Origin of the sequence: uncultured Microbacterium sp. (assembly GCF_947488465.1) — a bacterium.
Classification (GTDB): Bacteria; Actinomycetota; Actinomycetes; order Actinomycetales; family Microbacteriaceae; genus Microbacterium.
The window spans coordinates 172,687-270,978 of record NZ_CANKZA010000005.1 but is presented as its reverse complement, the minus strand read 5'-3'; the positions used below and the strand labels follow the sequence as shown (position 1 = coordinate 270,978).

The following is a 98,292-nucleotide window of genomic DNA, read 5'->3' as shown; positions in this document are numbered from 1 at the left end:
CTCGCTGGTACGGGGCAGATTGAGCCCCCTCGTCCTGCGCCCACCATCAGGGGGCGCATTCTGCCCACCCCACCCTCGTGCAGGGCAGATTGAGCCCCCTCCTCCAGGCACCCCCATCAAGGGGGCACATTCTGTCCACCCCCTCGCGGGTACGGGGCAGAATGAGCCCCCTCCTCGCACGGCGAGGGAGCGCAGCGCGCCGAATCGCCTACTGCTGAGGCAGCGGCTGCGACTGAGGCACGGGCTGCGCCCACGTCACCGGCGCAGGAACGGTCAGCACGAGAGTGCGCGGCAGGTGTGAGCGGCGGTAGAGCCATTCGACGACGGCGACGTATCCACCGATCAGCACCGCCGAGGACAGCAGACTGAAGACCCCCTGGTCGGTCGCCGTGGGGTCTCCTCCACCTGCGAGGCCCAGCAGGAATCCCAGCAGGTTGTTGACGACGTGGAGGGCAATGGCGGCTTCCAGCCCGCCCGTCCGCCACGTGAGCCAGCCGGCAGCGACGGCGAAGATCCCGACACCGATCTGGCCGTAGATGTCATAGAGGTGCCCGAGGACGAACAGCGGCACGGGCAGCAGGATCGCGAACGCCGGATGCTTCAGCCACCGCCCGATCGCCTGCATGAGGTAGCCGCGGAAGAGGTACTCTTCGGCCGCCGCCTGGACGGGCACGAGCAGAAGCAGGACGATGAGCGTTGCCCACCAGAGCGGGTTCTCCGCCGGCGGGGTGGAGGGCGCCGCATCCGTCGGAATGAGCAGGGACAACGCCGTGAGCACCACGGCGATCACGGCGGCGGCGCCGGTGCACAGCAGCATCCAGCGCCAGCGCAACCGGCCCGCGGCGGACGAGATCAGCCCGATGCGTCGTCCGTTCACGATGAGGGATGCCAGCACGTAGGCCGGGAGCATGAGCGCGATCGTCCCGAGCAGAATCGACACGAGGAACGGGTCGGTCAGATCGAACGTGGGGTTCACCGTCATGGCCTCGAGCTCGCCGAGGAGCGACGCATCAGCGAAGGCCGCGATCACCGTGACGACGAGCACGACCACGAGGAAAGCGATGTAGAAGGCCAGGGAGAGCAGCCCCGTCGCGAGGGGGGTCCACCACCCGCTCCGGCGGCGCGCGAAGATGAGTCGGTGGAAGGCCAAGCCTTCCGTGGTGGCGTCGAGGGGAAGCGTCATGAATCCATCATGGCTCACGCGCTCGGCCCGATATCCAGCAAACTGAACGATTCCGGTGCCAGACTGACCCTATGACTGCACCGCGCATCCTCGTTGTGGACGATGAACCGAACATCCGCGACTTGCTCGTCACGAGCCTCCGCTTCGCGGGATACCAGGTGCGCGCCGTGTCCAACGGCGCGCAGACCATCTCGGCTGTCCTCGAGGAAGAACCCGATCTCATCGTCCTCGACGTCATGCTGCCCGACATGAACGGCTTCAGTGTCACCAAGCGCCTGCGTGGCGCCGGGTACACCGCACCGATCCTGTTCCTCACGGCGAAGGACGACACCGAAGACAAGATCGAGGGCCTGAATGCCGGCGGTGACGACTACGTCACGAAGCCGTTCAGCCTCGACGAGATCGTCGCCCGCATCCAGGCGATTCTGCGCCGCACGATGCAGGCCGACGAAGAGTCGACGATCAAGGCCGGCGAACTGTCGATGGATCAAGACACGCACGACGTGCTGGTCGGCGATGTGTCGATCGATCTCAGCCCGACCGAGTTCAAGCTGCTGCGCTACCTCATGCTCAACCCCAATCGGGTGCTCAGCAAGGCGCAGATCCTCGATCATGTGTGGGAGTACGACTTCAACGGCGACGCGGGAATCGTCGAGAGCTACATCTCCTACCTTCGCCGCAAGATCGACCCGTACTCCAGCGAGCCGCTCATCCAGACCAAGCGCGGCTTCGGCTACATGCTGAAGGCCGGCAAGACGGCGTAGCCCGCCGTCATGGACACGACGGGCGCCCCGGCGCGGCACGCGAAGAAGAACGACCGGGTCACCCTGTGGTGGCGCGAGCTGAGCCTGCGGGCCAAAGTCACCGGTGTCACGGTCGCGGTGCTCGCGATCGGCCTGTTCGCCGCGGGGCTCGGAACGGCTGTGTTCCTCCGTAACGCCCAGATCGCCGAGCGTGACCAATCGATCAGCCAGACGGTGACCCTCGATCAGGCCAGCAGCCTGCTCGACGTCGTGGTCGTCGACGGGGTCGCCACTTTCGCCGCGCCCTCCCCCCTCCCCCTCACGACGTTCTACATCGCCGTCTACGGACCCGACGGCACGCGGCTGGCCACCGGCGGTCCGGCGTCGCAGCATCCCCCCGACTTCCCCGATACGTTCGGACTCGACAAAGCACTCATGCAGGGCACATCGACGTTCGACCTCACGTCCGCCGACGGCGAGACCGTCTTCCACGCCGCCGTCGACATCCTGCAGATTCCGGGGGCGCGCGAATCGAATGTGCAACTGCTGGCATTGCCGCTGACACCGGTCACCCAGACCGTGCGGAACTTCCTCGGGATCTATTCGATCCTCGCAGTGCTCACCATGATCGGCGGGGCCCTGGCCACACGGTGGCTGGTGACGCTCGCTTTCCGCAGCCTCGGGCAGGTCGAATCGACGGCGATGTCGATTGCGGCCGGCGACTTCAGCCAGCGCATGGGCGACATCTCGCCGCGCACCGAGGTCGGCCGATTGAAGACGGCGATCAACGCCATGCTCGACCGGATCGACCAGGCACTCGGCCAGCGCGACGCGACCGTACAGCAGATGCGCCGCTTCATCGGCGACGCGAGCCATGAGCTGCGCACCCCCCTCGTCACCGTGCGCGGCTACGCGGAGCTGTACCGGATGGGCGCGATCTCGGGCGACGACCAGATCGCCCAGTCGATGGAACGCATCGAGAAGGAAGCGATCCGGATGGGCGTGCTGGTCGAGGATCTCCTCGCGCTCGCCCGGCTCGACGAGCGCCGTGACATTGTGGTGCGGGACGTCGATCTTCGCCCCATCGCCCGCGACGCCGCATTGGATGCCCGCGCCACGGCGCCGGACCGAGACGTCACGTTCGTCACGCGCGAGGCCGAACGCACGCCCATTGCCCCGACTACCCCGATCGTCACGCCGACGGGCGCGATCCCGCGCCGCTCCGCAACGGGATTCGCCGGGCTCTTGCGTCGTCGCGGACGAGTGGTGCCGGACGGCGAGGTGCCGGCATCCGACGAACCGGCATTCTCCTTCGCGACCGCGGGGCCGCCGCCCATCGTCCTCGGCGACGAGAACCGCATCCGCCAGGTCGTCGCGAACCTGCTCGGCAACGCCCGGCGCTACACACCCGCCGGGTCTCCCATCCAGATCAGCGTCGGGGTCGACGACCAGGCCGGGATGGGGTGGATCGCGGTCGCCGACCACGGCGAGGGCATCCCCGAGCAGATCCGCGACAAGATCTTCCAGCGGTTTTGGCGGGCCGACACCTCGCGCACCCGCGAGACCGGCGGGTCGGGGCTCGGCCTGTCGATCGTCGCCTCCGTCGTCGAGGCCCTCCACGGGTCGATCGCTGTGACCGAAACGCCCGGTGGTGGCGCGACCTTCCGCGTCGCGTTCCCGCTCGCGCAGGCGCGGGATGCCGCCGACCACCTCCTGATCGAGACTCAGCCGCTCCCGCGGATCCGCGCTGTCGACGAGTAGGGCACGGGGCGCGGGCTCGTCGCTGGGCCCCGCTGGGCGCATCCGATCCAGGTGGCGCGATGTGCCCACCCCCGCAAGAACTCCCGGCAGATCGGGCCCCCTCCCCGCGCAGCGGCCTGGACGAGGTGGCACAATCTGCCCAGAGGTGAGCGCGCAGCGGGCAGATCGCGCCCCCTCGCGCGGCGGGCGAGGGGGAACCGACACGGCGCAGAGCCTCCTCCCCAGGAGCGGGACAGCTCGAGTTGTCCTCAGATGAGGGACGACGAGCGGGGGGATGCCGCGCTCCGGCCTAGCGTGGAGCCACATCCACCGGAAGGGACATCATGGCAATCTTCAGCGTCGACAGCGATGCGGTGATCACCGCGACCGCGGCGATCCGGGCGACCGGCGACCGCCTGCAGAGTGAGACGGCATCCATGCTCGCTCAGCTCACGCACCTCCAAGGGTCGTGGACCGGCTCGGCGGCGGCCGCCTTTCAAGGGGTGATCGAGCGCTGGCGCCACGCGCAGAGCGAGCTCGACGCGGCGCTCGGCGACATCGGCGGTGCGCTCGCGCACGCGGGCGACCAGTACGCGCAGACCGAGCTGTCCGCGGCCGGCCTCTTCCGCTGACCGCACCGCGCGGGCGCCCGCCCCACTCCCCCCGCCCCCGTGTCCCACTTGGGGCAGCCCATGTCCCAGAAAGGGTCGTTTTACAGCCGCAGGAACAACCAGAAGTGGGACACACTCGGGTGCGCCGGGCACGCAGAAGGGCCCCTCCGCGAGGAAGGGCCCTTCTGTCATAGCCGAAGCAGTGGACTTAGAAGTCCATGCCACCCGACGGGTCACCCATGGGGGCCGGAGCCTTCTCGGGCTTGTCCGCCACGACGACCTCGGTCGTCAGGAACAGACCGGCGATCGAGGCCGCGTTCTGCAGCGCCGAGCGCGTCACCTTGGCCGGGTCGATGATGCCCTGTGCGAACAGGTCACCGTACTCGCCCGTCGCGGCGTTCAGACCGTGACCGGTCGGCAGCTCCGCGACCTTGTTCGCCACGACGCCGGGCTCGAGACCCGCGTTGAGGGCGATCTGCTTGAGCGGGGCTTCGATCGCCACGCGCACGATGTTCGCGCCCGTCGCCTCGTCACCGCTGAGCTCGAGGCCGTCGAGGACCTTCTTGCCAGCCTGGATGAGCGCCACGCCACCACCGGCGACAATTCCCTCTTCGACGGCAGCCTTCGCGTTGCGCACAGCATCCTCGATGCGGTGCTTGCGCTCCTTGAGCTCGACCTCGGTCGCCGCTCCCGCCTTGATGACGGCGACGCCACCGGCGAGCTTGGCGAGACGCTCCTGGAGCTTCTCACGGTCGTAGTCGCTGTCGGTGTTGTCGATCTCGCGCTTGATCTGCGTGACGCGACCCTCGATCTGGTCGGCTTCGCCGGCGCCCTCGATGATCGTGGTCTCATCCTTGGTGATGATGATCTTGCGGGCACGACCGAGCAGGTCCGTGGTGGCGTTCTCGAGCTTGAGACCGACCTCCTCGGTGATGACCTGGCCGCCGGTGAGGATCGCGATGTCCTGCAGCTGGGCCTTGCGACGGTCGCCGAAGCCGGGAGCCTTGACGGCAGCCGACTTGAAGATGCCACGGATCTTGTTCAACACCAGCGTCGCGAGGGCTTCACCCTCGACGTCCTCGGCGATGATGACAAGCTCCTTGCCCTCCTGGATCACCTTGTCGACGATCGGCAGCAGGTCCTTGATGTTGGAGATCTTCTGGTTCGCGATCAGGACGTACGCGTCTTCGAAGACCGCTTCCTGGCGCTCCGGGTCGGTCACGAAGTACGGGTTGATGTACCCCTTGTCGAAGCGCATACCCTCGGTGAGCTCGAGCTCGGTGCCGAAGGTGTTGGACTCCTCGACGGTGACCACACCTTCCTTGCCGACCTTGTCGATCGCCTCAGCGATGAGCTCGCCGATCGCCGTGTCCGCAGCCGAGATCGATGCCGTGGCAGCGATCTCATCCTTGGTCTCGATCTCCTTCGCCGAAGCGAGCAGCTCGTCGGTGATGGCCTTGACGGCCTTCTCGATGCCCTTCTTCAGGGAGATGGGGTCGGCACCGGCTGCGACGTTGCGCAGGCCCTCGCGGACGAGCGCCTGAGCCAGAACGGTCGCGGTGGTGGTTCCGTCACCGGCGACGTCGTCGGTCTTCTTGGCGACCTCCTTGACGAGCTCCGCGCCGATCTTCTCGAACGGGTCGTCGAGTTCGATCTCCTTGGCGATGGAAACGCCGTCGTTCGTGATCGTGGGGGCGCCCCACTTCTTCTCGAGTACGACGTTGCGACCGCGCGGGCCGAGCGTCACCTTGACGGCGTCGGCGAGGATGTTCAGGCCGCGCTCGAGGCCACGGCGGGCCTCTTCGTCGAAAGCGATGATCTTTGCCATAAGTGTGTCGTCCCTCCCGGACGTGAGGATGAGTCTTTAGCACTCACGTGGAGTGAGTGCTAACCCATTCTGGCACTCGATAGGGGGGAGTGCAAGCCGCGAGCACCGATGCGTCACACGCAGAACGACCTCGGCGCCGCAGCACCGAGGTCGTTCGAAAGAGTGGGTGTCAGACGGGGCGCACTGCCTCGGCCTGCGGCCCCTTCTGGCCGGCGCCGACGGTGAATTCGACCGCCTGGCCCTCTTCAAGGACGCGGAAGCCGTTCATGTCGATGTTCGAGTAGTGGACGAAGATGTCTTCGCCGCCGTCTGCGGTGATGAATCCGAAGCCCTTTTCGGCATTGAACCATTTGACGGTGCCGCGGGTCTGTGCGCTCATTGTGGATCTCCTGATGCTGTGGGACCTCGCCATGCTAACGAGCCACTGCACGGCGAAATCGCGGAATCCGCAACTATTGACACGTGCGCATCGAAGTGTTCACACGCGTGAAACACGAGCCTTATCCGGCCGCGGCGCTCGTCCTATCGAGGCCGATCACGAGCACCAATTGCTTCGTGTTCTCGTCGCCCAGAAGGTCCGCGTACGCATCCGTCAGCGCGACCTCCGCTCCCCCGACCACCTGCGCGAGACCACGTGCGGCGCCCTCATCGGCGGGGTCGACGTAGAAGACCGTCGTTGTGGCGAAATCGTCCGATCCGGCTTCGCCCGCCGTGACGACGGCCGCATCCCAGCCGGCCGCGACGATCACGTCACCGAACTCCCGTCCGAGTCCCGACTGCGGGGTCGCGTTGAGCACGGTGATCTCGTAGGTCGTATCGACGACAGCCTCCGCCGGCGGCACGACCACGGCAGTTGCGGTCGGCGCTGGGAACACCGTGATCCGGCCGGTCGCGATCAGCGTGCCGAAGATTCCGATCGCCACCAGGGCGACCGTCGCCACCGCCGACCAGAGGAGGATGACCCCGCCGCGCATGCGCGGGTTCTCGGCACGGTGGGCGCCGATCCGGCTGTTGTCGACGGGAAGGTCGTCGAAGCGGTCCTGGGGTGGGGCAGTCTTCGGCACCTGAGAATGCTACCGGCCCGAACCTGTGGACACCGTGGCGCGGGCGCCGTGCTCCCGCGCACGCGCGTCACGCAGGCGCCGCAGCCGGTGCACGAGCAACGGGTCGTGAGCCACGGCATCCGCCGTCTCGATCAGACGCCCGAGCAACTGGTAATACCGTGCCGGGGTAAGGGACAGGTCGCTACGGATGGCTTCTTCCTTCGCCGCACCGTGCTGGTGCCACCGGGCTTCGAAGTCGAGGATCATCTCGTCGCGGTCGGAAAGGGGCACGTCTTCACGCTAACCCCGCGCGGCCGCCGCACCCGGGCGCGACGCGGGACTGTCGTGCAATCGCCACCATCCCCCGAGCGGATCGGCCGCCGCCTGCACCCGGCCATCGAGGGCGACGGCGAAGCCACCCGGCCACGCGTCGAGGTCGATCGGCTCCGTCCACCCGTCGTGAAGCGCCGGCGCGTCGATCGTGATCCACCGTCCGGCCACCCGCGCCGTCTCGATCACCATCCGCCGCCGGGCCCACGGGATATGCGCGAGCACGCCCGGGGTCTGGATCACGAGCGTCGCGCCGGCGGGGGCGGATGCCGCCACCTCGGCGAGCCGGTCGATCCCATCTCCGGCGACCATCAGCGGCGGGTCGGCCGCGGCGATCGCGAGGGCATTCCGCACGCGCGCCGCGCGGCCGGTCTCCCCCGGCCAGACGAGTCCCTCGAGCCACGCCGCCGTGTCGGGAGAGGCCGCATCGAGCGGGTCGAGGTCGATCCCCGCGCGCCAGACGATGTCCGGCAGGGCGATCGCCGGCATCCGCTCGCCGCGCACCTCGCAGTCGAGCACGACGCGCGACGGCCCGGATGCCGGATCGAGCGCGATCGTGCCGGTGGCGCCGGTGTAGCGATACGAGTAGCGATCGGGATACAGACACAATCCCGCGCTCGCACCGACCTCGAGCAGCGCGATCGGTCCCTCAATGCGGCTGAGCGCCGGCAAGAGTGCCGCGCAGCGCAGCGGTTCGTTGGTCTGCAGCGAGCGGCGCCCGCACTCCGCCACGACCTCGTCGGCGTGCGCCAGCATCCACTCGCGCCACCCGGGGAAGTCCGGTTCGCCGGAGCCGAGCAGCCGGGTCACGGCGAACACGAGCGGTGGCTGCCGGTGCCGCGCGGGGATGCGGGCCAGCACTGCCTGAACCTCGGCATCCGCCGCGATGCCCGCCGCCCACTGCGCGTAAAGCTCTGACCGTCCCGGGGCCTCGTCGCGGGCGAAACGGCCGAAACGCTCGGCGATGACATCGATCGGCTGGTCCACTCCCCCATTCTCGGGGAACACCCGCGCGCAGGTTCGGGTTGAATAGGGGTGGACGTAAGGAGTCTGTGATGACCTACCGCGTAGACAAGACCGATGACCAGTGGCGCGCCGAGCTGTCGCCCGACCAGTACGCCGTGCTGCGCCAGGCCGGCACCGAGCGCGCGTGGACCGGTGAACTGCTCGACGAAAGCCGCGCCGGGCTGTACGCGTGTGCCGCGTGCGGGTCGGAGCTGTTTCAGAGCGGCACGAAGTTCGACTCGCACTGCGGGTGGCCGAGCTTCTACGAGTCGGTGCGCCCCGACGCGGTCGAGCTCATCGACGACTCCTCCCACGGTATGCAGCGCACCGAAGTTCGCTGCGCGACCTGCGGTTCGCACCTCGGGCACGTGTTCCCGGACGGGTTCGGCACGCCCACCGGCGACCGGTACTGCATGAACTCGTTGTCGTTGTCGTTCACTCCCGAGCAGACCCCGTGATCGATGCGCTGACCGATCACCCGGCCTATGCGGCCGCGCGTGCGCGCCGGTCGTGGTCGAAGGTGACCGACGAGGCGCCTGATCGCGAGGAACTGCTCGCGCTGATCGCGGCGGCCGGCCGCGTGGCCGATCACTCGGCGATGCGCCCGTGGCGGCTGATCGAACTGCGCGGTGCGGACCGGGCCCGACTCGGCGCGGCGATCGCCAAGGCGGAGGGCGACAGCAAGCCGTCGACCAAGCCGATGCGCGCGCCCCTGCTGATCGCGGTCGTGGCGAGCTACGGCAAGAGCGACAAAGTCCCGCGCTGGGAGCAAGAGGCCGTCGCGTCGGGCGTCGCGCACATGCTGAGCCTGCTGCTGGACGAGGCCGGCTGGGGCGTGTTCTGGCGTACTGGCTCCTATACGCGGTCGAAAGCCGTCGCGAAGGCGCATGGTCTGGGTAAGAACGAAGAGCTACTCGGCTGGCTGTACGTCGGCGGCAAGCCCGCCGGTGCCCGCGCCGGCCGTCGCAAGCCCGTCGATGCGAAGAAGTTCCTCAGCCGGATGCCGAAGAAGGCCTGACCCGCCCTCGCGCGACTGCGCGTGCCCGCGCCCGCTCACGAGACTGCGCGCGCCCTCGCGCGACACCGCGCGTATGTACGGTTTCGGGCCGCGAAACGCGACACGCGCGCAGTTTCGCGGACTGGGACGTACGCCACGACGGATGCCTAGCCAGCGCCAGCATCCACGTCGCTGCGCGTCCCCGCTACCGCTCCAACCCGCGAGACCGCGCGTATGTACGGTTTCGGGCCGCGAAACGTGACACACGCGCGGTCTCGCGGGACGAGTTGCGCTCACGACAGGATGCCGGGCCCGCGCCAGCATCCACCTCGTCGCGCGTCCCTGCGTCACCCTCACCCCGCGAGACCGCGCGTATGTACGGTTTCGGGCTGCGAAACGTGACACACGCGCGGTCTCGCGGGACGGCGGGGCGAAGCCGCGCAGTGGGGCACGCGCAGCGGGGCCCGCGCAGTGGGGCACGCGCAGCGGGGCCCGCGCAGCGGGGCACGTGCAGCGGGACACGCGCAGCAGGGGCACGCGCAGCGGGGCACGCGCAGCAGGGGCACGGAGGCCGAGGATGACGCGTCAGCGGCTGCGGCGCCAGGGCGCGGCGGCCACGACGACCGAGAGCAGCGCGACGAGGACCATCACGAGCTCGGTCTCCCAGCCCTGCCCGGCATCCGCCGGCCAGAGCGCATCGAGCGCGAACGCCGTGAGCAACTGCCCCGCGACGGCGCCGAGACCGAGCAACAGCACCCCGGTGTGCACGACGAGCGCCGCCGACAGGAAGATGTAGGTCACGCCCAGCACCCCGCCGAGATAGAGCCACGGCTCGCCCGGCAGTGCCCGCGGCGCACCGACGATCGCGATGTGGATGCCGGCGACCACCGCGAGAAGCGCGGTCCCGCCGATGAAGTTCACGAGGGTCGCGGTCAACGGCGTCCCCACCCGCTGGCGCAGGCGACCGTTCGTTGCTTGCTGCCACGCGATGCCGACGCCCGTCAGGAGCGGGAGCACCAGCATCCACAGCGGGACACGGTCGAGCACACCACCCTGCACGGAGATGCCGACCGCGAGGAGAGCCAGCACGCCGCCGGCGACGCGCGGCATGGTCACGGCGACGACGCCGGCCGGACCGTACCCCGCGCGGTCGAGCACGAGCCCGTTGATGGTCTGCCCCGCCACCACGCCAACGGTGAAGAGTGAGACACCGATGACGGCGACGGCGAGCCCCTGGGTCGCCACCGTCAGCGCCCCGGCGGCTCCGCCGGCCAGCATCCACCACGGAATCGTCCGAGAACGGATGCCGGTGACCAGCGCCCGACACCCGCGCCGACCGGTAGGCATCGCCGCCGAGAGGATCGCGAGGAGCACCAGCCCCGATCCGAAGGAGAGGAAGGCCGCGGTGAGTCCGTCGTCGAGCCGCAGCCCGAGTTGCCCGTTGATGCGCGCCTGCACGGCGGTCAGAATGCCGACGAGCACCGCTCCGGCGAGCGCGACACCGGCGGGGAGGCGCGCGGGAACCGGGTACGTGGACATCCTCGTCAGCCTAACCGGGCCGGAGCGTACGATCGGAGGCGGCACTCGACGAGGAGACCCGATGAGCAACGCAGCCCTGTACGACCAGACCGGCGCCGCAGATGCGCTCTACATCGGGGAGGTCCCCGATGTGGCGCCCGGGCCCGGAAAGGTCACCGTGCGCGTGCGCGCCGCCGGCCTCAACCCCTACGACGCGAAGGTCCGCGCGGGCGTGATTCCCTCGAAAGCCCCCTTCCCCCGCCGTATCGGCGGCGACGTCGCGGGCACCGTGGACGCCGTCGGCGAGGGCTCCGTCTACGCCGACGGCACCGCGATCGCCGTCGGCGACGAGGTCCTGGGCCGGGCCTCCGGCGCCATCGCCGAGCGCGTGACCGCGTCGGCACGCGACCTCGCCCGCCGCCCTTCGGCACTACCGGTGGAGGTCGCCGGCAGCCTGTACGTCGCCGGACTCACCGCGGTCGCGATCGTCGACTCCGTACCGGTCGGCCCCGGCGACACCGTGCTCGTCGGCGGCGCGTCGGGCGGCGTCGGCCTGATCGCCGGGCAACTCGCGATGTCGGCCGGCGCGCGCGTGATCGGCACCGCGTCGCCTCGCAACCACGCCCTCCTGCGCTCGCTCGGCATGGAGGCGGTGGCCTACGGCGATGGCCTCGCCGAACTCGTCGCCGCGATCGGCACGCCCACGGCCGTCTACGACTGTCACGGACGTGACGCGCTGGATGCCGGATTCGCCCTCGGGCTATCGCCCGAACGGATGGTGGCCATCGCCGCGGGCGATGTCCCCGGCATCCAGAGCCCCGGGGCAGACGCCCGCACGGCGGCCAACCTCGCGCATCTCGCCGAACGCGTCGCGGTAGGCGAGATCATCGCGCCCGTCACCGCGACGTTCCCGCTCGATCAGGTCGCCGCCGCCTTCACCGCACTCGACAGCGCGCACACCCCGGGCAAGATCGTCATCCTGACCTGAGTGCCCTGAGCCCGCGGGGTCAGTCGCGCGCCGTCACGACGACCGTGAAGGTCAGCGCCTCGATGCCGGCGTCGGTGTTCGTCATCGTGACGTCGGTCGAGCCGACCGACAGCGCCACGCCGATAGACCCGCAAGGGCGAACACGAGGGCAACAGCGACGGTGGCGCGACGAAATCTCACGGCTTCATCCTGGCCCACGGATGCGCGCGCATCAGACAAACGGTGCCGGCTACAGGACTTGAACCTGCAACCCCCTGTTTACGCTGATGATTCTCTGGCCCTCTGAATGTGCCGCGATACCTAGCCTCGTGCTACCCAGAGTAGCCGTACCGGACCACCTGCTACCAGTCTCATTCGTCACCTATTCTTCACCTCTACGACGACCATTCGGCGAATCTTGTCGCCTTGCCACGAGCACCGATCAAGCGCGAATGCGCTCCTGGCGTCGCGATCTCGATGAAGCGTGTGCGTTGACCAAAGAGCATGAACTCCGAAACGCGCTACGAGGACTGTGCAGCATCTTCAACACTCAACTGCTGACGGACCGCCCATAGCGCCAACTGCGTTCGATCGGACAAACCTGTCTTCTTGAGTGCGGACTGAAGATGTGACCGTACGGTGTGGACTGAAACGCACAGGTGCTGCGCGATGTCCTCGTTGCTCGTGATCCCTCTCGCTAGAGTTACCGTCACACGAAGTTCAGCGTCCGAGAGCGTGGTAGCCGATACATCAAGCTGGGCACCGCGCCCACGTCGGACGAATTCTCGAAGAACGGGCGTCATCATGGTGGTCGAAACCACAGCGTCGCCTCGATGCGCAGTGCGTATTGCTTCCACCAGCCGCTCTGAATCGTGGCTCTTCAATAGGTATCCCACGGCGCCTGCGTCTAGAGCATCCCTGACGTACCCTTCTAGCGCGAAGCTCGTCATTACGATCACGGCGGGGCGGTGTGGCGACTCATCGAGAAGTCGCTTCGTTGCTTCCACGCCGCTCATTCCGGGCATCTGAAGGTCCATCAAGATCACGTCGGGCTGTTCGCTGCGACCAGCCATGACCGCGTCGATCCCGTTCCCTACCTCACCGACAACCTCGATATCCGGGGCATTGTCCAATTGCAGACGCATTCCGATCCGCACTGCGCGGTTGTCGTCTGCAATCAGCACTCGTATGCGTTGTGACTTCGTCATGAGATTGTCCTACTGAGTGGGTCGTCGATAAGCGGGATCCAGAGGCGCACGCGCCACCAACCCGGGCCGACTGGGCCAGCTTCGAGCGTCCCGTGCAGGAGCTCGACGCGCTCACGCATTCCTGTCAGACCCCAGCCCAGGTTGAAGCCGGCGGTAGGCGGCGTCCCATCGCCGACGAGTGAGTTCTCAACGACTACCTCCAACGCGGCATCGTGCGCGTTTATCTGCACTCGTGCTGCAGCGCCGGGCGCATGTTTCGCGACGTTTGTCATCATTTCCTGTAGTGCGCGATACGCAGTGCTCGACACCACGGCGGGAAGTTTGTCCAATGACCCCGAGGTATGGAGACTCGCTGCCATCCCGACTCGTCGCCAGTAGTCGGCCAGCTCAGGAGCGCGCAGAAGGTCCGCGGTACCCCCGGGTGCCTCGACGCCTGCCGCTCGAAGGTCCGCGAGCGCGCCGGCCAGGCTGGCCGCAGCAAAGCGACCTTCGCTACGAACGGCAGCCACCAGTTCAAGTGCCCGTGTCGGCTGCCTCGGAGCAATAGCGAGCGCTGCCTCCGAGAGGGTGATGAGACCCGCGAGATGCTGACCGGCGACGTCGTGCAGCTCCTGAGCGATTCGCGCACGCTCGTGTTGCTGTGCATCCGCGACTCGGCGAGCGTGTTCGTTAGTCGCACGCGTGGCCTCGTCTCGAGCTGCAGCGACCCGCCGTACACGCGCTCCCCACCAAATGCCTAATGCTGTCGCGCCTGCGGCGGGCGCCGCGAACCGCGCCGCTTCGCCAAGAACGTACCCCGTGGTCGACACCTGGCTCGTGCCCACGCCCGAGAGCAAGAGCCACAGCCAGAGACCCCCCATCGCCGCGACGACTGCGCCGGCGGACCACAGACAGCTCGCGATCACGGAAGCGCGTGCTGCGTGGACGAACAAGGAAGCCGCGATTCCGAGGGACATTCCAGTCAGCCACGAAGGAATGCCGAGACCGATCGCCAGCAGCAAGTACGTGACGACCGTAAGCACGATGGTGAGTCGGGGGAATCGGTCGGCCAATGTCAGAACGCCCGCCTGAACGGCGCAACCTACAACTAACAGGCTCACCACGACATCTTCTGGCAGAGCCAGCCCCCAGTGGATGGTTCCGCCAAGAAGCGCTGTCACGGGAATGGACAGCACCTGTATCGCAGTTGTCACGAAGATCGTCAGTGCAAAAATGAGAGCGGTCCGCCGCGAGCCGAGCAGCGGATCGTATCCCCCATCGGCGCCCAGCAGTTCGTGTTTGACGTCTTCAGTGCTCATCACAACTCCTCGTGCTCACAGTAGCCGCCACGCCGAATAACGTGTGCGCCAGCGGCTAACGGAGTCCCATGACCACCACCGCGCGGTCCCGCAGTGATAATGCCGCAGGGTGGCACCGGGGCTCTCCCGGTGCCACCGTGAATCAGCAGACCGCGGAGACGTTGCTCAAGCACACGGAGGCGCTGATATAGCTCGCGAACTGTCCGTTCCGCTGCTCATCGTGATCCCGCTCCATCGCCTGCAACGAAAGTAGATATCCCATTTGTCCTCACCTCCCTTGCCATGTTCTAGTCGGCCCGCTGACCGCGGACGCCGTCGGCTCCAAAAACGAGAGAGGCCCAAGGGCTCGGGCCTGGCCGGAGCGCCGAGCCAATACCGCAAGGACTCCCGCCGCACCCGACGCCAGATCGCACGACGCACGCAACAAACCGTTGCCAGCAAACCGTGTTCCCTGGGACTGGTGCAGCGAGTACTGACATGTCGCGAAGGTGCTTGAACGGGACACCACGGTCGTGACAGAACGCGGAGACATCGCGGAGCATCTCCTCGCCGCCCGACGGCGTCGTGCTGATGTGAATCTTCCAACCCTGTTCAGGAAGAGTCGCTCCAGGAGCAAGCCAGTGCACCCAATGGCGGTCCGAGCCAGACCTCCAACTTGTCCAGTCACGACCTTCGTCTGGCCTAAATAGGGCTGCATTCACCGCCTGAGTGCGGCCGGGTACGTCGTAGAACAACGGATGGCTCGTCGAGAATGCCGCATGAACCGGTACCACCCGACCCCCAAAATGTTCTCCGTGACGCATCCGTCGGAGCACATTGTCCGGTCTTCAGTACTCGTGACCCGACCAGCCGCGGTCCCCAGCACCCGCCTTCGCTCCGAGGTCTCTCGCCCCGCGCGCGGAAACACTGGTGTCTCTGTCGCGCCGATTCCGATAGTCCAACCGCGCCACAAAGAACATTCATTCAAATGAATGACGCCACTACGTGTTCGCTGGAGCGAAGATCTGTGACGGCGCGTAGCTCAACTCGGCGAACAGCACCTCCCCGGACGGTGGGTGTTGAACGTCGACCAACCAACGTCGGGAGTAATCGAGCTGCAGACAATGCGACAAGCGTGAGTTGAAGCTGCTACCGAGACAAGACCGGGCTCAACGAGGTCGATGCGCATCTGCTGGCCGACACCCGCGCGCGGTCCGCCCCGCCAGATACTCCGTTTGAATCGCTGACCATACCCGCCAGGGCGCCCCGAAGTAAGCGGCCCGCTGGCAGTCCCGGCCTCGAACTCGTCCTGGCGGTCGTCACGCCTCTCGTCTCAGTGACGTCCGAGCGGTGTGCAGCCGACAGGTGAATCGCAGAGGCAACCGAGCTGTCCGACGCGTCAGGATTCGTGCGCGGTCGCGTTTGGAACATGACACAAAACAACGTCACCCGCGGACATGGGGCCCGTCTTGCGGCGCTCACGGCTGGTGGGATCAGGTACGGCTTCAAGTTTTCCGGCGGACTCCACATGCTCGCGCGGGCAGAGGCGCGCGGAAAATAGTGGCTCCGGGCAATCAATCACTTCGCGCGATGCTGTCCGCGACGCGCACAACCGTGTCAACGACGACCCTGTCAGATGTGATGCTCGACTTCGCGACAGGTAGCTGGGCCTATCCGTCAATCACTCTTCGGAGTCCGGCGATCGTGGCGGTTGGATCACGGAGCGCGCTGATCGCGGTCGCTGTTATCGTCCAAATGAGTGAAGTCACCGACGACGTAGTCACTCGAAGGTGCGAGCCCTGACGGCTGGCGCACTCTCCCGACCGAGATCCGAGCTGGTTCTGCAAGGGTTTGGCGTCGTCGGGCACAGCAAAGGGAATATGCCATGCGATAGCTGCATCAGTCCCCGCATGTGCGCCGGTGTTAGCGTCGCACCATGATGTGCATTGTGACCCGCGGACGAACATGGCAGTAGAAGTCCGCGCGAGGGCATGCTCCCCGTGGGTTCGCCGCAGCCAGTCGTGCGCGGCCGGCGGAGCGCCGAGTGAACGGTAGCCACGCGAAGCGGATCGGCCCCGCAGTCGGCTGGTTTCTTGCCGGTACCGCGCTGACCGGCGCTCTGGCATGGTCGATGCTCGCTGTCGTACGTCCGCCTGATGATCCGACCAGCGCCGCCAAGTTCACGCTCGTGGAGGTGGTTGCCGGAGAGGTCGGATCAACGGTCCGCTTGAACACCGTCGCGGCTTGGACGACATCACCCGTCGGGACTAACCGCGCGGTCGGAGTCGTGACATCGATAGGTGCGGAAGCTGGCGCTGAAGTATCGCAGGGGTCCGCGCTCTACTCGGTGGACCTGCACCCTGTCGTGATTGCGCGGGGTGTCGTCCCTTCGTTCCGGGACATCAGTGAGGGTTCCAAAGGCGAAGATGTACGTCAGATCCAACAGCTACTTGCCGACCTCGGGTTCTATCGGGGCGAGGTGGGCGGCGAGGCGGGAACCGTTACGGCAGCTGCGATCCGCGCATGGCAGAAGAGCCTGAACGTCGAAGTCACGGGAACAGTCCGCAGCGGCGACGTGATCTTTGTCCCTACTCTGCCAGCGCGCGTTGCGCTGAACATAGAGGAAATCTATAGAGGGGCATCACTCGTTGGGGGTGAATCCGCTGTTTCCGGGCTCTCGCCCTCGCCGGCATTCAACGTGCCCGTTACCGACTCTCAAGCGTCACTCATGCCAGCGGGCACTCGCGTACTGATCACGTCGCCAAACGGGAGCGTGTGGGACGCTGTCGCGGAGGAACAGGTTCGTGACGAGGTGGCGGGATCGATCACGGTCAAACTCGGATCAGGCGGACAGGATCCTATTTGCAAGCAAGAGTGCGCACAGATTCCTGTTGACGACTCGATCACTCTGAGTTCCGAAGTCGTGACGGTGGAGACGGTGACTGGACTGGTGGTGCCCTCAGCAGCGCTGGTGTCCGCCGCAGACGGCCAACTGGCAGTCATTGATGAAGCGGGAATCCGTCGATCCGCCACCGTGATGGGCACCGCTCGAGGAATGGCCGTGATCGACGGCGTCGATGCTGGCGTTCGTGTTCGAGTCCCCGGGGAGGCGACCGGATGACCGTCATACTCGAAGCGTGTGATGTTTCGTTCGGCTACTCCGGCGGTCAGACAATCGTCGACGGATTCAGCGCCAAGTTCCATGCTGGAACGACGACCGCAATTACAGGACCATCCGGTCGAGGCAAGTCGACGATGCTGTACTTGCTAGGCCTAATGCTGGCGCCCCGCTCTGGCGAAGTCGTTGTCGAGAGCAAGAACGCGAGTCGGGCGCAGGACAAGGAGCGCGCGGACCTGAGAGCGCGGAAGTTCGGATTCGTCTTTCAGGACGCAGCGCTGGACTCATCTCGGACCGTACTCGACAACGTGACCGAACCAGCGCTATACCGCGCGCAAAGCCGCAAGGAACTGGAACCCGCCGCCCGAGATCTGCTGGCGAGGTTCAAGGTCGATGTGCCAGCGCACAGGAAGCCGGGACAGGTCTCAGGAGGGCAGGCGCAGCGAATCGCTCTGTGCCGCGCGCTGCTAGGCAGCCCAAAGATTCTGCTCGCCGACGAGCCGACCGGCAATCTCGATCCCGCTACTGCGCAAGTGGTTATTGATGCCTTACGAGAGCACGCTCACAATGGGTCCGCCGTGATCGTGGTGACCCATTCGCCGGACGTTGCCGCCGTCTGCGATGCAGAAGTGCGGCTATGAGGCGTCTCGCACTGGAAGCGTGGGCGTCCGCCAGGGCGCAGCCGGTTGGCTCCACGCTGACAATGCTCGTTATTGCCGGCATGGTGGTGACGGTCATGATGACTACGGGTAGGACCGTCGCTGCAGAGCAAGAAGTACTATCGTCTATCGACAGCGTCGGCACTCGCACCATCCAAATCCGCGCGGAGGATGCTGCGGGTGTCACTGGCGAGATCCTCGAGAGGATCAGAGCCATAGAGGGAATCGAGTGGGCTGGCGCGTTCTCGTCGGCCGTCGATGGTCGGAACGCACGTATTCCTGGCGGCCCCCCGGTCGCCGTTCGCTACGTTTACAGCGATCGGCTTGAAGCCTTGGGGATCCTCACCGAGGGGACAGTGGGGGCCAGTGCGTTTGCGTCGCAGGCCGCTCTCGACCTGCTAGGGCTTCCTGATGTTGCTGGTGCAATCACACTTACAGACGGTCTCACTGCCACCGTCTACGCACGACTGGACGCTCCCGATTTCCTGGACGAGTTCGAGCCCATCGTGCTTGTTCCTGGCGAAACGCCTGCTTCAACGCCAGTCAACCTAGTGTTCGTGATCGCGGAGTCCCCAGAGCTAGTCGCGCCCGTCGCCGACGCTGTGCTGTCGGTAGTTGGCGCGGACGACCCCAGTAGGGTGACCGTTCAAACCAGTGAGAGCCTGGCGGCGTTGCGGTCAATAATCAAGTCTCAACTCGCCAACTCCTCTCGAAGCCTTGTCCTTGGTGTCCTCGGAGTGGCATCGGGCCTGGTCGCCACGATCCTGTTCGGTCTCGTGATGATGCGGCGGAAGGACTTCGGGCGACGGCGAGCTCTTGGTGCTACGCGGGGCTTTATTGTTCGACTCCTGATCGCCCAGACGGCACTGCTGGCGACGGCGGGTGTGATCACCGGTGTCCTGCTATCAGTTGGCATCGCGGTGACCGTCCGTGACCCAATCCCCGGCCCGACGTTCGTGCTGGCCCTTGGGACTCTGGGTCTGGCCGCCGCGGTCGCCGCTGCCGTTCCGCCCGCTATGATCGCTAGCCGCAGGGAGCCTATACGCGAGCTACGTGTGCCCTGAATGCCTCGAGGGAACCTGCGAGGGCTCCGGGGCATACCTATCCGTCATACCGTCGCTCCGGGCGGGACGAGCGCGCTCGGAATTTTGTGCAACTAGAACCTAGCTCCGCCTTCGCCAACGTTGGTTTGCAGTGATGCTATGGAACCGCTGCTGCGCGGCCGCGCACGAGACTACGTGACCGCTGCGCCTGTTCCCCCGCCATCGTTCAGGTCGCACTGTCTGTATCCCTCCGTCAGCGCAGAAACGGCCGCACCCTCGACGGCGATCACATGGGCGCCGGTGGGAATGACGCAGACGAGGGTCGTCACCGCGGTCCGATCAAGCGCCATCTGGTGTCGAATACGGTTCCCTATAAGAAGCGGGTGTCGAGTGCCCTCGTCGGGTGCGCGTTTGCGAAGGTGGCAAAGGGCGCAATCGTGGCGTCGACCCGATAATCCGCCTCGATACCGCCAAGCCGAAGTTGGTTACACTCGGCCACTCTGTTCACTGGGACATCTCACGTGTCAGGAGGAAGCGCACCGTGGTCAAGTCCAGTCCGGACCAAGATGCCTGAATGCGATTCTCCACCAAACCGCAACTTCGAGTTCGTGCGGGCAGGGCTCATCAGGATCGAGGGTGCCGCCGATGGCCGAGAGCGCCTGCACAGTCCGCCACCGACGGGATCGCAAGGGCTCCGCAGTCACCACTCATGCCCCGCGCACTACAAGGTGTCGCTACCTACATGCTCGTTGTATCGACTCGGCGCTGTTCAGGGCGTGTAACAACCTGAGTAGGTGAGTTGATGCGATCCCCATGTGAAGTTCACGGCGCTCGCAGACGACTTGGTGGAGTAGAACTGCCTCGACCTCCACACACCGTCACCCGGCCACCACTTGCCTTGGTTGTTATTGATGCTCGTCCAGATGTTATGGGAGGTATCCCCCATCGTTGTAGAGCCCGAGTACAGCTTGCTACTTCCGCTGCATCCGAGCGGAGTCAAGGTGTTACTTCCCGCCCAAGTGGGCGATGCTGTGAGCAGCACCAGCCCAACGGCAACGAGCGCACCCGTCAATGCACGTGATCGTCGTTTCATATGATCTTTCCTTTCATGTGGTCGGACTAGGTGGATGACTCGACCGGTCGATGATCTACTACAGATCGGACGGCGCTTGAGGGCAGTCACGGCTGAGTTGAGACCGCTGGTCTTCGCTCAATGGGCCGCTGAACGCCTCCGCGAACGGTAACCAGGGCGCCGTGTAGTAGGTCTCTTTGAACACCTCACGAGACGGCCGGGGCGGGACCTCGTACTTCAGGTTCTGAAGACAGTCAGTGAGCTCGCCGACGTAATAGTCGTAGAGCTTGTCCAGTTGGGCTGGTGTCAATCGCCCCTGATGCGAGGGGTCCCGTGGAAACATGACGGTGCAGCTGTAGCGAGCAACGTGAAAGCTCTGCATCTGAGCTTGCGGTACTCCGCTCCACTCGATTGACCCGTCCCCGGGTGACGTGACAGCTGGAAATCCTTCGTCCCGAAGGCACTGAGATATCACGTCCGCCCATTCATCGGTGGTTACCGTGCGCACCGGCTCCACATCGGGCCGCAGCGCATCGGGATAGACGGAAACAACGTCGCTCCAAGCGCCGTCGGCGGCTGAGGATGCGTCGAGTTCACCGGCCTCCGGAGTAGACCCTTCGGCGGCGAGAGTTGGTGCGCACCCGGGGAGCCCCAGGAGAGCGACAAGCAGGAACGTCGCGCATCCAGCAACTTTTGATCCTTTGGTCTTGTTCACATGACCCCCTCGTCTGACGCATCCTGTCGCACAACCGGCCGCGAGGCATGAAGCTTGATCGGCCTCCGACGATGCCGCCGTCCCGTTTTCTGTTGCCATCAGCGCACTCACGAGCCGTCACAGCTTGGTTTCCATACCCACTGCGCTTTCGACTGCTCACTTTGATGGGCGGGCCAGGATTCGTCTGAACGGATGAGTTCTACTTAGGCAGCGGGCACTCACGCGTGTTCCTCGCCGCCCGCCAACCGCCGCCCTCTCGAGGCCCACCGATGACGAGCGTTCACTCTGAGACGCATCACGGCCAAGAGCAGAACGTGCGCGCCGGCATGCACCCCAGCGGAGGAATCATCCGTACGGATGATTCCTCCGCTGGGCGCTCGTATGACCCCGGCACGGGTTTCAGACCCGAACGCGCGTAATTGCGGGCGTTCACGCGTAGCTAGCCATCTCGATTGTCGTCGCCAATGGCCGCCAGCCGTTCGCGAGGCGAAGTTGGATCGTGGATCTCGCGCTTCCCGAACTGCTTCTATGTGCCCAACATCACAACGCCGAAGTCGAACGGCGCCGTCGATCCTGGCGGCTTCCTCAACGATGAAGGCCTACATCAACTGAAAGGCGAATCCGCACATGAAACAGCGCAATCGTGCATCCCCTCCGCTACTGGCAGTGTTCGCCGCCCTGGCACTCGTCCTCGCCCCCGCGGGCGCCGCCAGCGCGTCGTACTACCACGACCTGGGTAGCGGGTCGTGTACCACCGCTACCGCGTTCATTCGCAGCAACTCCACTGGATACACGGCCCACTACCGGCAGAACGTGATGTTGGCATCCTGGAACAACAGCGTGTTCGGTGCGACCAGACAATCATCGATGGCGCGCACCTGGAGCGCGGCCACCGTCACCGGCCAAGACGGAGGAACCGCGACACCAGCGCACCTTTCCTGGGCCTACACCGGATGCGGTGGTGTGTGATCGGCAAGCACCGGAGCCTGGCGGCGGCGGTTCTGATTCTGGGGGCGTCGCTGCTCGTCGGATGCGCGGGGGGCGCAGCCGCGGCGCCCCCCGCGCCAACTGTTGACGCCGCCACTGAGAAGCGGATGATCGACGAGGCCGCGAACCAAGCGTGGGGCGAAGTTCAGCGAATGTTTCCGGATGCGGAACGACCTCAAGTTGAGCAGGTGCGTGTCGTTACGGCGGCCGACTCAGCAAAAGTCGTCGCACAGTGCATTCAGGAGCTCGGCTACCCGGCGACAGCCCGCGAAGACGGCGGCATCTCGTTCGGTGCGACGCCCGAGGCACAGGCGGAACAGCAGAACATTGCCGTCTATACCTGTCGCGTGAAGTACCCCACAGATCCCGCGTTTACTCTGCCGCCAACGGACGATGAGATCGCCTATCTCTACGACTATTACGCCAACACGCTGGTGCCATGCCTAGCCGAACGCGGCTATGACATCGAGATGCCGAGCAAGGGTGCTTTTGTGGATTCGACGAATGTGAACGGCATTCCGTGGTCGCCCTACCAGGAACTGGCATCGGTGGGCGGCGGCGAACTGGACGCCCTATTACTCGAGTGCAAGCAGACACCTCACGGGTTTCGGGGCGGCGAGTAAATGCGATGTAGGCCAATGCGGACCGAATGTTGAGGCGGCCCGAGCTGACACATGGCAGCGATTGATGCACTCATGGGGAGAATCGCGCTCGCGGATAGCGTCGACCCGGTACGTTCTGGGGACTGCGATGACCTGACGACTTGTGCGGAGTAGCCACGTCGCGCAACATGCGGCGGGCTGATGCGTGACTTGCTTAATCCGCACACGCGTACCGCCTGCGTGCAATCCGGACCCTTTACTACGATCCAGCACCTCGGTTAGGGAGAGCGGGTGCTCTAGATGCGGTTGCGACGGAGTGTCTCACTCTTACTACGCCGCGTGGGGCGCCTGTGTGAGACACAGTAGTTGGATCTGGACAGAGCAGTTCTGCCTCAGCGTGGAGTCGGAGCGCTCCGAGCAGGTGATGCGCTAGCCGTCCGACTCGGTTTCAATCTGCGCACTCAGCTCACCCACCGGGGCGGAGTTGCGCTTCGGCGCGAAGGAACCAGGCGTGGACGACGCGGTGGTCTTCCGGCGGTGGACCCCGTCCTGGACCGTGATGGTCCCCGTTCGCGCTGTTTCGGAGGGCTTCTTCACCCCGAGGGCGACGTCCACGTTTCGATCGACCGCGTTGCGCACTAGTACCCCTTGATCTACGGCCAGGGTGGTCCAGGCGGATTCGTTGTGTTCGCGGATACCGGATGCGACGCTCATGACGATCGACTGCATCTCATCTTCATCGACGCCAATGGTGCGGGCGAGTTTGCGCCAGTGGTCGGGTCCCGCCGCTTGCGGGTGACGCGCCCCCGCGATGCGCATGGCGAGCTTCTGGTCGTATGTCGGGTAGAGCATGACAGGAACCGCGTCGTAAAGCGGCGCCAGGCGTGCCCCGCGTGATCCCAGCATGAGCGAGTAGTTCTTCGCGTGCGCGTCGGCGTTGCCGATGAGAGTGTTGAACGTCAGTTGTCGGAGGAAACTTCGCAGGATCGAGCCGTCATCGTCTACGGTCCCGATGATGTCCGCGACCTGCTTCACTGACACGTTGTACTTCGACTTGGGTCCGATACCGAGGGACTGGGCGAGATCCTCCGCGTGCAGCCTTCTCGGGATGTCCCCGTGGCTCCGGTCCCGGTCGAACCGCTCCACCATGAACGCCGTCTGATCTTCGGCGTTCAGGACTGTCGCTACGGGTGCGGGAACACCGGCTAGGGGTGCCAGTGCGAGTGCCGCTACCTCAGCTCTCTCGATGCCGTGGAGCTTTGGGTTTCCTGGCTTGATTATGTGAGTGGACGGTAGCGTCGCGTTCGACCAGTACCAGTAGCCATCGATTTCAGCGAGAGCGAACTTGCCTTGCGTGCCGGCGAGGGAGAACCGGGCCGGCACCTCGGAAGGGTAGAAGGAGTCCGGGTCCCGTTTGATGCTGCTGATACGTCCAGCGGTCTCCTCAACGAGGACCGGGTTCAGCTCCGCACGGTCGGCGGGTGTGGGCGCTTCTCCTTCGGGCAGGATTACGAGCCCACCCGCAATGTCGCCACCCGCAGCGTGCAGGAGGTCGAACGTGTCAGGTGATGATGCGCCGTACGCGGCCGCCATGCGAGCGCGTGTTGTGTCGTGGTCGGGAAGGATGTTCTCGAGGAAGTTGGAGGCACTTGCTCGTGTGCCTGACCCGTCACGCGGGAGGGACAAGGAGATCGGGGTGTCGGGTGCATCCTGGTCGTAGGTGAACGTCACGGCGCCGTCGTTGGCATGCACGAACTGCCCGGCGTGGGTACCTTCGAGCCACACCTCGAGGACCCGGGTCATTTCATTTCCAGGTCCGGCAGGGCGGTCGGTTGGACGCCTACGACGGCGAGAGCGCGGAGGGCTGCGGCAGGTGACGAGACGCGTAACCCCTTTTCCAGATGGCTGATGATCTTCGACTGCACTCCGGATGCGTCCGCGAGCTCGAGGACGCTGAGTCCGCGGACGGCACGCTCTGTTTTCAGGATGTCTGCGAGGCGTTCGCGGCTCCGCAGGTACTCGTTTGCTCTTGGTTTGACGAGTTTTGTGAGGTAGGCGTTGTTGCCTGCCCGAGCGTTCCGCACCAACGATCGGGTGAACGGGTCGCCACCTTCGTCTCCCTCGGGCCACCAGCTGGCGATGAGCGATGCTGGATCGGAAGTGTCGCGCAACGCGCGGAGGCGGTCGGCGGTACGCGCCCGCGTCTGAGCGGTGAGCGTGCCAAGAGACCGGGTGCGGAGCGTGTCGACGAGAGCTGTCCGGGAACTCGGAGAGAGGGGCCGCCGACTGCGCTGGGTCCGCGGGTTGTAGTCCTGGAGCTGCCAGCGTCCTTTCACCATTTGGGCAGGAATGGTGCCTTGGCTGATCATCGCGCGCACGCGTCGCGGCGACACGCCCAGCGCTTCCGAAGCCTCATTCACATTCATGACACAAGTATACCGATTGGTTAGTGGAGTCGTCCCTCGCGGGGTGATCAAATGCACATGCACGGTGCACTCACTCCCCGGTCGACCCGCGCGGGGAGGGGAATTCTCTACGGCAGACGGGCTTGGGTTACCGGAATCGCGAGGTAGGCGAATCTAGCCGCAAGATCGGCCGCATCATCTATGGCAGGTCAATACTCTCCAGGTTTCGTGTCGCGGTCCGCAGTCAACCGCCCAGTAGGTCGAGTACGCGCAATTTCTGAGTGCTGGCCGCGTACGGATAGAGCTCTACCGCAGCAACCTGTGGGAGCCGGTAGGAGGTTCATCGATCCAGCGGCAAAGTCATCGACGCGTCCGTAGGTGCGCGCAGCGTCTCGCTCCAGTGTGCGTAGAACCTCAAGGACAAGCTCGCCGATCGGGGTTGCGCCATCGATGGAGAGTGCGAGCTTCACCCCGTCATAGGCCCGGTAACCCTTCGCTCGGGACAGTGCCTCCAGCTCGAACGGAATAGCCGAATCGAGGTCAAAGAACGGGCAGAGAGATGACCCATCCTTTTCGCTGCTCTCGCCTCGGCCGACGCAAGGTCGCGGTCGAAACACCGAGGATGTAGGAGTAGCCGCCCGGCGTCTGACCGCCTGAGATCCGCTCCCCTGCAACGCAGAGACCTCCGGCACCGTGGCGTACGCTTGAGCGTCGCGCCACGACCGGAGGTCTACGCGTACCAACCCTCCAGACGGCGCCCAGGGGGCTACGTCGGCGAGGGTGTGCTTGTGATGCTCAGCCGTCCGAAGCGGCCAGTCGCTGTTCCCGGCGGTGCGTGTAGATCAGGACCACTACGCCGATGGCAATGGTCAAGAGGCCCAGAACGCCGAGCGGGAGCACGTCCGGCGCGAACATGTTGCCTCCGATCCCTTCACGGTCGACTCGATCCATTTGAGCGCTTAGGTTGAATTGCACCATCACGAGCAGGAATAGGCCGATCAGTATGAGCACGGTCCCCCCGGCCACTCCGAGTTTGTTACTCATTTCGAGCCTTCCTCATGACGGGTTACAAGCCGCTGCGACTGTCGCGGCTTCCCCTACAGTAGGTCGCCACAGCTCGATGTTCCAGGGATCCTTCAACGTGGCGTAGTACGCGTGGCACGAGACCTGCTGACGAGCTCCCGTGGTGTCCCAGGGCGAAGGGGTGATCCGGGCGAACTCATCGGTCACCTGGTTGCGCACCGTGATTGATATGACCGTGCCCCCGAACGTTGCCGTCGTCTTCCACCAGGTCGAGGTGTGAACCGAGAGCTCGCGCCCCGCGGCCGGATTGCGGGTCACGACCGAACTGATCAGCGACTCACCGTAGTAGGTGGGGTCGGCGATGATCGGATAGGTGAAGCCTCCTCCAATGTGGTCGACGACTTGCACCAGCGCACCGTCCTCGACGACGTAGTGCGTGGGAACTTCGACGCCGGCGGCGTCGACGGCCCACGGCGCATATGCACCGCCCACCACGTTGTCGTCGTCGAGGAAGAGGGCTCCTCCGTTGTCGCCGATCTCGATAAGGAGGTTCCCTGGACTCTGCAGGTCATAGCTGAATCGGTCCCGAGACACAACGCTCCGATGCGCGGGACGATCACGCCTCGCGCGGTGCGTGCATATGTTTCGGCTGACTGCGGCTTCTGCGCATTCCCTTCATCCGCGTCACTCAGAGTCGCGATCCATCGCTCAATTGCTTCCTCCAGCGTGGTCGATCGCGACCACACGTCCCCGAGGTAGACGAGCGACGCGGCCTTCATCCTGAGCTCGGCCTCTACTTCTACGCGGGTATCGCGCACGGCGACGACGCGCTTCGGCCTGTCGGCACCATCACGCGTGCGGGCGACCCCGCGGATCTTCCCCGGAGTGCGCTCATAGTCCCAGTCGATCCGTCCGATCGCTCCCGGCTTGATTCGCGTCGGCGACATCAGCTGGCCATCCGATCGGCGGACTGCTCGCATGCTTCAAGCCAGCGCAAGACGGAGACCGCCCGATATCGCGGCTTCTTTCCCTCGAGAATGAAGGGTGGGCCTCCCCCGTCCTTGCGCCAGCGCTGGATCTTGCGAACGTGGTAGCCCGTCCGTTTGGAGAACTCCACCTCGTCCCACATCTCAAAAGGGTCAATGCCAGTGTTCGAATCGCTCATGGACACCACATGCACGGTGTTCGACCGGTGTCTATGGTCGCCAACGGCGAGGGGCGGCGAGGTGTGCACCAGCGAGCTCGTATAAGGCGCCGCGGGACCCTCATTCGGCACCCATTCGACACCTCGGCGCGCACTCCGGGAAATCCGAAACAAGAACTGATCCACGATCCACCTCTGCAATTCCGCGGAAATCAGGTGGTCAGAGCTTCGTGAAAACGGTGCCGGCTACAGGACTTGAACCTGCAACCCCCTGTTTACAAGACAGGTGCGCTACCAATTGCGCCAAGCCGGCAAGGTGACCCAGTCTATCGGGCGGACCCCAGGATCACGGGGTCGGGCTCGGCGTTGCCGTCGGAGTGGCAGTCTGGGACTTCTGGTAGGCGCCGCTCGCACTCGTGAGAACGAACTGAGCGAATTCGGCGGCATCCGTCAGGTCGCCCACATACTGCTGCCCGTTGACGATGACCATGGGCGTTCCGGTGAGCGCGAGGTTCGTGCCGCTGATCCCGCCGACGGCCCGCTCGGTCGCCGACTTCACCCAGGTCGTGAAGGCGCCGTCCTGCACGCACGCGCGGATCTGCTTCGGATCTTCGGCGCCGGAGGCGATGGCCAGGTCCGCCAACTTGTCGTCGGAGATCCCGTCCGAATCGACCTCGGGCTGCTGGGTGAGTAGGGCCGTATGGAACTTGAAGAAGGTTGCGGGCTCGTAGGTCGCGACGCACGCGGCAGCGCCGGCCGCACGCAGGGAATATTTCGTGCCGTTGGACTTCGCCGTCATCATCGACACCGGGTGGTACCGGAGCGCCACCGCACCCTCGCCGACCCACGAGGCGAGTTGAGCCGAGTTGGCGAGCTGCCACTCGCGCGCGCCCGGCGAGAGGTAATCGACATACACCTGAATGTCGACGGCAGCAGGAGCGTCGGTCGCCGTGGGCGTGGGGTTCGCTTCACCCTCGGTCGTCGCATCCGGAGTGGCGGCTCCGGGGTCGGTCATCTCGGCCTGCGCGGGCGCGAGCCCGCTGACGTCGGTGATCACGAAGCCGTCGGCGGTCGTGTTCGCGGGCGACAACTGGGGGCGGCCCGCCGTCGAACCGATGGCCCACATCACGACGACGGCGACGACGGCGACAGCAGCGACGAGACCCGCGATGAGCGCGGAGCGGCGGAGCACGCGGGCCCGCGACTGCTGGGCCTGCACCTGCAGCGCCTTCTCGCGCACAGCCTCACGGCTGCTGCGGGATGCGGGTGCACTCGAATTGTCGTCGCTGGACATGGAACCTTCTGGAAAGAGCAGGGCGGACGCGTGATCGCAGTCCGATGGGTAGCCACCCGGGCGTGGCACTGTGACGATGCTAACCAGCCACCCTGAGAGAACCCAGACACCGAAACGCGGATGGAGGCCCGCTCATGCGATAATGGAGGTGCGCCCAATGGTGGGCGTGCGGGTCAAGCCCCCGCTCATTCCATTCACTACGGATCGTCCGGCACGTACCTGCCGGTGAAGGAGAAGAAAACATGGCATCTGTCACGTTCGACAACGCCACCCGCCTCTACCCCGGCGGAACCCGCGCCGCGGTCGACAAGCTCAACCTCGAGGTCGCCGACGGCGAGTTCCTGGTTCTGGTCGGACCGTCCGGTTGCGGAAAGTCCACGTCGCTGCGCATGCTGGCCGGCCTCGAAGAGGTCAACTCGGGCCGCATCCTCATCGGCGATCGCGATGTCACCGACATCCCGCCGAAGGATCGCGACATCGCGATGGTCTTCCAGAACTACGCGCTGTACCCGCACATGACGGTCGCCGAGAACATGGGCTTCGCCCTGAAGATCGCCGGCGTCGGCAAGGAAGAGCGCGCCCAGCGTGTGCTCGAAGCCGCGAAGCTGCTCGACCTCGAGGAGTACCTGACCCGCAAGCCCAAGGCACTCTCCGGTGGTCAGCGTCAGCGTGTCGCGATGGGTCGCGCGATCGTCCGTCAGCCCCAGGTGTTCCTCATGGATGAGCCGCTGTCGAACCTCGACGCCAAGCTCCGCGTGCAGACGCGCACGCAGATCGCATCGCTCCAGCGCCGCCTGGGCGTCACCACGGTCTACGTCACGCACGACCAGACCGAAGCCCTCACGATGGGTGACCGCATCGCGGTGCTCAAGGACGGCATCCTCCAGCAGGTCGGCACGCCGCGTGACCTCTACGAGAAGCCCGACAACGTGTTCGTCGCCGGCTTCATCGGCTCGCCCGCGATGAACCTGTTCCCGGTCGGCCTGACCGAGGGCGGCATCCAGTTCGGCACTGCCATCGTCGAGGCCGACATCGACAAGCCCACCAGCGCCGCACAGGTGACGGCCGGTGTGCGCCCCGAGGACATCGTGGTCAACCCCGCCGACGGCAAGGGTCTGTCGGTCACGGTCGACCTCGTCGAGGAACTCGGCGCGGACGGCTACCTGTACGGTCACACCGACATCGCCGGCAAGCGCACCGACATCGTGGCGCGCGTCGACGGTCGCAACCACCCGAGCGCCGGCGAGACCGTGGTGTTGGCCCCGGTGCCGCACCACGTGCACTCGTTCGACATCGAATCGGGACAGCGCCTCACCAAGAAGGCGATCGCGTCCGTCTGATCGGATATCTCACGACGCAACGGCGCGGGCGGGTCTTCGGGCCCCCCGCGCCGTTGCGCATGAACGGACGAAAGGCTTTCCGGTGGTGAACTCCCTGACGATCACGGCGAGCAGCATCGACGCCGGGCTCCTGGAACTCCCGTGGAAAACGCCGCTGGGCGAGTGGGGCAGCGACACCATCGTGTCGTTGCCGAAGGGGCTCTCTCGCCACCTCGTGCGGTTCGCGAACCTCTCCGGCAGGGTCGTCGCGGTCAAGGAGACCACCGGCGAGATGGCCCGCCGCGAGTACGAGATGCTCGGCTCGCTCGCACGTCTCGATGTCCCCTGCGTCAGCCGCGTCGCTGTCATCGACGGGCGCCGCACACCCAAGGGCGAACCGCTGCCGGCGGCGCTCGTGACGGCGCACCTGAAGTTCTCGCTCCCCTACCGCGCCCTGTTCACCCAGACTCTCCGTCCCGATACCGCCGGCCGCCTCGTCGACGCCCTCGCCGTGCTCCTCGTGCGCCTGCACACCGTCGGATTCTTTTGGGGCGACGTGTCGCTGTCCAACACGCTGTTCCGACGGGATGCCGGGGCGTTCGCCGCGTATCTCGTCGACGCCGAGACCGGTGAACTGCACGAGGGCGGCCTCACCCGCGGTCAGCGGGAGCACGACCTCGATGTCGCCCGCACGAACATCGCCGGTGAGATCATGGACCTCGAAGCCGGCGGACGCCTCGAAGGCGGAGTGGATGCTGTGGCGATCGCCGACGGCATCATGGCCTCGTACCACTCCCTGTGGGGCGCTCTCACCGGCCGCGAGACCTTCGCCGCCGACGAGGCCTGGCACATCACCGAGCGCGTCCAGCAGCTGAACTCCCTCGGTTTCGACATCGGGGAGATGTCGATCGAGACGACCCCGGACGGCACGCGCGTCTCCATTCAGCCGAAGGTCGTCGACGCCGGACACCATCAGCGGCGTCTGCTTCGCCTCACGGGCCTCGACGTCGAAGAGAATCAGGCCCGCCGACTCCTCAACGACATGGACGAGTTCAGCGCCCGCATCTCGCGCCTCGGAACCGACGAGGAAATGGTCGCCCACGAGTGGTTGACCCGCGTTTTCGAGCCCGTGGTGAAAGCGATCCCGTGGGATCTGCGCGCGAAGCTCGAGCCGGCCGAAGTGTTCCACCAGGTTCTGGAGCACCGCTGGTACATGTCGCAGGCGCGAGGCCGGTCCGTGCCGATCGCCGAAGTGCTCTCGTCCTACGTCGCCAATGTGCTCCGTCATCGCCGCGATGAGGCGACCCTGATGGGTCCCCCGACCGAGACGGTGGCCATCCCGGTCATCGCCGATGACACGCCGGACGAGGATGTGCCCACCGACACGGGCACGGTGGACTGGCGCGACCTGGTCTAGCCGCGCCAGTGCCGCTCAGTAGCCGACGGTGAAGCGCTGGCGTGTGTGCTGCGGGTTCTCGATCTCGTCGACGACGGCCACCGCAAGGTCTTCACCCGAGATGTACGAGACGCCCTCGGCGTCCGTCACCAAGACATCCCCGCCCGTGCGGTAGTGGCCGGTGCGTTCCCCCGGCGCGAAGGCGCCGAACCCGCCCGCCGGGTGCACGAAGAACCAGTCGCGGTCCGCCTGCTGTGCCTGCAGATCCTCGAGCACACCGATCAGCTCGAACGCTTCGTCCTTGAACTCCTCGGGGAAACCGCTGTCGATCACCCGGGGCCCGCCCGGTGCGACGAGGCTGCCCCCGGCACCGCCGATGACACCGATGCGCACCGAGTCCGGCAGCGCCGCCGCCAGGGCTTCGAGGTTGGGCCGGACGAGTCCGGCCATCTCGCCGCGGGGCGAGACAGCACTGATGACGACATCGACACCGGTCAGCTGCGCGACGAGCCCGGGGACATCCAGGAGCGTGCCCTCGATGTAGCTGGCACCCGGGACGCGCTCTCCCGGCACCGATCGGGCGATCGAGACGACCGTGTGACCGCGCTGGGCGGCTTCGGCGACGATGTGGCGGCCGGCGTAGCCGGTGCCACCGAGAACGGCGATGAGTGCCATGGGGTTTCCCTTCGGACGGTAGTGTCCTCAGGTCCAGCCGTGGGACCTCACCGGATATTCCCGACTATTCGGCCGCGGCGCGGATCGTTGCGACCTGGTAGAGCGCGACGGATGCCGCGATGCCGGCGTTGAGCGACTCGGTGGCCGCGGAGATCGGAATCGAGACGATCTGATCGCACGTCTCGGTGACCAGGCGCGAGAGTCCCTTGCCCTCGGAACCGACGACGATGAGCACGGGACGATCGGCGAGCTCGAGCGCGGGCAGCGACACGTCGCCGCCGCCGTCGAGACCGAGCACGAACACGCCCTGCTTCTTGAACTCCTTGAGGGTCGTCGTCAGGTTCGACGCCATCGCCACCGGCACGCGCGCGGCGGCGCCGGCGCTCGTCTTCCACGCTGCCGAGTTGACTCCGGCCGATCGGCGCTGGGGAATGATCAGGCCCTGGCCGCCGAACGCAGCCGTCGAGCGGATGATGGCGCCGAGGTTGCGGGGGTCCGTGATCCCGTCCAGCGCCACCAGCAACGGCGTCGCCCCGCGGTCGATGATCTCCTCGAGCAGGTCCTGCGGGTGCGCGTACTCATACGGCGGCACCTTGAGCGCGACGCCCTGGTGCACACCGTCGAAGCCGGCCATCCGGTCGAGCTCCGGTCGCGTGACCTCCATCACGGGAATGCCCCGGTTCGTCGCGATCGACAGCATCTCTTTGACGCGGTCATCCATCTCCACGCGCTGGGCGATGTAGAACGCCGTCGCGGGGATCTTGGCGCGCAGCGCCTCGAGCACGGAGTTCCGCCCGGTCACGTTCTCGGTGTCGTCGCCCGCCTTCGCCTTCGGCGCGCGCGACGGGCCACCCGGTCGCTGACCGGGGGCACCCTTTCCGCCCGCGGCGGCGTAGCGCTCGGCGGCCGCCTTGCGCTTGCCGGCCGGGTGCCACGCGCGGTCTTCGGCCTTCGGCGTCGGGCCACGGCCCTCCAACGAGCGCTTGTTCTTGCCGCCGGTGCCCTTTGTGGGGCCTTTGCCGCCCTTTGCGGCGCCGGGACGTCCTGGCTTAGCCATCGATACTCCAATGTGTTCCGTCCGGAGTGTCCTCCAGAGTGATTCCTGCCGCGGTGAGCGCGTCGCGGATGCGATCGGCCCCCGCCCAGTCCTTCGTGGCGCGCGCGTCGTGGCGCTGCGTGATCATCGTCTGCACGAGACGGTCGAGAGCCGCAGCGTCGGCGCCGCCCTCTGCGGCGCGCCACTGCGGATCGTCGGGGTTCATCCCGAGGATGCCGGTCATCCGCGCCACCTGCACAGAAGCCTGCGCCGCGCCGGCGTGATCGCCGGCATCGAGGGCCGCGTTGCCTGCGCGTACGGTCTCATGGATGACGGCGAGCGCCTGCGGCACCCCGAGATCATCGTCGAGCGCGTCCGAGAACGCGGTCGGCAGATCGGCCGCGGTCAGCCAGCCGGCGGTACCGAGCATCCGCTTCGCACGCTGCTGGAACGTCCGGATGCGGCCGAGCGCCGCCTCGGCTTCATCGAAGCTCGCCTCGGTCAGATCGAGGTTCGAGCGATAGTGCGCGGCGCCGAGTGCGTAGCGGATGACCAGCGGGTCGCGTTCGGTGAGGACATTGCCCGCCAGCCGGTAATTGCCCAGCGACTTCGACATCTTCTGGTCGCCCACGGTCACCAGGCCGTTGTGCACCCAGTAGCGCGCAAAACCGTCGCCGGCGGCGGTGGACTGGGCCAGCTCGTTCTCGTGGTGCGGGAAGCGGAGGTCCAGGCCACCCCCGTGGATGTCGAACTCGGGACCGAGATACCGCCGGCTCATGGCCGAGCACTCGATATGCCAGCCGGGGCGGCCCGCTCCCCAGGGCGATTCCCAGACGGCGTCGGCGGGTTCGTCCGCTTTGGCACCCTTCCACAGCGCGAAGTCCCGGGGATCCCGTTTTCCCCGAGGATCGGCGTCGGGCGCCGGCTCCATCGCGTCGATCGACTGATGCGTCAGCGCACCGTATGCCGGCCACGATTGCACGTCGAAGTAGACATCACCGGCCGCCGGGTACGCGTGCCCGGCCGCGATCAGACGCTCGATCATCTCGATCATCTGGGGAATCGACGCGGTCGCGCGGGGCTCATAGGTCGGCGGAAGAATTCCGATCGCAGCGTAGGCCCGCGAGAACTCCTGCTCCATCCGATACGCCAGCGCCCACCACGGTTCCGTATCGGTCGCGTTCTGGAGCACCTTGTCGTCGATGTCCGTGACGTTGCGGACGAACGTGACCCGGCCGTAGCGTCGCACGAGCCAGCGGCGGAGCAGGTCGAAGGCGAGAGCCGCGCGCAAGTGGTGGATGCCGGGCCCGGACTGCACGGTCGGGCCACAGACATACATGGTGACGTTCGCGGGGTTCAGAGGCGCGAAGTCTCTCAGCGCCTGCGCCTGGGTGTCATAGAGCCGAACCGTCACCGCCCCAGCCTACCGGCGCACGGTAGAACTAGTAGGTGCGCTCCGTTCTCGCTGTCCTTGCCGCTGCCGTCCTGTTCGGTACAACCGGCACGTCGCAAGCGATCGGGCCCGAGGGCACCACTCCCCTGTCGATCGGTGTCATGCGAATGGTGATCGGTGGCACGGTGCTCGCACTCGTCGCCTTCGCGCTCGCGCGGCGCCCCGCCCGCACGCCCACGGGTGCACGACCAGCTCTGACCGCGCGCGCGGTGCTGCTCATGCTCCTCACCGGACTCTGCCTGGCGGTGTACCAGCCGCTCTTCTTCCTCGGCACTGAGCGCAACGGAGTCGCGGTGAGCACCGTCATCGCCCTCGGCTCGGCGCCGGTCCTGGCAGGGTTGCTCGAATGGGCGCTCACCCGCCGACTTCCTTCGCGGGTCTGGATGGCGGCGACGGCGCTCGCGACCCTCGGCGTCGTCCTCCTGGGCGCCGGCGGGTCCTCGGGCGGCGGTACCGACCCTGTCGGCATTGTCGGAGCCGTCGGCGCGGGGGCATCGTTCGCGGTGATCGCCAACGTGCAGCGGCGTCTGCTGGATGAGGGATGGGATGCATTCACGGTCGTCGGCAGCATGGGAGCCAGTTCCGCCGCGCTCTGTCTCCTGGTCCTTCCGTTCGTCGATGTCACCTGGCTGGGAGACCCTCGCGGCCTCGTGATGGCTCTCTGGTTGGGCGTCGCGACGATTGCCGTCGCGTACATCCTGTTCACGTGGGGTCTGCAAGGGCTCTCGGCCGCGACGGCGGCGACCTTGACTCTCGGTGAGCCGCTGACGGCGGCGCTCCTGGGGATCACCGTGCTCGGCGAACAGCTCTCACTCCTCGCGGTGATCGGTCTGATCGTCCTCGGAACCGGGCTCGCTCTCTTGGCTTGGGGCTCACGTTCGGCGCGCGACCCCGCACTGTTTGCGATCGAGGCATGAACCGCGACGCGGAAACACCCGGGAAACGTCGTCACGGCATGCTGGACGCTGTGACGTTGGACATCCGCATCGACGACCTGTCGAGTGCCGCCACACGGCAGCTCATCGGCATCCACCTCGCCGGAATGTACGACACGTCACCCGCCGAGAGCGTGCACGCGCTGGGGATCGACGAATTGACGAGCCCCGACATCACGGTCTGGTCAGCATGGCAGGGAGAGGACCTTGTCGGGATCGGCGCACTCCACCAGCACGATCCCCTCAACGGCGAACTGAAGTCGATGCGGGTTGCCGACGCCTTCCGCGGCACGGGGGCGGGTCGCGCGATCCTGCGTCATATCCTTGAGAGCGCACGCATCCGCGGGATCCACACGCTGTGGCTCGAGACGGGGTCCGAGGATTACTTCGCCCCCGCCCGGGCGCTGTACGCGAGCGAGGGATTCGCCGAATGCGAGCCCTTCGGCCGGTACCTCCCCGATCCGAACTCGACCTTCATGACCCGGACCCTCTGATCCCGCGTCCCCCTCAGGCGGGTCGGGGAACGACCAAGGCGACCGCGAAGGCCGCGACCCCGTCGCCCGTCCCGGTGAAGCCGAGCCCGTCGGTCGTCGTCGCCGAGACGGTCACCGGCGCCCCGAGCGCTGCCGTGAGAGCGGCCTCGGCCTCACCGCGACGTGGTGCGAGCTTCGGCCGGTTGGATTGCACCTGCACCGACACATTCCCGATCGCGAATCCCGCTGCCGTGACGAGCTCGCGCGTGCGCTCGAGGAACGCCACAGCATGCGCCCCGGCGTACTCCGGCTGATCCGTGCCGAAATGGGTACCGATGTCTCCGAGCCCGGCCGCGGCGAGGAGCGCGTCGACGATCGCATGCGCGACGGCATCGCCGTCGGAGTGGCCGGACAGCGCCTTCTCGCCGGGCCATTCGAGCCCCGCCAACCAGAGCGCACCGTCGCCGCCGAACGCGTGCACATCGGTGCCCACGCCGACGCGCGGAAGGGGGACAGCAGGCGTCACAGCCACGGCGAGCAGCGCCCGCGCGCGGTCGAGATCGGCGGATGTCGTGATCTTGAACGCGAGGTCATCGCCCGGTACCGTCGCGACCTCGTGCCCGGCGGACTGCACCAGAGCAGCATCGTCGGTGTGGTCGGCCTCGGCTGTGGCGTAGGCGGCATCCAGCACCGCGCGACGAAACCCCTGCGGGGTCTGAGCTGCAGCGAGTTCCGACCGATCGAGGGCGGCGACCACCCGCGCGGCGTCGACGCGTTTGACCGTGTCGACGACGGGCATGACCGGCAGTGCGGCGTCGTTTCCGGCCTCGAGCGCAGCGACGACGCGGGTGAAGACGGCGGGGGGCGTGAGGGCGCGTGCGGCGTCGTGCACCAGCACGTACTGCACTCCGGGCCAGACCGCGCGCAACCCCGCCGCGACCGATTCCTGGCGCGTGTCGCCCCCGGGAACCACGCCGACGAGATCGTGACGGCGCCCCGCCACCGCATGGGCTTCCGTCAGAGCGTCGCCGAGACGTTCGGGCGGCGCGACGATCACCACCTGGGCGAGCGGGCCTGCAAAGACGCGTTCGAGCGCGTGGTGGAGAATCGAGTGCGCGTCGATTCCGACGAACGCCTTTGGAGCACCTGCGGCGAGGCGTGTCCCCGATCCAGCTGCCACGACAATCACGGCGACGTGCGGGGTCGGAAGCGCATCGGAACTCATGGCTCCGATGCTACCGATTCAGCTGGCGAGGACCTCGTCGAGCACGGCGGATGCGTGCTCTTCGTCGGCCTTGAGCGCGAGCGCGATCTCGGAGACGAGGATCTGGCGCGCCTTCGCGAGCATACGCTTCTCCCCCGCGGACAGTCCGCGGTCCTGATCGCGGCGCCACAGGTCGCGGACGACCTCGCTCACCTTGATCACATCGCCGGACGCGAGCTTCTCGAGGTTCGCCTTGTACCGGCGCGACCAGTTGGTCGGCTCCTCGGTGAACGGCGCACGCAGCACGTCGTAGACCCGCTCGAGACCGTCCTGTCCGATCACATCGCGGACACCCACGAGATCGACATTGTCTGCCGGGACCTCGATGATCAGATCACCCTGGGTGACATTGAGCTTCAGATATTTCTTGGTCTCGCCCTTGATGACCCGGTCTTTGACCTCGATGATCGTAGCGGCCCCGTGGTGCGGATAGACGACCGTCTCGCCAACCTCAAAAAGCATGCAGTTATGTCCTTTCGGCAACCTCAAGGATACCACAGGGGTTATACGCTAAGGTACGCGGGCTCAGGTCCCTCTCGCGTGTCCCCGACGGCCGGTTCCCATAGAATGAGCACGAACCCGTCTTGCCTCTGGAGGATCCGTGAAATCGCGTCTGCTCACCTCGCTCGCCCTCGGCGCAACGATCATCCTCGGCACCACCGGGTGCAGCATGATCACCGAGCAGGCGACGACGATCCCCTACTCCGCCTCCGACGGCGTCAACATCCCCGACTCGGGTCCGCTGAAGGTGCGCAACGCCCTGCTGGTCGCCGACGAATCCGGCGCATCCGCCAACTTCCTGGCCGCGGTCGTGAACGACACCGACACCACCGAGACGTTGCTCGTGGGCCTCGACGGCGCGACCGAGACCGTGCGCGTGCCGGCCCGGTCCGCCGTGAGCCTCGGCTTCGACGGCTCGGATCCCTTGCTTTTCCCCCGCCTCGACTCCGCGCCCGGCACGAACGTCGAACTCACGTTCCAGTCCGGCGACGGCGAAGGCGTCGCCTACTTCGTTCCCGTGCTCGACGGGACTCTGGACTATCTGGCGGACTTCGTCCCCCAGGACTGAGGCTTTCGCGGCACAGCCGCAACGAGGAGCCCCGACCGGTCAGCTGACGGGTCGGGGCTCTTTCACACTCAGCCCTCGAAGCGGTAGCCGAGCCCTCGGACGGTGAGGAGCATGACCGGCTCACTCGGGTTCTTCTCGATGCGCGAGCGGATGCGCTTGATGTGCACATCGAGGGTCTTCGTGTCGCCGAAGTAGTCGCTCCCCCACACACGGTCGATCAGCTGGCCGCGAGTGAGCACGCGACCGGTATTGCGCATGAGCACCTCGAGCAGTTCGAATTCCTTCAACGGCATCGAGATCACGGACCCATCGACCGACACCGTGTGCCGGTCCATATCCATCGAGACCCGACCGCCTTCGACGACCCGCTCGTCGATGCCGAGGTCCGGGCCCTCCGAGCGTCGGAGGACCGCCCGCATCCGCGCCAGCAGTTCGCGCGACGAGTAGGGCTTTGTGACGTAGTCGTCGGCTCCGAGCTCCAGACCCACGACGATATCGATTTCGCTGTCCTTCGCCGTCAGCATGATGACGGGCACGGCGGAGGTCGTCCGGATGATGCGGCAGACCTCGGTCCCGGGCATCCCGGGCAACATGAGGTCGAGCAGAACGATGTCGGCACCGCGCGCGCCGAAGGCGTCGAGGGCGGCCGGTCCGTCTTCAGCGATCTCGACCTCGAATCCCTCCCGTCGCAACAGATAGGCGAGGGGGTCGGCCAGGTCGGGTTCGTCCTCGACGATCAGCACGCGAGTCATGGAGTCTTCTCTCGGTTGAGGGCCGCGGCCTTCGCGGCTTTCTTCTTTTTCTTCTCACGGCGCTTCTTGTTCGGCAGATCCAGCGGCGGATCGACGGCCGGCAACCGCATCGTGAAGGTCGAGCCGCGCCCAGGACGCGACCAGAGTTCGATCTCGCCGCCGTGGCGCTGCACCGCGTGCTTGACGATCGAGAGACCGAGGCCCGTGCCTCCGGTACGACGCGAGCGGGCTTGGTCGGCCCGGTAGAAGCGCTCGAACACGCGGCGCTGCTCGTCTTCGGAGATGCCGATCCCGCGATCGGTGACGGCGATCGACACGACGCCGTCGATGAGCTTCACCCCGACGCCGACCTGCGCACCCGGCGGCGAATACGCGATCGCGTTGGCGACCAGATTGCCGACCGCCTCGGTGAGCACCTGCACATCGCCGCGCACGTAGGCGCGTCGCGAGCCCCCCCGCGAGACCGTGATGTCGGCTGACTGCGCGGCGAGGGACTGCGATTCGACCGCCGCCGCGACGACCTCATCCACCGAGACATCGCGCAGCTCCGTCAGATCGTCGGCGGACTGCAACCGCGACAGGTTCATGATGCGCGACGTCAATTGGCCGAGTCGCCCCGCCTCGGCGCTCAGCCGAGAGGCGAAGTGGCGTACTTGATCGGGGTCGTCGGCGGCCGATTCGATCGCCTCCGCCAGCAGGGTGACCGCACCCACGGGCGTCTTCAGTTCGTGACTGGTGTTGGCGACGAAGTCACGCCGCATCTCCTCGACGCGTTCCCGTTCGGTGATGTCGCGGATGACGATGAGAGTGAGCCGGGCCGTGATCACGCTCGCACGCGCGGTCACAAGGCGTGGTTCGATGCCCCGCCGCAGGCGGAGGTTCTCCGACTCGGGATGCTCGGCGCGTCGCGCCGCGCGCACCAGGAGGCGCAGCTCATCGCCGGGGAGGTCCTGCCCCTCCTGCATGCCGAAGAGTTCTGCCGGCGGGGAGGCCGCAACGATCAGGAGGGACGTGTCGACCACGACGGCCACGTCATCCATGCCCTGGAGGACTGACCGGGTGCCATCGGGCAACTCGAACGACGCCTCGATCCGCGCGCGGTCGCGCGCCCGCAGCGCCATGAGCACCAGGGCCGCGAGGGCACCGCCGATGAGGACGCCCACCACGAGGGCGACGAGCGCCGCCTGCGTCGAGTCCATGAACACCAGCGTAGAGTGGCGCGCGCAGAGGCTGCGGACGTTTTGCGCGGCCGCAGACCCGATCACCCGCAGTGTTCACGGCTCCGGCACCGTTCGTTAACCTTCGAAGGGGAAGATCGCCGAGTCTGCGCCAGGCGCCTGCCTGCCGCGAAAAAGAGAGGTTCCGAAGATGCGCGAAGTGTTCCACCAGTCGCTCGAGGACGTTCAATCACGTCTCGTGGAGATCGCCGAGCTCGTCACCGTCGCGATCGACCACGCGACGAAGGCTTTCGGCACGAGTGACGTCACGCTCGCCGAAGAGGTCATCGAGGCCGACCAGGTCATCGACAACAAGGCCATCGAGCTCGACGAGCTCGCGATCCAGATCCTCGCGCGGCAGCAGCCCGTCGCACGCGACCTCCGCATCGTCGTCGCCGCGCTGCGCGTCAGCGCGTCGCTCGAGCGGATGGGCGACATCGCCGAGCACATCGCGCAGCTCACCCGCATGCGCTTTCCGGAGCGCGCGATCCCGAAGGGGCTGAAGAGCACCTTCACCAAGATGGGCGAGATCGATGTGCAGGTCGCGAAGCTGCTCACCGAGATCCTCCGCACGGAAGACCTGTCGCTCGTCGAACAGCTGCGCAGCCTCGACGACCAGCTCGATGACCTCCATCTGTCGGTCTTCGAAAAGGTGCTCAGCGAGAACTGGCAGGGTGAGGCCGGCGCCACCGTCGACGCGACACTCGCCAGCCGCTATCACGAGCGCTTCGCCGACCACGCTCTGTCGGTCGCCAAGAAGGTGGCGTACCTCGCGACCGGCGAGTGGACGCCCGGCACCGACTCGATCGCCGTGATCGTCGCCTCCGACGCTGCCGCCCTTGCCGGTGCGGCCCAGACGGAGAACTGAGCGCACCTCAGTACTGACGAAAGAGGGGGATGCCGGCCGGCATCCCCCTCTTTCGTGCGTAGCAGGTTACTTCTTGCCCTGACTGGCGACCGCGGCGGCGCCCGCAGCGGCAGCCTCGGGATCGAGGTACGCGCCCGGCTCGAGCGGCATGAAGTCCTCACCGAGGCGATAGACCAGCGGGATGCCGGTCGGAATGTTGAGCTCGGAGATATCGGCGTCGCTGATGCCGTCGAGGTGCTTCACGAGGCCGCGCAGCGAGTTGCCGTGCGCCGTGACGAGGACGGTCTTGCCGGCCTGAAGGTCGGGGATGATCTCGGACTCCCAGTAGGGCAGCATCCGGTCGATCACGATCTTCAACGACTCGGTGCGCGGCACCTCGCCGTCGATGCCGATATAACGGGGGTCGCCGGACTGGCTGTACTCGGCGTCATCGGCGAGCTCCGGCGGCGGCACGTCGAACGAGCGGCGCCACAGCATGAACTGCTCGTTGCCGAACTCCTCGAGGGTCTCGGCCTTGTCCTTGCCCTGCAGCGCACCGTAGTGGCGTTCGTTGAGGCGCCAGGAGCGCTTCACCGGAATCCAGAGGCGGTCAGCCGTGTCCAGCGCGATGTTCGCGGTCTGGATCGCGCGGGACAGCAGCGAGGTGTGCAGGACATCGGGCAGCAGCCCCGCGTCCTTCAGGAGTTCTCCACCGCGGGCGGCTTCGGCCTTGCCCTGTTCGGTGAGGCGGACATCCACCCACCCGGTGAACTGGTTGGTCTTGTTCCACTCGCTCTGCCCGTGGCGGAGGAGGATGAGCGTGTAAGGAGCGGTCATGATCGTCATCCTACCCATCACAGCGCTGGCATCATGAGGGGATGACGCCGGAGAAATCACCCGGTTCGCGCACGACCGGCAAGATCACGCGCGGCACGACCAACACCAACCGGCTGCGCCGTGTCGACCGGTGGATCGCGCGGCATCCGGTGCTGCGCCGGACCGACGATCCGCTGGTGATCGACCTCGGATACGGAGCCAGCGGCGTGACCGCATTCGAGCTCGAAGCGCGCCTCCGACGAAGCCGCGCCGACGTCGAGGTCGTCGGGCTCGAGATCGACCCGGCCCGTGTGCAGCGTGCCACCGCACAGCTCGTCGAGGTGCGCGCGGGGCGCACTCCGTTTGCGCCGGATGCCCGCGTCTCGTTCGCACGCGGAGGCTTCGAAGTGCCCCTTCCCGCGCGGCGCCGACCCGCGGTCATCCGCGCATTCAACGTGCTGCGGCAATACGACGAGGCCGACGTCGCAGGCGCCTGGGCGCTGATGGCGTCGCGTCTGGCTCCCGGCGGCATCGTCGTGGAGGGAACGTGCGACGAGCTCGGCCGCATCTGCACGTGGGTGGAGCTCGGCGATGACGCCTCCCCGCGGAGTCTCACCATCTCGCTCCGACTCGCCCAGTTGGACTCCCCCGGCATCGCGGCCGAGCGCCTGCCGAAAGCCCTCATCCACCGCAACGTGCCCGGCGAGCGCGTGCACGACTTCCTCTCCGCACTGGATGACGAATGGACCCGGGCGGTGGCGGCGTCGAGCTTCGGAGCCGAGCAGCGCTGGCGGGCCGCTCTTTCGGCGCTCGCGGCATCCGGCTGGCCGGTCGGAAACCGTGCACGCTGGCGACTCGGCGAGGTCACCGTGCCCTGGGAGTGCGTCGCCCCGTCGTGAGCTCCGCTCGGTGGTGTCCGCGCCGCGCTCATCCGTCGAATGACCCGATGCCCCACATCACCGCACCGGGCCGCTACACGCGCGGGAGCGCGGCCCGGGCGTCGGCGGCGGGCATTCCGGCGGCTGTCATGAGATCGACGGCGAGCGGGCGCATCGCGCCGAGGAGATTGTGGTCGCTCCCGGTACGCCCGCCGGTGAGCGCTGCCGGGTCGAGCCGCGCCGCGACGGCACGCACGGCTTCGCGTGCGGGCGGCTCGAAGGAGATATCGGCAAGTGACTCACCGATCAGCCGGGCACCCGCCGCGAGTTCGGACAGCAGGTCGGCGGCGACCGGCCGGGACTGGCGGTCATCGCACAGGTAGACGACGCGTCGGGCGATCACGCGAAGATTGCGACTAGCGAGGTCGAGATGCGCTCTGACCCGCTCGTGACGTTCGAGTTCGAAACGCTCACGCCGCAAGAACGGGGAGATCCGCGCAATCGCCCGGCCGGACTCGAGGGAGACTCGCCACTCATCCACAAGCGGCTGAAGCGCACGGGCCTTCTCCAGACCCCGCTCGGCGCGCACCCGGTCGCCACGCCGGAGCGCCTGGACGAGCGTGGCCACCGCGCCATCGAACGCCGCCAGGAGCGCCGCTCCTTCACGTGTTGCGGCGCGCAACGGTCGGCGCGGCACGAGGGCTGTCACCAGCAGCGCCGCGATACCTCCGATGATCCCGTCGATCAGCCGGATGAACGGCACACTCGCGGGGATCACCATGACGATCGCGGATTGGATCGCCGCCGCGATCGCGAAGGCGGGTTGCGCCGACAGGAAGCGGGCGACGACCAGGGTCACCGCCAACGTGATCGCGAGCTGCCACCATCCGACCCCGGCCGCGAGGACGATCAGTTCGGCGATGAGGATGCCGACGATCATCCCGACGACCGTCTCAAGCACGCGGCGGGGCCGGGCGTCACGAACGAGGCCGAGGCTGGAGACCGTCACGGTCGCGGCCAGGAGCGGCGCCGGGTGCCCGAGCACGTAGTGCGCGAAGGCGAATGCGGCCGTCGCCGCGATGACGATCTGGAGGATCGCCGGCGCGGAGTCCCGCACACGGTCCAGGCCCGGACGGGGGTCGACGCGGTGGCGCCAACCGGTGGGCACCGGAGCCGTCGCCGGATCGACGTGATCGGTCACGTCAGCGGCGGCGAGACAAGCGCGGCAGACGCGGTACGGCAGCCGTGCGCCCGGCATCCGGGGGAACGATCATCTCGGCCGATGCAGCGACGACACCGTCCTCCGTCCGCACCGTGAGTACCGCTCCCTCGGCGAGCGTGCGCTTGACGAGCGCGAGCGCAATCGGACCCTCTTCGTAGTGGCGGGCGACGGAGGTGACCGCGCCGACCGGTTCACCGTCGGCCAGGACGTCCGCACCCGGTTCCGGCAAGACGGCGTCGCTCCCGTCGAGCTGCAGGGCGATCAGACGCCGCGGCGGATGCCCGAGGTTGTGCACCTTGGCGACCGTCTCCTGCCCGCGATAGCACCCTTTCTCCAGGTGCACCGCCGTCCGGAGCCAATCGACTTCGTGCGGAAGCGTCCGCCCGTCCGCTTCGGCGGAGGCCCGCGGACGCCACGCGGCCACCCGCAGCGCATCGGCTGCCCAGCGGCCGGCGATGCTCTGCTCGCCGCGCGCGGCGGCGCCCGCGAGAGCGGCGTAGTGGTCGAGATCGATGATCGCTTCGACCCAGTCACGCTCCCCGCCCGGGTGCGGGTCCGTCGGCGCGTACCCCCACCCTCCGGCGGCCACCCGTGGCCACGGGTCGATCCAGGTCGCCGCGGCCGCGAGGGGCGCCACGCCGGCCGCCGTTCCCCCGATGACCCGGTGAGACGAACCGGCATCCGTCAGGTCGACACGCAGCCGGAACCGCATCCGGGTCAGCCAGGCAAGAAGCGCCGGGGCGCGCTCGCGGTCGACGATGAGCCACGTGGTCTCGCCGTCATCGACGACGGATGCCGCGTGCTCGACGTGTCCCTGCGGATCGAGGATGAGCAGTTCCGTACTCTCGCCGGGGTGAAGGGCGGCGACGGCCTGCGAGGTGATCGAATCGAGCCACGTCAGCCGATCGGGGCCGGCGAGGGTCAACACACCACGGTCACCGAGAACGGCCACCGCGCGTCCGCCGACCAGGTCGCGCTGCTCACGGTGCGGCGAACCGAAGTGCACCGGGCCCGCGTCGTCGAGGACGGCGCCCGGAACCGCAGCGAACGGGTCGGTCATCAGTCGACTCGCGCAAGACGCGCCGACGCATGCGAGGCGAGTTCGCCGCCGAGGGCCGCGACATCCCACGCCCACAGCAGATGGCCGTCGACATATCCGTACATCCGCGACGCCGCGGCATACTCTTTCGCGCTGGCGGGGCGCACGATCGCGTCCGTCGCGATGTCGATGCGCGGACCGCGCGCCTGCCCGAGGTAGAGCTCACTGATGCCGTCGGAGTGCACGATCGCCACTTCGATGTCGAAGCCACCTTCCTCGGTGCGCAATGCCTCGACGTCGTCCACGGTGCGGGCGGCCCCCGTTGCCTCTGCCGGAGGCAACAGCGCGGGTCCGGCATCCGCCGCGGTCGCCGGACGTGCCAAGCGCCAGTACCCCGTCTCGGCCACGAGCGGCGAGCGCTCACCGTCTTCGCCGACAAGCCAGGCACTGGCGGCGTAATTGACGTAATCGCCACCGTCGTGGCTGAAGCTCACCCGGTGCGAGAACTCACCCGAGAACGCCGTGCCGTCGACGTCATAGTCGATGACACCGGTGCCTTCCCAGACGCCCAGAAGCCAGGACAGCGGAACGATGTCCGCCGGGAGGTCGGTGGGGAGATCGAGCACGGCGTCAGCGCTGGCCGCGGTACAGGTTCTTGATCACGACGCCGGAGACGAACACAATCGCCAGCGAGGCGAGTGCGAGCAGCCCGACGAAGAACAGTTCGAGAGCGACGAGGTCCATGCGCTCAGTCTACGCATCCGACGCGTTCAGGCGGCGAACAACGAGGCCAGCCCCAGACCCACTCCGATGAGCCCCATCACCGCAAGTCCACCCAGGACGCTCGCCGCCACACGCTGGATGAACCCGTGCGGGTGGCCGTGTGCCAGCTGGATCGCAAACGACGAAATGAGCACGAATCCCATCCCCACCGCCATCCACGCCGCCTGGGCGGCGGAAGGCACCGCGATCCCGATCGCGAGGGCGATGACCGCCGCGAGCACCCACGCCGCCACAATGCCGCGCACACCGCTGCGGGGGGCGAGCTCGGGAAGGGACATGGGTCTATTCTGGCCCACACCTCCGCGTCGATGCACGCTCGGCTTTGCCGGCCCGCACGACGCTCTAAGATGGGACTCGATCCGGGTCCACCCGAGTCCTCCCAGCGGAAGGGACCCTGTTGGCGCAACTGCTCGTGCTGAGCTCCGCCCCCGGCGGTGGTCCCGTCCTGCCCGCACTCGAGCTGCTCAGTCACCGCGTCCGCCAGATTCCCGCCGAGCCGGCATCGCTCGTGAACGCCCCGAGCTCGGATGTGATCTTCGTCGACGCGCGCATGGATCTCGTCGGCGCGAAGTCGCTGTGCAAGATCCTGAACACCACGGGCATCGACGCGCCCCTCATCCTGGTCGTCACCGAGGGTGGCCTCACCGCCGTCTCGACCGACTGGGGCATCGACGATGTCCTCCTCGTCACCGCGGGACCCGCCGAGGTCGACGCCCGCATCCGGTTGGCGGTCGGCCGAATGGCCAAGGAACAGGTCTCCAGCCGCATCTCCACCTCGGGGATCACGATCGACGAGTCGTCGTACTCGGCGAAGGTCCGCGGCAAGCCACTGGACCTCACCTACAAGGAGTTCCAGCTCCTGCACTTCTTCGCCACGCATCCGTCCCGCGTGTTCACACGCGAGCAACTCTTGAGCGAAGTGTGGGGCTACGACTACTTCGGCGGCACACGCACGGTCGACGTGCACGTTCGGCGCTTGCGCGCCAAGCTCGGCGACCTCGAGCAGCTCATCGGCACCGTCCGCAACGTCGGGTATCGCTTCAACGTGTACGAGGATGACCAGGTTCCCGCTCCGCGCGAACGCTCACAGGCCTGACGGTTAACGTTTCGGTCACCTCGCCCTGCAATGATGTGGGAATGATCGATACGGACGTGCTCGACTCCGGTCTGGGCGATGCAGACGACGACGACTTCGATGAAGCCGTCGAAGCCTACGACTCCCAACTGCCCGACAACCGCTACACAGACCGCGAGTTGAGCTGGCTGGCGTTCAATCAGCGTGTGCTCGAGCTCGCGGAAGACCCGCGGCTCCCGGTGCTGGAGCGCGCGAACTTCCTCGCGATCTTCGCCAGTAACCTCGATGAGTTCTTCATGGTCCGCGTGGCCGGTCTGAAGCGCCGCATCATCACCGGCCTCGCCATACCGACCAACGTCGGTCGGTCACCACACGACGTCCTCGCCGACATTTCCGCCGAAGCGCATCAGCTGCAGATGCGGCACGCCGCCGCGTGGGCGGAGCACGTCTCACCGGCACTGGCGGAGTCCGGCATCGAGCTGGTCTCGTGGGCGGATCTCGACGAGTCCGAGCGCCACACGATGTACGACTACTTCCAGGCGCAGGTGTTCCCGGTCCTCATGCCGCTCGCCGTCGACCCCGCGCATCCGTTCCCCTATATCTCGGGTCTCTCCCTGAACCTGGCGATCCGCATCCGGAACGCGAAGACGGGCCGCCAAGAGTTCGCGCGCCTGAAGGTGCCGCCGATGCTTCCGCGCTTCGTCGAGCTTCCGGCCAGCGGCCGCTCGCGGTATCTGCCGTTGGAAGAGCTCATCGCAGAGAATCTCGGCGACCTTTTCCCCGGCATGGAGATCCTCGAGCACCACGCGTTCCGCCTGACCCGCAACGAAGACGTGGTGATCGAGGAAGACGAGACCGAGAATCTCATCCAGGCACTCGAGGCCGAGCTGCTGCGGCGCCGCTTCGGCCCGCCGATCCGGCTGGAGATCACCGACAGCATGGATCCGGTGACCCTCGACCTGCTGCTGGACGAACTGGACATCACCGACCAGGAGGTCTACCGACTGCCGTCGCCGCTCGACCTTCGCGGCTTGTTCGATCTGGCTCGCATCGACCGGCCCGACCTGCACTACCCGCCGCACGTGCCCACGACGGCACCGGCGTTCCAACCGGCCGAACAGAACGGCCGTGCCGATCTGTTCGCCGCCATCCGGGCGGGCGACGTTCTCGTCCACCACCCGTACGAGTCCTTCACGACGAGTGTCGTGGCCTTCCTCGAGCAGGCGGCACGCGATCCTCACGTGCTCGCGATCAAGCAGACGCTCTATCGCACCTCCGGTGACAGCCCGATCGTGCAAGCGCTGATCGATGCCGCGGAAAAGGGCAAGCAGGTGCTCGCACTCGTCGAGGTGAAGGCCCGTTTCGACGAGGCCAACAACATCGTCTGGGCCCGCAAGCTCGAAAAGGCGGGCGTGCACGTCGTCTACGGCCTCGTCGGCCTGAAGACGCACTGCAAGCTCCTCCACGTCATCCGCGAGGAAGACGGGATGCTGCGCAGCTACAGCCACATCGGCACCGGAAACTACAACCCGAAGACGAGCCGCCTGTACGAAGACTTCGGGCTGTTCACGACGGACGAGCAGGTCGGCCGCGACCTCACCCGCCTGTTCAACGAGCTCAGCGGCTACGCGATCGAGAAGAAGTTCAAGCGGCTCCTCGTCGCCCCGCTCCACCTCCGCAAGGGGCTCCTGCGTCACATCGACAAGGAGCGCCGCAATGCCCAAGACGGCAAGGCCGCGCACATCCGCATCAAGGTCAACTCGATGGTCGATGAGCAGATCATCGATGCGCTGTATCGCGCCAGCCAGGCCGGCGTGCGGGTGGATGTCTGGGTACGCGGCATCTGTTCACTGCGCACCGACCTGCCCGGCGTGAGCGACACCATCACGGTGCGCTCGATCCTCGGCCGCTATCTCGAGCACTCGCGGATCTTCGCGTTCCACAACGACGGCGTGCCGCAGGTCTTCATCGGCAGCGCCGACATGATGCACCGCAACCTCGACCGACGTGTGGAAGCGCTCGTGCGCGTGGTCGCTCCGGCGCACGTACGCGAGCTCGTCGAGCTGTTCGACGCCGCGATGAGCCCGGACACCAGCGCATGGCATCTCGGCGAGGGCAGCGTCTGGACCCGGCGCAGCGTCGGCGCAGACGGCACTCCGCTCGTCGACCTGCAGGAGAAGACCATGGCCCAGGTGCAGCGGCGTCGCCGAGCCCGCGCGGTGCGATGACCGACACCGCTGTCTACGCCGCGGGCGGAGTCGTCTGGCGCGTGGTCGAGGGCAAGCTGAAGGTGCTGGTGATCCACCGCACCGCCTACGCCGACGTCACGCTCCCCAAGGGAAAAGTCGACCCGGGTGAGACACTCGCCGAAACCGCCGTGCGTGAGATCCACGAAGAGACAGGCATCCGGGTCGCCCTCGGCTTCCCCGTCGGCGTCTCGCGGTACCGCATGCCGAACAAGCGCCAGAAGATCGTGCATTATTGGGCGGCGGAAGCGACCGACAGCGCCCTGCGTGCCTCCGCGTTCGTGCCGAACAAGGAGATCGCGGCGCTCGAATGGGTCTCCCCCCGTCGTGCGCTCGGCTACCTCTCCTACCCGGTCGACGTGGAAATCCTGGAGCAGTTCCTGGCATTCGTCGATGACGGGGTGCTCGAGACCTTCCCGATCGTCGTCCTCCGCCACGCGAAGGCGCTGTCCCGCGACGAATGGACGGGCGCGGATGCCGCGCGCACGCTCACCTCGCGCGGCATCAAACAGGCGGCGTCCATCGTCGGGCCGCTCCGCGCGTTCGGCGTGCGACGGATCGTCTCCAGCGACGCGGTCCGGTGCCTCACGACAGTCGCTCCCCTGTCGGCGGCGCTCGGCAAGCAGGTCTCGTCCACCCGTCTGCTCGGTCAGGATGCGTGGGAGGACGGCACGTCGGATGTCCGCTCGATCGTCGGCAAGCGCGTGCGTTCCCGCAAGCCCGCCGTGCTCTGCAGCCACGGTCCCGTGATCCCCGGCATCCTGAACGAGCTCGCGCTGGCCACCGGCACTCTCCGCGGCTCGTACCTCGGCAGTGCCTCGGCTCTCGAACCGGCGGCGTTCTCGGTCGTGCACCTGTCGGCCACGAACCCCGGGTCGGGCATCGTGTCGATCGAGACGCACGAACCGAAGCCGTAGCGTGTCGGGCCTGCACCTGGCGTGGGCTCCCGCGCCGGCCGGACGGGCGGAGCGGCGCGCGGTCGCGTGGGGTCTCCTGCGCGACCTGGTGGCGCGTGCAGGCTACGCGGATGCCGAACTGTCGAACGCGTGTGCGCACTGCGGCGGGCCACACGGTCCGGTCGTCGTGACCGGGGCACCGTGGCGGGCGTCGGTGAGCTACGCCGGCGGGGTCGCGGTGGTCGGCATCCATCCCGACACGGTGTCGGCGTTCGGGCTCGACGCCGAGCGTCTGAGCGACCCGGTCCGCGACGCGGCGGGCGGTATCGAGGGTGGATTGCTCCGCTGGGTGCGCACCGAAGCGGTCCTCAAGGCGGACGGGCGCGGTCTGCGTGGCGATGCGGTCGTGAAGATCACCGAAGCCGGGACCGGCTGGGCGGCGCACCTCCTCGACGGACACGCGCCGTTCGAGGGGTGGGAGCCCGTGGGTCCCCCCGGCGTTCTGGTGGCCGTCGCGGTCAGTCGTGGCCGACGAGCTTGAGCCCCACGACACAGCCGACGAGGCCGAGGATCAGTAGCATCCGGACGAGCGAGAACGACTCGTCACCGGTGACCATCGCCCAGGTGACGGTGAGGGCCGCGCCGATTCGCGTTCCGGGTACTGATCCGTCGTCCGGGGGCCTGCTCCGGCCCAGGTCTTCAGCCTAGACCGCACACCTGGGCAGGCACTGATCACGGCGAGATCAGGAAGAACGCGTCGAGCAGGCCGGGATTGTGCGCATGAACGAGCACCGCGAAGACGACCGCGTCGAACAGGAGATGCACCGTCACGACATAGCCGAGCGAGCGCGTCTTCAAGAAGATGATCGCTTGCAGCAGGGCGAACGGGATCGTCAGCACCGGCCCCCACGACCGATAGCCGAGTTCCCAGAGGAACGACACGAACACGATGGTCTGCAGGATGTTCGCGGCACCGTCGGAGAAATGGCGTCGCAACAGCGCGAACACCGTGCAGATGAAGAACAGCTCGTCCCAGATGCCGACGGCCCCGACGCCGACGAACAGGCGCGCGATCAGGTCAGGGGTATCCACCACCGGCCAGTTCAGGTAGACACCGGAACTGATGAAGTAGAACGGCAGAATCAGCCAACCGAGCACCAACACGGCCGCCAGCCAGCCCCACTGCCAGCGTTTCCACCGCCCGCCGCCGCGCCACGGGAAGCGGATCGCGCGATCACGGTAGACCCAGCGTGAGATCGCGTACGGTACGAGCACGGCACCGCCGAGCGCCAGCGTGAAGCGCACCATCGACAGGTTGTCGAGTTTCGCGGCGAGGTCGATGACGCTCACGATCAGAAGCCCGACCGTGATGAGCGACAGGTCGCGCGTGAGCGAGGGGCCGGATGCCGCCACGCCCCGGCGTTCGATGGCGAGCGCGACGATCATCCCGACCGCGAGGAACGCCCACCCGAGCCACGGCAGTCGCGCGACGAACAGCGCGGGAGCGGCGAGACAGACCAGCACCGCCGGGAGGGTTCCGAGCGACACGTGCGGACGCATGCCCGTGGCGGTATGCGCCGGCACCGGTCAGCCTCGCGGACTGCGGCGGTAGGCGAGGTCGCGGATATCACGGCCTTTCGCGAGGCCCTTGCGCTCGAACGCCGTCATGATCCGGCCCTCGAACCGCTCGCCCCAGTCGCCGTCGAACATCGGCTCGAAATCGTCGGCCTCGCCGAGCACGTGCCGCATCTGCCGTGCGTAGTCTTCCCAGTCCGTCGCGAGCCGCAGGATGCCGCCATCGCGCAGCACGCGCGCCGCCAGCGCCGGGAACGGTGGTGCGACCAGGCGGCGCTTGGTGTGCTTGGACTTGTGCCACGGATCGGGGAAGAAGATCCACAGTTCGTCGACCGACGCCTCCGGCAGCAAATGTTCGAGGACTTCGGGAGCGTTCCCCTCCACGAGGCGGAGGTTTCGCACATCGGCTCGCTCGGCGTCGAGCATCGTGCGCGCGAGCCCGGCGACGAACACCTCGACCGCGAGGAAGTCGGCCTCCGGTCGCGTACGCGCCGCGTGCACGATGGCGTGTCCCTGGCCGGAACCGATCTCGACGATGAGCGGCGCCGACCGGCCGAAGACGGAAGCCGGAGTGATCGGCGTGCCGGGACGGATGCTGGTGACCGCTTCGCCCCGCTCGACCTCGATGACATAGAACGGCGCGTGCTCCGCCCACGCGCGTTCTTGCCCGTCGGTCATGCGCCCGCTGCGCCGGACGAAAGAGACCGGTTCGGCCCGGAACCGAGACTCGGCGGGTGGTTCGGGAGCGTCGGAATGCGGCATCCGTCCAGGGTATCGCCGGTGCGCGTCGGCACCGCCGCTCCTTACTGCGTGACGAAGTCGATCAGTTCTTCCACGCGCCCGAGGAGAGCCGGGTCGAGGTCCCGATAGCTCTTCACAGAGCGGAGGATCCGCTGCCACGTGCGTGCGATGTCGGCCTGATCGCGCGCGGGCCAGCCGAGGGCACGGCTCACGCCGACCTTCCACTCGATCCCCCGGGGGACGTCGGGCCACGCCGCAATCCCGAGCGCCTGCGGGGTCACGCACTGCCACACGTCGATGTGGGGATGCCCGACGATCCGCAGGTATTTCCCGTGCGGGCCGCGTTCGATCTCTTGCGCGACGCGCGACTCTTTCGATCCGGCGACAAGGTGATCGACCAACACCCCGTAGCGACGATCCGGTCCCGGCGGCTCGTCGTCGAGGGCCGCAGCGAGGAGGTCGACACCCTGGAGGTATTCCACGACGACGCCCTCGACGCGCAGGTCATCACCCCACACTTTCTCGACGAGTTCGGCGTCATGACGCCCCTCGACGAGGATGCGGGATCCTCGGGCGACCCGTGCCCGCGTCTGCGGCGCGGCGAACGATCCGGATGCCGTGCGCGCGGGACCGGTGGGGGCCGCCGGTTTCGGCAGGGTCAGCACGACGGCCTCGCCGTCGACGAGGAATCCTCCGCCGAGCGGGAAGAGCCGGCGGCGCCCGAGTCGATCCTCGAGTTCGACGGTTCCCGACTGGATGCGCGTCACCGCGCCGCAGAATCCGTCCGAGGCGACTTCGACGACGAGGTCGCGTTCGGCTGCGACCTCGGGCACGACGCGGCGGCCGGCGTCGCGCCATCCGCGGGCCAGCACATCTCCGCCGTATCTGTCGTCCATGATTCCTCCGACTGCGAAACATACCGTGCAGCACCGTCGAGGCCGGGAGCGACTCCCCGCTCCCACCGTCCTCACGTCGCATTCATCGACGCTGTTCATCTGCGGTCGATGAGGACTTTTGCTCATACGCCGCGGGGAATAGGGTGTTCGCGGGGGACGGTTTCCGGTGTCCCCCGTGGCGGAAAGGACCCCATGCGCGCGCACTGGCCTCTCACGTTGGTCGCAGCGGCGGCGATTGTCCTCGGGGGCGGTGCAGGGGCGATGGCGACCGACCCGGTGACGCTCGGCGGCTCCCCCGTGCTCGACCAGTCCGACGTCCTGAGCTCGACTGAGGAGACTGCCGTCGCGGAGCGTCTGAGTACCCTCCCCGCGTCGGGTATCGACCTGTGGGTCGTCTACGTGGATCAGTTCACCAATCCCAGCGACCCCGAAGAGTGGACGAATCAAACGGCGAGCAACAACGGCTTGGGTCCGACGCAGTACCTCTTGGCGATCGCGACCGACGGTCGGCAGTTCTACCTTTCGGGCGACTCGACGGGGCCGGTGAGCGCCGACCGCCTCACCTCCATCGAACAGTCGAACATCCTCCCCGAACTCCGCGACGAGGATTGGGCGGGCGCGGCCACGGCCGCCGCCGACGGCTTGGAAGGCGCCGTCACCGGCGGCGAATCGTCCGGCGGTTCGTCGTTGCTCCCGATCGTTCTCGTCATCGCGCTGGTGGCGCTCGCGGCCCTCGTCATCTGGATCGTGGTGCGCGCGCGCAAGAAGTCGGCACGTCCGGTAGATGCCTCCCCCTCGTCCACCACGGACGAGCTCGCCCAACTGTCGACCGAAGAGCTCAGTCGTCGCGCATCCTCCGCGCTCGTCCACACCGACGACGCGATCAAGACGAGCGAGCAAGAACTGGGCTTCGCCGAAGCGCAGTTCGGCGCCGAAGCGACCGCCGAGTATCACGCGGCCGTCGCCCAGGCCAAGGACGACCTCAGCCAGGCCTTCACCCTCAAGCAACAACTCGACGACGACGCCCCCGACTCCGAGGAAGCGACACGGCAGTGGAACGCACAGATCCTCGAGTTGTGCGCGCACGCCAACCACGAGCTCGATGACAAGGCGCAATCCTTCGACGAGCTCCGCAAGCTCGAGCAGAACGCTCCCGAAGCTCTCGCCCGAGTGCAGGCGCTGCGGGAGACCGTCGGCGGGGTGCACACGACCGCCGCGGCGCGCATCGCCACCCTGGCGCAGAGCTACGCGCCGCAGGCCCTGGCCACGGTCGTCGGCAATCCCGAACACGCGGCACAACTGTTGTCGTTCGCCGACGAGCAGTTGCAGAAAGCGCAATCGGCCATCGGCTCCGGTGACGGCGCACGCGCGGCAGTCGGCATCCGCGCGGCGGAGGATGCGATCGGCGAGGCGAAGCTCCTCCATGATGCCGTCGAGAAGCTCGGCGCCGACCTTGCTCAGGGTGATCAGGATGCCGCCCGCCTCCTCGCCGAGCTCGACACGGACCTCGCCACGGCCAGCGCCCTCCCCGACCCGGACGGTCGTCTGGCTCCCGTCATCGCCGCGACCCGCCAGCAGGTCGAAGCCGGCCGTGCACTGCTCAGCGGATCCGCGCGGCGGCCTCTGTTCGCACTCGAAGGACTCGACCAGGCGAACGCGCAGATCGATGCTCTTCTGGAAGGCGTCCGCGACGCCCAGCAGAAGGCTCAGCGGGCGAGCCAACAGCTCGGGATGCTTCTCACCCAGGCACAGGGCCAGGTTTCTGCCGCGGAAGATTTCATCACCTCGCGTCGCGGCGCGATCGGTGCCACAGCGCGCACCCGGCTCGCCGAAGCCGGCGCGTCGCTTGTGCAGGCGCGTCAGCTGCAGCACAGCGATCCCGCGCAGGCGCTGTCTGCCGCGCAACGCGCAAACGATCTGGCCGCGCAGGCGATCCACCACGCGCAGAACGATGTCGGCGCCTTCCAGGGCGGCGGCATGCTCGGCGGTGGCGGCATGCTCGGGGGCGGCGGCTCCGGCGGCGGCGGCAACATGATGAACGCCGTCCTCGGCGGCATCCTGATCAACTCCCTCCTCGGCGGCGGCGGCCGCAGTTCCGGCGGCGGCATGTTCGGCGGCGGGGGCGGAATGTTCGGGGGCGGTGGCGGCGGTGGCCCCCGTCCCGGCAGTTTCGGCGGCGGCGGCACGCGCAGCCGCCGCGGAGGGGGACGCTTCTGACCATCCGCATCACCCCTTCCTCACCGGCATCCGCCGTTCACCTCCATCCACCCGTATAGAAAAGGAAAACCGATGGCAAAGCAGTCCATTTTCGGTCGCATCTCCACGCTCATGAAGGCGAACATCAACGCCTTGCTCGACTCTGCGGAAGACCCGCAGAAGATGCTCGACCAGCTCGTGCGCGACTACACCAACAACATCGCCGACGCAGAGTCGGCCATCGCCGAGACGATCGGCAACCTCCGCCTTCTCGAGCGTGACCACGAGGAAGACGTCAAGTCGGCCACCGAGTGGGGCAACAAGGCCCTCGCCGCGAGCAAGAAGGCCGACGAGCTGCGCACGAGCGGCAACGCCACCGACGCCGACAAGTTCGACAACCTCGCGAAGATCGCGCTGCAGCGCCAGATCAGCGAAGAGAACGAAGCGCACGCGATCGCCCCGGCGATTGCGGCGCAGACCGAGGTCGTCGACAAGCTCAAGGACGGCCTCAACGGCATGAAGGGCAAGCTCGAAGAGCTGCGCTCGAAGCGCTCCGAGTTGCTCGCCCGCGCCAAGTCGGCGGAGGCGCAGAACAAGGTCCACGACGCGGTCAAGTCGATCGACGTGCTCGACCCGACGAGCGAGCTCGGCCGTTTCGAAGACAAGGTCCGCCGCCAGGAGGCCCTGGCCTCCGGCAAGGCGGAGCTGGCAGCGTCGAGCCTCGACGCGCAGTTCTCCTCGCTGGATGACGTCGGCGAGCTCACCGAGGTCGAGGCACGCCTGGCCGCACTGAAGGCCGGTGGCCCGAGCACCGCGGCGATCGAACAGTAAGACCGGTGGGTGCGCGCGGCGCCGGGCCTTCGGGCTCGGCGCCGCGTCGTCGTCCGTGCGCGAGAGGATAGAGCCATGACGCGATACCTGGTGGCCCCGCAGTGGCAGGGCTCTCCCTCCACTCGAGCGATGCAGTTGATCGACGGGGCCGAGGCGATCGCCGGCGACCTGCCGCGCGCGGCGACGGTCCGTGTCGACGTGCCGATCGAGGCCGGCGAGTCGCTGGGGACCGGCATCCGACGTTTCAGCGCGGTGAACCGCGTCGCTGAGAACGTGACGGAAGCCCTCGACGCATCCGACGAGCCGGCGATCGTCATCGGCGGCGACTGCGGGATCGCGGTCCCGGCCATCGCGCACGCCGCGTCGCGGCACGACGACCTCGTGGTCGTCTGGTTCGACGCACACGCCGACCTGCATTCACCCGCGTCGAGCGAGTCCGGTTCCTTGGCCGGCATGGCACTGCGAGCGACCTTCGACAGGGTCGATCTGCCGTCCGGCGGCGTCTCGCGCGACCGCGTCATCCTCGCCGGGGCGCGTGCGTTCGACGACGCCGAGTGGGAGTTCGTCCAGGAGCGGGGCCTGCGCACCGTCCGCATCGCCGATCTCGCCGACCCGACCGCACTGACCGCTGCCGTCCGCGCGACCGGCGGCACCTCGGTCTACATCCACGTCGACCTGGACGTCCTCGACCCGGCGGTGCTGGGAGCCGTGGCCTTGCCTGTCCCGTTCGGCCTGTCGCTGGAGCAGCTGACCGGCGCGATCGTCGCTATCCGTGGCCATGCGCACCTCGTGGGCGCCTCGATCGCCGGCTTCGCCCCTTCCTCGCCCGCTGCCGCCGTCGATGACCTCGGCACGATTCTGCGCGTTCTCGGGGCTCTCACGTGATCGCCGCACCGCCGGTCGGATGGCAGGACCGCGCGCAGCGCGCAGTCGACCGGGGCGCCCGCATGGATGCCGCACTCCCCTCGTTCCTGCTCGACTCACCCGTGAGCCTCGTCGGCTCCTGGTGGGGTACATCGGTCGGGTTCCTGTGGGGATCGCTGCTCTCGACGGGACGCATCGAGCACCGGGCCGGGCTGTGGGTGTTCACCGGCATGCCGAACTGGGCATTCCGGCGCGGCGGTGTCTGCGTCGGAACGTGCTTTCTCACCGGCGAGGCGCGCGTGACCGATGCGGTCCTCCGCCACGAGGCCGTCCACGCGAGGCAGTGGCGACGGTACGGCTTTCTCATGCCGATCCTGTATCTGCTCGCCGGGCGCAATCCGCTCACGAACAGGTTCGAGATCCTCGCGGGTCTCGAAGACGGGAACTACGTCCGCCGCTGATCAGCGCGCGAGGGCAACACTGAAGCGTTCGGGCACGTGGATCGCGTCGACGGCGACACCGCGACGCGTCGTGAGGTGCTCAAAGATGTCGGCTGTCCCGAGGAAGCCGCCCAGGAGGGAGACGCGAGTGCCGTCGGACCCATCGCACAGCATCTCGTCTGCCCAGGCCGTCACGGCGCGTGCGAGGGCTTGCCCGGGGGCGCAGGAGCGGCCGGATCCGGGGTTACCCGAGCGGCGGGAGCGGTCGAGCCAGGTGACGATCATCCGTGCCGGAACGGTGATGTCCCGGGCCGAAGCGGCATCGGTCACCTCGATGAACACGCGGCCCGTCGAGCAGATCGGCAACGTCGCCAGCAGCACCTCGAGCTCAGCGAGCGACGACTCGTCCGCCGTGATCAGGTGCTGCACCCGCGTGTGACGAGACGCCTTGCAGGCGGTGTCGTTGTGCGGGGCGAGTGCGGTCATCGTGCTCCCACTATACCCCCGAAGGAAGGGGAGCCTCACCTTAGCGTCGACCTCAGTGGACGTGCACCAGTACCCGACGCAGTTCGACGATCTCGGGGTCGGTCAGCCCGTGGGCGCGCAGGTACTCCACCGGCGCGCCGAAGCGCGCACTCAGGTCCGCGAGCATCCCCCGCATCACCGGCGCCGGCGACCGCGTGGCGAGTTCTTCGAGGTGGACAGCTTCGGGATGCAGCCCCCGGAGAAACGAGACGACCCGTTCATTGCGCTCCGCGGGCAGGAGGGTCTCGGTGCGCGCATAGTCGGCGATCACCGCTTCCTCGTCGACGCCGACGGCAGCGAGGATGAGGGCGACTGCCACCCCCGTGCGATCCTTGCCCACCGTGCAATGCACCAGGACGGGTTGATCGGCCAGCACCGCTCGCACGACCTCGACGATGCGTTCGGCGGCGTCGTCGATGAGACCCCGGTACATCTCAGCGAGCGACACATCGTGCGTGAAGAACGACGCCGTGGACCCCAGGAACAGGGGAGCGCGCACCGTCTCGATGTCAAGACCGCCGACCAGGCTGGGGTCCCGCGCGAGTTCATCATCCTCACGCAGGTCGACGATGCGGCGGATGCCGAGCGCGCCCAGCGCTCCGCGCCCGTCGTCCGCGAGCCGTGCCAGGTTGCCGGAGCGGAAAAGGACACCCTCGCGCGTGACGAACCCGGCGGCGGGGAGCCCGCCGACATCGCGGAAGTTGAGGGTGCCAGGGACCGTCACGCCGACGGTTCCGCCGCGGCCCCGTGCCGGCGCGGCACGGGATACTTCCCCGCAATCGTGATGCGGTTGAAGGCATTGATCGACACGAGCAGCCAGCTCAGCGCGACGTACTCCCCCTCGGTCAGGATTCCGCCGACATGGTCGTAGACCTCGTCGGAGATGCCGTCCTCGTGGATGAAGACGTACGACTCGGTCAATTCGAGAGCCGCGCGCTCACGGGGCGTGAAGACTCCCGACTCTCGCCACGTCGCAATCTGCGCGATCTCATCTGCCGACATCCCCGCGGTCACCGCACGATCCACGTGCACGCGCACGCAGTACGCGCACCCGTTGAGCTGCGAGGCGTGGATCAGCGCGATCTCCTTGAGGCGATCGTCGATTCCCGCATCTGCCGCGAGCGTGCCGACGGTCTGCGAAAAGGCCTCGAGCGCGTCGTAGGCCGGGCGCGCCGATCGGGAGAGATGCACGCGTCGTTCCTGGGTCATGACTCCAGCCTACGACCGCCGACCGACCTCGCCCTGGGATGGGCCAGAATGGCCCGATGGATGAATTCCAGTTCCTTCCTGCCCAGGCTCGTGACATCGACTCGGACCGAGTACCGCCGGTGCGGCGCCTGTCCTTCGACCTCCCCGACGGCCGCTCCGTCAGCGGATTGCACTACGGAGACCCCGTTTCCGGAGCATTCACTCCCCCGGTCGTGACGTTTCTGCACGGCGCGGGTTTGAACGCGCACACGTGGGACACGACCGTGATCGCACTGGGGCTCCCCGCGCTGGCACTGGATCTCCCCGGCCACGGCGATTCATCGTGGCGGGACGACGCCGCGTACACCGGACGACACCTGGCGCAGGACATCGCAGAGGTGGTCGCCGCGTGGACGCACGGCCCTCAGGTACTTGTGGGGCAATCGCTCGGCGGATTGACCGCGGCGGCGCTCGCGGCATCCCGCCCCGACCTCGTGCGGGAGCTCGTGATCGTCGACATCTCGCCCGGCATCGATCCGAACGGCGGCGCCAGCCAGATCGCCGCGTTCTTCGCCGGCCCGACCGATTGGGCGACGCGCGACGAGCTCGTCGAGCGCGCTGTGGAGTTCGGGCTCGGGGGAACTCGCGAAGCCGCCACCCGCGGGGTGTTCCTGAACTCCCGCATCCGCCCCGATGGTCGGGTGGAATGGAAGCACCACTTCGCGCACCTCGCGGCTGCGATGGCGGAAGATCCCCTCGCTGCACAGTCGGCACGGCAGGGACAAGATGCCCTCCGCGGAGTCCTCGCCGCCTCCGGCTGGGAAGACCTCGCCACGGTGCGCGCTCCCCTCACGCTCGTCTACGGCGAGCGCGGATTCTTGACCGCTCAGGATGTCGCCGACTACCGGACGAAGAACGCGGAGGCGACGATCATCGCGGTGGCCTCGGGCCACAACGTTCAGGAGGAGGCGCCGAGGGAACTCGCCGCGATCGTCGCCGCGATCGCGGGCGCGGACTCCGGGAAGAACTGAGGATCTGCGTCGGTTGATGACGGGGGATGCACGCCGCATCCCTGACGGACCTTAGGCTGTTACGCGCACCCGAGTCCGCAGACCGTGCCGGTTCAGCAACGACGCACGCCTGCTCCCTGCGAAAGGACCTCCCTCTCCATGTTCCGCCGAACTGCCTTGGCCGCGACCGCTCTGCTCGCGGCCGGCGCGCTCCTTCTCACCGCGTGCACGGGACCCACTGCACCGACACCTTCCGCCACGACCGGCACGCCCGACCCGGACGCGTCCGTCGTGATCCGCCTCGTCGCCGAACCGGGCAACCTCGACATCCGCGAGACCGCGGGCGCCGCCCTCGACCAGATCCTGATCGACAACGTCTACCAGGGCCTCGTCTCGCGGACCGACGAGCAGGAGATCGTGCCGACTCTCGCGAGCGACTACGACGTGTCCGCCGACGGCCTGACCTACACCTTCACCCTCCGCGAGGGTGTGACGTTCCAGAACGGCGAGGCCCTCACCCCCGACGACGTGGTGTGGTCGCTGCAGCAGGTCAAGGACACCGCCAGCTACCGCGACTCCGCGCGTCTGGCGAACGTGGCCTCCATCGCGGCCGAGGGGCAAACGATCACCCTGACCCTCAGCCAGCCGGACTCCTCACTCCTGTGGAACCTCACCGGTCGCGCCGGACTGATCCTCAAGAAGGACGATGCGACCGACCGGAAGACGGCCGCCAACGGCACCGGGCCGTTCACCCTCACCGATTGGAAGCAGGGCGACTCGATCACCTTCGCGCGCAACGACGCCTACTGGGGCGAGAAGGCTCAGGTCGCCGAGGTCGTCTTCGACTACATCCCCGAGACCCAGGCAGCGCTCAACGCCGCTCTGGCGGGCGAGATGGATGTGCTGACCGGTTTCGATGCGAACCTGACCGACCAGATCGAAGCGAACGGCGATTTCGCGATCACGCTCGGCAAGTCCACCGACAAGGGCACGCTGGCGATGAACTCCACCACGGAGCCGCTGAGCGACATCCGCGTACGTCAGGCGATCCGTCAGGCAATCGACAAGAACGCGATCGTCGAGGCGCTCGCGGCCGGTCAGACCCAATACGGCCCGATCCCCGAGCTCGATCCCGGCTACGAAGACCTCGAATCCGTCGCCCCGTTCGATCCGGCCGCGGCCAAGGAACTGCTCGCCGAAGCAGACGCCGAAGACATCACGCTGACCCTCACGATCCCCTCGTTCTACGGAACGACCGTGTCGCAGATTTTGGTGTCGAACCTCAACGACGTGGGCATCACCCTGAAAGTCAACGCGGTCGAGTTCTCGGCGTGGTTGCAGGACGTGTACGTCAACAAGAACTACGAGCTGAGCTTCGTGTTGCATACCGAAGCGCGCGACTTCGAGAACTGGGCGAACCCGGACTACTACTTCGCCTACGACAACGCCGAGGTGCAGAAGCTCTACGCCGACTCGCTGGCTGCCACCGACGACGAGGCTGCTGCCGCCCTCCTCCAAGAGGCAGCGAAGATCGTGTCGGAAGACATGGCCGCCGATTGGCTCTACAACGGTGCCTCCGTGGTCGCCATCGCCACGAATGTCGCCGGCATGCCGACCGTGAACGCCAACGAGCGCCTCAACCTGGCAGAACTGGTCAAGAGCGAGGGGTGATCCGCTACGCGCTGACGCGACTGGCCCTGCTGCTGCTGGGCCTGTTCGTCGCCAGTGCGCTGATCTTCCTCACCCTGCGGATCCTCCCCGGCGATGTGGCCCAACTCATCGCCGGGGTGGGGTCGACCCCCGAGCAGGTCGACGCGATCCGCGAGCGCCTGGGACTGGACACTCCCCTCCTCGCCCAATACCTGTCGTGGATCGCCGGCGTCCTGCGCGGCGATCTCGGCACGTCACTGCTGACCGGCGCCCCCGTCGGGGCGGAACTGGCCCAGAAGGCACAGGTGACCGTTCCCCTCGGCATCCTCTCCCTCACCGTGGCGTTGCTGATCGCTCTCCCCTTCGGCGTGCTCTCGGCGATGCGCCGCGGCAGGCCCGACGGCACCGCGCTCAGTGTCGGTGCGCAGACGCTCGCCGCCGTCCCGGTCGTGTGGGCCGGGATGATGCTCGTGCTCGTCTTCGCGGTGTGGCTCGGCTGGCTGCCCGCACAGGGTTTTCCGCGCGGCGGCTGGTCGGATCCGGGCCTGGCCTTGCGCTCGTTGCTGCTCCCGGCGATCACCATCGGCGTCGTGGAAGGTGCGATGCTGCTGCGCTTCGTCCGATCCGCGACGCTCCAGGCGGTCGGGCAGGACTTCGTCCGCACCGCGGCGGCCAAGGGCCTCACCCGCACGCAGGCGCTCCTTCGGCACGGCCTGCCCACCGTCGGCCTGTCGATCATCACGGTCCTCGGTCTACAGATCGCCGGGATCATCGTCGGCGCCGTCGTGATCGAGCAGTTGTTCGGTCTCCCGGGCGTCGGGCGGATGCTGGTTGCCGACGTCGGCAACCGCGATCTGCCGAAAGTGCAGGGCGAACTCCTCGTCCTGACGGGGTTCGTGCTGGTCGTCGGCTTCGTCGTCGATCTGCTTCACCGGGTCATCGACCCCCGGCAGCGGGAGGCGGAATGACCAGGAACGCACCACCCCGGTTCGCGTGGGCCGCACGCGTGTGGGCGTTGTCGACCAGCCGGTTCGGAATCATCGTGGTGGCCGTGGTGGGACTGGTCGCGCTGATCAGTCTCTTCTGGCTGCCCTTCGACCCGAAGAGTGTCGATATCACCCACCGGTGGGCGCCCCCCGGCTGGCCGCACGTGCTCGGCACCGACGGATCGGGTCGCGACATCGCGAGCCTGTTGATGGCGGGCGCCCGCACGACGGTCTGGGTTGCGATCGGCGCGGGACTCATCGCCACGATGATCGGACTGGCGCTGGCTGCCCTCGGCGCACTGACCCACCGCTGGGTGCGAGAGAGCGTCGCGGTCCTCGTGGACATCCTCATCGCGTTCCCCGTGTTGCTGATCGCGATGATGGTCTCGGCGGTCTGGGGCGGGTCGCTCTGGGTCGTGATCGTCTCGGTCGGCATCGGATTCGGCGTGAACATCGCGCGAGTGACCCGTCCGGAGCTTCGGCGGGTGCTGCACAGCGACTTCGTCGTGGCCGGGCGCGCGAGTGGCCTCAGCCCGTGGCAGAACCTCTGGCGCCACCTGCTTCCCAATGTCGCACCGGTCTTCATCGTGCAGTTGTCCTGGGGCATGGCCGTCGCGGTCCTCGCCGAAGCGGGCCTGTCCTATCTGGGGTTCGGCGCTCCCCCCACGGAGCCGTCGTGGGGATTGCTCCTCGCGGAGCTCCAGTCCTACATCTCCGTGCACCCGCTCACGGTCGTCTGGCCAGGGCTTGCGATCACGCTCACCGTCCTCGGTCTCAACCTCTGGGGCGACGGCTTGCGCGAAGCCACCGACCCGACCCTGTCTCGGCGCAACACGGCCGCACGCACCCACGTTCCGGTGGTGGTCGCATGAGCCTGCAGGTGACCGACCTCACGATCGACATCGCCGGCCGTCGGGTCGTCGACGGCGTCTCGTTCGACGTCCCCGATGGCGCACGCGTCGGGCTCATCGGTGAATCCGGCTCCGGCAAATCGCTCACCGCGCTGGCTCTGCTCGGCCTCCTCCCGGAGGGCGCCGTCGCCTCCGGGAGCATCCGCTGGAGAGACCGCGAACTGCTCGGCCTCCCCGACCGTGACCTCGCGCGTGTGCGGGGCGACGAGATCGGCATCGTCTTCCAAGAACCGCGGACCGCCCTCAACCCGATCCGCACGGTGGGGCGCCAGATCGCCGAATCGATCCGCATCCACGAAGGGCTCGGCCGTCGCGCGGCGCTCACCCGCGCGATCGCCGAAGCACAGCGGGTGCACCTGCCCGACCCAGCCCAGATCGTGCGGCGCTATCCGCACCAGCTCTCCGGCGGTCAGCGCCAACGCGTCGCGATCGCCATGGCGCTGGCCTGTCGGCCGGAGCTTCTCATCGCGGACGAACCGACCACGGCCCTCGACGTCACGATTCAGGCGGAGGTGCTCGATCTGCTGCGCACCCTCGTGGAGCGGGACGGCATGTCGCTCGTGTTCATCACCCACGACCTGGCGGTCCTCTCGCAGGTCGCCACCCACGCCGTCGTTCTCGAAGACGGAAAGGTCGTCGAAGCCGGCCCGCTCACGACACTCTTGACCGCGCCGGCGTCGCCGGTGACGCAGGGCCTTCTCCGCGATGCGACGGCGACGCTGTGGCGGCCGGGAGGTACGACATGACCGAGTCCCTCATTCGCGGACGCGCGCTGACCCGGCGCTTCCGGACGCCGCCCCGTCGCCTGTTCGAACGCCCGACGTTCACGACCGCGCTCAACGACGCCGACGTGGACGTACGCGCCGGGTCCGCGGTGGGGGTCATCGGCGAGTCCGGCTCGGGCAAGTCCACGCTCATCCGCCTCCTGCTCGGCCTGGACACACCGACCTCCGGAACTGTCGAGGTGGCCGGTCGCGCGGTCGACGCACGCTCGTCCGCGCGCGAGCTGCACTGGCTCCGGCGGCAGACCGGGATCGTCTTCCAAGATCCCTACGCCTCGCTCGACCCGCGGATGAACGTCGGCCGGATTGTCGCGGAGCCCCTCTGGGCTCTCGGCATTCCCGGCGATCGGCGCGCGCGTGTGCACGACGTGCTCGCCCAGGTCGGACTCGACGCCGACATGGCGGTCCGGTATCCGCACGAGTTCTCCGGCGGTCAACGCCAGCGCGTCGCGCTCGCGCGCGCGATCGTCCATCGCCCGCGCATCCTGGTCGGCGACGAGCCGTTGTCGGCTCTCGACGTCACCGTCCGCGCCCAGATCCTCGAGCTCCTGCGAGAGCTGCGCCGCACCGAAGACCTGACGCTCGTGATGGTCAGTCACGACATCGGCGTGGTACAGAATCTGTGCGACGAGGTCATCGTGATGAAGGACGGGCGCATCGTCGAAGAGGGGCCCACCGAGAAGGTGCTCCTCCAGCCGCAGGTGTCCTACACCCGGCGTCTGCTGGCGTCGATCCCCGTGATCGACCCGCACTGACACCCTGACGGGCGTCGGAGGCCCGGGCTAGCCTGTGGCCATGCCAGGAATCGTCCCGCCCTACCTGTTGTCCCGGCTCGCGGCTACGCACGAGCCCCATCTGGCCCGGGCAGCCGCCGCCGCGCGGGCGACGCTCGCCGCACCCCGGAGGTATCTCCCCGTCCGCGCGACCCTCGATCTGTCGGTCTCCGGCGGTGCGCTCGTCGTCGAAGCCTCGCCCGCACCGGATCGCGTCATCAGCGATGCGCAGCACCGCGAGGAGCTTCCCGGCATCCGCGTCCGCGGCGAAGACGACCCCGTCGGGGCCGATGCGGCCGTTGCCCAGGCTTTCGACGGACTCGGCGACACCTTCGCGCTCTACTGGGAGGCATTCGGTCGCTCGTCGATCGACGGTGTGGGCGGCACCCTGGCCGCGACGGTGCACTTCGGCGATCGTTATGACAACGCGTTCTGGAACGGTGAACGCATGGTCTTCGGAGACGGTGACGGCGAGGTCTTCACCGGCTTCACGCAGTCGCTGTCGGTGATCGCCCACGAACTCACCCACGGCGTGGTGGAACACTCCGGGGGGCTCGTCTACTCCGGCCAATCCGGAGCCCTCAACGAGTCGCTCGCCGATGTCTTCGGTGCGCTCACCGAGCAGCACGCGGCGGGGCAGACGGTGAGCGAGGCATCCTGGTTGATCGGCGAGGGCATCTTCACGGATGCCGTGCAGGGCACGGCGCTGCGTTCACTGAGCGCTCCGGGCACCGCCTACGACGATGATGTGCTGGGCCGCGATCCGCAGCCCGCCCACATGCGGGACTTCGTGGCCACCGCGGCCGACAACGGCGGTGTGCACATCAATTCCGGCATCCCGAACAAAGCGTTCCACTCCGTCGCACTGGCTCTCGGCGGCTATGGGTGGGAACGCGCCGGACGTATCTGGTATCTCGTGATGACGAGGGGCTCGCTGGCACCGTCCGCCGATTTCTCCGCGTTCGCGGCCGAGACCGTCGCGGTCGCGACCGAGGAGTACGGTGAACACTCGGAGGAGGTCGCCGCTGTCCGCGCCGCGTGGATCGGGGTCGGCGTGATCGAGGATGACGAAGAACCCTGAACCGCGCGACGAGGTGACGCTGTCCGTGGTCGTGGAACGCTCCGGCGGCTTCGCAGGCCTGACACGACGGTGGCGGGTGGAGGCGGCTCCTGGCGAGGCACCGGTCTGGGTCGAACTGGTGGATCAGTGCCCGTGGGACGAGCCAGGACGAACGCTTCCGTCGGGCGCGGACCGCTTCGCGTGGACGGTGTCGGCCCACCGCGGACGCGAGCGTCGCCACGCCGAATTGGCCGAGCAGGATGTCGACGGAGCGTGGAAGAGACTCATCGACGCCGTGCGGGATGCCGCCGACACCGCACGCAGATCAGCGAGTGCGCCGCCCGAAGAATGAGCGCTTCTTCGTGTTCGTGAGGTGCTTCTGGAGGTAGATCGTTCCGATCGGGCGGCCGAACTTGAACCCGACCCGGCCCATCCGGCCGACCTCGATGAAACCGAGGCGCTCGTGCAACGCGACCGATGCCTCGGCTCCCTTGTCACTGATGACGGCGACCATTTCGCGAATGCCGAGTTCTTCGCACGCGGCGATCAGAGCCTCCAGCAGCGCCCGACCGAGACCCTTTCCGGTCGCCGCATGCCCGAGGTAGATCGAGTTCTCGACCGTATACCGGTAGCCAGACGTGCCGGTCCACGGCGCGACGAGCCCATACCCGAGGATCTGCCCGGACGGTGAGACCGCGACCAAGAACGGCAGCGAAATCTTGGCGAGGAAGTCGAACTTGTCCAGCCACTGCTGGTGGGTCCACTTCTTCTCGTCCAGGGTCGCGACAGAGTTGGTGACGTAGTAGTTGTAGATCTCGCGCACGTACAGCATGTCGGTGCGGACCGCCGGGCGGATTTCATAGGCGAACGGATGTTCGGTCTCGGGCGTCCGGCGCAGGTGCCGCGGAGCGCGGCGGCGGGACTTGTCGTATTCCTCCTCGAGCATGCGCTTCAGCCTACGTGGCAGGGCCCGCGGGTGACAGGCGCCAGTCGATCGGCGGTGCCCCGAGGCCGCGGAGCAGGTCGTTCGTGCGCGAGAACGGTCGTGAGCCGAAGAACCCGCGCCGCGCGGACAGCGGCGACGGATGCGCCGAGGCGATGACCGGGGTCTCCCCGAGAAGCGGACGGAGGGTGCCGGCATCCTTTCCCCAGAGAATCGCCACGAGCGGTGCGGGGCGGGCGGCGAGGGTGCGGATCGCGTGCGCAGTGATCTTCTCCCACCCCCAGCCGCGGTGCGAGCCGGCCGCCCCGGGCGCGACGGTCAACACGCGGTTGAGCAGCATGACCCCCTCATCGCTCCACGACGAGAGATCCCCGTGCGCCGCGGGCGGGATGCCGAGATCGCTCTCGAGCTCCCGGTAGATGTTCGCGAGGCTCCGCGGAAGGGGGCGCACGTGCGCATCCACCGCGAACGAGAGGCCGATCGGATGCCCCGGAGTGGGATACGGGTCTTGCCCGACGATGAGCACCCGCACATCCGCCAGGGGGCGCGCGAAGGCCCGCATCACGGCGTCTCCGTGGGGAAGGTACACGTGTCCGGCGTCCTGCTCGGCCTGCAAGCGGGCCCCGATCGCGTCGATCTCACCCGCGACCGGTGCGAGCGCGTCCGCCCAGTCCGCCGCAATGGCACCGGTGGCGGCGAGGTGTGCGAGGGCAGACACGGTCACGGCGTCCCCTCCGGCCGACGTCGCGGCAAAGTCTCCCGCTGCACGCTCACACTGTCTCCTTCTCGCGAAAGGTCAGCCTACGGCGCTCCCCGATCGCGCGGCACCGCGCCTCTAGACTGATCGCCGTGTCCACGACCCCGTCCGCCTCTCTTCGCACGTCCGCTCTCGGCATCACCGCGGGGCTGGTGGGGTGGTTCGTCCTCGTCGAGATCGTCAGCGGAATTCTCCAGGGCTATTACGTGCCGCTGTTCAGCGACATCGTGGTGTCGCTCGGCATCCACGATTCGGACGTCAACTGGTTCGAGGCCGCGCAGCTCCTGCTCTCGGCCCTCGTCGTGCCGATCCTCGCGAAGCTCGGCGACATGTACGGGCACAAGCGCATCCTGCTGATCGCGGCGATCCTCACGGCGGGGGCGACCTGGTGGTTGGCGTTTGCCACGTCGTTCTGGAGTTTCCTGATCGCCTGGGCTCTGCAGGGGTTCTACGTCGTGTGGTTGCCGCTGGAGATCGCCCTCATCTTCGAGCGCGGACGCGTGCACAACCGGGGCGTTTCCACGACGCGGCGCGCGGCGGGCCTGCTCGTGGTCGGCCTGCAAGCCGGTGCGATCATCGGCGCGCTCGCGGCCGGGCGAATATTCGCCGCGACGGGCGGAAACCTCACCGCGACGCTCATCGTCCCCGCGATCGCGGTCACCCTCGTCGCCGTCGTGATCTGGATCGGCGTCCCCGAGTCGACCCCGGAGCCGGGCCGGACACTCGACTCGGGCGGATTCGTGCTGCTGGCGATGGCGCTGCTGCTGGTGACGAGCGCGCTGACGTTCCTCCGACTCAACGGTCCCAGCGCCGTGTGGGTGTGGATGCTGCTCATCGCCGGCATCGCCGGCTTCGCCGTCTTCGTCTGGTTCGAACTGCGCCAGGATGACCCCGCGGTCGATATCCGAGTGTTGCGTCGCCCGGAGATGTGGCCCGTGCAGGCCACCGCGTTCCTCGTGGGGATCAGCCTGCTGGGTGCGCAGGGTCCGTTGTCGACGTACGCGGGCACCGATCCTGCACTCGGCTACGGCCTCGGACTCGACGCCACCGAGCGCTCGAACATCATCGGGGTCTATCTCGTGTCGCTCATCGTCGGGGCGATCGTCTTCGCCGTGACCTCGCGTCGCGCGAGCCCGCGGGTCGTCCTGATCGTCGCGGCGCTACTCGTCGGGATCGGCTACGCCCTGTTCCTGCCGTTCCACCGGGAACTCTGGCAGGTGCTCCTGAATCTGTCGATCGCGGGGCTCGGATGCGGCGCGCTCGTCGGCGCCATGCCGGCGGCGGCCGCCGCCGCGGCGCCCCGCGGACAGACAGGGATCTCCTCCGCCTTGACCAACACCACCAAGACGATCGGCGGGACGTTCTCCTCCGCCGTCTTCGGCGTCGTGCTGGCCGCCGGAGCCGGAGCCGTCCTGAGCGAGACGGCGGCATCCCTCGGCGGCTACCTCACTGTCTGGGCGATCTGCGCCGCCGGAGGCTTCCTCGCGGCGATCCTGCTGGTGTTCGTGCCGAAGGTCGCGTTCGCCGATGCTCCCCCGGCCTGATCCGGCGCCGGGTCAGTGGTGCTTCGATGCACCGCACCCGAAAGGTGACCCGATCTGCGGCATCGCGCGGCGACACCGGGCAGAACACGCCACCTCCTCACCACGCGGCTCAGGGAGGTGACCCATCCTGCGGCATCGCGCGGCGAGACCGGGCAGAACACGCCACCTCCTCACCACGCGAGTCAGAAAGGTGACCCATCCTGCGGTCAGGGTAGAGGGGAGTGGGCAGGACACGCCACCTTCTCTGGGCGCAGATCGGCGGCGCGGATCAGCCCCGCGCGTCAGGTGCGCGGGCGCAGGGGTCCGCGCGCGAGCAGGTGCTGCGCGGACTGCGCGACGGGACGCATCGTGACGAGGTCGAGGTTGACGTGTCCCGGCGCGTCGAGCGCGTAACGGATCACATCGGCCACATCGTCGGCGACCAGGGGATGCTCGACCCCCTCGTAGACCTTTTCGGCGCTTGCCTGATCGCCGCCGAGCCGATTCACGGTGAACTCTTCCGTGAGCACCATGCCGGGAGCGACCTCGGTCACCCGAATGGGCTCACCGTTGAGTTCGAGCCGCAACGCGTGGACGAGCATCGCTTCACCCGCTTTGGCTGCGTTGTATCCGCTCCCGCCCGGATAAGCGGTCTGCGCCGCGGTCGAGGTGACATACAGCGCGTCGGCGTGCTCGCCGTCGGCCGCGATCGACGACCGCAGGAGCGGCAGCAGCGCCGCCGTGACGAGCTGAGCGGAGAGGACGTTGACCTCGAACATCCACCTCCAATCGGCGGCGCGCGCGTCTTCGACCCGGTCGGCACCGCGCGCACCTCCCGCGACGTGCACGAGCGCGTGGACCGGCCCGGTGGCCTGGAGATGTTCCGCGAGAGCGGCCACATCACCCTCGTTCGTGAGATCGGCCGCGAACGAGCGCGAACCGATCTCGGCGTCGAGGGCCTCGAGCCGGTCGGCGCGCCGTGCGACTCCCACGACATCCCAGCCCGCCGCGCGGAGCGCGCGCGCCGTCGCCGCACCGATTCCCGAACTTGCCCCTGTGACCACTGCACGTCGCGAACTCATCCCCCCACGCTACCGGCACCCCGCATTACGTCACATTTCCGGGCGGTTGTTGACTCCGACGTGCGAACCGTACAGTCGGTGAGGTCGCCGGCATCCGCCCGCGCCACCGACGAACACGCAGGAGCCGCCCCATGTCCGCACCCGAGAACTGGCGCTTCGAGACCACCCAGATCCATGCCGGCGCTGCCCCGGACCCTGTGACGAAAGCGCGCGCGACGCCGATCTACCAGACGACGTCCTACGTCTTCGACAACGCCGACCACGCGGCGAACCTCTTCGCACTCGCCGAGTTCGGCAACATCTACACCCGCATCCAGAACCCGACGCAGGCTGTCGTCGAAGAGCGCGTCGCGGCGCTCGAAGGCGGCACCGGCGCGCTCCTCGTCTCGAGTGGCCAGTCGGCGACGACCTTCGCCGTGTTGAACATCGCCGAGGCGGGCGACCACATCGTCTCGTCGAGCTCGATCTACGGCGGCACGTACAACCTGTTCAAATACACCCTCGCCAAGCTCGGCATCGAGACGACCTTCGTCGAGAACCAGGACGACCCCGAAGAGTGGCGCCGCGCCGTCCGCCCGAACACGAAGCTCTTCTTCGGCGAAACGATCGGCAACCCGAAGATCAACGTCCTCGACATCCGGGCCGTCGCGGATGTCGCGCACGAGGTCGGTGTTCCGCTCGTCGTCGACAACACGATCGCAACCCCCTACCTGATCAAGCCGTTCGAGTTCGGCGCCGACCTCATCGTCCACTCCGCGACGAAGTTCCTCGGCGGCCATGGCACCACGATCGGCGGCGTCATCGTCGACGGTGGGTCCTTCCCCTGGTCGGAGCACTCCGACCGTTTCCCGGGGCTCACGACACCCGACCCCTCGTACCACGGCGCGGTCTACACCCAGGCGGTCGGCGATGGGCTGGCCTACATCATCAAGGCGCGTGTCCAGTTGCTCCGCGACCTCGGCGCGGCCATCTCGCCGCAGAGCGCATGGCTGCTGATCCAGGGCATCGAAACGCTCTCGCTGCGTATCGAGCGGCACGTCCAGAACGCGCAGGAGATCGCGGAGTGGCTCGACAGCAGTGACGACATCGCCTCGGTCAACTACTCCGGCCTGCCGAGCTCGCCGTGGTACGCCGCCGCGAACCGCTACGCCCCGAAGGGTGTCGGCGCGGTGCTGTCGTTCGAGCTCAAGGGTGGGGTGCAGGCGGGTCGCGAGTTCGTCAACTCGCTCAGCCTGTTCAGCCACCTCGCCAACATCGGCGATGTGCGTTCGCTCGTGATCCACCCGGCATCCACCACGCACGCGCAGCTCACACCCGAGCAGCAGCTGACCGCCGGTGTGACCCCGGGGCTCGTGCGCCTGTCCGTCGGCCTCGAGAACGTCGAAGACCTGAAGGCCGATCTGGAACAGGCTCTCGCCGCCGCGCGCCGCCTCTCCGAGACCGCGCGCGCCTGATCCTTGCCCCCTGCGGGTCACCAACTCCGCAGAATGTCGCGAACTCCGCATCCATCACTGTCATCGGATGCGGAGTTCGCGCATTTCTGCGCCGTTCGCGCGCGACGAGGGGCGTAACACGACGGCGGGGACCCCTCCGGACCGAGAGAATGGATGCCATGGACTGGCAGACCTCCGAAGACACGGTGCCGAGCGCACCGATCACGGAGGCCGATGCGCGCCTACTCCGCGGTCGCCCGCCCACGACCGGGGCCTGGCGAGACGGCGACCCGGTGGGCGAGCGGCACTTCGCCGCCTTGGGCGCGTTCGCGACTGAGAGCGGGGCGGAGCTGCCCAGCATCCGCCTGGCGTACGAGACCTGGGGGAAGCTCAGCGCCACCCGCGACAACGCGGTGCTGGTCTTGCACGCCCTCACCGGCGACAGCCACCTGCGTGGCCCGGCCGGCCCCGGGCACCCCACCGCCGGCTGGTGGGGCGACATCGTGGGTCCCGGCGCTCCGATCGACACCGACCGCTGGTTCGTCGTGGCGCCCAACATGTTCGGTGGATGCCAGGGCTCGACCGGACCGTCCTCGATCGCCCCGGATGGCTATGAGTGGGCGTCACGGTTCCCGTATCTCACGATCCGCGATCAGGTCGCCGCGCAAGTGCGCCTCGCTGATGCGCTCGGTGTGGAGGTGTGGGCCGCCGTCATCGGAGGGTCGATGGGCGGGATGCACGCGTTGGAGTGGGGCATCGGCGAGCCCGACCGGGTACGCCGTCTCGCGGTGCTCTCGGCTCCGCCGATGACGACTGCCGACCAGATCGCCCTCAACGGCGTGCAGCTGGAAGCGATTCAGATGGATCCGCGGTTCGCTGCCGGTGAGTACTACGACTCCGGCGACGGCGACGGGCCGCATCGCGGCCTCGCACTCGCCCGGCGGATGGCGCTGCTGAACTACCGCAGCCCGACCGAGCTCAATCAGCGTTTTCAACGCTCCTGGCAGTCGGGCAAGAGCCCGCTCGGCCACGGCGGGCGCTTCGCGGTCGAAAGCTACCTCGACTTCCACGGCAACAAGTTCACGCGACGGTTCGATGCGAACAGTTACATCGCGCTCGTCGAGGCGATGGATTCGCACGACGTCGGTCGGGGGCGGGGGGGCATCGAAGACGCCCTGGCGCGAGTGCAGGCGACGACGCTCGTCCTCGGCATCGACAGTGACCGGCTCTTCCCGGTCGACGGCCAGCATCGCATCGCGCGCGGCATCCGCACGACGATCGATGCGGATGCCGTCGTCCTGTCCAGCGATTTCGGACACGACGGGTTCCTGATCGAGACGGCCGCAGTGGGCAGACACCTCCGCCGACTCCTGGAGTCCTGAGCTCAGGCGGCGACGAGAACCGGGCGGCGTGCTTCCCATCGGAAGCTGACGAGCGTGAGGGCAAGGCCCGCGGCCGCGAGGGCGACGCCGACCCACACCGGGGCGACGAATCCGAAGCCGGCCGCGATCACGACACCGCCGAGGAAGGCCCCGCTGGCGTTGCCGATGTTCAGCGCCGAGTGATTGAGCGCCGCGGCGATCGACTGGTTGTCGCCGGCGACGTCCATCAGGCGCGTCTGGATGGTCGGACTCAGCACCGACGAGACGAAGCCGACAGCGAAGACGAAGAAGCCGAGCGCCACGATCCACTGCGCGGTGAGTGCCAAGAGCACCTGAACCGCGATCAGCAGTACCATCCCGCCGAGGAGCGTCCTCTTCAGATCAAGGTCGGCCAGGTGTCCACCGACGAGGTTGCCGGCGGTCATACCGACCCCCATGACGACCAGAATGATCGGCACCACCCACTCCGGCGACCCTGCGACATCGGTCACGATCGAGGCGATGTAGCTGTAGGCGGCGAAGAATCCGCCGAAGCCGATCGCGCCGACACCGAGCGTCAGCCACACCTGTCCGATGCGGAAGGCGCCGAGCTCCGCCCGGAGCGTGCGACCGGGGTCGCCCGCGTGCGGGGGAACCGTGAACGCGATCATCACGGTGGCGAGGGCAAAGATCGCCGCGACGAGCGCGAACGCCATGCGCCAGCCGTACTGCTGGCCGAGGAAGGTGCCGATCGGCACGCCGACGACGTTGGCGACCGTCAGACCGGTGAGGACGAAAGCGACGCCCTTCGCACGTTTGCCGGGCCCGAGCACGTCGGCCGCGACGAGGGCGCCGATCCCGAAATAGGCACCGTGCGGCAGTCCCGCAAGAAATCGGGATGCCGCGACCAGCTCGAACGTCGGCAACACGAACGTCAGCGCGTTGAAGACGGTGAGCGCCGCCGCGAGCGCGAGCATCACGCGGTGCCGCGGATACTTCGCGACCGACGCGGCAATCGTCGGCGCCCCGACGACGACCCCGAGCGCGTACAGGGTGATGAGCCAGCCGGCGCCGGCGACGGCGTCCTCCGGCGAGGCCGCCCAGGCAGCCGGGTGGAGATCGGCCGCGATGTTGGGGAGAAGGCCCATCACGACGAACTCGGTCATGCCGATGCCGAACGAACCGATGGCGAGGGAGAGGAGCGCCCACATCGCCGCACCCCTCGAAGAGATCGAGGAGGTCACTCGCGACAGCCTAGCGGCCCGCGGGAGGGGTACGGCCTTCCTGCGCGCTGTCGCCCAGCGCCTGCTCGAGCCGGTCGATCTTCGCGTCGAGCTCTCCGGTGTATCCGGGACGGATATCGGCCTTCAGCACGAGCGAGACGCGCGATCCGAACGGAAGGACAGCGTCGGTGGCCGCCTTGACCACGGCGAAGACCTCATCCCACTCCCCCTCGATCTCGGTGAACATCGAGGTGGTCCGGTGGGCCAGTCCCGACGCGCGGACGACGGCGACGGCCGCCGCGACGGCGTCGTGCACCGACCCGTCGGAGCGGCCGGTACCGGAGGGGGCGACGGAGAAGGCGATCAGCATGGGAGCTCCCGAGGGGTGTCAGCGGACGAGGACGTGTGCCGGGGCGGCGCGCCCCACCGGCGAGCGCATCAGCCGGACGAGGCGGGCCAGCATCCACACGAAGATCACGACGAGGATCGCGTTGCGGAGGGTCAGGATCACGACCGGGACGAGCGCCGGGGCGAGGATGCCGGTGTACAGCAACGGGTAGACGAGTTGGGTGAGCAGCGCCACTGCCAGGGCAACCGTGCCCGGCACCGCCCAGCGGCGCCGGTCGATGACGAGCCCCAGCGCGATCGGCGGGATCAGCCAGCACAGGTACTGCGGTGAACCGACCTTGTTGAACACGATCAGCCCGCTCACGAGCGCGAGCGACAGCGCCGGGAAGAGCGACACGAATCGCGCGCCACGCGCGGCAGCCCACGCGCCGAGAACACCGACGGCGGCCATCGCGATCACGAGGATCGGTGTCATCGCGGCGATCACCGGGTCGATGCCGGCCCCCGTGACCTGGAACGTCACGATCCCGGGGTCCCAGTACACCCAGAAGCCTTCGAGTCCGTGGAGCGCGCCCCACAGGTACGGCGCACTCACGACGGCCTCAACCTGCAAGCCCCGGTCGCTCTGCTCCGTGAGGAACCCGAAGGCGTGCGCTCCCCCGCCCGCGGCGACGATCGCCAGCATGGTGAGCGTCGAGACCACGACCGCCCCGCCGACCAGCGCGCTCCGGCGACGGACGGCCACGACCGCGGCGAACAACACCGCGGCCGGCCACACTTTCATCCAGGTGGCCGCCGCGAGCAGGATCGATGCTGCCCATGGCCTCCCGACGAGCCACAGACAGGCCATCATCACGAGCGGCACGGTGACCCCGTCGAGGCGGTAGAGCCCGACGGGGCCGAGCACGGCGATGTAGGCAAGCCAGAACCAGGCCGCCGTCGTCCGGCCCACCGAATGGCCCGACCCCACCAGGACGACGAAGGCGACGGCATCCACGAGGGTCACGAGGATCGCCCACCCGACGATGTACCCGGAGATCCCGGAGAACGCGTGGGCCAGGATCATCGGCACGATCGCGAGTTGCGGATACACCCACTCCTCGGAGATCCCGACCATTCCGCCGCCGGCGAGCGCCTGGGTCGACCACGGTTCGTAGACGTTGTAGACATCGCCCATCGGCTGATTCGGCAGGAGGAATCCGAGCCACGCGACGCCGAGGTGGACCACGGCGAACGCGATCCACAGCACAGCTCGCCTCGACACGCTCCCATCCTAGAGAGCGCGTCACTCACGCCCGACGGGCGGCGAGCACTCCCCCGATGACGGATGCCACGGCTTCGGCGACCTCCACCGCCACGAGCGGACCTCCCGCGTGCGCCGCCGATGCGGCGGCGCCGGCGCGACCGTGCACCCACGCGGCGCTGGCCGCACACGCGAACGGATCGTCGCCGCCGGCCAGGAGGGTCCCGAGGATCCCCGCCAGCACATCACCGGTCCCGGCGGTCGACAGCCACGGGACCCCGGTCGTCACGGTGCGCTGTGCGCCGTCCGGTGCGGTGATGATCGTGGTCGCTCCCTTCAGCAGCACGACAGCATCCAGGTGCGCGGCCGTATCCCGCGCCGCCGCGCGGCGATCGGGGATGTCGGCCAGGCCGATCTGGGTGCGCAGCGCCGCGTGTTCGCGATCATGGGGAGTGAGCACGAGCGGCGCCGTAGCGGCGATGGCGAGATCGAGCGCGCCGGCATCCACGACGACGGGAACGTCCCCGGCGAGTACGGCATGCAGGGCCGCCGTCTCCTCCGCACCGCGCTGCACGGCATCGGTCCCCGAACCGATCACCCATGCCTGGACGCGACCGTCCGCCGTCACGGTCTCGGGACGGCGCGCGAGCACGAGATCCCGGGCCGGGCCGAGATAGCGGACCATGCCCGCGCCGGCCCGCCAGGCCGCCTCGACTCCCAGGACCGCGGCCCCCGGGTACCGCGCCGATCCGGTGCGGAGCCCCACGACCCCTCGGGAATACTTGTCGTCGTCGTCGGTTGGTTCACGCAGGAGCACGGCGACATCCGCCGGCGTCCACTCGGTGTCCACAGTCATGGCGCCACCCTAGCGATCCGAACCGGAGCACACGATGAGCCTGCTGCTGAGCCCCTACGACCTGGCCGGGCGCACGGTCCGAAACCGCCTGTGGGTCGCGCCGATGTGTCAGTACTCCGCGATCGACGGCGTTCCGAACGACTGGCATCACGTGCACCTCGCGCAGTTCGCCGCAGGCGGCGCCGGCGCCGTCATCGCGGAGGCCACCGCGGTGGTCGCCGAGGGCCGGATCTCTCCCGAAGATGTCGGGATCTGGACCGATGCCCAGCGGGATGCCTGGGTCCCGATCGTCGCGGCGATCCGTGCGCGCGGCGCGATCCCCGGCATCCAACTCGCCCACGCGGGACGGAAGGCCTCGACGTGGTCGCCGTTCGCCGGTGGACGGGGATCGGTCCCGGTCGCCGAGGGCGGATGGTCGACGCTCGCTCCGTCCGCGATCGCGTTCGAGGGGTACGCCGAGCCGAGCGCGCTCGACGAGGCGGGGATCGAGCGGATCATCGCCGCATTCGGCGACGCGGCGACCCGCTCCGTCGCCGCCGGGTTCGAGATCCTCGAACTCCACGCGGCGCACGGCTACCTGCTGCACCAGTTCCTCTCCCCCTTGTCGAACCAGCGCACCGATACCTATGGTGGGACCCTCGAAAACCGCGCGCGTCTCCTGCTGCGGGTCGTCGATGTGGTCCGTGCTGCCGCTCCGGATGCCGCGATTCTCGTCCGCTTCTCCGGCACCGATTGGGCTGAGGGCGGCTGGGACAGCGCTCAGACGGCGACCGTCGCCACCTGGGCCGCGGCGCGCGGCGCCGATTTCTTCGACATCTCCTCCGGCGGGCTGGTGGCCCACCAGAGCATCACGACCGGACCGGGTTACCAGGTCGCACTCGCCGCCGAGGTTCGCCGCGCGACGGGTCTTCCGGTGAGCGCCGTGGGCGAGATCACCTCCGGCCCGCAGGCCGAAGCGATCCTCGCGGCGGGCGACGCCGACATCATCTTGGCGGGCCGGGAATGGCTCCGCGATCCGCACTTCGCGTTGCGTGCTGCGACCGAGCTCGGCGAGCCTGCGGCCGCCCCCTGGCCGCCGCAGTACGTGCGGGCCCGCCCACACGCCTGAGCGCGGGGCGCGATCTGCCCGGTCTGCGGTGGCGGCCGGGCAGATCGCGTCACCTATCTTCCGAAATGGTGTCCGCGACGCGTCGCATCGTGGACCTCGCCCACGAGCTCCTCGATGATGTCCTCGAGGAACAACACGGCGGTGACCGAGCCGTCCGCTCCGCGCACCTGAGCGAGGTGCCGGCTGGAGCGCCGCATGAGCGCGAGCGCATCTTCGAGATCGGTCTGCTCGCCCACGGGCACCATGTGGTGGATGCGCTTGGGCTTGATGGGGGCGTTCGCGCGCTGGGCGCCATCGGGCCGCTCGGCGTCGCGGAGGATGTCCTTCAGGTGCACGTACCCCACGGGGGCGCCTTCGGCATCCACGATCACATAGCGTGAGAAACCGTGTTTGGCGACGGCTCGCTCGACGTCGTCCGGCGTCGTGCTCTCCGGCAGCGTCACCAGGTCCGACAGCGGCACCGCGATATCGCGGGCCTTCTTGTCGGTGAACTCGACCGCGGCCGCGACAGCGCCGGAGGCGTCGTTGAGGACTCCCTCGATGCGGGACTGGTTCACGATCGTGGCGACCTCGTCGAGCGTGAAGGTCGAGGCCGCCTCATCCTTCGGCTCCACACCCACGGCGCGCACGATGTGGTTGGCCACCCAGTTCAGGACAGCGATCACGGGGTGGAACAGCTTCGACACCCACATCAGCGGGGTCGCCAGCAGCAACACCGCGCGGTCCGGCATCGAGAACGCGAGGTTTTTGGGAATCATCTCGCCGAACACGACGTGGAGGTACGAGACGAGCACCAGGGCGATCGCGAACGCGACGCCACCGATCACAGGTTCGCTCCAGCCGGTGAGACCCAGCGGACCCTCCAGCAGGTGATGGATCGCCGGCTCGGAGACGTTCAGGATCAGCAGCGAGCAGATCGTGATGCCCAGCTGACACGTAGCCAGCATGAGCGTCGCATGCTCCATCGCCCAGAGCGCCGTCTTCGCTCCGCGGGATCCCCTCTCCACGAGCGGCTCGATCTGGGACCGACGCGCGGAGATCACCGCGAACTCGGCGCCGACGAAGAACGCGTTGAAGACCAGCAGCACGACGAGCCACGCAATTCCTGCCCAGTCGCTCATCGCACACCCCCCTCGTCATCGGCGCCGTCCGGCAGTGCGGCAGCCACGAACCTCACACGATCCACGCGACGCCCGTCGAGCCGTTGCACGGTGAGCGTGCCGTCCTCGATCTCGATGGCATCGCCGACGAGCGGAATGCGCTCGAGCGTCGACATGACGTATCCGCCGACCGTGTCGTAGACGTCACCCTCCGGAACACGGATGCCGGTGCGATCACGCAGCTCGTCCGGGCGCAGGTCGCCGGGGAAGACGACGCCGTCCGCGGTACGGACGATGCCGGCACGGTTGCGGTCGTGCTCATCGAGCACTTCCCCGACGATCTCCTCGACGAGGTCTTCCAGCGTGACGACACCGGCGGTGCCGCCGTACTCGTCGACGACGATCGCCATCTGGTAGCCGCGGGCGCGAAGCTCGGACATGACCGCATCGAGGTGCACGGCTTCGGGGACACGGAGGGGCTCTTCGGCGATCGCGGCTGCCGGCACGTCCGCGCGGCGGTCACGCGGCACGCTGATGGCCTGCTTCAGGTGGACGATCCCGGTGATGTCATCCATCGAGTCGTCGTAGACGGGGAACCTGCTGTGTCCGGTACGGCGGGCGAGTTGGATGACGTCCTCCACGCTGTCGCCGGCGGCGATCGCATGCACGCTCGGACGCGGCGTCATCACGTCCGCCGTCGTCAAGCGTGCGAAAGTGAGCGTCCGGTCCAGCAGAGATGCCGTGTCTTCCTCCAGCACACCGGCGCTGGCCGAGCGACGCACGAGGCTCGACAGTTCTTCCGCGGTGCGGGCGCCGGAGAGTTCCTCCTTGGGCTCGACGCCCATGCTGCGCAGCACGCCGTTCGCGCTGCCGTTGAGGACGACGATGGCCGGCTTGAACACCGTCGTGAAGGCCACCTGGAACGGCATGACGACCTTCGCGGTCTGTCGCGGCACCGCCAGCGCCAGATTCTTCGGCACGAGCTCACCGAGGATCATCGAGAAGATCGTGGCGACGGTGATCGCGACGACGGTGGAGATCGGGCTCACCGCCCCCTCCGGTACACCCCATCCGGTGAGGACGGGACGGAGCAGGTTCGAGATCGCCGGCTCCATCGTGTACCCGGTGAGAAGCGTCGTGAGCGTGATGCCCAACTGCGCGCTCGAGAGGTGCGTCGAGGTGATCCGCAGCGCCGAGATCGTCATCGACAGACGCGATTCACCGGCATTCCTGCGAGCTTCGAGGTCGGCACGGTCGAGATTCACCAGGGCGAACTCACTGGCGACGAAGAGACCGGTGCCGATTGTCAAGAGCAGCCCCACGCCCAACATGACGTAATCCATCACGCATCACCCCCGATCGTGCAGGGGAAGGGTCGGTGGGGCGAGCGTCTACTGGGAGGGTCGTCCATTATGCCGACAATTCTACGGCACGCGTGCGACCTTCGTCGCTCCGTGCTACCAGCTGACCGGAAGCGCTTTGCCCTCTTCGTATCCGGCGGCCGACTGCAGGCCGACGGTCGCACGCTCGTGGAATTCGGCCACCGTCGCCGCTCCCGCGTACGTGAACGAGGAACGCACACCGGACGTGATCATGTCGAGCAAGTCCTCCACCGACGGCCGCAACGGGTCGAGATAGATCTTCGACGACGAGATCCCCTCCGCGAACAATTCCTTGCGCGCGCGCTCGTAGGGGTCGAGGCGGCCGAAACGGCCGAGCACGGCCTTGGTCGACGCCATGCCCCACGACTCTTTGTACACGCGACCCTCCGGGTCGGTCTGCAGGTTTCCGGGCGCTTCGATCGTGCCGGCGAACCATGAGCCGATCATGACGGATGCGGCACCCGCCGCGAGGGCCAACGCCACATCACGGGGGTAGCGGATGCCACCGTCGGCCCAGACGTGCGCGCCGAGTTCTGCGGCGGCCTGCGCGGTCTCCCGCACGGCGGAGAACTGGGGGCGACCGACCGCGGTCATCATGCGAGTCGTGCACATCGCACCCGGGCCGACCCCGACCTTCAGGATCGTCGCGCCGGCGCCGACGAGGTCCTGCGCACCCTCGGCAGTGACGATGTTTCCCGCCGCGATCGGAATGCCGAGGTCGAGGTCGGCGACCGTGCGGAGCGCCCGCAGCATCCCCTCTTGATGTCCGTGAGCGGTGTCGACGACGAGCACATCGACCCCGGCCGAGGCGAGCGCGCGGGCTTTGGCGGCGACATCGCCGTTGATCCCGACGGCCGCGGCAACGATCAGTCGCCCGTTCGCATCCACGGCCGGTTGGTACAGAGTCGAGCGCAGCGCGGTGCGACGCGAGAGGGTACCCACCAGGAAACCGTGATGCAGGACGCACACAGTTTCGGCCTCCGCGGCGACGATGAGGTCGAACGCGTGCCGCGCGTCATCGACGTCGTCCGCATCGATGGATGCCGTCCGTCCGCGCACGATGTCGCCCAGCCGTGCGTCCGGGAGCGCCGTAGCCAGTCGGGTCGCCGCCACGATCCCGAGAATGTCATCGACGTGGATTCTCGCGTCCCGGGCGGTGGCGACGACGATGCCGTGACCTTCCGTGGCCGGAAGGAGCGTGGCCGCCTCGGCGACGGTCGCTTCCGGGCCCAGCACGATCGGGGTGTCCCACTGCGCCGGCTGCTCCTTCACCCAGCGGATCGCCGCGTCGATCTCCTGCAGGGGCATGTCCTGAGGGAGCACGGCGAGTCCGCCGCGGCGGGCGAGCGCGGCGGCCAGCCGCGGACCGGTGACGGAGTTCATGTTGCTGGCCACCAGCGGAATCGTCGCTGTCGTGCCGTCCCTCGGGGACAGGTCGACGTCGAGACGGCTGGTGACCTCCGACCGTCGGGGGACGAGGAAGACGTCCGAGTAGGTCAGGTCGACGGTGGGTTGCGAGCCGGAGAACTGCATATGTCCACGGTACTCGGGGTTCGAACCGAGGTAGCGGCCGGATTCCTGGGCTAACCTTGATAGCTGTGTGCGCGAGGGCTGGCAACGGTTCCGCACGATCTGAACTTCATCGATGAAAGCAGGCGCAACCGTGTCCAGTCAGGTGACCGGCGTGGGAACTTCCAGCGAGGGCGAATTCGGGGCCAACGAGTGGCTCGTCGCCGACATGTACGACCAGTTCACCCAGGACCGCAACTCGGTCGACAAGGCGTGGTGGCCTGTTCTCGAGGCGTATCAGCCAGAAGGCGAATCGGCCCCGGCCTCGGCAGCCCCCGCATCGCCCGCCGCCACGGAACCGCGCCCGGTGACCACACCCATCCCCGTGATCGGTGCGCCGCCGGTGGCCCGCACCACGGCACGTCCCGCCTCGCCGCAGCCTGTGCCCGCGCAGGCGCCGACCGTAGAGCCCACTGCGGCGCGCGACGCCGACGATGACGTCGTCACTCCGCTGCGCGGCATGCCCAAGACGCTCGCCGCGAACATGGACGAGTCGCTGACGGTTCCGACGGCGACGAGTGTGCGCACGGTCCCGGCCAAGCTCATGATCGACAACCGCATCGTGATCAACAACCACATGGGGCGCACCCGCGGCGGCAAGGTCAGCTTCACGCACCTCATCGGATGGGCCCTGATCCAAGCGCTCAAGGCGTTCCCCAGCCAGAACGTGTCCTACGCCGAGATCGACGGCAAGCCGTCCGTCGTCGCTCCGGCGCACATCAACCTCGGCATCGCGATCGATCTCCCCAAGCCGGACGGATCGCGCGCGCTCATGGTGCCCAGCATCAAGCGTGCGGAGTCGCTCTCGTTCAGCGAGTTCCTGTCGTCGTACGAAGACCTCGTCGCGCGCGCCCGGGGCAACAAGCTGACGGGCGCCGATTTCCAGGGAACCACGATCTCGCTGACGAACCCGGGCGGCATCGGCACGGTGCACTCGGTCCCCCGTCTCATGAAGGGGCAGGGCTGCATCGTCGGCGCCGGCGCCCTCGAGTACCCGGCCGAGTTCCAGGGCTCGAGCGAGAAGACGCTCGTGGAGCTCGGTATCGGAAAGACCATCACGCTCACCAGCACCTACGACCACCGGGTCATCCAGGGTGCCGGCTCGGGCGAGTTCCTCAAGATCGTCCACGAACTCCTCACCGGAGGCCGCGGCTTCTACGAGGGCATCTTCGCCGCGCTCCGCATCCCCTACGCGCCGATCCGCTGGGCAGGCGACATCAACGTCGACATCGCCGAGCGCGTCGACAAGACCGCGCGGGTCCAGGAGCTCATCAACTCGTTCCGCGTGCGAGGCCACCTGATGGCCGACATCGACCCGCTCGAGTACATGCAGCGGACGCACCCCGATCTCGAGATCGAGAACCACGGACTGACGTTCTGGGATCTCGACCGCGAGTTCGTGACGGGCGGATTCGGCGGCAAGCGGCTGATGAAGCTGCGCGAGATCCTCGGGGTGCTGCGCGACTCGTACTGCCGCACGATCGGCATCGAGTACATGCACATCCAGGACCCGGCCCAGCGCGCCTGGTTCCAGGCCAACGTCGAGGTCAAGTACCAGAAGCCCGGGCACGACGAACAGCTCCGCATCCTCGACAAGCTCAACCAGGCCGAAGCGTTCGAGACGTTCCTGCAGACCAAGTACGTCGGCCAGAAGCGCTTCAGCCTGGAGGGCGGCGAATCTCTCATCCCGCTCCTCGACGAGATCCTCCAGGGCGCGGCCGGTGCGCAGCTCGACGGCGCCGCGATCGGCATGGCCCACCGTGGGCGCTTGAACGTGCTCACCAACATCGCCGGCAAGACTTACAGCCAGATCTTCCGCGAGTTCGAGGGGTCGGTCGCGATCGGCTCCAAGAGCGGATCCGGCGACGTCAAGTACCACCTGGGTACCGAGGGCACGTTCGTCTCGGATGCCGGCCACGAACTCCCGATCTACCTCGCTGCGAACCCGTCCCACCTCGAGACCGTCGACGGGGTGCTGGAAGGCATCGTCCGCGCGAAGCAGGATCGGATGCCGATCGGTTCGTTCTCGTGGCTGCCGATCCTCGTCCACGGCGACGCGGCGTTCGCCGGTCAGGGCGTCGTGGTCGAGACGCTGCAGATGTCGCAGTTGCGCGGCTACCGCACGGGCGGCACGGTGCACGTGATCGTCAACAATCAGGTCGGTTTCACGACACTCCCCCAGGACGGTCGCACGTCGATCTATGCCACGGATGTCGCCAAGACGATCCAAGCTCCGATTTTCCACGTCAACGGCGATGACCCGGAGGCCGTGGCGCGCGTCGCCGAACTCGCTTTCCGGTACCGCCAGGACTTCCACCGCGACGTCATCGTTGATCTCGTCTGCTACCGCCGCCGCGGTCACAACGAGGGCGATGACCCCTCGATGACGCAGCCCCTCATGACGAATCTCATCGAGGCCAAGCGTTCGGTCCGGCGCCTGTACACCGAGTCTCTCGTCGGCCGCGGTGATATCACCGAAGAGGAATACGAGAACGCGAAGCAGGACTTCCAGAATCGCCTCGAGATCGCCTTCGCCGAAACGCACGCGGCAGAGACCGGTGCCACCGGCATCGTCTCCCCCATGACGGGTCCGATCGACGTCCCCGTCGGCGAGCCGGAAAGCACCGGCGTGGGAGCGGATGTGGTCCGTCAGATCGGCGACGCCTTCGTCAACAAGCCGGAGGGCTTCACGGTTCACACGAAGCTTCAGCAGCTGCTCGACAAGCGCAGCGACATGAGTCGCAACGGCAACGTCGATTGGGCCTTCGGCGAACTGCTCGCCTTCGGCTCGCTCCTCATGGAAGGCACGAATGTGCGCCTCGCGGGTCAAGATGCCCGCCGCGGTACGTTCGTCCAGCGTCACGCGGTGTTGCACGATCGCGCAAACGGCCAAGAGTGGCTTCCGCTGGCCAACCTCGGTGAGAATCAGGGCCGCATCTATGTCTACGACTCGCTGCTGAGCGAGTACGCGGCCATGGGCTTCGAGTACGGCTACTCCGTCGAGCGCCCCGACACCCTCACCCTGTGGGAGGCCCAGTTCGGTGACTTCGCCAACGGCGCCCAGTCCGTCGTCGACGAGTACATCTCGGCCGCCGAGCAGAAGTGGGGCCAGCAATCCGGTGTCGTGCTCCTCCTGCCGCACGGATATGAGGGCCAGGGCCCGGACCACTCGTCGGCGCGCATCGAGCGCTACCTGCAGATGTGCGCGCAGGACAACATGACGGTCGCTCGCCCGTCGACGCCGGCGTCGTATTTCCACCTCCTCCGTCGTCAGGCGTACGCGCGGCCCCGCCGTCCGCTGATCGTCTTCACACCGAAGGCGATGCTCCGCTTGCGCGGTGCGACGAGCAGCGTCGAGGACTTCGCCACGGGCCGCTTCGAGCCCGTGTTGAACGACTCCCGCGGGCTCGATGCGTCCGCCGTCACGCGCGTGCTCCTGCACTCGGGCAAGATCCACTGGGACCTCACGGCGGAGCTCGAGAAGAAGCCGAATCCTCAGGTCGCCCTCGTCCGGCTGGAGCAGCTGTACCCGGCACCGGTCGAACAGCTCAATGCGATCATCGACAGCTACCCGAACGCCGAGCTGGTCTGGGTCCAAGACGAGCCCGAGAACCAGGGTGCGTGGCCGTTCGTGGCTCTCGAGGTCGTGAAGCACCTCCACGGACGGACCATCCGCTGCGTCTCACGGGCGGCGGCGGCATCCACTGCGACGGGATCGCCCAAGGTGCACGCGCGCGAGCAGGCGGCCATCCTGGAAGCTGCGCTCACCGTCTGACCGCACCGCCGGACGACATGGACGTCGCGCTTCTCACCAACCCGGCTGCCCGCGCGGGTGCGCACACGGGCTCGGCAATGCGCGCCGCCGAGCGTCTCCGCGCGGCCGGCATCCGCGTCAGCATCATCTCCGGCGGGAGCGCGGCGGAATCTTCCGCTCTCCTGCGAGCGGCGCTGGAGGTGGGGGTGGATGCCGTCATGGTCGCCGGCGGCGACGGCACGGTTTCGCTGGCGATCCAGGAGCTGGCCGGGAGCGCGGTGCCGCTCGGGATCGTTCCGACCGGGACCGGCAATGATCTGGCGACGTCTCTCGGCATCCGCGACCTCGATGCCGACGCCGCGGCGGATGCCGTCATCTCCGGACGGACCCGCACGATCGATCTGGCTCGGGTCACCCGACCCGACGGATCGACCGTGCTCTACGGCACGGTGCTGGCGAGCGGTTTCGACTCGAAGGTCAACGATCGCGCGAACCGCATGACCTGGCCGCGCGGGCACCTGCGCTACACCATCGCGATCCTCGCGGAGTTCGTGCGTCTGCGCGGCATTCCGTTCGAGGTGGAACTGGACCTCGACAGCGGTGTCACCGAACGCGTGTCCGGCGACCATGTCATGGCGACTGTCGGCAACGGTCGCACCTACGGCGGTGGCATCCCGATCTGCCCGGACGCTGACCTCGAGGACGGACTCCTCGACGTGACGCTCGTCCGTCCCGCCGGCAGGCTCCGGCTTCTGCGCCTGCTCCCCCGTGTGTATCGGGGGACGCACACGTCGATTGCGCAGGTGTCGACGTTCCGTGTCCGCGCGGCGCAGTTGTCCTCACCGGGCGTGACTGCCTACGCGGACGGCGACCCGCTGGGCCCGCTTCCGCTGTCGATCGATGTGGCACCGAGCGCGCTCCGCGTCTTCACCGCGTAGCGTCAGTGGTGCGTGGCCTGCTCGCTCCGAAGACGCGAGAGAACCTGATCGCGCAACTCTTCGGGCGCGGTTTCCTTGCACGCACGCGCGATCACTGCGGTGAGCGTCGTCGCCACCAGGGCCTCATCGCGGCACGCCGGACAGTTGTCGAGGTGTTCGGTGATATCGGAGTGCTGCGTCTTGCAGACTTCGTGCCGCAGGTACTCTTCCAGGTCTTTGCGTGCTTTGTCGCAGCCGCAGTCACTCATGTCGCGCTCCTCGTGGCGGGCACATCGATGCCGCGCTCTCGTGCATAGTCGGCCAGCAGATCACGGAGCATGCGCCTGCCGCGGTGCAGGCGGCTCATGACCGTGCCGATCGGGGTTTTCATGATGTCCGCGATCTCTTGATACGCGAACCCTTCGACGTCGGCGAGATACACCGCCAGGCGGAAGTCTTCCGGAATCGACTGCAGCGCATCCTTCACGACGGATGCGGGCATGTGGTCGATCGCTTCGGCTTCGGCCGAGCGCGAGCTCGTGGCCGTCGTCGACTCGGCCCCGCCGAGCTGCCAGTCCTCGAGTTCGTCGATCGTGCCCTGGTAGGGCTCGCGCTGCTTTTTCCGGTAGGTGTTGATGTACGTGTTCGTGAGGATGCGGTACAGCCACGCTTTGAGGTTCGTGCCCTGCGTGAACGAGGACCACGACGCGAAGGCCTTCACGAAGGTCTCCTGGACGAGATCTGCCGCATCCGCGGGGTTGCGCGTCATCCGCATGCCCGCGGCGTACAACTGGTCCATGAACGGCAACGCTTGCTGCTCGAACTGGGCGCGGGGATCCGGTGTCTGCGAATCCGGCTGGGTCTGCGGGTCTGTTGCCGCCTGCTCTTCCATCACGCGCCAGTCTACGTCCGAGGGCTGCTCGAGCACCGGTGTCAGTGTCGTCGTCACGCGGGTCCTTTCGGGCAAGGTCGGAGGGGTTCGTTAGGGTAGAACCCGATGACCGCACCCGGGTATTCCCCAGACTCCTCCGAAGCCCTCGAACCGCTGCTCGCGGGAGGGCTCACGGGCGCGGACCGGCGCTGGCCGGCACCCGTCGCACCTGGCCCGCTGGAGGCGACCATCGCGGTCCCCGGATCGAAGTCACTCACGAACCGCAAGCTGGTCTTGGCCGCGATCGCGGACGGTCCCAGCACCCTGTCGGCGCCGCTGCACTCGGATGACTCGGCGCGCATGATCGATGCGCTGCGCGTGCTGGGCGTCGAGATCGAGGAGATCCCGGGAAGCGGGCAGTTCGGCCCCGACCTGCAGGTCACCCCACCCGCGCAGTTCCGTGGACACACGGTGATCGACTGCGGTCAAGCCGGAACCGTCATGCGGTTCATCGCCCCGATCGCGGGACTCGCGACCGGCGACGTCACCATCACCGCCCATCACACGGCCCTCCACCGTCCGATGGGCACCATGATCAAGGCGTTGCGTGAGATCGGCGCCGACATCGACGACGGCGGCTCGTGGTCGCTTCCGTTCACCGTGCGGGGTCGCGGGCACATCCGCGGCGGTGAAGTCACGATCGACGCGAGCAGCTCGAGCCAATTCGTCTCCGGCCTCCTGCTGGCCGCACCTCGTTTCGACGTCGGCTTGCACCTCATCCACTCCGGTGAACGCCTCCCTTCCCTCCCGCACATCGATATGACCGTCGAGACCCTCGCGCGCCGCGGCGTGCAGGTCGAACGTCCGTCGGCACACGAGTGGGTGGTTCCGGCGGGCACGCCGCGCGGGCGGGATGCGGCGATCGAACCCGACCTGTCCAACGCGGCACCGTTCCTCGCCGCCGCTCTCGTCTCCGGTGGCGTCGTCACGGTTCCGGGGTGGCCGGCGACCTCGACGCAACCCGGGGCACTGCTGCCGGAGATCCTGTCGCTGCTGGGGGCACGAACCTCGCGCCGAGGAGGCGCGCTCAGCGTCGCCGGGACCGGCCGCATCGCCGGGGTCGACCTCGATCTCACCGCCGCGAGCGAGCTGACCCCGACGCTGTTCGCGCTCGCGGCATTCGCCGATGCGCCGACGACCTTGCACGGCATCGGACACATCCGCGGTCACGAAACCGACCGCATCGCCGCACTCGTCGCGAATCTGCGCGCACTCGGCGGCGAGGCCGAGGAACTTCCCGACGGTATCCGTGTGGTTCCACGCCCTCTGCACGGCGGCGTGTGGCAGGCGCACCACGACCACCGCATCGCGACGGCGGGCGCGATCATCGGCCTCCGCGTGCCGGGGGTGGAGGTCGACGACATCGGGACGACCGCGAAGACCATGCCCGAGTTCCCGCAGCTGTGGCAGCGGCTCCTTACCGCGAGTAACTGAGCACCCGATGAGCTGGCTGGACTCCCCCGACGACGACGATAACGAGTTCGATGAGGCCGACATCCGGATGCGGCCGAATCCCAAAGCCAATCGGCCGCGGACCAAGAGACGACCCGCGCACGCCGATGCGCAGATCGCCCGCGTCGTGGGAGTGGACCGGGGGCGCTACACGGTGCTCGTCGACGAGGACGGCGCGAACGAGCACGTCGCGCTGGCCACTCGGGCGCGTGAGCTCCGCAAGCAACCCATCGTCACGGGCGACCGCGCCCGTGTCGTCGGCGACTCCACCGGCGACGACGGCACGCTGGCACGGATCGTCGGCATTCAGGAGCGCACCTCGCTCCTGCGCCGCAGTGCCGACGACACCGACCAGGTCGAGCGCATCATCGTCGCCAACGCCGACCAGATGCTCATCGTGGTCGCCGCCGCCGACCCCGAGCCGCGCCCCCGCCTGGTCGATCGGTATCTGATCGCCGCGTTGGATGCCGGCATCCACCCCCTGCTGGTCGTCACCAAGACCGATCTCGCCGACCCGACATCCTTCCTCGGACACTTCGAGGGTCTCGACACGCTCGAGATCTTCCTGAGCAGGCAGGACGGCATGCCCTTGGAGGCCATCGGCAAACGCCTCATCGGCCACTCGACGGTGTTCGTCGGCCACTCCGGGGTGGGAAAGTCGACGCTCGTCAACGCGCTCGTGCCGAGCGCCCTGCGGGCGACGGGACACGTCAACGAGGTCACCGGTCGCGGACGGCACACGTCGAGTTCGACCGTGTCGCTCCGCTACCAGAGCGACGACGGACGCGGGTGGGTCATCGATACGCCCGGAGTGCGTTCGTTCGGGCTCGGACACGTCGATCCCGCGAGCATCCTCGCAGCCTTCACCGACCTCGCCCTCGTCGGCGAAGAATGTCCCCGCGGCTGCACGCACCTGCGCGACGCCCCGGATTGCGCCATTGCCGAAGCGGTAGCGGCGGGACGGCTCGGCGACCGCGGGCCGGCCCGGCTCGATTCCTTGCAGCGCCTGCTGGCGACGTTCAGCGGGGGTCCCCGCGTAGGCTGAGCGCATGTCTCGCCTTGCACCCGGTACCCTCGCCCCCGACTTCACGCTGCCCGATCAGGACGGCACCGACATCACTTTGTCGAGCCTCCGGGGTACCGGCGTCATTCTCTTCTTCTATCCGGCCGCCATGACGCCCGGATGTACGACGGAGGCCTGCGACTTCCGGGACAGTGTCGTGCCGTTGCAGGCGGCCGGCTACACGGTGTTCGGTGTGTCTCGCGACAACCCGGCGACGCTGCGAGAGTTCCGCGAGCGCGACGCGCTGCCGTACGCGCTACTCAGCGACCCCGACCATACTGTCCATGAGGCGTACGGCGCGTGGGGCGAGAAGATGAACTACGGCAAGGTCGTCGAAGGCGTCATCCGATCGACCTTCGTCGTCGGCGGCGACGGACGCCTCGAACACGCGCTCTACAACGTCAAAGCCACCGGTCACGTCGCCCGGGTGCGGAGCCTGCTCGGCGCTGAGTGACCGACCTGACGGCGGCGTTCATCTCCCGCGGAGGCTCTCCGGGGGCGCCTGTCGGGCTCCGGCGCGGCGTGCCGCGGTGATCAGCGTCGCGAGCGTGGCGACGCCCGGAAGCGCCAGGAGAGCCGCCGTCGCCGGTTGCGCATCCCCACCGGTCAGTGCGCCCGCCGCGACGGCGAGCAGCAGCAACTGCGTCACGACGCCGCCGGATCGACCCCAGGAGTGAGCGCGAGCGATACCGATCGCGAAAGCGAGGACGGCAGCAGCGCCCACGACGGTGAGGACGAGCAGCGCGACCGCGCTCGTCACCGACTCGGTGTCACCGGCAGACAGGGCGACGATCTGCCAGCCCGCGAGGGCAAGGAGCGCCACGCCTTCGAGGCCGACCAACACCGACGCAAGACGTTCGGCAGCCGATATCGGCACGGGCTTTCCCCTCACTGTCACGGGTTCGGTGGAGCAAAGACACAGCAACTCCCCCAGGAAGTACCGTGTTCACTCTTGATTCATTTCGATGTGCGTGGGACGATTGTTGAAGCCGTGTGCTCCCACAGCGAAGTGGGGCGGGCGTTCCAGCTCGCACACCACCAGAGTAATCGACGCATCGCGTCGTACCCCTCTCTGACTTCGAATCCCGCATCAAGGAGCACCACATGGATTGGCGCGACAAATCCGCCTGCCTGACCGTCGACCCCGAACTGTTCTTCCCGGTGGGGAACACGGGCCCCGCCGTTGACCAGATCGAAAAGGCGAAGTCTGTGTGCGCGCGATGCACCGTGACCGAGATCTGCCTGCAGTACGCCCTGGAAACCGGCCAGGACTCGGGCGTCTGGGGCGGCCTGTCTGAGGACGAGCGCCGCGCTCTGAAGCGCCGCGCTGCCCGCGCGCGCCGCGCGTCATAACTCACACCCGTTCGCGTGATAGCGACCGTCGGAGCGGCGGCAGCTGCTTAGTGCGCTGAGCGGTCGATGTAGCGCAACGGGATCTCGATGGTCACTTCGGTGCCGCTTCCGGTGATCGTGTGCCAGTCGATCGTGCCGCTGAGTTCACCCTGGATGAGCGTGCGGACGATTTGCGTGCCGAGACCGCGACCGACCTGACCTTCGGGGAGTCCGATCCCGTTGTCGCGGACCCGCACTTCCAGGCGCTCGGCACTGCGCGCGGCAATGATCTCGACCTCGCCTTCCTTGTCGGCGAGGCCATGCTCGACCGCGTTCGTAACCAGCTCCGTGAGGGCGAGCGCGAGCGGCGTCGCATATTCGCTCGGCAGAGTGCCGAACGTGCCGGTCTTGAGAGTCCGTGCGCGCGTGTTGGGGGATGCCGCGACTTCGGCCACGAGCTTCATCACCTGGTTGAAGACCTCATCGAAATCGACGTCTTGCGCGAGCCCCGCCGAGAGCGTGTCGTGGACGACCGCGATCGCCGAAACCCGGCGCATGGCCTGCGTCAGGGCGTCACGGGCATCCTCCGAATGGGTGCGGCGGGATTGAATGCGCAGGAGCGATGCGACCGTCTGCAGGTTGTTCTTGACGCGGTGGTGGATCTCACGGATCGTGGCGTCTTTCGTGATGAGCTCTTGCTCCTGATGGCGGATCTCCGTCACGTCGCGGCAGAGCACGATCGCCCCGATGCGCGCGCCCTGGTCGCGGAGCGGAATGGTCCGCAGCGACACCGTGACTCCCCGCGCCTCGAGATCGGCGCGCCACGGCGCGCGGCCGGCCATCACGATCGGCAACGATTCGTCGTACTCCCGCTTGGCGGGCAGGATCGCCGACGCCATCTCGAGCAGCGATTCCCCCTCGAGTTCGTCCTCGAAGCCGAGCCGGTTGAAGGCCGACAGCGCGTTGGGGCTCGCGAACGTCGTCACTCCGTCGACATCGAGCCGGATCAGTCCGTCCGAGGCGCGCGGAGCGCCACGTCGAGGAGACGTCGGCGCCGTGAGGTCGGGAAAATCCGCCGCGGCAACCATGCCGAACAGGTCGTCGGCGCAGTCATTGAAGGTGATCTGCTGGCGGGACGGGGTACGCGCTTCACCCAGATTGGTGTGGCGGGTCAGGACACCGACGACCGTCGGCGGGCGATCGGCCGTGGCACGTTCCCGCACGATCGGAACAGCCCGCACGCGCGTCGGTGTCTCCTCGAACCAGTCGGGCGATGCGGAGTCGACGATGCGCGCGTGTGTGAACGCGTCCCGCACCTGGGTGCGCCACTGCGGGCGGACGAGATCCCCGACGATGTCACGGTAGAACAGCGTCGCCGCGCCCCCGGGACGGGTGTGCGCGACCGCGACGAAGGAGTCGTCGCTGGTCGGTACCCACACAACGATGTCGGCGAAGGCGAGATCGGCCAGAAGCTGTCCGTCACCGGCCAACCGGTGCAACCACTCGATATCGGCCTCACTGGAGAGACCCTGGGCGTAGACGAGATCGCTGAGTGCCGACACGCTCCCAGCCTAGGGCCGACGGCGCTCAGGCCGCGCGCCGCGCCAGACGCCCCCGTGTCGAGACACGTCCCTGTCGGCGAGGCTGTCGGACATCGCGCACGCGGACCGGAGGGTCGACCGCCTCGCCCACGAACCGCCGGAGCGCGGCCGAGAACGCCGAGCGTCCGGCTACCTGCGCGATGGGCTGCGCGGCGAGGAGTGCGGCATCCGCGGCTTTGACGTCCCACGGGACGAACCAGAGGTCATCAGCGCCCACATACCGTTCGAGCGTGCGGCGCACCTGTCCTCGGGCATCGATACCGAGAGCACCCGTGCGCGTCTTGTTGACCACGACCCGGACCGGGGTCGCGCCGGCGATGGCACGCATTTCCCCGTAGCCGCGCACGAAGCGCGACACACTCGTCGGGTCGGCGGCGACGACAGCGACGATCAGATCTGCTTCGGCGAGCACGGCGAGGGTGGCGGCGTTGCGGCGCGGACCGTCGAGATCGCTCACGATCTCCTCATCCCGCTCGAGCGACGAGGCGACATCCACGACCGCATCGCTCACCCACTGGCGACAAACCTCGAGCGCGCCACGCACCCGGTCGCGGCTGAGTTCGGGCCAGCGACCGGGGCGATTAACCCCGGTCAGCACCTCGACGGGGCCGAGCGGCACCGCAATGCGTGCGAGTTCGGCGACCGTCAGCGTGCCCCGTTCGGCGTGCCGGCACGCCGCCGCAAAACCCGGGCCTTCGTCCGCGAGGCCAGTGGCCACAGCCACCGACGGCGCATGCGAGTCGGCATCGACCAAGGCCACGGCGCGTCCGTCTCGGGCCAGCTCGCAGGCAAGCTCGACGGCGATCGTCGTCCGCCCGGGAGCACCGGATGGACCCCATACCGCGATGATCCGCCCACGCTCGGCGGCAACGGCATCCGGCACGCTCGCCGGAGCGCGGAGGAGGGATGCCGCATCCGCCTCCTCATCGGCGATCGGAACGCCGAACATGCTCGCGAGCCTCCGATGCTCGTCACGCGTGCACAACGCCACGATCCGCACCCCGAACCGATCGCAGGCCGCGACGAGTTGCGCGGTGAGGGCGGAGCGCTCGGCTGAGACGATGAGCATGTCCACCCGCGACAGTTCCCCCAGCAGTTGGGCCGCTTCCGGTCCCGCCATCGCATCCGCCACGGCCGTCGCCGGGTCCGCGGCCGGGACGACGAGGCGAACCTCCGCCCCCTCGAACGCGAGGTCCTCCGCCAGGGCGCGCCCGCGCCGGCCGTCGACGGCGACGATCAGGGCGGTCATCACTCGGCACCCGTCGTCGGCACGATCGACATACTCGCGCCCGCCGCGACCGCCGCGAGCGTGGCGGCGACATCCGCTCTCTCGATGACCAGTTCCACGACCGCACCCGCGCTGCCCATCATCGATTCGTCGTCGTCCACCGAGACCACGGTGGCCGCGGCCACCAAGATGCGCGGGGTGTCGAAGACGCCGCGCTCGAGCTGCGGCGCCGACCACACCTCAACCGTCGTGCCGGCGCCGACCACGGCAGGAATGGCCGTGGAGCTCGTGACCACGACCGTGGTGGTCCGGGCCTCGACCGCCGCCCCGATCGCGCTCTCCGGCACGAGTTCTCCCGCGGTGATGGTGCGGATCGCCACGGAGCCGGGTGCGAAGCTCGTCGGTGAGGCATAGGCGTCTTCCATCCGCCCGAGTGCGACCTCGACGACCTGCAGGTCGTCGGACGTGACGGCTTCTCCCGGCACGATCGTCCGCGATGCCGCGAACACCGGAACGGTCTGCCGGGCGGCCGCGACGACGAACCAGACACCCGCGACGCAGGCGACGATCAGCGTGATCCCGAGGAGGAAGCGCAGGTCCGACCAGAATGGCCGCGGGCGGGGGCGGGCAGGGACGGTCTCACTCATGCCGACCATCGTCGCCGAACCGGCGCGCCCACATCGGCCGTTATCCACAGGGCGGCGTGGGCCGACGATCATCAGGCCCGACCGGCACATAATGGCCTCATGCCCCACACGCCCGAAGCGGGGGCGCGCTTGTTCGCGCCCGCCCAAGTCGCGGAGATGCTCCAACTCCCCGTCGACGAGGTCGTCGCGCTCGTCCTGGACGGCCGTCTGCGGGGCGCGAAAGTCGGCACACCGGGCCGGTGGCGGATCGAGGCCGACAGCGTCGACGCCTATCTCGACGATCAGGCCGAAGAGGCCCGCCGCATCGCTCTGTGGCGCGAATCGAACGCCGCCAGCTTCCCCGAACTCTGGGGGCGTGGCAGCATCCGAAACCCCGACTGAGCCGCCTCTCAGGGCAGGTCGGCCGGCGCGTCCAGGCGGACCATCGCGACGGCGGTGAACGGGATGAGACGAAACCCCCGGACGCTGTCGACCCGGCGTGGCAGGCCCGGCTCGTGGAGAGCGAGATCGAGATGATCGGCGCCGGCCCGGTCGATCGTGCCGGCCAGCGCACGTCCGTCGGCAAGGTGGACGGTCGTCGGGATGCGGCGGCGCACGACATCGCGCAGCACGAATCCGAACGTCATCCGCTGCGCGAGCGTCGTTCCCGGCGCCGCTTCGCGGACGCTCGAGAGCACCGCCTCGGCCGCCGTGCCGAGGGTGACCACAGCGCACAGCGGAACAAGCGCGACAACCGGCCGACGCGCGCTCGTCTCGAGCGCGAACCAGTCCGCCCCGACCCGGCTCACTCCCCCGGTGACCGCGTGTTCCCCGACCGTCTCCACCGCAACCTGAGACCCGGCCGCGGCCAATGCCACGATTCGTTCGCGCAACGGGATGCGGGAGAGCCGCAACCGCTCGGCCTCCGTGTCCAGCGCAGCGCGCTCGGCCTCCCATTCGGAGTCGAGCTGATCTTCCAGATCTTCGAAGAACCGATCCCAGCGCACGTCGAGAGGCTAGGCGATCGCCGACGGCGACGTCGAGGCTCTCCACAGGTTGGAGGATTCTCATCCCATCGCCGCGCGCACTGTGTTGTACTCGTGCCACGTCGCCGGTCCGGCATCCCTTCCGTTGTCAGGCCGCCTCTCCCTTCCGAGGAGGTCAGCATGGTCCCCACCGAGCGCCACGTCGCCACCGCCCTGGAGGTCGAGGAGTACTTCGCCCCGCAGCGCAGCTCGACGGAGCAGTTGCCCGACCCGGGTGCACTCCTGCGCAACCTCACGATCGGCGTTCTGGAGGTGCTCGCAGGCGTGCGAGAGGTCGATCAACTCGCACGCTGGCTCGACGAAGACGCGTTCCGCGCCCTCGTCATCCGCGCCAATCTGACCGCCCGTGCCCGCAGCGCGCGCGGGGTCCCCGCGGCCCGGCCGGCGCACCGCATCCTCTCGATCCACTGCACCTCCCCCGCAGACGGAGTCGTCGAAGGTGTCGTGATTTCGGCCGGGCCGGCCCGCACACGCGCGATCGCGATCCGGCTCGAAGGATGGGATGGGCGCTGGCGCGCCACCTCACTCGCGTTGCTGTGAGGTGCGACGCTACTGGCGGTAAGACGACAGGAAGTTGCCGAGCCGCTCGATCGCCTCGGTGAGCACACGCGCCTCCGGTAGCGTCACGATGCGAAAGTGATCGGGCGTCGGCCAGTTGAAACCGGTCCCCTGCACCAGGAGAACGCGTTCGGCGACCAAGAAGTCGTAGACGAACTTCGCGTCATCATGGATCTCGTACACGTTCGGATCCAGCCGCGGGAAGGCATACAGTGCGCCCTGGGGCTTGTGGCATTCCACGCCGGGAATGCGCAGAAGCGCCTCATACGCGGCGTCGCGTTGCTCATGCAACCTCCCGGTCGGAGCGATCAGCGCGTCGATCGACTGCACGCCGGACAGCGCCGCCTGCACGGCGAACTGTGCGGGGACGTTGGGACAGAGCCGTGTTGAGGCGAGCAACTGGATACCGAGCAAGAATCCTTCGGCGTGCTTTTTCGGCCCGGTGATCACCATCCACCCGGAACGGAATCCGGCGACGCGATACGTCTTCGACAATCCGTTGTAGGTGAGACACAGGAGGTCGGGAGCGAGGGTCGCCAGCGGCACGTGCACCGCGTCGTCGAAGAGGATGCGGTCGTAGATCTCATCCGAGAGCAGCAGCAGGTCGTTCTCACGCGCGATCTGGACGATCCCTTCCAGCACCTCCCGGGAGTACACGGCGCCGGTCGGGTTGTTCGGGTTGATCACGACGATCGCCTTCGTGCGCGGGGTCACGCGCGCACGGATGTCTTCGAGATCCGGCTGCCACCCGTTGTCGTTGTCGCAGCGGTAGTGCACCGGTGTGCCGCCGGCGAGGCTCGTCATCGCCGTCCAGAGCGGATAGTCCGGGGACGGGATGAGGACCTCGTCACCTTCGTCGAGGAGTGCCTGCATCGTCATCGTGATGAGTTCGGACACCCCGTTGCCGAGGTAGACGTCATCCGGATCGAACGCCGGGAAGCCGGGGACCTGCTCGTACCGCGAGACGATGGCGCGGCGAGCCGGCATGATGCCGCGGCTGTCGCTGTAGCCGTGCGCGTGCGGGATCGCGTCGATCATGTCGCGCACGATCTGGAAGGGCGCCTCGAATCCGAAGACCGCCGGGTTGCCGGTGTTCAGCTTCAGAATCCGGTGCCCGTCGGCCTCGAGCCGGTCAGCTTCCACCAGGGCGGCGCCACGGATCTCGTAGAGGACGTCCTTCAGCTTCGATGACTGGTCGAGAATGCGGCGGCTCATCGGATCAGGATATCCCCGCTCCCACGGTGCCAATCGACCCCGCGTGGCCTGGGGAGCTACTTCTTCTTGCCGGCCGCGCGACGATCGGCGCGGTTCTGCGGAGCGGATGCCGGGGCTTCCGCCCGCTGACCGAAGGCGCCGCGGGGCGCCTCGGCGTCACGCGCGGGAGTCTCGGGAGTCTGCCGGAGTTTGTTGGTCGCCGCTTGCTGGACCTGGCCACGATCGTTGCGGACCTCGACCTCGCCGGCATCGTTGGGCGCGGTGTACTGCAGACGCTGCGCCTCGACCACCGGCGCATCGAGCCCCTTGG

The 98,292-nt window shown here is 67.7% G+C and carries 100 protein-coding genes, 1 tRNA gene and 1 pseudogene (1 of these 102 only partly in view); 46 read left to right on the top strand and 56 right to left on the bottom strand.

Going from position 1 to position 98,292, the window contains the following annotated elements; translation table 11 throughout:
• Window positions 1-208 precede the first annotated feature (208 nt).
• Window positions 209-1,183 carry a type II CAAX endopeptidase family protein gene (locus Q0653_RS12500; protein ID WP_298944839.1) on the bottom strand — a complete coding sequence of 325 codons (975 nt, stop codon included), beginning with the start codon at window positions 1,181-1,183 and terminating at the stop codon, window positions 209-211.
• A 71-nt stretch (window positions 1,184-1,254) separates the two neighbouring features.
• On the opposite strand from Q0653_RS12500, the gene Q0653_RS12495 reads away from it, so the two are divergent.
• The 3 genes from Q0653_RS12495 to Q0653_RS12485 all read left to right on the top strand — a co-directional run bounded on the left by Q0653_RS12495 (window position 1,255) and on the right by Q0653_RS12485 (window position 4,298).
• Window positions 1,255-1,947: a response regulator transcription factor gene (locus tag Q0653_RS12495; protein WP_298744009.1), complete on the top strand. Its 693-nt coding sequence runs from the start codon at window positions 1,255-1,257 to the stop codon at window positions 1,945-1,947.
• Between the two features lie 9 nt (window positions 1,948-1,956).
• On the top strand, window positions 1,957-3,687 hold the full coding sequence (locus Q0653_RS12490; RefSeq protein ID WP_298944836.1) for a HAMP domain-containing sensor histidine kinase: 1,731 nt from the start codon (window positions 1,957-1,959) through the stop codon (window positions 3,685-3,687).
• A gap of 323 nt (window positions 3,688-4,010) precedes the next feature.
• A complete protein-coding gene (locus Q0653_RS12485; protein ID WP_298744015.1) occupies window positions 4,011-4,298 on the top strand; it encodes a WXG100 family type VII secretion target in 288 nt (95 codons plus the stop codon).
• A 187-nt stretch (window positions 4,299-4,485) separates the two neighbouring features.
• On the opposite strand, the gene groL is transcribed toward Q0653_RS12485, so the two are convergent.
• From groL to Q0653_RS12460, 5 genes are all read right to left on the bottom strand, one after another.
• A complete protein-coding gene (groL, locus tag Q0653_RS12480) occupies window positions 4,486-6,105 on the bottom strand; it encodes a chaperonin GroEL (protein ID WP_298744017.1) in 1,620 nt (539 codons plus the stop codon).
• A gap of 169 nt (window positions 6,106-6,274) precedes the next feature.
• On the bottom strand, window positions 6,275-6,484 hold the full coding sequence (locus tag Q0653_RS12475; protein ID WP_261607466.1) for a cold shock domain-containing protein: 210 nt from the start codon (window positions 6,482-6,484) through the stop codon (window positions 6,275-6,277).
• 121 nt (window positions 6,485-6,605) lie between these two features.
• Entirely contained in the window at window positions 6,606-7,169 is a 564-nt protein-coding gene (locus Q0653_RS12470) for a LytR C-terminal domain-containing protein (RefSeq protein ID WP_298744020.1), read from the bottom strand.
• Window positions 7,170-7,178: 9 nt separating this feature from the next.
• Window positions 7,179-7,439 carry a DUF3263 domain-containing protein gene (locus Q0653_RS12465; protein WP_298744022.1) on the bottom strand — a complete coding sequence of 87 codons (261 nt, stop codon included), beginning with the start codon at window positions 7,437-7,439 and terminating at the stop codon, window positions 7,179-7,181.
• Between the two features lie 9 nt (window positions 7,440-7,448).
• Window positions 7,449-8,465: a DUF2332 domain-containing protein gene (locus tag Q0653_RS12460; protein ID WP_298944833.1), complete on the bottom strand. Its 1,017-nt coding sequence runs from the start codon at window positions 8,463-8,465 to the stop codon at window positions 7,449-7,451.
• A 68-nt stretch (window positions 8,466-8,533) separates the two neighbouring features.
• Between Q0653_RS12460 and msrB the strand changes: the two genes are divergently transcribed.
• Together msrB and Q0653_RS12450 are read left to right on the top strand one after the other, a co-directional pair.
• Complete coding sequence (gene msrB, locus Q0653_RS12455; RefSeq protein ID WP_298744025.1) at window positions 8,534-8,941, top strand: peptide-methionine (R)-S-oxide reductase MsrB; 408 nt, start codon at window positions 8,534-8,536, stop codon at window positions 8,939-8,941.
• The gene (locus Q0653_RS12450) at window positions 8,938-9,501 is read left to right on the top strand and encodes a nitroreductase family protein (RefSeq protein ID WP_298744027.1); all 564 of its coding nucleotides are present in this window, start codon (window positions 8,938-8,940) and stop codon (window positions 9,499-9,501) included. Before msrB ends, Q0653_RS12450 begins: the two co-directional genes overlap by 4 nt.
• A 564-nt stretch (window positions 9,502-10,065) precedes the next feature.
• On the opposite strand, the gene Q0653_RS12445 is transcribed toward Q0653_RS12450, so the two are convergent.
• A complete protein-coding gene (locus Q0653_RS12445; protein ID WP_298944830.1) occupies window positions 10,066-11,019 on the bottom strand; it encodes a DMT family transporter in 954 nt (317 codons plus the stop codon).
• A 61-nt stretch (window positions 11,020-11,080) separates the two neighbouring features.
• On the opposite strand from Q0653_RS12445, the gene Q0653_RS12440 reads away from it, so the two are divergent.
• Entirely contained in the window at window positions 11,081-11,986 is a 906-nt protein-coding gene (locus Q0653_RS12440) for an NADP-dependent oxidoreductase (RefSeq protein ID WP_298944828.1), read from the top strand.
• A 500-nt stretch (window positions 11,987-12,486) separates the two neighbouring features.
• Here the strand turns inward: Q0653_RS12440 and Q0653_RS12435 are convergent, their stop codons facing one another.
• The 3 genes from Q0653_RS12435 to Q0653_RS14080 form a co-directional block, all read right to left on the bottom strand.
• Window positions 12,487-13,173, bottom strand: a complete 687-nt coding sequence (locus Q0653_RS12435; protein ID WP_298944826.1) for a response regulator transcription factor — start codon at window positions 13,171-13,173, stop codon at window positions 12,487-12,489.
• A complete protein-coding gene (locus Q0653_RS12430) occupies window positions 13,170-14,471 on the bottom strand; it encodes a histidine kinase (RefSeq protein WP_298944824.1) in 1,302 nt (433 codons plus the stop codon). The genes Q0653_RS12435 and Q0653_RS12430 overlap by 4 nt, the downstream gene beginning before the upstream one ends.
• A gap of 142 nt (window positions 14,472-14,613) precedes the next feature.
• Window positions 14,614-14,733 (bottom strand): SapB/AmfS family lanthipeptide, encoded by a 120-nt coding sequence (locus Q0653_RS14080; protein WP_366521996.1) that lies wholly within the window; start codon window positions 14,731-14,733, stop codon window positions 14,614-14,616.
• A 1,761-nt stretch (window positions 14,734-16,494) separates the two neighbouring features.
• Between Q0653_RS14080 and Q0653_RS12425 the strand changes: the two genes are divergently transcribed.
• From Q0653_RS12425 to Q0653_RS12415, 3 genes are all read left to right on the top strand, one after another.
• Window positions 16,495-17,571, top strand: a complete 1,077-nt coding sequence (locus Q0653_RS12425) for a peptidoglycan-binding domain-containing protein (protein ID WP_298944822.1) — start codon at window positions 16,495-16,497, stop codon at window positions 17,569-17,571.
• Window positions 17,568-18,209, top strand: a complete 642-nt coding sequence (locus Q0653_RS12420; RefSeq protein WP_261607454.1) for an ABC transporter ATP-binding protein — start codon at window positions 17,568-17,570, stop codon at window positions 18,207-18,209. The genes Q0653_RS12425 and Q0653_RS12420 overlap by 4 nt, the downstream gene beginning before the upstream one ends.
• Window positions 18,210-18,271: 62 nt before the next feature.
• A complete protein-coding gene (locus Q0653_RS12415; protein ID WP_298944819.1) occupies window positions 18,272-19,291 on the top strand; it encodes an FtsX-like permease family protein in 1,020 nt (339 codons plus the stop codon).
• A gap of 1,130 nt (window positions 19,292-20,421) precedes the next feature.
• On the opposite strand, the gene Q0653_RS12410 is transcribed toward Q0653_RS12415, so the two are convergent.
• The gene (locus Q0653_RS12410) at window positions 20,422-21,057 is read right to left on the bottom strand and encodes a hypothetical protein (protein ID WP_261607452.1); all 636 of its coding nucleotides are present in this window, start codon (window positions 21,055-21,057) and stop codon (window positions 20,422-20,424) included.
• A gap of 627 nt (window positions 21,058-21,684) precedes the next feature.
• Between Q0653_RS12410 and Q0653_RS12405 the strand changes: the two genes are divergently transcribed.
• Complete coding sequence (locus tag Q0653_RS12405) at window positions 21,685-22,026, top strand: hypothetical protein (RefSeq protein ID WP_298944816.1); 342 nt, start codon at window positions 21,685-21,687, stop codon at window positions 22,024-22,026.
• The gene (locus tag Q0653_RS12400) at window positions 22,023-22,667 is read left to right on the top strand and encodes a hypothetical protein (RefSeq protein WP_261607450.1); all 645 of its coding nucleotides are present in this window, start codon (window positions 22,023-22,025) and stop codon (window positions 22,665-22,667) included. The genes Q0653_RS12405 and Q0653_RS12400 overlap by 4 nt, the downstream gene beginning before the upstream one ends.
• Before the next feature lie 408 nt (window positions 22,668-23,075).
• On the opposite strand, the gene Q0653_RS12395 is transcribed toward Q0653_RS12400, so the two are convergent.
• From Q0653_RS12395 to Q0653_RS12365, 7 genes are all read right to left on the bottom strand, one after another.
• The gene (locus tag Q0653_RS12395) at window positions 23,076-24,449 is read right to left on the bottom strand and encodes a HipA domain-containing protein (RefSeq protein ID WP_298944813.1); all 1,374 of its coding nucleotides are present in this window, start codon (window positions 24,447-24,449) and stop codon (window positions 23,076-23,078) included.
• Window positions 24,446-25,072, bottom strand: coding sequence for a helix-turn-helix domain-containing protein (locus Q0653_RS12390; protein ID WP_298743106.1), 627 nt, complete (start codon window positions 25,070-25,072; stop codon window positions 24,446-24,448). The genes Q0653_RS12395 and Q0653_RS12390 overlap by 4 nt, the downstream gene beginning before the upstream one ends.
• A gap of 774 nt (window positions 25,073-25,846) precedes the next feature.
• Window positions 25,847-26,095 (bottom strand): hypothetical protein, encoded by a 249-nt coding sequence (locus tag Q0653_RS12385; protein WP_261607819.1) that lies wholly within the window; start codon window positions 26,093-26,095, stop codon window positions 25,847-25,849.
• A 12-nt stretch (window positions 26,096-26,107) separates the two neighbouring features.
• Window positions 26,108-26,668 (bottom strand): DUF2599 domain-containing protein, encoded by a 561-nt coding sequence (locus tag Q0653_RS12380; RefSeq protein ID WP_298944810.1) that lies wholly within the window; start codon window positions 26,666-26,668, stop codon window positions 26,108-26,110.
• A gap of 352 nt (window positions 26,669-27,020) precedes the next feature.
• Entirely contained in the window at window positions 27,021-27,239 is a 219-nt protein-coding gene (locus tag Q0653_RS12375; protein WP_298743110.1) for a helix-turn-helix domain-containing protein, read from the bottom strand.
• A 219-nt stretch (window positions 27,240-27,458) separates the two neighbouring features.
• Window positions 27,459-27,531 (bottom strand) — tRNA-Thr (locus Q0653_RS12370).
• Window positions 27,532-27,564: 33 nt separating this feature from the next.
• Window positions 27,565-28,512 carry a thioredoxin domain-containing protein gene (locus tag Q0653_RS12365; protein WP_298944808.1) on the bottom strand — a complete coding sequence of 316 codons (948 nt, stop codon included), beginning with the start codon at window positions 28,510-28,512 and terminating at the stop codon, window positions 27,565-27,567.
• Window positions 28,513-28,754: 242 nt separating this feature from the next.
• On the opposite strand from Q0653_RS12365, the gene ugpC reads away from it, so the two are divergent.
• Both ugpC and Q0653_RS12355 read left to right on the top strand, forming a co-directional pair.
• Entirely contained in the window at window positions 28,755-29,852 is a 1,098-nt protein-coding gene (gene ugpC, locus Q0653_RS12360) for a sn-glycerol-3-phosphate ABC transporter ATP-binding protein UgpC (protein ID WP_298944806.1), read from the top strand.
• Between the two features lie 82 nt (window positions 29,853-29,934).
• Complete coding sequence (locus tag Q0653_RS12355; protein WP_298944805.1) at window positions 29,935-31,248, top strand: DUF4032 domain-containing protein; 1,314 nt, start codon at window positions 29,935-29,937, stop codon at window positions 31,246-31,248.
• A gap of 15 nt (window positions 31,249-31,263) precedes the next feature.
• On the opposite strand, the gene Q0653_RS12350 is transcribed toward Q0653_RS12355, so the two are convergent.
• The 3 genes from Q0653_RS12350 to cysS all read right to left on the bottom strand — a co-directional run bounded on the left by Q0653_RS12350 (window position 31,264) and on the right by cysS (window position 34,352).
• The gene (locus Q0653_RS12350) at window positions 31,264-31,902 is read right to left on the bottom strand and encodes an NAD(P)H-binding protein (protein WP_298944804.1); all 639 of its coding nucleotides are present in this window, start codon (window positions 31,900-31,902) and stop codon (window positions 31,264-31,266) included.
• 64 nt (window positions 31,903-31,966) lie between these two features.
• Window positions 31,967-32,959 (bottom strand): 23S rRNA (guanosine(2251)-2'-O)-methyltransferase RlmB, encoded by a 993-nt coding sequence (gene rlmB / locus Q0653_RS12345; protein WP_298743119.1) that lies wholly within the window; start codon window positions 32,957-32,959, stop codon window positions 31,967-31,969.
• Entirely contained in the window at window positions 32,952-34,352 is a 1,401-nt protein-coding gene (gene cysS / locus Q0653_RS12340; RefSeq protein WP_298944803.1) for a cysteine--tRNA ligase, read from the bottom strand. Before cysS ends, rlmB begins: the two co-directional genes overlap by 8 nt.
• 35 nt (window positions 34,353-34,387) lie before the next feature.
• On the opposite strand from cysS, the gene Q0653_RS12335 reads away from it, so the two are divergent.
• Entirely contained in the window at window positions 34,388-35,308 is a 921-nt protein-coding gene (locus Q0653_RS12335; protein ID WP_298944802.1) for an EamA family transporter, read from the top strand.
• A gap of 50 nt (window positions 35,309-35,358) precedes the next feature.
• Window positions 35,359-35,820 (top strand): GNAT family N-acetyltransferase, encoded by a 462-nt coding sequence (locus Q0653_RS12330; RefSeq protein ID WP_298944801.1) that lies wholly within the window; start codon window positions 35,359-35,361, stop codon window positions 35,818-35,820.
• Between the two features lie 13 nt (window positions 35,821-35,833).
• Here Q0653_RS12330 and ispD read toward each other — a convergent pair whose 3' ends face one another.
• A complete protein-coding gene (gene ispD / locus Q0653_RS12325; protein WP_298944800.1) occupies window positions 35,834-37,024 on the bottom strand; it encodes a 2-C-methyl-D-erythritol 4-phosphate cytidylyltransferase in 1,191 nt (396 codons plus the stop codon).
• Window positions 37,025-37,042: 18 nt separating this feature from the next.
• A complete protein-coding gene (locus tag Q0653_RS12320; protein ID WP_203189805.1) occupies window positions 37,043-37,525 on the bottom strand; it encodes a CarD family transcriptional regulator in 483 nt (160 codons plus the stop codon).
• A gap of 139 nt (window positions 37,526-37,664) precedes the next feature.
• Here Q0653_RS12320 and Q0653_RS12315 point away from each other — a divergent pair, with 139 nt between their 5' ends.
• Window positions 37,665-38,132, top strand: coding sequence for a DNA modification methylase (locus tag Q0653_RS12315; RefSeq protein WP_298944799.1), 468 nt, complete (start codon window positions 37,665-37,667; stop codon window positions 38,130-38,132).
• A gap of 68 nt (window positions 38,133-38,200) precedes the next feature.
• On the opposite strand, the gene Q0653_RS12310 is transcribed toward Q0653_RS12315, so the two are convergent.
• Together Q0653_RS12310 and Q0653_RS12305 are read right to left on the bottom strand one after the other, a co-directional pair.
• Window positions 38,201-38,884 (bottom strand): response regulator transcription factor, encoded by a 684-nt coding sequence (locus tag Q0653_RS12310; protein WP_298743132.1) that lies wholly within the window; start codon window positions 38,882-38,884, stop codon window positions 38,201-38,203.
• The gene (locus tag Q0653_RS12305; protein WP_298743133.1) at window positions 38,881-40,083 is read right to left on the bottom strand and encodes an ATP-binding protein; all 1,203 of its coding nucleotides are present in this window, start codon (window positions 40,081-40,083) and stop codon (window positions 38,881-38,883) included. Before Q0653_RS12305 ends, Q0653_RS12310 begins: the two co-directional genes overlap by 4 nt.
• A 169-nt stretch (window positions 40,084-40,252) precedes the next feature.
• Between Q0653_RS12305 and phoU the strand changes: the two genes are divergently transcribed.
• Window positions 40,253-40,969 carry a phosphate signaling complex protein PhoU gene (gene phoU, locus Q0653_RS12300; RefSeq protein ID WP_298743134.1) on the top strand — a complete coding sequence of 239 codons (717 nt, stop codon included), beginning with the start codon at window positions 40,253-40,255 and terminating at the stop codon, window positions 40,967-40,969.
• Window positions 40,970-41,035: 66 nt separating this feature from the next.
• On the opposite strand, the gene Q0653_RS12295 is transcribed toward phoU, so the two are convergent.
• The gene (locus Q0653_RS12295; RefSeq protein ID WP_298743136.1) at window positions 41,036-41,785 is read right to left on the bottom strand and encodes a phosphoglyceromutase; all 750 of its coding nucleotides are present in this window, start codon (window positions 41,783-41,785) and stop codon (window positions 41,036-41,038) included.
• A gap of 41 nt (window positions 41,786-41,826) precedes the next feature.
• Here Q0653_RS12295 and Q0653_RS12290 point away from each other — a divergent pair, with 41 nt between their 5' ends.
• Entirely contained in the window at window positions 41,827-42,663 is an 837-nt protein-coding gene (locus tag Q0653_RS12290) for a class I SAM-dependent methyltransferase (protein WP_298944798.1), read from the top strand.
• Between the two features lie 73 nt (window positions 42,664-42,736).
• Here the strand turns inward: Q0653_RS12290 and Q0653_RS12285 are convergent, their stop codons facing one another.
• The 4 genes from Q0653_RS12285 to Q0653_RS12270 all read right to left on the bottom strand — a co-directional run bounded on the left by Q0653_RS12285 (window position 42,737) and on the right by Q0653_RS12270 (window position 45,964).
• Window positions 42,737-43,843 (bottom strand): FUSC family protein, encoded by a 1,107-nt coding sequence (locus Q0653_RS12285; protein ID WP_298944797.1) that lies wholly within the window; start codon window positions 43,841-43,843, stop codon window positions 42,737-42,739.
• Window position 43,844: 1 nt separating this feature from the next.
• Window positions 43,845-44,924 carry a glycine cleavage T C-terminal barrel domain-containing protein gene (locus Q0653_RS12280; protein WP_298944796.1) on the bottom strand — a complete coding sequence of 360 codons (1,080 nt, stop codon included), beginning with the start codon at window positions 44,922-44,924 and terminating at the stop codon, window positions 43,845-43,847.
• Entirely contained in the window at window positions 44,924-45,529 is a 606-nt protein-coding gene (locus Q0653_RS12275) for an FABP family protein (RefSeq protein WP_298743144.1), read from the bottom strand. The genes Q0653_RS12280 and Q0653_RS12275 overlap by 1 nt, the downstream gene beginning before the upstream one ends.
• 144 nt (window positions 45,530-45,673) lie before the next feature.
• Complete coding sequence (locus Q0653_RS12270; protein ID WP_298944795.1) at window positions 45,674-45,964, bottom strand: hypothetical protein; 291 nt, start codon at window positions 45,962-45,964, stop codon at window positions 45,674-45,676.
• 119 nt (window positions 45,965-46,083) lie between these two features.
• On the opposite strand from Q0653_RS12270, the gene Q0653_RS12265 reads away from it, so the two are divergent.
• From Q0653_RS12265 to Q0653_RS12250, 4 genes are read left to right on the top strand one after another with little or no spacing between them, the layout of a single operon-like run.
• Window positions 46,084-46,782: a response regulator transcription factor gene (locus Q0653_RS12265; protein WP_298944794.1), complete on the top strand. Its 699-nt coding sequence runs from the start codon at window positions 46,084-46,086 to the stop codon at window positions 46,780-46,782.
• 41 nt (window positions 46,783-46,823) lie between these two features.
• A complete protein-coding gene (locus Q0653_RS12260) occupies window positions 46,824-48,989 on the top strand; it encodes an RNA degradosome polyphosphate kinase (protein ID WP_298944793.1) in 2,166 nt (721 codons plus the stop codon).
• Window positions 48,986-49,924 (top strand): NUDIX domain-containing protein, encoded by a 939-nt coding sequence (locus Q0653_RS12255; protein ID WP_298743152.1) that lies wholly within the window; start codon window positions 48,986-48,988, stop codon window positions 49,922-49,924. The genes Q0653_RS12260 and Q0653_RS12255 overlap by 4 nt, the downstream gene beginning before the upstream one ends.
• A 1-nt stretch (window position 49,925) precedes the next feature.
• Window positions 49,926-50,444: a chemotaxis protein CheY gene (locus tag Q0653_RS12250; RefSeq protein WP_298944792.1), complete on the top strand. Its 519-nt coding sequence runs from the start codon at window positions 49,926-49,928 to the stop codon at window positions 50,442-50,444.
• Here Q0653_RS12250 and Q0653_RS12245 read toward each other — a convergent pair.
• From Q0653_RS12245 to Q0653_RS12230, 4 genes and pseudogenes are all read right to left on the bottom strand, one after another.
• A pseudogene (locus Q0653_RS12245) lies at window positions 50,422-50,550 on the bottom strand (QacE family quaternary ammonium compound efflux SMR transporter); the annotation flags it as partial. The gene Q0653_RS12250 and the pseudogene Q0653_RS12245 sit on opposite strands and share 23 nt — an antisense overlap.
• 85 nt (window positions 50,551-50,635) lie before the next feature.
• Window positions 50,636-51,463, bottom strand: a complete 828-nt coding sequence (locus Q0653_RS12240; protein ID WP_298944863.1) for a CPBP family intramembrane glutamic endopeptidase — start codon at window positions 51,461-51,463, stop codon at window positions 50,636-50,638.
• A 27-nt stretch (window positions 51,464-51,490) separates the two neighbouring features.
• Window positions 51,491-52,240 (bottom strand): tRNA (guanosine(46)-N7)-methyltransferase TrmB, encoded by a 750-nt coding sequence (gene trmB / locus Q0653_RS12235; RefSeq protein ID WP_298743155.1) that lies wholly within the window; start codon window positions 52,238-52,240, stop codon window positions 51,491-51,493.
• Window positions 52,241-52,281: 41 nt separating this feature from the next.
• Window positions 52,282-53,115 (bottom strand): DUF3097 domain-containing protein, encoded by an 834-nt coding sequence (locus Q0653_RS12230; RefSeq protein ID WP_298944791.1) that lies wholly within the window; start codon window positions 53,113-53,115, stop codon window positions 52,282-52,284.
• Between the two features lie 192 nt (window positions 53,116-53,307).
• Here Q0653_RS12230 and Q0653_RS12225 point away from each other — a divergent pair, with 192 nt between their 5' ends.
• The 4 genes from Q0653_RS12225 to Q0653_RS12210 all read left to right on the top strand — a co-directional run bounded on the left by Q0653_RS12225 (window position 53,308) and on the right by Q0653_RS12210 (window position 57,467).
• A complete protein-coding gene (locus Q0653_RS12225; protein ID WP_298944790.1) occupies window positions 53,308-55,332 on the top strand; it encodes a TPM domain-containing protein in 2,025 nt (674 codons plus the stop codon).
• 72 nt (window positions 55,333-55,404) lie between these two features.
• On the top strand, window positions 55,405-56,142 hold the full coding sequence (locus Q0653_RS12220) for a PspA/IM30 family protein (RefSeq protein WP_298944789.1): 738 nt from the start codon (window positions 55,405-55,407) through the stop codon (window positions 56,140-56,142).
• A gap of 75 nt (window positions 56,143-56,217) precedes the next feature.
• Window positions 56,218-57,027 (top strand): arginase family protein, encoded by an 810-nt coding sequence (locus Q0653_RS12215; RefSeq protein ID WP_298944788.1) that lies wholly within the window; start codon window positions 56,218-56,220, stop codon window positions 57,025-57,027.
• Complete coding sequence (locus Q0653_RS12210; RefSeq protein ID WP_298743165.1) at window positions 57,024-57,467, top strand: Fe-S oxidoreductase; 444 nt, start codon at window positions 57,024-57,026, stop codon at window positions 57,465-57,467. The genes Q0653_RS12215 and Q0653_RS12210 overlap by 4 nt, the downstream gene beginning before the upstream one ends.
• Here Q0653_RS12210 and Q0653_RS12205 read toward each other — a convergent pair whose 3' ends face one another.
• The 3 genes from Q0653_RS12205 to Q0653_RS12195 are packed head-to-tail and all read right to left on the bottom strand — an operon-like array spanning window position 57,468 to window position 59,180.
• Window positions 57,468-57,932, bottom strand: a complete 465-nt coding sequence (locus tag Q0653_RS12205) for an SIP domain-containing protein (RefSeq protein ID WP_298944787.1) — start codon at window positions 57,930-57,932, stop codon at window positions 57,468-57,470.
• Between the two features lie 52 nt (window positions 57,933-57,984).
• Window positions 57,985-58,695 carry a tyrosine-protein phosphatase gene (locus Q0653_RS12200; RefSeq protein WP_298743169.1) on the bottom strand — a complete coding sequence of 237 codons (711 nt, stop codon included), beginning with the start codon at window positions 58,693-58,695 and terminating at the stop codon, window positions 57,985-57,987.
• Complete coding sequence (locus Q0653_RS12195; RefSeq protein WP_298743170.1) at window positions 58,692-59,180, bottom strand: carboxymuconolactone decarboxylase family protein; 489 nt, start codon at window positions 59,178-59,180, stop codon at window positions 58,692-58,694. Before Q0653_RS12195 ends, Q0653_RS12200 begins: the two co-directional genes overlap by 4 nt.
• A gap of 56 nt (window positions 59,181-59,236) precedes the next feature.
• Here Q0653_RS12195 and Q0653_RS12190 point away from each other — a divergent pair, with 56 nt between their 5' ends.
• From Q0653_RS12190 to Q0653_RS12155, 8 genes are all read left to right on the top strand, one after another.
• Window positions 59,237-60,190, top strand: a complete 954-nt coding sequence (locus Q0653_RS12190) for an alpha/beta hydrolase (RefSeq protein ID WP_298944786.1) — start codon at window positions 59,237-59,239, stop codon at window positions 60,188-60,190.
• Window positions 60,191-60,328: 138 nt separating this feature from the next.
• Window positions 60,329-61,840, top strand: a complete 1,512-nt coding sequence (locus tag Q0653_RS12185; RefSeq protein WP_298944785.1) for an ABC transporter substrate-binding protein — start codon at window positions 60,329-60,331, stop codon at window positions 61,838-61,840.
• On the top strand, window positions 61,837-62,787 hold the full coding sequence (locus tag Q0653_RS12180; protein WP_298944784.1) for an ABC transporter permease: 951 nt from the start codon (window positions 61,837-61,839) through the stop codon (window positions 62,785-62,787). The genes Q0653_RS12185 and Q0653_RS12180 overlap by 4 nt, the downstream gene beginning before the upstream one ends.
• Complete coding sequence (locus Q0653_RS12175) at window positions 62,784-63,677, top strand: ABC transporter permease (protein WP_298944783.1); 894 nt, start codon at window positions 62,784-62,786, stop codon at window positions 63,675-63,677. The genes Q0653_RS12180 and Q0653_RS12175 overlap by 4 nt, the downstream gene beginning before the upstream one ends.
• The gene (locus tag Q0653_RS12170) at window positions 63,674-64,462 is read left to right on the top strand and encodes an ABC transporter ATP-binding protein (RefSeq protein ID WP_298944782.1); all 789 of its coding nucleotides are present in this window, start codon (window positions 63,674-63,676) and stop codon (window positions 64,460-64,462) included. Before Q0653_RS12175 ends, Q0653_RS12170 begins: the two co-directional genes overlap by 4 nt.
• Window positions 64,459-65,253, top strand: a complete 795-nt coding sequence (locus Q0653_RS12165) for an ATP-binding cassette domain-containing protein (RefSeq protein WP_298944781.1) — start codon at window positions 64,459-64,461, stop codon at window positions 65,251-65,253. The genes Q0653_RS12170 and Q0653_RS12165 overlap by 4 nt, the downstream gene beginning before the upstream one ends.
• Window positions 65,254-65,293: 40 nt before the next feature.
• Window positions 65,294-66,352, top strand: a complete 1,059-nt coding sequence (locus Q0653_RS12160) for a M4 family metallopeptidase (RefSeq protein WP_298944780.1) — start codon at window positions 65,294-65,296, stop codon at window positions 66,350-66,352.
• Window positions 66,336-66,683, top strand: a complete 348-nt coding sequence (locus Q0653_RS12155; RefSeq protein ID WP_298743186.1) for a protealysin inhibitor emfourin — start codon at window positions 66,336-66,338, stop codon at window positions 66,681-66,683. Before Q0653_RS12160 ends, Q0653_RS12155 begins: the two co-directional genes overlap by 17 nt.
• Here Q0653_RS12155 and Q0653_RS12150 read toward each other — a convergent pair.
• Both Q0653_RS12150 and Q0653_RS12145 read right to left on the bottom strand, forming a co-directional pair.
• Complete coding sequence (locus tag Q0653_RS12150) at window positions 66,657-67,277, bottom strand: GNAT family N-acetyltransferase (protein ID WP_298944779.1); 621 nt, start codon at window positions 67,275-67,277, stop codon at window positions 66,657-66,659. The two genes, Q0653_RS12155 and Q0653_RS12150, sit on opposite strands and share 27 nt — an antisense overlap.
• Before the next feature lie 10 nt (window positions 67,278-67,287).
• The gene (locus Q0653_RS12145) at window positions 67,288-67,998 is read right to left on the bottom strand and encodes a uracil-DNA glycosylase (protein ID WP_298944778.1); all 711 of its coding nucleotides are present in this window, start codon (window positions 67,996-67,998) and stop codon (window positions 67,288-67,290) included.
• A gap of 125 nt (window positions 67,999-68,123) precedes the next feature.
• Here Q0653_RS12145 and Q0653_RS12140 point away from each other — a divergent pair, with 125 nt between their 5' ends.
• Window positions 68,124-69,575, top strand: a complete 1,452-nt coding sequence (locus tag Q0653_RS12140; RefSeq protein ID WP_298743192.1) for an MFS transporter — start codon at window positions 68,124-68,126, stop codon at window positions 69,573-69,575.
• 281 nt (window positions 69,576-69,856) lie between these two features.
• On the opposite strand, the gene Q0653_RS12135 is transcribed toward Q0653_RS12140, so the two are convergent.
• Window positions 69,857-70,636 (bottom strand): SDR family oxidoreductase, encoded by a 780-nt coding sequence (locus tag Q0653_RS12135; protein ID WP_298944777.1) that lies wholly within the window; start codon window positions 70,634-70,636, stop codon window positions 69,857-69,859.
• A gap of 131 nt (window positions 70,637-70,767) precedes the next feature.
• On the opposite strand from Q0653_RS12135, the gene Q0653_RS12130 reads away from it, so the two are divergent.
• A complete protein-coding gene (locus Q0653_RS12130) occupies window positions 70,768-72,090 on the top strand; it encodes a bifunctional o-acetylhomoserine/o-acetylserine sulfhydrylase (RefSeq protein ID WP_298944776.1) in 1,323 nt (440 codons plus the stop codon).
• Window positions 72,091-72,248: 158 nt separating this feature from the next.
• Window positions 72,249-73,451: a homoserine O-acetyltransferase gene (locus Q0653_RS12125; protein ID WP_298944775.1), complete on the top strand. Its 1,203-nt coding sequence runs from the start codon at window positions 72,249-72,251 to the stop codon at window positions 73,449-73,451.
• A gap of 2 nt (window positions 73,452-73,453) precedes the next feature.
• Here the strand turns inward: Q0653_RS12125 and Q0653_RS12120 are convergent, their stop codons facing one another.
• The 4 genes from Q0653_RS12120 to Q0653_RS12105 are packed head-to-tail and all read right to left on the bottom strand — an operon-like array spanning window position 73,454 to window position 77,100.
• Window positions 73,454-74,641, bottom strand: coding sequence for an MFS transporter (locus tag Q0653_RS12120; RefSeq protein ID WP_298944861.1), 1,188 nt, complete (start codon window positions 74,639-74,641; stop codon window positions 73,454-73,456).
• 43 nt (window positions 74,642-74,684) lie between these two features.
• Complete coding sequence (locus Q0653_RS12115) at window positions 74,685-75,023, bottom strand: thiamine-binding protein (protein ID WP_298743204.1); 339 nt, start codon at window positions 75,021-75,023, stop codon at window positions 74,685-74,687.
• An 18-nt stretch (window positions 75,024-75,041) separates the two neighbouring features.
• Window positions 75,042-76,265: a glycosyltransferase 87 family protein gene (locus tag Q0653_RS12110; protein ID WP_298944774.1), complete on the bottom strand. Its 1,224-nt coding sequence runs from the start codon at window positions 76,263-76,265 to the stop codon at window positions 75,042-75,044.
• Between the two features lie 25 nt (window positions 76,266-76,290).
• Window positions 76,291-77,100: an ADP/ATP-dependent (S)-NAD(P)H-hydrate dehydratase gene (locus tag Q0653_RS12105; RefSeq protein WP_298944773.1), complete on the bottom strand. Its 810-nt coding sequence runs from the start codon at window positions 77,098-77,100 to the stop codon at window positions 76,291-76,293.
• Window positions 77,101-77,134: 34 nt separating this feature from the next.
• Here Q0653_RS12105 and Q0653_RS12100 point away from each other — a divergent pair, with 34 nt between their 5' ends.
• Window positions 77,135-78,208 (top strand): NADH:flavin oxidoreductase/NADH oxidase, encoded by a 1,074-nt coding sequence (locus Q0653_RS12100; protein WP_298944772.1) that lies wholly within the window; start codon window positions 77,135-77,137, stop codon window positions 78,206-78,208.
• Between the two features lie 53 nt (window positions 78,209-78,261).
• Here Q0653_RS12100 and Q0653_RS12095 read toward each other — a convergent pair whose 3' ends face one another.
• The 3 genes from Q0653_RS12095 to Q0653_RS12085 form a co-directional block, all read right to left on the bottom strand.
• Window positions 78,262-79,329 carry a hemolysin family protein gene (locus Q0653_RS12095; RefSeq protein ID WP_298743212.1) on the bottom strand — a complete coding sequence of 356 codons (1,068 nt, stop codon included), beginning with the start codon at window positions 79,327-79,329 and terminating at the stop codon, window positions 78,262-78,264.
• On the bottom strand, window positions 79,326-80,651 hold the full coding sequence (locus tag Q0653_RS12090; protein WP_298944859.1) for a hemolysin family protein: 1,326 nt from the start codon (window positions 80,649-80,651) through the stop codon (window positions 79,326-79,328). The genes Q0653_RS12095 and Q0653_RS12090 overlap by 4 nt, the downstream gene beginning before the upstream one ends.
• A 114-nt stretch (window positions 80,652-80,765) precedes the next feature.
• Window positions 80,766-82,223, bottom strand: a complete 1,458-nt coding sequence (locus tag Q0653_RS12085; RefSeq protein WP_298944771.1) for a GuaB1 family IMP dehydrogenase-related protein — start codon at window positions 82,221-82,223, stop codon at window positions 80,766-80,768.
• 130 nt (window positions 82,224-82,353) lie between these two features.
• On the opposite strand from Q0653_RS12085, the gene Q0653_RS12080 reads away from it, so the two are divergent.
• Together Q0653_RS12080 and Q0653_RS12075 are read left to right on the top strand one after the other, a co-directional pair.
• Window positions 82,354-86,034, top strand: coding sequence for a multifunctional oxoglutarate decarboxylase/oxoglutarate dehydrogenase thiamine pyrophosphate-binding subunit/dihydrolipoyllysine-residue succinyltransferase subunit (locus tag Q0653_RS12080; protein ID WP_298944857.1), 3,681 nt, complete (start codon window positions 82,354-82,356; stop codon window positions 86,032-86,034).
• A 17-nt stretch (window positions 86,035-86,051) separates the two neighbouring features.
• The gene (locus Q0653_RS12075) at window positions 86,052-86,951 is read left to right on the top strand and encodes a diacylglycerol kinase (protein ID WP_298944770.1); all 900 of its coding nucleotides are present in this window, start codon (window positions 86,052-86,054) and stop codon (window positions 86,949-86,951) included.
• A gap of 2 nt (window positions 86,952-86,953) precedes the next feature.
• Here the strand turns inward: Q0653_RS12075 and Q0653_RS12070 are convergent, their stop codons facing one another.
• Together Q0653_RS12070 and Q0653_RS12065 are read right to left on the bottom strand one after the other, a co-directional pair.
• The gene (locus Q0653_RS12070; protein ID WP_298743218.1) at window positions 86,954-87,199 is read right to left on the bottom strand and encodes a zf-HC2 domain-containing protein; all 246 of its coding nucleotides are present in this window, start codon (window positions 87,197-87,199) and stop codon (window positions 86,954-86,956) included.
• Entirely contained in the window at window positions 87,196-87,822 is a 627-nt protein-coding gene (locus tag Q0653_RS12065; protein WP_298743454.1) for a sigma-70 family RNA polymerase sigma factor, read from the bottom strand. The genes Q0653_RS12070 and Q0653_RS12065 overlap by 4 nt, the downstream gene beginning before the upstream one ends.
• Window positions 87,823-87,927: 105 nt before the next feature.
• Here Q0653_RS12065 and aroA point away from each other — a divergent pair, with 105 nt between their 5' ends.
• Genes aroA through bcp form a run of 3 tightly spaced genes read left to right on the top strand, consistent with a single transcriptional unit; the run spans window position 87,928 to window position 90,830 of the window.
• Window positions 87,928-89,295, top strand: coding sequence for a 3-phosphoshikimate 1-carboxyvinyltransferase (gene aroA / locus Q0653_RS12060; RefSeq protein WP_298944769.1), 1,368 nt, complete (start codon window positions 87,928-87,930; stop codon window positions 89,293-89,295).
• 7 nt (window positions 89,296-89,302) lie between these two features.
• Window positions 89,303-90,358, top strand: a complete 1,056-nt coding sequence (gene rsgA / locus Q0653_RS12055) for a ribosome small subunit-dependent GTPase A (protein WP_298944768.1) — start codon at window positions 89,303-89,305, stop codon at window positions 90,356-90,358.
• Between the two features lie 4 nt (window positions 90,359-90,362).
• Window positions 90,363-90,830, top strand: a complete 468-nt coding sequence (gene bcp / locus Q0653_RS12050) for a thioredoxin-dependent thiol peroxidase (protein WP_298743225.1) — start codon at window positions 90,363-90,365, stop codon at window positions 90,828-90,830.
• Window positions 90,831-90,848: 18 nt separating this feature from the next.
• Here bcp and Q0653_RS12045 read toward each other — a convergent pair whose 3' ends face one another.
• On the bottom strand, window positions 90,849-91,253 hold the full coding sequence (locus Q0653_RS12045) for a histidine kinase (RefSeq protein WP_298944767.1): 405 nt from the start codon (window positions 91,251-91,253) through the stop codon (window positions 90,849-90,851).
• 227 nt (window positions 91,254-91,480) lie between these two features.
• On the opposite strand from Q0653_RS12045, the gene Q0653_RS12040 reads away from it, so the two are divergent.
• Window positions 91,481-91,729 (top strand): WhiB family transcriptional regulator, encoded by a 249-nt coding sequence (locus tag Q0653_RS12040; protein WP_121060093.1) that lies wholly within the window; start codon window positions 91,481-91,483, stop codon window positions 91,727-91,729.
• 47 nt (window positions 91,730-91,776) lie between these two features.
• On the opposite strand, the gene Q0653_RS12035 is transcribed toward Q0653_RS12040, so the two are convergent.
• Genes Q0653_RS12035 through Q0653_RS12025 form a run of 3 tightly spaced genes read right to left on the bottom strand, consistent with a single transcriptional unit; the run spans window position 91,777 to window position 95,184 of the window.
• Window positions 91,777-93,270 carry a PAS domain-containing sensor histidine kinase gene (locus Q0653_RS12035; protein WP_298944766.1) on the bottom strand — a complete coding sequence of 498 codons (1,494 nt, stop codon included), beginning with the start codon at window positions 93,268-93,270 and terminating at the stop codon, window positions 91,777-91,779.
• Between the two features lie 25 nt (window positions 93,271-93,295).
• Window positions 93,296-94,558: a P-loop NTPase gene (locus tag Q0653_RS12030; RefSeq protein ID WP_298944765.1), complete on the bottom strand. Its 1,263-nt coding sequence runs from the start codon at window positions 94,556-94,558 to the stop codon at window positions 93,296-93,298.
• Window positions 94,558-95,184, bottom strand: a complete 627-nt coding sequence (locus Q0653_RS12025) for an SAF domain-containing protein (protein WP_298944764.1) — start codon at window positions 95,182-95,184, stop codon at window positions 94,558-94,560. The genes Q0653_RS12030 and Q0653_RS12025 overlap by 1 nt, the downstream gene beginning before the upstream one ends.
• Before the next feature lie 99 nt (window positions 95,185-95,283).
• On the opposite strand from Q0653_RS12025, the gene Q0653_RS12020 reads away from it, so the two are divergent.
• The gene (locus Q0653_RS12020) at window positions 95,284-95,565 is read left to right on the top strand and encodes a helix-turn-helix domain-containing protein (protein ID WP_298743241.1); all 282 of its coding nucleotides are present in this window, start codon (window positions 95,284-95,286) and stop codon (window positions 95,563-95,565) included.
• Between the two features lie 8 nt (window positions 95,566-95,573).
• On the opposite strand, the gene Q0653_RS12015 is transcribed toward Q0653_RS12020, so the two are convergent.
• Window positions 95,574-96,170 carry a hypothetical protein gene (locus Q0653_RS12015; protein WP_298743243.1) on the bottom strand — a complete coding sequence of 199 codons (597 nt, stop codon included), beginning with the start codon at window positions 96,168-96,170 and terminating at the stop codon, window positions 95,574-95,576.
• A 159-nt stretch (window positions 96,171-96,329) separates the two neighbouring features.
• On the opposite strand from Q0653_RS12015, the gene Q0653_RS12010 reads away from it, so the two are divergent.
• Window positions 96,330-96,749, top strand: coding sequence for an Rv3235 family protein (locus Q0653_RS12010; protein WP_298944763.1), 420 nt, complete (start codon window positions 96,330-96,332; stop codon window positions 96,747-96,749).
• Between the two features lie 9 nt (window positions 96,750-96,758).
• On the opposite strand, the gene Q0653_RS12005 is transcribed toward Q0653_RS12010, so the two are convergent.
• Window positions 96,759-97,982, bottom strand: coding sequence for a pyridoxal phosphate-dependent aminotransferase (locus Q0653_RS12005; RefSeq protein ID WP_298944762.1), 1,224 nt, complete (start codon window positions 97,980-97,982; stop codon window positions 96,759-96,761).
• Window positions 97,983-98,038: 56 nt separating this feature from the next.
• On the bottom strand, window positions 98,039-98,292 hold the final stretch of the coding sequence (secA, locus tag Q0653_RS12000) for a preprotein translocase subunit SecA (protein WP_298944855.1). Its footprint extends 2,524 nt past the window's final position; only the last 254 of its 2,778 coding nucleotides appear in the window; the start codon falls outside the window, past its right edge — the gene reads right to left on this strand; it ends in the stop codon at window positions 98,039-98,041.

What these genes read in the sequence shown, in the direction of transcription:
- Q0653_RS12500 (WP_298944839.1), bottom strand. Translation starts at nt 1,183, where the DNA reads ATGACGCTTCCCCTCGACGCCACCACGGAAGGCTTGGCCTTCCACCGA.
- Q0653_RS12495 (WP_298744009.1), top strand. Translation starts at nt 1,255, where the DNA reads ATGACTGCACCGCGCATCCTCGTTGTGGACGATGAACCGAACATCCGC.
- Q0653_RS12490 (WP_298944836.1), top strand. Translation starts at nt 1,957, where the DNA reads ATGGACACGACGGGCGCCCCGGCGCGGCACGCGAAGAAGAACGACCGG.
- Q0653_RS12485 (WP_298744015.1), top strand. Translation starts at nt 4,011, where the DNA reads ATGGCAATCTTCAGCGTCGACAGCGATGCGGTGATCACCGCGACCGCG.
- groL (WP_298744017.1), bottom strand. Translation starts at nt 6,105, where the DNA reads ATGGCAAAGATCATCGCTTTCGACGAAGAGGCCCGCCGTGGCCTCGAG.
- Q0653_RS12475 (WP_261607466.1), bottom strand. Translation starts at nt 6,484, where the DNA reads ATGAGCGCACAGACCCGCGGCACCGTCAAATGGTTCAATGCCGAAAAG.
- msrB (WP_298744025.1), top strand. Translation starts at nt 8,534, where the DNA reads ATGACCTACCGCGTAGACAAGACCGATGACCAGTGGCGCGCCGAGCTG.
- Q0653_RS12445 (WP_298944830.1), bottom strand. Translation starts at nt 11,019, where the DNA reads ATGTCCACGTACCCGGTTCCCGCGCGCCTCCCCGCCGGTGTCGCGCTC.
- Q0653_RS12440 (WP_298944828.1), top strand. Translation starts at nt 11,081, where the DNA reads ATGAGCAACGCAGCCCTGTACGACCAGACCGGCGCCGCAGATGCGCTC.
- Q0653_RS12435 (WP_298944826.1), bottom strand. Translation starts at nt 13,173, where the DNA reads ATGACGAAGTCACAACGCATACGAGTGCTGATTGCAGACGACAACCGC.
- Q0653_RS12430 (WP_298944824.1), bottom strand. Translation starts at nt 14,471, where the DNA reads ATGAGCACTGAAGACGTCAAACACGAACTGCTGGGCGCCGATGGGGGA.
- Q0653_RS14080 (WP_366521996.1), bottom strand. Translation starts at nt 14,733, where the DNA reads ATGGGATATCTACTTTCGTTGCAGGCGATGGAGCGGGATCACGATGAG.
- Q0653_RS12420 (WP_261607454.1), top strand. Translation starts at nt 17,568, where the DNA reads ATGACCGTCATACTCGAAGCGTGTGATGTTTCGTTCGGCTACTCCGGC.
- Q0653_RS12415 (WP_298944819.1), top strand. Translation starts at nt 18,272, where the DNA reads ATGCTCGTTATTGCCGGCATGGTGGTGACGGTCATGATGACTACGGGT.
- Q0653_RS12405 (WP_298944816.1), top strand. Translation starts at nt 21,685, where the DNA reads ATGAAACAGCGCAATCGTGCATCCCCTCCGCTACTGGCAGTGTTCGCC.
- Q0653_RS12395 (WP_298944813.1), bottom strand. Translation starts at nt 24,449, where the DNA reads ATGACCCGGGTCCTCGAGGTGTGGCTCGAAGGTACCCACGCCGGGCAG.
- Q0653_RS12390 (WP_298743106.1), bottom strand. Translation starts at nt 25,072, where the DNA reads ATGAATGTGAATGAGGCTTCGGAAGCGCTGGGCGTGTCGCCGCGACGC.
- Q0653_RS12385 (WP_261607819.1), bottom strand. Translation starts at nt 26,095, where the DNA reads ATGAGTAACAAACTCGGAGTGGCCGGGGGGACCGTGCTCATACTGATC.
- Q0653_RS12375 (WP_298743110.1), bottom strand. Translation starts at nt 27,239, where the DNA reads ATGAGCGATTCGAACACTGGCATTGACCCTTTTGAGATGTGGGACGAG.
- Q0653_RS12365 (WP_298944808.1), bottom strand. Translation starts at nt 28,512, where the DNA reads ATGTCCAGCGACGACAATTCGAGTGCACCCGCATCCCGCAGCAGCCGT.
- ugpC (WP_298944806.1), top strand. Translation starts at nt 28,755, where the DNA reads ATGGCATCTGTCACGTTCGACAACGCCACCCGCCTCTACCCCGGCGGA.
- Q0653_RS12350 (WP_298944804.1), bottom strand. Translation starts at nt 31,902, where the DNA reads ATGGCACTCATCGCCGTTCTCGGTGGCACCGGCTACGCCGGCCGCCAC.
- rlmB (WP_298743119.1), bottom strand. Translation starts at nt 32,959, where the DNA reads ATGGCTAAGCCAGGACGTCCCGGCGCCGCAAAGGGCGGCAAAGGCCCC.
- ispD (WP_298944800.1), bottom strand. Translation starts at nt 37,024, where the DNA reads ATGAGTTCCGATGCGCTTCCGACCCCGCACGTCGCCGTGATTGTCGTG.
- Q0653_RS12320 (WP_203189805.1), bottom strand. Translation starts at nt 37,525, where the DNA reads ATGCTTTTTGAGGTTGGCGAGACGGTCGTCTATCCGCACCACGGGGCC.
- Q0653_RS12310 (WP_298743132.1), bottom strand. Translation starts at nt 38,884, where the DNA reads ATGACTCGCGTGCTGATCGTCGAGGACGAACCCGACCTGGCCGACCCC.
- Q0653_RS12305 (WP_298743133.1), bottom strand. Translation starts at nt 40,083, where the DNA reads ATGGACTCGACGCAGGCGGCGCTCGTCGCCCTCGTGGTGGGCGTCCTC.
- phoU (WP_298743134.1), top strand. Translation starts at nt 40,253, where the DNA reads ATGCGCGAAGTGTTCCACCAGTCGCTCGAGGACGTTCAATCACGTCTC.
- Q0653_RS12295 (WP_298743136.1), bottom strand. Translation starts at nt 41,785, where the DNA reads ATGACCGCTCCTTACACGCTCATCCTCCTCCGCCACGGGCAGAGCGAG.
- Q0653_RS12290 (WP_298944798.1), top strand. Translation starts at nt 41,827, where the DNA reads ATGACGCCGGAGAAATCACCCGGTTCGCGCACGACCGGCAAGATCACG.
- Q0653_RS12280 (WP_298944796.1), bottom strand. Translation starts at nt 44,924, where the DNA reads ATGACCGACCCGTTCGCTGCGGTTCCGGGCGCCGTCCTCGACGACGCG.
- Q0653_RS12270 (WP_298944795.1), bottom strand. Translation starts at nt 45,964, where the DNA reads ATGTCCCTTCCCGAGCTCGCCCCCCGCAGCGGTGTGCGCGGCATTGTG.
- Q0653_RS12260 (WP_298944793.1), top strand. Translation starts at nt 46,824, where the DNA reads ATGATCGATACGGACGTGCTCGACTCCGGTCTGGGCGATGCAGACGAC.
- Q0653_RS12255 (WP_298743152.1), top strand. Translation starts at nt 48,986, where the DNA reads ATGACCGACACCGCTGTCTACGCCGCGGGCGGAGTCGTCTGGCGCGTG.
- Q0653_RS12240 (WP_298944863.1), bottom strand. Translation starts at nt 51,463, where the DNA reads ATGCGTCCGCACGTGTCGCTCGGAACCCTCCCGGCGGTGCTGGTCTGT.
- trmB (WP_298743155.1), bottom strand. Translation starts at nt 52,240, where the DNA reads ATGCCGCATTCCGACGCTCCCGAACCACCCGCCGAGTCTCGGTTCCGG.
- Q0653_RS12230 (WP_298944791.1), bottom strand. Translation starts at nt 53,115, where the DNA reads ATGGACGACAGATACGGCGGAGATGTGCTGGCCCGCGGATGGCGCGAC.
- Q0653_RS12225 (WP_298944790.1), top strand. Translation starts at nt 53,308, where the DNA reads ATGCGCGCGCACTGGCCTCTCACGTTGGTCGCAGCGGCGGCGATTGTC.
- Q0653_RS12220 (WP_298944789.1), top strand. Translation starts at nt 55,405, where the DNA reads ATGGCAAAGCAGTCCATTTTCGGTCGCATCTCCACGCTCATGAAGGCG.
- Q0653_RS12215 (WP_298944788.1), top strand. Translation starts at nt 56,218, where the DNA reads ATGACGCGATACCTGGTGGCCCCGCAGTGGCAGGGCTCTCCCTCCACT.
- Q0653_RS12205 (WP_298944787.1), bottom strand. Translation starts at nt 57,932, where the DNA reads ATGACCGCACTCGCCCCGCACAACGACACCGCCTGCAAGGCGTCTCGT.
- Q0653_RS12195 (WP_298743170.1), bottom strand. Translation starts at nt 59,180, where the DNA reads ATGACCCAGGAACGACGCGTGCATCTCTCCCGATCGGCGCGCCCGGCC.
- Q0653_RS12190 (WP_298944786.1), top strand. Translation starts at nt 59,237, where the DNA reads ATGGATGAATTCCAGTTCCTTCCTGCCCAGGCTCGTGACATCGACTCG.
- Q0653_RS12185 (WP_298944785.1), top strand. Translation starts at nt 60,329, where the DNA reads ATGTTCCGCCGAACTGCCTTGGCCGCGACCGCTCTGCTCGCGGCCGGC.
- Q0653_RS12175 (WP_298944783.1), top strand. Translation starts at nt 62,784, where the DNA reads ATGACCAGGAACGCACCACCCCGGTTCGCGTGGGCCGCACGCGTGTGG.
- Q0653_RS12170 (WP_298944782.1), top strand. Translation starts at nt 63,674, where the DNA reads ATGAGCCTGCAGGTGACCGACCTCACGATCGACATCGCCGGCCGTCGG.
- Q0653_RS12165 (WP_298944781.1), top strand. Translation starts at nt 64,459, where the DNA reads ATGACCGAGTCCCTCATTCGCGGACGCGCGCTGACCCGGCGCTTCCGG.
- Q0653_RS12160 (WP_298944780.1), top strand. Translation starts at nt 65,294, where the DNA reads ATGCCAGGAATCGTCCCGCCCTACCTGTTGTCCCGGCTCGCGGCTACG.
- Q0653_RS12155 (WP_298743186.1), top strand. Translation starts at nt 66,336, where the DNA reads ATGACGAAGAACCCTGAACCGCGCGACGAGGTGACGCTGTCCGTGGTC.
- Q0653_RS12150 (WP_298944779.1), bottom strand. Translation starts at nt 67,277, where the DNA reads ATGCTCGAGGAGGAATACGACAAGTCCCGCCGCCGCGCTCCGCGGCAC.
- Q0653_RS12135 (WP_298944777.1), bottom strand. Translation starts at nt 70,636, where the DNA reads ATGAGTTCGCGACGTGCAGTGGTCACAGGGGCAAGTTCGGGAATCGGT.
- Q0653_RS12130 (WP_298944776.1), top strand. Translation starts at nt 70,768, where the DNA reads ATGTCCGCACCCGAGAACTGGCGCTTCGAGACCACCCAGATCCATGCC.
- Q0653_RS12125 (WP_298944775.1), top strand. Translation starts at nt 72,249, where the DNA reads ATGGACTGGCAGACCTCCGAAGACACGGTGCCGAGCGCACCGATCACG.
- Q0653_RS12120 (WP_298944861.1), bottom strand. Translation starts at nt 74,641, where the DNA reads ATGTGGGCGCTCCTCTCCCTCGCCATCGGTTCGTTCGGCATCGGCATG.
- Q0653_RS12115 (WP_298743204.1), bottom strand. Translation starts at nt 75,023, where the DNA reads ATGCTGATCGCCTTCTCCGTCGCCCCCTCCGGTACCGGCCGCTCCGAC.
- Q0653_RS12105 (WP_298944773.1), bottom strand. Translation starts at nt 77,100, where the DNA reads ATGACTGTGGACACCGAGTGGACGCCGGCGGATGTCGCCGTGCTCCTG.
- Q0653_RS12100 (WP_298944772.1), top strand. Translation starts at nt 77,135, where the DNA reads ATGAGCCTGCTGCTGAGCCCCTACGACCTGGCCGGGCGCACGGTCCGA.
- Q0653_RS12095 (WP_298743212.1), bottom strand. Translation starts at nt 79,329, where the DNA reads ATGAGCGACTGGGCAGGAATTGCGTGGCTCGTCGTGCTGCTGGTCTTC.
- Q0653_RS12090 (WP_298944859.1), bottom strand. Translation starts at nt 80,651, where the DNA reads ATGGATTACGTCATGTTGGGCGTGGGGCTGCTCTTGACAATCGGCACC.
- Q0653_RS12085 (WP_298944771.1), bottom strand. Translation starts at nt 82,223, where the DNA reads ATGCAGTTCTCCGGCTCGCAACCCACCGTCGACCTGACCTACTCGGAC.
- Q0653_RS12075 (WP_298944770.1), top strand. Translation starts at nt 86,052, where the DNA reads ATGGACGTCGCGCTTCTCACCAACCCGGCTGCCCGCGCGGGTGCGCAC.
- Q0653_RS12070 (WP_298743218.1), bottom strand. Translation starts at nt 87,199, where the DNA reads ATGAGTGACTGCGGCTGCGACAAAGCACGCAAAGACCTGGAAGAGTAC.
- Q0653_RS12065 (WP_298743454.1), bottom strand. Translation starts at nt 87,822, where the DNA reads ATGGAAGAGCAGGCGGCAACAGACCCGCAGACCCAGCCGGATTCGCAG.
- aroA (WP_298944769.1), top strand. Translation starts at nt 87,928, where the DNA reads ATGACCGCACCCGGGTATTCCCCAGACTCCTCCGAAGCCCTCGAACCG.
- rsgA (WP_298944768.1), top strand. Translation starts at nt 89,303, where the DNA reads ATGAGCTGGCTGGACTCCCCCGACGACGACGATAACGAGTTCGATGAG.
- bcp (WP_298743225.1), top strand. Translation starts at nt 90,363, where the DNA reads ATGTCTCGCCTTGCACCCGGTACCCTCGCCCCCGACTTCACGCTGCCC.
- Q0653_RS12040 (WP_121060093.1), top strand. Translation starts at nt 91,481, where the DNA reads ATGGATTGGCGCGACAAATCCGCCTGCCTGACCGTCGACCCCGAACTG.
- Q0653_RS12030 (WP_298944765.1), bottom strand. Translation starts at nt 94,558, where the DNA reads ATGACCGCCCTGATCGTCGCCGTCGACGGCCGGCGCGGGCGCGCCCTG.
- Q0653_RS12025 (WP_298944764.1), bottom strand. Translation starts at nt 95,184, where the DNA reads ATGAGTGAGACCGTCCCTGCCCGCCCCCGCCCGCGGCCATTCTGGTCG.
- Q0653_RS12020 (WP_298743241.1), top strand. Translation starts at nt 95,284, where the DNA reads ATGCCCCACACGCCCGAAGCGGGGGCGCGCTTGTTCGCGCCCGCCCAA.
- Q0653_RS12010 (WP_298944763.1), top strand. Translation starts at nt 96,330, where the DNA reads ATGGTCCCCACCGAGCGCCACGTCGCCACCGCCCTGGAGGTCGAGGAG.
- Q0653_RS12005 (WP_298944762.1), bottom strand. Translation starts at nt 97,982, where the DNA reads ATGAGCCGCCGCATTCTCGACCAGTCATCGAAGCTGAAGGACGTCCTC.